The 106,997-nt window shown below is 60.9% G+C and carries 91 protein-coding genes and 1 tRNA gene (1 of these 92 running past the window's edge); 40 read left to right on the forward strand and 52 right to left on the reverse strand.

The window, feature by feature from the left end; genetic code table 11:
- The 6 genes from M5G18_RS22610 to M5G18_RS22635 all read right to left on the reverse strand — a co-directional run.
- Positions 1-268 carry the 5' portion of a PepSY-associated TM helix domain-containing protein gene (locus M5G18_RS22610; protein WP_273896285.1) on the reverse strand. The gene continues 863 nt to the left of window position 1, outside the view, so the window shows 268 of its 1,131 coding nt (coding positions 1-268); its start codon is at positions 266-268; its stop codon lies beyond the left edge, outside the window.
- A 74-nt stretch (positions 269-342) separates the two neighbouring features.
- Positions 343-2,769 carry a TonB-dependent siderophore receptor gene (locus M5G18_RS22615; RefSeq protein ID WP_273896286.1) on the reverse strand — a complete coding sequence of 809 codons (2,427 nt, stop codon included), beginning with the start codon at positions 2,767-2,769 and terminating at the stop codon, positions 343-345.
- A 201-nt stretch (positions 2,770-2,970) separates the two neighbouring features.
- Positions 2,971-3,942, reverse strand: a complete 972-nt coding sequence (locus M5G18_RS22620; protein ID WP_102718887.1) for a FecR domain-containing protein — start codon at positions 3,940-3,942, stop codon at positions 2,971-2,973.
- Entirely contained in the window at positions 3,939-4,457 is a 519-nt protein-coding gene (locus M5G18_RS22625; RefSeq protein WP_039768032.1) for an RNA polymerase sigma factor, read from the reverse strand. The genes M5G18_RS22620 and M5G18_RS22625 overlap by 4 nt, the downstream gene beginning before the upstream one ends.
- Before the next feature lie 110 nt (positions 4,458-4,567).
- A complete protein-coding gene (locus tag M5G18_RS22630; RefSeq protein ID WP_273896287.1) occupies positions 4,568-5,275 on the reverse strand; it encodes a 3'-5' exonuclease in 708 nt (235 codons plus the stop codon).
- Entirely contained in the window at positions 5,272-7,212 is a 1,941-nt protein-coding gene (locus tag M5G18_RS22635) for a putative nucleotidyltransferase substrate binding domain-containing protein (protein WP_273896288.1), read from the reverse strand. Before M5G18_RS22635 ends, M5G18_RS22630 begins: the two co-directional genes overlap by 4 nt.
- Positions 7,213-7,465: 253 nt before the next feature.
- Here M5G18_RS22635 and M5G18_RS22640 point away from each other — a divergent pair, with 253 nt between their 5' ends.
- The gene (locus M5G18_RS22640) at positions 7,466-7,912 is read left to right on the forward strand and encodes a response regulator (protein WP_085609066.1); all 447 of its coding nucleotides are present in this window, start codon (positions 7,466-7,468) and stop codon (positions 7,910-7,912) included.
- A gap of 284 nt (positions 7,913-8,196) precedes the next feature.
- Here the strand turns inward: M5G18_RS22640 and M5G18_RS22645 are convergent, their stop codons facing one another.
- Entirely contained in the window at positions 8,197-10,374 is a 2,178-nt protein-coding gene (locus M5G18_RS22645; RefSeq protein ID WP_273896289.1) for a malate synthase G, read from the reverse strand.
- A 454-nt stretch (positions 10,375-10,828) separates the two neighbouring features.
- Between M5G18_RS22645 and M5G18_RS22650 the strand changes: the two genes are divergently transcribed.
- Entirely contained in the window at positions 10,829-11,347 is a 519-nt protein-coding gene (locus M5G18_RS22650; RefSeq protein WP_011336250.1) for a glycine cleavage system transcriptional repressor, read from the forward strand.
- A gap of 223 nt (positions 11,348-11,570) precedes the next feature.
- Here M5G18_RS22650 and rarD read toward each other — a convergent pair whose 3' ends face one another.
- From rarD to M5G18_RS22675, 5 genes are all read right to left on the reverse strand, one after another.
- Positions 11,571-12,458, reverse strand: a complete 888-nt coding sequence (gene rarD / locus M5G18_RS22655; protein ID WP_007959831.1) for an EamA family transporter RarD — start codon at positions 12,456-12,458, stop codon at positions 11,571-11,573.
- 66 nt (positions 12,459-12,524) lie between these two features.
- A complete protein-coding gene (locus M5G18_RS22660) occupies positions 12,525-13,499 on the reverse strand; it encodes a serine/threonine protein kinase (RefSeq protein WP_085609068.1) in 975 nt (324 codons plus the stop codon).
- 116 nt (positions 13,500-13,615) lie between these two features.
- Positions 13,616-15,517: a PhoX family protein gene (locus tag M5G18_RS22665; RefSeq protein ID WP_273896290.1), complete on the reverse strand. Its 1,902-nt coding sequence runs from the start codon at positions 15,515-15,517 to the stop codon at positions 13,616-13,618.
- 68 nt (positions 15,518-15,585) lie between these two features.
- Complete coding sequence (locus M5G18_RS22670) at positions 15,586-16,350, reverse strand: TOBE domain-containing protein (RefSeq protein WP_273896291.1); 765 nt, start codon at positions 16,348-16,350, stop codon at positions 15,586-15,588.
- A 58-nt stretch (positions 16,351-16,408) separates the two neighbouring features.
- Positions 16,409-17,149: a ComF family protein gene (locus M5G18_RS22675; RefSeq protein WP_273896292.1), complete on the reverse strand. Its 741-nt coding sequence runs from the start codon at positions 17,147-17,149 to the stop codon at positions 16,409-16,411.
- A gap of 91 nt (positions 17,150-17,240) precedes the next feature.
- Here M5G18_RS22675 and bioB point away from each other — a divergent pair, with 91 nt between their 5' ends.
- The 11 genes from bioB (at position 17,241) to M5G18_RS22730 (ending at position 31,952) form a co-directional block, all read left to right on the forward strand.
- Positions 17,241-18,296: a biotin synthase BioB gene (bioB, locus tag M5G18_RS22680; RefSeq protein WP_007959840.1), complete on the forward strand. Its 1,056-nt coding sequence runs from the start codon at positions 17,241-17,243 to the stop codon at positions 18,294-18,296.
- Between the two features lie 68 nt (positions 18,297-18,364).
- The gene (gene bioF / locus M5G18_RS22685) at positions 18,365-19,543 is read left to right on the forward strand and encodes an 8-amino-7-oxononanoate synthase (RefSeq protein ID WP_273896293.1); all 1,179 of its coding nucleotides are present in this window, start codon (positions 18,365-18,367) and stop codon (positions 19,541-19,543) included.
- Positions 19,536-20,267 (forward strand): alpha/beta fold hydrolase, encoded by a 732-nt coding sequence (locus tag M5G18_RS22690; protein WP_134333627.1) that lies wholly within the window; start codon positions 19,536-19,538, stop codon positions 20,265-20,267. Before bioF ends, M5G18_RS22690 begins: the two co-directional genes overlap by 8 nt.
- Entirely contained in the window at positions 20,260-21,066 is an 807-nt protein-coding gene (bioC, locus tag M5G18_RS22695; protein ID WP_273896294.1) for a malonyl-ACP O-methyltransferase BioC, read from the forward strand. Before M5G18_RS22690 ends, bioC begins: the two co-directional genes overlap by 8 nt.
- Positions 21,063-21,743 (forward strand): dethiobiotin synthase, encoded by a 681-nt coding sequence (bioD, locus tag M5G18_RS22700; RefSeq protein WP_007959854.1) that lies wholly within the window; start codon positions 21,063-21,065, stop codon positions 21,741-21,743. The genes bioC and bioD overlap by 4 nt, the downstream gene beginning before the upstream one ends.
- Positions 21,744-21,849: 106 nt before the next feature.
- Positions 21,850-22,146: a pyrroloquinoline quinone biosynthesis protein PqqE gene (locus M5G18_RS22705; RefSeq protein WP_273896295.1), complete on the forward strand. Its 297-nt coding sequence runs from the start codon at positions 21,850-21,852 to the stop codon at positions 22,144-22,146.
- A 275-nt stretch (positions 22,147-22,421) separates the two neighbouring features.
- Positions 22,422-24,227, forward strand: coding sequence for a phenylacyl-CoA dehydrogenase (locus tag M5G18_RS22710; RefSeq protein ID WP_085609075.1), 1,806 nt, complete (start codon positions 22,422-22,424; stop codon positions 24,225-24,227).
- Between the two features lie 259 nt (positions 24,228-24,486).
- On the forward strand, positions 24,487-26,601 hold the full coding sequence (locus M5G18_RS22715; protein WP_273896296.1) for a cytochrome-c peroxidase: 2,115 nt from the start codon (positions 24,487-24,489) through the stop codon (positions 26,599-26,601).
- A gap of 211 nt (positions 26,602-26,812) precedes the next feature.
- The gene (locus M5G18_RS22720) at positions 26,813-28,102 is read left to right on the forward strand and encodes a GGDEF domain-containing protein (protein WP_064380305.1); all 1,290 of its coding nucleotides are present in this window, start codon (positions 26,813-26,815) and stop codon (positions 28,100-28,102) included.
- Between the two features lie 90 nt (positions 28,103-28,192).
- Positions 28,193-29,989: an acyl-CoA dehydrogenase C-terminal domain-containing protein gene (locus M5G18_RS22725; protein WP_273896297.1), complete on the forward strand. Its 1,797-nt coding sequence runs from the start codon at positions 28,193-28,195 to the stop codon at positions 29,987-29,989.
- A gap of 184 nt (positions 29,990-30,173) precedes the next feature.
- Positions 30,174-31,952 (forward strand): acyl-CoA dehydrogenase C-terminal domain-containing protein, encoded by a 1,779-nt coding sequence (locus M5G18_RS22730; RefSeq protein WP_102685698.1) that lies wholly within the window; start codon positions 30,174-30,176, stop codon positions 31,950-31,952.
- Positions 31,953-32,179: 227 nt separating this feature from the next.
- Here M5G18_RS22730 and M5G18_RS22735 read toward each other — a convergent pair whose 3' ends face one another.
- A complete protein-coding gene (locus M5G18_RS22735) occupies positions 32,180-33,109 on the reverse strand; it encodes a LysR family transcriptional regulator (RefSeq protein WP_064380308.1) in 930 nt (309 codons plus the stop codon).
- Positions 33,110-33,278: 169 nt separating this feature from the next.
- Here M5G18_RS22735 and M5G18_RS22740 point away from each other — a divergent pair, with 169 nt between their 5' ends.
- On the forward strand, positions 33,279-34,562 hold the full coding sequence (locus M5G18_RS22740) for an aspartate aminotransferase family protein (protein WP_273896298.1): 1,284 nt from the start codon (positions 33,279-33,281) through the stop codon (positions 34,560-34,562).
- A 206-nt stretch (positions 34,563-34,768) separates the two neighbouring features.
- Complete coding sequence (locus M5G18_RS22745) at positions 34,769-34,927, forward strand: YqaE/Pmp3 family membrane protein (RefSeq protein WP_003228885.1); 159 nt, start codon at positions 34,769-34,771, stop codon at positions 34,925-34,927.
- Between the two features lie 3 nt (positions 34,928-34,930).
- Here the strand turns inward: M5G18_RS22745 and M5G18_RS22750 are convergent, their stop codons facing one another.
- The 16 genes from M5G18_RS22750 to rpsU all read right to left on the reverse strand — a co-directional run bounded on the left by M5G18_RS22750 (position 34,931) and on the right by rpsU (position 55,303).
- Positions 34,931-36,739: a S9 family peptidase gene (locus tag M5G18_RS22750; RefSeq protein ID WP_273896299.1), complete on the reverse strand. Its 1,809-nt coding sequence runs from the start codon at positions 36,737-36,739 to the stop codon at positions 34,931-34,933.
- Positions 36,705-37,841, reverse strand: a complete 1,137-nt coding sequence (gene pqqE, locus M5G18_RS22755; RefSeq protein WP_371807421.1) for a pyrroloquinoline quinone biosynthesis protein PqqE — start codon at positions 37,839-37,841, stop codon at positions 36,705-36,707. The genes M5G18_RS22750 and pqqE overlap by 35 nt, the downstream gene beginning before the upstream one ends.
- A 7-nt stretch (positions 37,842-37,848) precedes the next feature.
- Positions 37,849-38,124, reverse strand: a complete 276-nt coding sequence (gene pqqD / locus M5G18_RS22760) for a pyrroloquinoline quinone biosynthesis peptide chaperone PqqD (protein ID WP_007959876.1) — start codon at positions 38,122-38,124, stop codon at positions 37,849-37,851.
- Entirely contained in the window at positions 38,121-38,873 is a 753-nt protein-coding gene (pqqC, locus tag M5G18_RS22765; RefSeq protein ID WP_166223334.1) for a pyrroloquinoline-quinone synthase PqqC, read from the reverse strand. Before pqqC ends, pqqD begins: the two co-directional genes overlap by 4 nt.
- A 21-nt stretch (positions 38,874-38,894) precedes the next feature.
- Positions 38,895-39,806 carry a pyrroloquinoline quinone biosynthesis protein PqqB gene (gene pqqB, locus M5G18_RS22770; protein ID WP_007959878.1) on the reverse strand — a complete coding sequence of 304 codons (912 nt, stop codon included), beginning with the start codon at positions 39,804-39,806 and terminating at the stop codon, positions 38,895-38,897.
- An 84-nt stretch (positions 39,807-39,890) separates the two neighbouring features.
- Positions 39,891-39,965 (reverse strand): pyrroloquinoline quinone precursor peptide PqqA, encoded by a 75-nt coding sequence (gene pqqA / locus M5G18_RS22775; protein ID WP_003444522.1) that lies wholly within the window; start codon positions 39,963-39,965, stop codon positions 39,891-39,893.
- 159 nt (positions 39,966-40,124) lie between these two features.
- Positions 40,125-42,551, reverse strand: coding sequence for a pyrroloquinoline quinone biosynthesis protein PqqF (pqqF, locus tag M5G18_RS22780; RefSeq protein WP_273896300.1), 2,427 nt, complete (start codon positions 42,549-42,551; stop codon positions 40,125-40,127).
- Positions 42,552-42,589: 38 nt separating this feature from the next.
- On the reverse strand, positions 42,590-43,384 hold the full coding sequence (locus M5G18_RS22785; RefSeq protein ID WP_273896301.1) for a carbon-nitrogen hydrolase family protein: 795 nt from the start codon (positions 43,382-43,384) through the stop codon (positions 42,590-42,592).
- 12 nt (positions 43,385-43,396) lie between these two features.
- A complete protein-coding gene (locus M5G18_RS22790; protein ID WP_230733872.1) occupies positions 43,397-45,079 on the reverse strand; it encodes a flavin monoamine oxidase family protein in 1,683 nt (560 codons plus the stop codon).
- A 146-nt stretch (positions 45,080-45,225) separates the two neighbouring features.
- Positions 45,226-45,687, reverse strand: coding sequence for an Lrp/AsnC family transcriptional regulator (locus M5G18_RS22795; RefSeq protein ID WP_007959884.1), 462 nt, complete (start codon positions 45,685-45,687; stop codon positions 45,226-45,228).
- 308 nt (positions 45,688-45,995) lie between these two features.
- Positions 45,996-46,556 carry a PBECR2 nuclease fold domain-containing protein gene (locus M5G18_RS22800; protein WP_273896302.1) on the reverse strand — a complete coding sequence of 187 codons (561 nt, stop codon included), beginning with the start codon at positions 46,554-46,556 and terminating at the stop codon, positions 45,996-45,998.
- Between the two features lie 203 nt (positions 46,557-46,759).
- A tRNA-Ile gene (locus M5G18_RS22805) sits at positions 46,760-46,836 on the reverse strand.
- 15 nt (positions 46,837-46,851) lie between these two features.
- Positions 46,852-50,598 (reverse strand): bifunctional diguanylate cyclase/phosphodiesterase, encoded by a 3,747-nt coding sequence (locus M5G18_RS22810; RefSeq protein WP_127800234.1) that lies wholly within the window; start codon positions 50,596-50,598, stop codon positions 46,852-46,854.
- Between the two features lie 126 nt (positions 50,599-50,724).
- Positions 50,725-52,572, reverse strand: coding sequence for an RNA polymerase sigma factor RpoD (gene rpoD / locus M5G18_RS22815; RefSeq protein WP_273896303.1), 1,848 nt, complete (start codon positions 52,570-52,572; stop codon positions 50,725-50,727).
- Between the two features lie 67 nt (positions 52,573-52,639).
- The gene (gene dnaG, locus M5G18_RS22820; protein ID WP_273896304.1) at positions 52,640-54,607 is read right to left on the reverse strand and encodes a DNA primase; all 1,968 of its coding nucleotides are present in this window, start codon (positions 54,605-54,607) and stop codon (positions 52,640-52,642) included.
- A gap of 480 nt (positions 54,608-55,087) precedes the next feature.
- Positions 55,088-55,303 (reverse strand): 30S ribosomal protein S21, encoded by a 216-nt coding sequence (rpsU, locus tag M5G18_RS22825; protein ID WP_002551877.1) that lies wholly within the window; start codon positions 55,301-55,303, stop codon positions 55,088-55,090.
- Between the two features lie 199 nt (positions 55,304-55,502).
- Between rpsU and tsaD the strand changes: the two genes are divergently transcribed.
- Positions 55,503-56,528 (forward strand): tRNA (adenosine(37)-N6)-threonylcarbamoyltransferase complex transferase subunit TsaD, encoded by a 1,026-nt coding sequence (tsaD, locus tag M5G18_RS22830; protein ID WP_039768071.1) that lies wholly within the window; start codon positions 55,503-55,505, stop codon positions 56,526-56,528.
- A 23-nt stretch (positions 56,529-56,551) separates the two neighbouring features.
- Here tsaD and plsY read toward each other — a convergent pair whose 3' ends face one another.
- Positions 56,552-57,121 (reverse strand): glycerol-3-phosphate 1-O-acyltransferase PlsY, encoded by a 570-nt coding sequence (gene plsY / locus M5G18_RS22835; RefSeq protein WP_179693493.1) that lies wholly within the window; start codon positions 57,119-57,121, stop codon positions 56,552-56,554.
- 74 nt (positions 57,122-57,195) lie between these two features.
- Between plsY and folB the strand changes: the two genes are divergently transcribed.
- Positions 57,196-57,552, forward strand: a complete 357-nt coding sequence (gene folB, locus M5G18_RS22840) for a dihydroneopterin aldolase (protein ID WP_064380331.1) — start codon at positions 57,196-57,198, stop codon at positions 57,550-57,552.
- A complete protein-coding gene (folK, locus tag M5G18_RS22845; RefSeq protein ID WP_007959899.1) occupies positions 57,543-58,061 on the forward strand; it encodes a 2-amino-4-hydroxy-6-hydroxymethyldihydropteridine diphosphokinase in 519 nt (172 codons plus the stop codon). The genes folB and folK overlap by 10 nt, the downstream gene beginning before the upstream one ends.
- Before the next feature lie 39 nt (positions 58,062-58,100).
- On the opposite strand, the gene M5G18_RS22850 is transcribed toward folK, so the two are convergent.
- The 11 genes from M5G18_RS22850 to M5G18_RS22900 form a co-directional block, all read right to left on the reverse strand.
- The gene (locus M5G18_RS22850; RefSeq protein WP_273896305.1) at positions 58,101-59,330 is read right to left on the reverse strand and encodes a multifunctional CCA addition/repair protein; all 1,230 of its coding nucleotides are present in this window, start codon (positions 59,328-59,330) and stop codon (positions 58,101-58,103) included.
- 63 nt (positions 59,331-59,393) lie between these two features.
- Positions 59,394-60,965, reverse strand: a complete 1,572-nt coding sequence (locus tag M5G18_RS22855; protein ID WP_273896307.1) for a SpoVR family protein — start codon at positions 60,963-60,965, stop codon at positions 59,394-59,396.
- Complete coding sequence (locus M5G18_RS22860; RefSeq protein WP_273896309.1) at positions 60,962-62,233, reverse strand: YeaH/YhbH family protein; 1,272 nt, start codon at positions 62,231-62,233, stop codon at positions 60,962-60,964. Before M5G18_RS22860 ends, M5G18_RS22855 begins: the two co-directional genes overlap by 4 nt.
- Before the next feature lie 205 nt (positions 62,234-62,438).
- Complete coding sequence (locus M5G18_RS22865; RefSeq protein WP_007959909.1) at positions 62,439-64,361, reverse strand: PrkA family serine protein kinase; 1,923 nt, start codon at positions 64,359-64,361, stop codon at positions 62,439-62,441.
- A gap of 297 nt (positions 64,362-64,658) precedes the next feature.
- A complete protein-coding gene (glpE, locus tag M5G18_RS22870) occupies positions 64,659-64,988 on the reverse strand; it encodes a thiosulfate sulfurtransferase GlpE (RefSeq protein WP_007959911.1) in 330 nt (109 codons plus the stop codon).
- A 33-nt stretch (positions 64,989-65,021) separates the two neighbouring features.
- Positions 65,022-65,903, reverse strand: a complete 882-nt coding sequence (locus M5G18_RS22875) for a symmetrical bis(5'-nucleosyl)-tetraphosphatase (protein ID WP_273896313.1) — start codon at positions 65,901-65,903, stop codon at positions 65,022-65,024.
- The gene (gene apaG, locus M5G18_RS22880; protein WP_064380341.1) at positions 65,903-66,283 is read right to left on the reverse strand and encodes a Co2+/Mg2+ efflux protein ApaG; all 381 of its coding nucleotides are present in this window, start codon (positions 66,281-66,283) and stop codon (positions 65,903-65,905) included. Before apaG ends, M5G18_RS22875 begins: the two co-directional genes overlap by 1 nt.
- A 116-nt stretch (positions 66,284-66,399) precedes the next feature.
- Positions 66,400-67,218 carry a 16S rRNA (adenine(1518)-N(6)/adenine(1519)-N(6))-dimethyltransferase RsmA gene (gene rsmA / locus M5G18_RS22885; protein WP_007959916.1) on the reverse strand — a complete coding sequence of 273 codons (819 nt, stop codon included), beginning with the start codon at positions 67,216-67,218 and terminating at the stop codon, positions 66,400-66,402.
- Positions 67,215-68,204: a 4-hydroxythreonine-4-phosphate dehydrogenase PdxA gene (gene pdxA / locus M5G18_RS22890; RefSeq protein ID WP_102685686.1), complete on the reverse strand. Its 990-nt coding sequence runs from the start codon at positions 68,202-68,204 to the stop codon at positions 67,215-67,217. Before pdxA ends, rsmA begins: the two co-directional genes overlap by 4 nt.
- A complete protein-coding gene (gene surA, locus M5G18_RS22895; RefSeq protein WP_273896315.1) occupies positions 68,201-69,517 on the reverse strand; it encodes a peptidylprolyl isomerase SurA in 1,317 nt (438 codons plus the stop codon). The genes pdxA and surA overlap by 4 nt, the downstream gene beginning before the upstream one ends.
- Positions 69,498-72,296: an LPS-assembly protein LptD gene (locus tag M5G18_RS22900; protein ID WP_273896317.1), complete on the reverse strand. Its 2,799-nt coding sequence runs from the start codon at positions 72,294-72,296 to the stop codon at positions 69,498-69,500. Before M5G18_RS22900 ends, surA begins: the two co-directional genes overlap by 20 nt.
- 130 nt (positions 72,297-72,426) lie before the next feature.
- Between M5G18_RS22900 and M5G18_RS22905 the strand changes: the two genes are divergently transcribed.
- Genes M5G18_RS22905 through M5G18_RS22915 form a run of 3 tightly spaced genes read left to right on the forward strand, consistent with a single transcriptional unit; the run spans position 72,427 to position 74,883 of the window.
- Complete coding sequence (locus M5G18_RS22905; protein ID WP_273896318.1) at positions 72,427-73,446, forward strand: aminoglycoside phosphotransferase family protein; 1,020 nt, start codon at positions 72,427-72,429, stop codon at positions 73,444-73,446.
- Positions 73,443-74,114 carry an N-acetylmuramate alpha-1-phosphate uridylyltransferase MurU gene (murU, locus tag M5G18_RS22910; protein ID WP_273896320.1) on the forward strand — a complete coding sequence of 224 codons (672 nt, stop codon included), beginning with the start codon at positions 73,443-73,445 and terminating at the stop codon, positions 74,112-74,114. Before M5G18_RS22905 ends, murU begins: the two co-directional genes overlap by 4 nt.
- Position 74,115: 1 nt before the next feature.
- A complete protein-coding gene (locus tag M5G18_RS22915; protein ID WP_273896321.1) occupies positions 74,116-74,883 on the forward strand; it encodes a TerB family tellurite resistance protein in 768 nt (255 codons plus the stop codon).
- Positions 74,884-74,944: 61 nt separating this feature from the next.
- Here M5G18_RS22915 and M5G18_RS22920 read toward each other — a convergent pair whose 3' ends face one another.
- Positions 74,945-75,934 (reverse strand): alpha/beta hydrolase family protein, encoded by a 990-nt coding sequence (locus M5G18_RS22920; protein WP_273896322.1) that lies wholly within the window; start codon positions 75,932-75,934, stop codon positions 74,945-74,947.
- A 73-nt stretch (positions 75,935-76,007) separates the two neighbouring features.
- Between M5G18_RS22920 and M5G18_RS22925 the strand changes: the two genes are divergently transcribed.
- The 10 genes from M5G18_RS22925 (at position 76,008) to trpE (ending at position 88,209) form a co-directional block, all read left to right on the forward strand.
- Entirely contained in the window at positions 76,008-78,407 is a 2,400-nt protein-coding gene (locus M5G18_RS22925; RefSeq protein ID WP_273896323.1) for a PAS domain-containing sensor histidine kinase, read from the forward strand.
- Positions 78,408-79,037 carry a response regulator gene (locus M5G18_RS22930; protein WP_179693504.1) on the forward strand — a complete coding sequence of 210 codons (630 nt, stop codon included), beginning with the start codon at positions 78,408-78,410 and terminating at the stop codon, positions 79,035-79,037. It begins immediately after the preceding gene.
- Between the two features lie 218 nt (positions 79,038-79,255).
- Positions 79,256-80,380: an ABC transporter ATP-binding protein gene (locus M5G18_RS22935; protein WP_007959931.1), complete on the forward strand. Its 1,125-nt coding sequence runs from the start codon at positions 79,256-79,258 to the stop codon at positions 80,378-80,380.
- Positions 80,381-80,428: 48 nt separating this feature from the next.
- Positions 80,429-81,472 (forward strand): ABC transporter substrate-binding protein, encoded by a 1,044-nt coding sequence (locus M5G18_RS22940; RefSeq protein WP_007959933.1) that lies wholly within the window; start codon positions 80,429-80,431, stop codon positions 81,470-81,472.
- A 66-nt stretch (positions 81,473-81,538) separates the two neighbouring features.
- A complete protein-coding gene (locus M5G18_RS22945) occupies positions 81,539-82,786 on the forward strand; it encodes an ABC transporter permease (RefSeq protein ID WP_007959935.1) in 1,248 nt (415 codons plus the stop codon).
- A 12-nt stretch (positions 82,787-82,798) separates the two neighbouring features.
- Entirely contained in the window at positions 82,799-83,623 is an 825-nt protein-coding gene (locus M5G18_RS22950) for an ABC transporter permease (RefSeq protein ID WP_011336198.1), read from the forward strand.
- 283 nt (positions 83,624-83,906) lie between these two features.
- The gene (locus M5G18_RS22955) at positions 83,907-85,055 is read left to right on the forward strand and encodes an iron-containing alcohol dehydrogenase (RefSeq protein ID WP_273896329.1); all 1,149 of its coding nucleotides are present in this window, start codon (positions 83,907-83,909) and stop codon (positions 85,053-85,055) included.
- A gap of 114 nt (positions 85,056-85,169) precedes the next feature.
- A complete protein-coding gene (gene rpe / locus M5G18_RS22960) occupies positions 85,170-85,844 on the forward strand; it encodes a ribulose-phosphate 3-epimerase (protein ID WP_007918813.1) in 675 nt (224 codons plus the stop codon).
- Positions 85,841-86,659, forward strand: coding sequence for a phosphoglycolate phosphatase (locus tag M5G18_RS22965; RefSeq protein ID WP_273896332.1), 819 nt, complete (start codon positions 85,841-85,843; stop codon positions 86,657-86,659). Before rpe ends, M5G18_RS22965 begins: the two co-directional genes overlap by 4 nt.
- A 71-nt stretch (positions 86,660-86,730) precedes the next feature.
- On the forward strand, positions 86,731-88,209 hold the full coding sequence (trpE, locus tag M5G18_RS22970) for an anthranilate synthase component I (protein WP_007956307.1): 1,479 nt from the start codon (positions 86,731-86,733) through the stop codon (positions 88,207-88,209).
- 69 nt (positions 88,210-88,278) lie between these two features.
- Here the strand turns inward: trpE and estP are convergent, their stop codons facing one another.
- On the reverse strand, positions 88,279-90,189 hold the full coding sequence (gene estP / locus M5G18_RS22975; protein ID WP_273896335.1) for an esterase EstP: 1,911 nt from the start codon (positions 90,187-90,189) through the stop codon (positions 88,279-88,281).
- Between the two features lie 403 nt (positions 90,190-90,592).
- Here estP and M5G18_RS22980 point away from each other — a divergent pair, with 403 nt between their 5' ends.
- From M5G18_RS22980 to M5G18_RS22995, 4 genes are all read left to right on the forward strand, one after another.
- Positions 90,593-91,186 carry an aminodeoxychorismate/anthranilate synthase component II gene (locus M5G18_RS22980; protein WP_007956309.1) on the forward strand — a complete coding sequence of 198 codons (594 nt, stop codon included), beginning with the start codon at positions 90,593-90,595 and terminating at the stop codon, positions 91,184-91,186.
- Positions 91,187-91,195: 9 nt separating this feature from the next.
- Positions 91,196-92,245 carry an anthranilate phosphoribosyltransferase gene (gene trpD / locus M5G18_RS22985; RefSeq protein WP_273896337.1) on the forward strand — a complete coding sequence of 350 codons (1,050 nt, stop codon included), beginning with the start codon at positions 91,196-91,198 and terminating at the stop codon, positions 92,243-92,245.
- Positions 92,242-93,078: an indole-3-glycerol phosphate synthase TrpC gene (gene trpC / locus M5G18_RS22990; protein ID WP_007956311.1), complete on the forward strand. Its 837-nt coding sequence runs from the start codon at positions 92,242-92,244 to the stop codon at positions 93,076-93,078. The genes trpD and trpC overlap by 4 nt, the downstream gene beginning before the upstream one ends.
- A 96-nt stretch (positions 93,079-93,174) precedes the next feature.
- Positions 93,175-93,873, forward strand: a complete 699-nt coding sequence (locus tag M5G18_RS22995) for a lipoate--protein ligase family protein (RefSeq protein WP_273896340.1) — start codon at positions 93,175-93,177, stop codon at positions 93,871-93,873.
- Positions 93,874-93,883: 10 nt separating this feature from the next.
- Here the strand turns inward: M5G18_RS22995 and crp are convergent, their stop codons facing one another.
- Positions 93,884-94,528: a cAMP-activated global transcriptional regulator CRP gene (crp, locus tag M5G18_RS23000; protein ID WP_007956313.1), complete on the reverse strand. Its 645-nt coding sequence runs from the start codon at positions 94,526-94,528 to the stop codon at positions 93,884-93,886.
- Between the two features lie 236 nt (positions 94,529-94,764).
- Here crp and M5G18_RS23005 point away from each other — a divergent pair, with 236 nt between their 5' ends.
- Together M5G18_RS23005 and speD are read left to right on the forward strand one after the other, a co-directional pair.
- Positions 94,765-95,187, forward strand: a complete 423-nt coding sequence (locus tag M5G18_RS23005) for an OsmC family protein (protein ID WP_003228794.1) — start codon at positions 94,765-94,767, stop codon at positions 95,185-95,187.
- Between the two features lie 237 nt (positions 95,188-95,424).
- Complete coding sequence (gene speD / locus M5G18_RS23010; protein ID WP_007956315.1) at positions 95,425-96,219, forward strand: adenosylmethionine decarboxylase; 795 nt, start codon at positions 95,425-95,427, stop codon at positions 96,217-96,219.
- A gap of 61 nt (positions 96,220-96,280) precedes the next feature.
- Here speD and coq7 read toward each other — a convergent pair whose 3' ends face one another.
- From coq7 to hemJ, 6 genes are all read right to left on the reverse strand, one after another.
- Positions 96,281-96,928, reverse strand: a complete 648-nt coding sequence (gene coq7 / locus M5G18_RS23015; RefSeq protein ID WP_007956317.1) for a 2-polyprenyl-3-methyl-6-methoxy-1,4-benzoquinone monooxygenase — start codon at positions 96,926-96,928, stop codon at positions 96,281-96,283.
- A 107-nt stretch (positions 96,929-97,035) separates the two neighbouring features.
- Positions 97,036-97,374 carry a histidine triad nucleotide-binding protein gene (locus M5G18_RS23020; RefSeq protein WP_007956318.1) on the reverse strand — a complete coding sequence of 113 codons (339 nt, stop codon included), beginning with the start codon at positions 97,372-97,374 and terminating at the stop codon, positions 97,036-97,038.
- 81 nt (positions 97,375-97,455) lie between these two features.
- Positions 97,456-98,244, reverse strand: a complete 789-nt coding sequence (locus tag M5G18_RS23025; RefSeq protein WP_007956321.1) for an SDR family NAD(P)-dependent oxidoreductase — start codon at positions 98,242-98,244, stop codon at positions 97,456-97,458.
- Between the two features lie 61 nt (positions 98,245-98,305).
- Positions 98,306-99,256: a DUF805 domain-containing protein gene (locus tag M5G18_RS23030; RefSeq protein ID WP_273896341.1), complete on the reverse strand. Its 951-nt coding sequence runs from the start codon at positions 99,254-99,256 to the stop codon at positions 98,306-98,308.
- Positions 99,257-99,326: 70 nt separating this feature from the next.
- Positions 99,327-100,295 carry an NAD(P)H-dependent flavin oxidoreductase gene (locus M5G18_RS23035; RefSeq protein WP_085646872.1) on the reverse strand — a complete coding sequence of 323 codons (969 nt, stop codon included), beginning with the start codon at positions 100,293-100,295 and terminating at the stop codon, positions 99,327-99,329.
- Between the two features lie 33 nt (positions 100,296-100,328).
- On the reverse strand, positions 100,329-100,757 hold the full coding sequence (gene hemJ / locus M5G18_RS23040) for a protoporphyrinogen oxidase HemJ (protein WP_273896342.1): 429 nt from the start codon (positions 100,755-100,757) through the stop codon (positions 100,329-100,331).
- Positions 100,758-100,892: 135 nt separating this feature from the next.
- On the opposite strand from hemJ, the gene argC reads away from it, so the two are divergent.
- Both argC and erpA read left to right on the forward strand, forming a co-directional pair.
- Positions 100,893-101,927: an N-acetyl-gamma-glutamyl-phosphate reductase gene (argC, locus tag M5G18_RS23045; RefSeq protein WP_085609104.1), complete on the forward strand. Its 1,035-nt coding sequence runs from the start codon at positions 100,893-100,895 to the stop codon at positions 101,925-101,927.
- 168 nt (positions 101,928-102,095) lie between these two features.
- Positions 102,096-102,446 carry an iron-sulfur cluster insertion protein ErpA gene (erpA, locus tag M5G18_RS23050; protein WP_003228776.1) on the forward strand — a complete coding sequence of 117 codons (351 nt, stop codon included), beginning with the start codon at positions 102,096-102,098 and terminating at the stop codon, positions 102,444-102,446.
- 72 nt (positions 102,447-102,518) lie between these two features.
- Here the strand turns inward: erpA and M5G18_RS23055 are convergent, their stop codons facing one another.
- Complete coding sequence (locus M5G18_RS23055) at positions 102,519-103,610, reverse strand: anhydro-N-acetylmuramic acid kinase (RefSeq protein ID WP_273896343.1); 1,092 nt, start codon at positions 103,608-103,610, stop codon at positions 102,519-102,521.
- Positions 103,611-103,613: 3 nt separating this feature from the next.
- Entirely contained in the window at positions 103,614-105,038 is a 1,425-nt protein-coding gene (locus M5G18_RS23060) for a peptidoglycan DD-metalloendopeptidase family protein (RefSeq protein WP_273896344.1), read from the reverse strand.
- 210 nt (positions 105,039-105,248) lie between these two features.
- Here M5G18_RS23060 and tyrS point away from each other — a divergent pair, with 210 nt between their 5' ends.
- Positions 105,249-106,448 (forward strand): tyrosine--tRNA ligase, encoded by a 1,200-nt coding sequence (tyrS, locus tag M5G18_RS23065; protein ID WP_127800196.1) that lies wholly within the window; start codon positions 105,249-105,251, stop codon positions 106,446-106,448.
- The last annotated feature ends 549 nt before the right edge of the window (positions 106,449-106,997 follow it).

Consider the following 106,997-nt stretch of genomic DNA (forward strand, 5'->3'; position numbering starts at 1 on the left):
CATTCGGCTCGTCGTCTTCGAAACCGAAGTACTGCACGACTTCACCGGGCCGATGCTTTTCCGCCGCATCGACCAGTTGCGCCAGGTTCAGGTGCGGCGTGTCCGCCGGCATCACCCGCAACTCGGGCGCATCGCCCAGCAGGTGGTCGATCTCGTGATGGAAAATCAGCGGCAGGCCGGTCAGGGCCAATAGCAGCAAAAACACGGTGCAGATCAGGCTGGTCCAGGTGTGGACGAAGGACCAGCGGCGAATTGTTTTACTTTTCATTTCATGACCTTCAAAAACACCAAAGCCGTCCACGAGGGACGGCCTGGTTGCAGGGTCTGTTTCAGCTCAGGCGCTTACCACTTGTAAGTGGCGCTGGCGACGACACTGCGTTGGTCGCCGTAGTAGCAATAGAAGCTGTCGCAGGTGGAAATGTAGTCCTTGTCCAGCAGGTTGGTGGCGTTGAGTGCCAGCGACGCGCCTTTGAGACTGTTGTCCAGACGGCCGAGGTCGTAATGCACGGCGGCGTCGAACACGGTGTAGGCGTCCGCCTTGCCCAGCCAGGTGTTGGCTTTGTCGCCGTAAGTGTTGCCGGTGTAGCGCGCGCCGGCGCCGATACCGAAGCCGTCGAGCACACCGCTGTGCCAGGTGTAATCGGCCCACAGCGAGGCTTGCTGGTTCGGCATCAGTTGCAGGCGGTTGCCCTTGTCGGCGCCGTTCTGCACTTCGGACTTGGCCAGGGTGTACGCGGCGATGACCTTCAGGTTGTCGGTGACGTCGGAGACGGCTTCCAGCTCCAGGCCTTTGACCTTCACTTCACCTGTCTGGCTGGTGATCGAGACGCCGTTGACGAACGAGCTGACCGAAACGTTTTTCTGGGTCAGGTCATACACCGCGGCCGTCAGCAGGGTCTTGCTGCCCGGTGGCTGGTACTTGATGCCCAGTTCCCACTGCTTGCCTTCGGTCGGTTTGAGCGATTCGGTCGAAGAGGCATCGGCGCCGCTGGTCGGCTGGAACGATTCGGCGTACGACAGGTACGGTACGAAACCGGAGTCGAACACGTAGCTGATTGCTGCGTTGCCGCTGAAGGCCTTGTCGCGGTCAGTGTTGGTCGCATCGGCCTTGTTGATGAACTTCGTACCGGTGTGCACCCAGTCTTCACGACCGCCGAGGGTCAGGCGCCATTGGTCCAGGGCCATTTGGTCCTGGACGTAGAGGCCGGTCTGGTAGGTCTTCTGGTTGTAGTCATAGAACGCGGTGGAGCGCGCCGGACGCACGATCGGCTGACCATGGATCGGGTTGTTCACGTTGATGTCCGGCGCGCTGCCGAAGATCGAGGTGTAGTTGGTGTTGCTGCGCTGGTGATCCAGACCCAGCAGCAGGGTATGGCGGATGTCGCCGGTGGCGAAGTCGGCCTGGAAGTTGTTGTCCACGGCGAACTGGCTGATGTCTTCGTCGACGATGGTGGTCGAGCGGCCGACGTTGCCGTCATTGTCCACTTGAGTGAACGGATACGAGCCGACGGTAATGCCCTGGAACGACAGATCCGACTTGGTGTAGCGCAGGTTCTGCTTGAACTGCCACACATCGTTCAGGCGATGTTCGAAGGCATAGCCCAGCGCGTAATAGGTGCGGTCGTAGTATTCCCAGTCCGGATCGCCCAGATTCTTGTGGTGGGAAACCTTGCCGAACGGCATGTCGATCTTGGTGCCCTGCACCGGCAGGAACTGGCTGGTGATGCCGGTATCGTCGCGGGTGAACTGGGTCAGCAGGGTGAACTTGGTGTCGTCGTCGATGTTCCAGGTCAGGCTCGGCGCGATGTTGTAGCGCTTGTTGTCGACGTGGTCGACCTGGGTGCCGCTGTCACGCACCACACCGCTGAGGCCGTAGAGAAACTGGCCGGCGTCGTCGATCTTGCCGGTGCTGGCGAAGTTGATCTGACGGTGGTTGTCGCTGCCGTATTGCAGCTGGATTTCGCTGCTCTGCACATCGCTCGGACGACGGCTGACCATGTCCAGCAGGCCGCCCGGTGGGGTCTGGCCGTAGACGGACGAGGCCGGGCCGCGCAGCAGGGCGAGGCGGTCGAGGTTCCAGGTTTCCTGTTTCGGGTTGGCGTAAACGCCTTTTGGCAGGGGCAGGCCGTCAAGGAACTGGGTCGGTTCGAAGCCGCGCACGCGCAGCCAGTCGGCGCGGGTGTCGCTGCCGTAGCTGCTGGCGGTGATGCCCGGCATGTAGCGCACGGCGTCATCGAGGCTGTGCACGCCACGGTCTTCCATTTGCTGGCGAGTGGCGACCGAAATCGAACGCGGTGCCTCGACTATCGCGGTGTCGGTCTTGGTGCCGGCGGCGGTGCGGGTGGCGGTGTAGCCTTCGACCGGGCCCCAGGCGCTTTCATAGTTTTCCACGCCGATCACCGACGTTTCCGGCAGGGCCATCACGCCTTCCGGCATGGCGACCAGGGTGTAGGTGCCGGCGCTGCTTTGTTCCAGTTGCAGTCCGGTGCCACGCAGGGCCGCGCGCAGGGCGCCGGCCGCGTCATATTGGCCGTTGACCGGCGCCGAGGTCTTGCCCGCCGCCAGCGACGGGTTCAGCGACAGCGTGAGGCCGCCCTGGCTGGCGATCTGGTTCAGGGTGGTCGACAACGGAGCCGCCGGCAGGTTGTAGGCGCGTACGCTCGACGCCTGTTCAGCGGCGATCAGTTGGCTGCTGGCCAGCGGGGTGCAGAGGGCAATGGCGACCGCCAGCAAACTGGGGCGCAACAAGGTGTCTAGCGAACGGGACATACGGCGGCTCCTGAATGGAAATATTTCTCAATTGCCTGTGTGCCGGACGAGATTCGAAAAGTGATAGGGCTGGATGAAAATAATTTCGATTAACGAACGACATCGCTGCACAAGTCAGCAGAAAGTCCGTTTTCATGGGGTGTGATGGGTGTTTCTGTCGCGACCTGCTCGCGACAGCGATTGCTCAGGCAGCGCTCAATGTCACGGCTTCGGATCCGCCTTGGCCACGGTCACCCACCATGGCGTGTGCTGCTCGATCTGCACCGGCAGGGTCGGCAGCAGGGCGTTCAGCGCCTTGTCGGTGTCGTGCAGCGGGAAGCTGCCGGTGATGCGCAGGTCGGCGACCTCCGGCGCAATGCCCAGATGGCCGCGACGATAGCGACCGAGTTCATGCACCAGGTCTTCCAGGCGTGCGTTGTCCACCACCAGCATGCCGCGGGTCCAGGCATCGGCGCCGGGGTTGAGCGCCACTACCGAATCCAGACCGTTGTGGCGGATCAGCACTTGCTGGCCTTCGCGCAGAATCTGCTCTTGCGGATCGGATTGCGGATGCGCCGCCACCGCCGACTGCAACACGCTAAGGCGCGTGCCGGCGTCTTCGCGCTTGACCAGGAACCGCGTGCCGAGGGCGCGCATGCTGCCCTCGGCGGTTTCGACGATGAACGGCCGCGCATCACCGTGACCGGTTTCGACGAGGATTTCGCCTTCCTGCAGGACGATCAGCCGCTGCTTCTCATCGAAGCGGACATCCACGGCGCTATGGGTATTCAGGTTAAGCACGGTGCCGTCGGCCAGGCGCACGGTGCGCTGTTCGCCGGTGGCGGTGCGTTGATCGGCGAGCCAGTAATCCAGTGGCAGATAACGCTCGCCGGCAAACAACGCCAGACCGACCACCGCCACCACACTGGCCAGCCCGCTGCCCAGCTTGCGCACCCGACGGCGGATGCCTTCGCGCGATTGCAGCAATGCGGTGCGTGCCGGACCGTTGGCCACGCTGAAACGCTGGTCGAGCATGCCCAGCTGACGCCAGGCGCGAGCGTGTTCTTCATTGGCCGCGTGCCATTTGGCGAACTCTTCGCGCTCCAGCGGCGTGCTGGAATCGAGGGTCAATTGCCAGGCAATCGCCGCGTCCAGCACATGGGCCGGGACCGGTCTTGAACTGGCCGGGCTCATGTCGGCTCACCGTACAGGGCGATGTAGCACTGACGGATGCCCTGGGCCAGGTACTGGCGCACGCGGGGGACAGACACGCCGAGTTTGTCGGCGATCTCGGCGTGGGTCAGGCCGTCGAGACGGTTGTAGAGGAACGCGGCGCGGGCCTTGGTCGACAGTTTGCCGAGCATGCGGTCGATGGCCTTGAGGTCTTCGAGGATCAGTTGCTGTTCTTCGACCGAGGGCTGTTCGCCCTCGGGGATCAGCATCAGTTCGGTCAGATACGCCTGTTCCAGCGCCGCCCGGCGGAAGTAGTCGAACAACAAGCCTTTGGCGATGGCCACCAGAAACGCTCGGGGTTCGCGGGGCGTCAGCAGCTCATCGCGGCCGAGCAGGCGGACGAAGGTGTCTTGGCTCAGGTCTTCGGCGCGTTGCGGGCAAGCCACGTTGCGACGCAGCCAGGCCAGCAGCCAGCCGCGGTGGTCGCGATACAACGCACCGACGAGCTCACTGTGAGGGCTTTGGGCTGAAGACACGACGACACCGACTGGGAAGTGTTAACTAACGAGAATTGTTCGCGATTGTGGCAGAGGTGGGAATGGTTAGCAATTGGCCACCGGTCGGGTTGTCGGGCGACAACCCGGATTCAGAACGAATGCGTCTGCTGGCGGCGTTTCCACTGACTCAGGCGTTGCTGCAGATTCAGCGGGCTGTGGATCTGCTGCTGGCGTGCCCGGCTGAACAGGATCAGCGCCAGTTCCGCCGTGGCCAGAGCGTCGGCGCTCGCATGGTGACGCTCGAAGACTTCGAGCTTGAACCAGTCGATCCACTCGTCCAGCCCCGCCTCGCGAATCTGCGCCTGCGGGCAAACCAGCGGGGCGATCTGCGCCACATCGAGAAACACCGTCTGCAACTTGTGCCCCAGGTGTTCCTTCAATGCGCGGCCGAGCATGTGCTGGTCGAACGAGGCGTGAAACGCCAGCACCGGGCTGTCGCCGATAAACTCCAGCAGCTCGACCAAAGCTTCGGTGGGCTCGCTGCCGGCGGCAATCGTGCTCGGGGCCAGACCGTGAATCAACACGCTCGGGCCGAGTTTCAGCTCGCGGCATTGCAGGGTGCGTTCGAACTGCTGACTGAAGTCGATCGCACCGTCCTCGATCACCACCGCACCAATCGACAGCACCCGATCCTTGTTCAGGTTCAGTCCGGTGGTTTCCAGATCCAGCACTACCCAGCGTTGTTCGCGCAGACTGCACTCGCGCAGCTCACCGATGGCCGGTAGTTTCGTCAGACGCTGTTGCAGGTCGTCCGGCACGACGGGGCTGGCCGGACGCAGCCACGAAAACAGGCTCATAGCTGATACCGCAAGGTCAGGCTGCTTTGCAGGCGCTGGGCCTGGCGCAGGGATTCACGCAGGATGCGCCGGTCCAGATGATTGAGGCTGTCGGGATCGACCCGGTTCGAATACGGCAGGTTTTCCCGGGTCTGCAATTGATGCTGTTGCATGCGCGTCTGCTGGATGAAGTGATAAGCCTCTTCGTACGCGGCGCCATCCAGCCGGTCGATGACTTGTTTATCCACAAGCTGGCGGAAGCGTTCGAGGGTGTTGTTGGCATCGATGCCGTGGGCCAGCGCCAGCAGGCGGGCACCGTCGACAAACGGGGTCAGGCCCTGAATTTTCAGGTCCAGCGTGGCTTTCTCGCCGTTCTTTTTCGTCAGCACGAACTCGCGGAAACGTCCTACGGGTGGACGGTTGCGCAAGGCGTTCTCGGCCATCATCCGTTGGAACAGTCGGTTATCAGCGACCTGATCGAGAATCCCCCGGCGCAATTGCTCGCAACCCTGTTCATCACCCCAGACCACCCGCAGGTCGAAATAGATGCTTGAGCCCAACAGGTTCTCCGGCGTCGCCTCGCGAATGAACGCGGCAAAGCGTCGGGCCCATTCGGCGCGGGACAGACACAGCTGCGGATTGCCGGCCATGACGTTGCCCTTGCACAGGGTGAAGCCGCATTGCGCCAGACTGTGGTTGATCTGCTGGGCGATGGGCAGCAGCTTGCCGCGAATCTCCGCCGCATGGGCCGCATCCCGCGCGTCGAACAGTATGCCGTTGTCCTGATCGGTGTGCAGCGTCTGCTCGCGCCGGCCTTCGCTGCCGAAGCACAACCAGCTGAACGGCACGCCGGGGTCGCCTTTCTCGGCGAGGGTCAGTTCGATTACCCGGCACACGGTGTGATCGTTGAGCAGGGTGATGATGTGGGTGATCTGGGTCGACGAGGCGCCGTGAGCGAGCATGCGCTCCACCAGTTGGCCGATCTCGCCGCGCAGGGTCACCAGTTGTTCGACCCGCTGGGCGCTGCGAATGGTCCGCGCCAGGTGTACCAGATCGACCCGTTGCAGCGAGAACAGATCCCGCTCGGAAACTACGCCGCACAGGCGTCGATCCTTGACCAGACACACGTGGGCGATGTGCCGTTCGGTCATGGCAATCGCCGCGTCGAAGGCGCTGTGATCCGGCGACAGATAGAACGGCGAGCGGGTCATGTGGCGTTTGATCGGCTCGCTGAAATCGCCAACCCCTTCAGCCACTACGTGGCGCAGGTCGCGCAGGGTGAAAATCCCTAGCGGCGCCTTGTGTTCATCCACCGCGACAATGCTGCCGACCTGTTGTTCGTGCATCAGCTTCACCGCTTCGCGCAGCGGGGTGGAAGGGCTGCAGGTCACTGGATGGCGCATGGCCAATTCGCCCAGGCGGGTGTTCAGCGAGTACTGGGTGCCGAGGGTTTCCACGGCTTTCTGCTGGACTTGCTGATTGACCTGATCGAGCAGGCTGCTGACACCGCGCAGGGCGAAATCGCGGAAGGTGTTGGAGAGGGCGAACAACTTGATGAACGCCAGTTTGTTCAGTTGCAGGCAGAAGGTGTCTTCACCGGCCAGATGCTCGGTGCGGGTCGCCCGTTCGCCGAGCAGCGCGGCGAGGGGAAAACACTCGCCGGTGGTGATTTCAAACGTGGTTTCGGTGCCGCCCTTGGCCGTGTGCGGACGCTCGCCGACCACCCGGCCCTGCTTGACGATGTAGAAGTGTTCGACCGGCCCGTCGGCGGGTTTGATGATGCTTTCGCCCTGACCGTAGAAACGCAGCTGGCATTGCTCCACCAGATAGGCCAGGTGGGCGTGTTCCATTTGATTGAAAGGGGGGAAGCGCTGGAGGAATTGCAAAGTGCCCTGAATGTTCTGCAACACCGCGGTTTTCCCTGCCTGGGTGAAGGCGTCCGCTTTACTCATAACCATTACCGCAGTCTTTTTCGAATTGTTGTTGTCGGATCATTGCAGCCATGGTCGACCCCATCGCGCGGGGTGCCCATTGGACGTAAGTCTAGGTTGGGCATACCGTTGGAGAGTTTTCGGATATGCCCTACAAAATCAGTCGGAAATTCTTCGGTTCGCCCCTTGGAAAAAAATCCGACGAAGTGCACATTGAAGCTCTGCCCAGCGATGTCTGACCACTGTGCCAGGGGACTGAATTGAAAACGTAGAGAACGCCATGTCCGACCACGATATTTTGAGCGACGCCGAGCGGGAAGCGCTCAGCGCCGTCATGCTGGAACCCGACCTGCCGCCGCAGCGGGTACTGATCGTCGACGACGACAAGGACGCCCGCGAGCTGTTGTCGGAGATCCTGGCACTGGATGGCATCCGCTGCCTGACCGCGGCCAGCGGCGAGTCCGCCCTGAAGATGCTCGAAGAAAAACCTTCCATTGGCCTGGTGATCACCGATCTGCGGATGGGCAATGTCGGCGGGTTGGACCTGATTCGGCAGGTGCGTGAGTCGGTACGGGCTGCGATGCCGATCATCATTGTCTCGGGTGATGCCGACGTGAAGGACGCGATTGCGGCGATGCATTTGAGCGTGGTGGACTTTTTGCTTAAACCGATTGATACCGCCAAGTTGCTCGGTCTCGTCAGACATGAGCTGGGCATCGAGCCTTAAGTCAAAGCCCCCCTCACCCCAGCCCTCTCCCGGAGGGAGAGGGAGCCGACCGAGGTGTTTGAACATACGACATCGACCTGAGGTATCCAGTCGAACTCGGGGTTGATAACAACGAAGATCTGCTCCCTTTCCCCCTCGCCCCCTTTGGGGGCGGTCCGACGTTTCGGGAGGGCTGGGGTGAGGGGGATGGATCTCGGGCCCTACTCAAAACTCAGGCAGACACCATAAACAAAAAAGCCCTGATCGAAAGATCAGGGCTTTTTCATGTCCGGCATCAGCGCAGGTTACAGGCCGTTGGCTGCCTTGAACTCGCGACGACGACGGTGCAGGACCGGCTCGGTGTAGCCGTTCGGCTGTTTGGTGCCCTCGATCACCAGTTCGACCGCCGCCTGGAAGGCGATGTTGCTATCGAAGTTCGGGGCCAGCGGACGGTACAGCGGGTCGTTGGCGTTCTGACGGTCCACTACCGGCGCCATGCGCTTGAGGCTTTCCATCACTTGCGCTTCGGTCACCACGCCGTGGCGCAGCCAGTTGGCGATGTGCTGGCTGGAGATACGCAGCGTCGCACGGTCTTCCATCAGGCCGACGTCGTTGATGTCCGGCACTTTCGAGCAACCCACGCCCTGGTCGATCCAGCGCACCACGTAACCGAGAATGCCCTGGGCGTTGTTGTCCAGTTCGTTCTTGATCTGCTCCGGGGTCCAGTTCGGGTTGACCGCCAGCGGGATGGTCAGGATGTCATCGACCGAAGCGCGGGCACGTTTGGCCAGCTCGGCCTGACGGGCGAACACGTCGACCTTGTGGTAGTGCAGCGCGTGCAGCGCAGCGGCGGTCGGCGACGGAACCCAGGCAGTGTTGGCGCCGGCCAGCGGGTGAGCGATTTTCTGTTCAAGCATCGCCGCCATCAGGTCGGGCATTGCCCACATGCCTTTACCGATTTGCGCACGACCTTGCAGGCCGGTGCTCAGACCGATATCGACGTTCCAGTTCTCGTAGGCGCCGATCCATTTCTCGGCCTTCATGTCAGCCTTGCGCACCATCGGGCCGGCTTCCATGGAGGTGTGGATTTCGTCGCCGGTGCGGTCGAGGAAACCGGTGTTGATGAACACCACGCGCTCGCTGGCCGCCTGGATGCAGGCTTTGAGGTTGACCGTGGTACGGCGTTCCTCGTCCATGATCCCGACTTTCAGGGTGTTGCGCTTGAGGCCCAGCACGTCTTCGATGCGACCGAACAGCTCGTTGGTGAACGCCGCTTCTTCCGGGCCGTGCATCTTCGGTTTAACGATGTAGACCGAACCGGTGCGGGTGTTCTTGCGCGAAGTGTTGCCGCTCAGGTTGTGCATCGCCGCCAGGCAAGTCACCAGGCCGTCGAGGATGCCTTCCGGCACTTCGTTGCCGTGCTTGTCGAGGATCGCGTCGATGGTCATCAGGTGACCGACGTTACGCACGAACAACAGCGAGCGGCCGTGCAGGGTCAGTTCGCTGCCGTCGACCTTGGTGTAGGTGCGATCCGGGTTCATGGTGCGGGTGAAGGTTTGGCCGCCCTTGGACACGGATTCCGCCAGGTCGCCCTTCATCAGGCCGAGCCAGTTGCGGTAGATCACCACCTTGTCGTCGGCATCGACAGCAGCGACGGAGTCTTCGCAGTCCATGATGGTGGTCAGCGCCGCTTCCATCAGGATGTCTTTGACGCCGGCGGCATCGGTCTGGCCGACCGGGGTGCTGGCGTCGATCTGGATTTCGAAATGCAGGCCGTTGTTCTTCAGCAGGATTGCGATCGGCGCATTGGCGTCGCCCTGGAAGCCGATCAGCTGTGCGTCGTTGCGCAGGCCGCTGGTGCTGCCGCTCTTGAGGGTGACGACCAGTTTGCCGTCAGCGATCTTGTAGCCGGTGGAATCGACGTGGGAGCCGGTCGCCAGTGGCGCGGCTTCGTCGAGGAACGCACGGGCGAAGGCGATGACTTTGTCGCCACGCACCTTGTTGTAGCCTTTGCCTTTTTCCGCGCCGCCGGCTTCGCTGATGGCGTCGGTGCCATACAGGGCGTCGTACAGCGAACCCCAGCGGGCGTTCGAGGCGTTGAGGGCGAAGCGGGCGTTCATCACCGGAACCACGAGTTGCGGGCCGGCGGTACGGGCGATTTCGTCATCGACGTTTTGCGTCGTTGCCTGGAAATCAGCCGCTTCTGGCAGCAGATAACCGATCTCTTGCAGGAAGGCTTTATAGGCCGCGGCGTCGTGCGGCTGACCGGCACGGGTCTGGTGCCAGCCATCGATACGAGCCTGGAAGTCATCGCGTTTGGCGAGTAGGGCTTTGTTCTTCGGCGCCAGGTCGTGAATGACCTTGTCGGCACCTTCCCAGAATTTGTCGGCGGTGAGGCCGGTACCGGGAATGGCTTCGTTGTTCACGAAGTCGAACAGGACTTTGGCGACCTGCAGGCCACCGACTTGAACGTGTTCAGTCATTGCTTGCCTCACTCTGCTCAGCTATTTCGCTTTTCAGCTCTTCAATTTAACAATGAAGCCTCTGGCCATTTAAACCACAAACCCCTCGACCAGTACATGCCATCGCTGGCGGCTGGGCTGGGACCAATCAACGGCTTGGGGGCCTTGCTGACGGGGCTTTCAGGGTTGCGAACGTGCCTTGGGCAGACATCGATCCAGCGTTATGTAGTGCGCGCTGCGGCATACTACATGATGAGTTGCGGTTGTGAAAATCAGACTAATTACGTCGTTCTGCGACCCCATGACGCATTGCGGTCACGGCGCGGAACGGGATGTTCTCAAAAAACCAATGGATTGTTCCAGCTAAATATAAAAAGTTGTACACGATTTGTGATTTCGAGCGTCTGAGGCGTCTGTCGAACGCTTGCCTATACTTGCTTTTCTATAACAAAAGTCATGACAAGAGGGCTGCGCCATGGATCACCTCGTACTCACCGTCTTCGCACCGGACAAGCCCGGGCAGGTCGAGCGCATCGCCCAATGCATCGCTGAACACGGCGGTAACTGGCTGGAAAGCCGCATGTCACGCATGGCCGGGCAGTTCGCCGGGATCCTGCGGGTGGGCGTGCCGGCGGAGGCTTACGACGAATTAGTCGATGCCCTACAAGCTTTGTCGGCTCAGGGGATTCGCGTGCTGGTGGCCGAAAGCGGTATCGAGCAGGCCTGCACCTGGAAACCGATCGCCATGGAGCTGGTGGGCAATGACCGGCCGGGCATCGTGCGCGACATCACCCGGTTGCTGAGCGAGCAGGGCGTGAACCTCGAAAGGTTGGTGACCGAAGTGCGGCCAGCACCGATGAGCAGCGAGCCGCTGTTCCATGCCGAGGCGATTCTGGCGGTGCCACTGACCCTGTCGCTGGATGTGCTGCAATCGCGCCTGGAAACCCTGGCCGATGACTTGATGGTGGAATTGGTGCTGCGTACCGACCTGTGAAGAGGGATCGGGTTATCCAGTTTAAAAGTGCACCTGCCTGTGGATAACCTGTAGAGACTGACCGCCAGGCCACGTCCGCCGTGGCTTGGCGAAGATTGATCAAAAAACCGCCAGCATTCAGTGACTTGCGCACAAACGGCGGGGATCACGCTGTGGATAACCTTGGGAAGGAACGATGAAGGCCACGAGAACCGTGGCCTGTGGAGGTTTGTGTGTTTTTTGATCAGCTGCGCCGGCGCAGGCTCAGCCACGCATCGACGCTGTACACCGCCAGACCGGCCCAGATAAACATGAAGGCGATCAGCGTGCTGGACGACAGGTGCTCGCCGAACAGCAGCACGGCCTGCAGCAGCACCAGCGTCGGTGCCAGGTATTGCAGGAAACCGAGGGTGGTGTAAGGCAGGTGCCGTGCCGCCGCGTTGAAGCACACCAGCGGCACCAGCGTCACCGGACCGGCCGCCACCAGCCACCAGGCTTCGGAGGTGGTCCAGAACTCGGCCTGGGCGCTGGTCGCGGTCGGATTGAACAGCAGCCAAGCGAGAGCGATCGGCACCAGCATCCAGGTTTCCACCACCAGCCCCGGCAACGCCTTGACCGGCGCCTGCTTGCGGATCAGCCCGTAGAAACCGAAGGTCAGCGCCAGCACCAGCGACACCCACGGCAGACTGCCGACCTGCCACACCTGCTGCGCCACGCCGACCGCCGCCAGACCGACCGCCAGCCACTGCATGCGCCGCAGGCGCTCGCCGAGGATCAGCATGCCGAGCAGCACGTTCACCAGCGGGTTGATGTAGTAACCGAGGCTCGCTTCCAGCATCCGGCCATTGTTCACCGACCACACGTAGGTCAGCCAGTTGGCCGCGATCAAGGTGCCGCTGAGCGCAAGAATCGCCAGGCGTTTCGGGTTATCGCGCAGTTCCTGCCACCAGCCGGGATGCTTCCACACCATCAACAGCAGCGCGCCGAACAGTGCCGACCACAGCACCCGGTGAATGATGATTTCCACCGCTGGCACTTCGGCGATGGCTTTGAAGTAGAGCGGGAACAGACCCCAGATGATGTAGGCGCTAAGGCCCAGAATGTACCCGCGACGCGGGTTGGCGGCTTGCATGCAGAATCCTTGCTTAGGCAGCTAACAAAGCAGCGATTGTACGGGCAGTTGTATAGACGTGTCGTGTCAGAAAAGCTTCAACGGCTCTTCGTTCAGCGCCGACAGTTGCTCACGCAACGCCAGTACCTGATCGCCCCAATACCGCTCGCTGCCGAACCAAGGAAAGCTGCGGGGGAACGCCGGATCGTCCCAGCGCCGGGCCAGCCACGCGCTGTAGTGCATCAGGCGCAGGGCGCGCAGCGGTTCGATCAGCGCCAGTTCACGCGGGTCGAAGTCGTGGAATTCGTTGTAGCCGTCCATCAATTCCGACAACTGTCCCAGACAATCCTGACGGTCGCCGGCGAGCATCATCCAGATGTCCTGTACCGCCGGCCCCATGCGGCAGTCGTCGAGGTCGACGATGTGGAACATCTCGTCGCGGCACATCATGTTGCCGGGGTGGCAGTCGCCATGCATGCGGATGTTCTGGTGCGGCGTGTTGGCGTAGACGTCTTCCACACGCTTGAGCAGGTCGCGGGCGACTGACTCGTAGGCCGGCAGCAGGCTCTTGGGAATGAAGTTGCCTTCCAGCAGGGTGGTCAGCGAGTCATGGCCGAAGTTCTTCACGGCCAACGCTTCGCGGTGCTCGAACGGTTTGGTCCCGCCGACTGCGTGCATGCGCCCGAGCAACTGGCCGAGGCGATACAGCTGATCGAGGTTGCCCGGCTCCGGCGCCCGGCCACCACGACGGGGAAACAGGGTGAAACGAAAACCGGCGTGTTCGTGCAGGGTTTCGCCGTTGTGGATCAACGGCGCCACCACCGGGATTTCGACGTCGGCCAGTTCGAAGGTGAACTGGTGCTCCTCCAGGATCGCTTCGTTGGTCCAGCGCTGCGGGCGATAGAACTTGGCGATCAGCGGTTCGGAGTCTTCGATGCCAACCTGATAGACGCGGTTTTCATAACTGTTGAGCGCCAGAATGCGCGCGTCGCTCAGGAAACCGATGCTTTCGACGGCATCGAGCACGAGGTCTGGGGTGAGGGTTTCAAACGGGTGGGCCATGCTGACTCCTGCGCGCAGCAGGCTGCCGCGTCCGGCTCAGCATGGTAGCGCAGACGGGCTGTCTTGAGTGGGATCGTTCCCGTGCAGTGCACGGGAACGATCAGAGCGTCGCCCGATCAGGCGCCGACGATCCCGCCATCCTCACGGGTAATCGCCATCACCGATGAGCGTGGCTTGCCGTTCGGCAGGTGCTCGGGGAAGGTCGAACCGCCGTTTTCGCCCGGGTGTTGAATCCCGACGAACAGGGTTTTCTGATCCGGCGAGAAGCTGATCCCGGTGACCTCGCAACCGATCGGCCCGACCATGAACCGGCGAATCTCACCGGTCGCAGGATCGGCGCAGAGCATCTGGTTGTTGCCCATCCCGGCAAAATCACCAGCGTTGCTCGAGTCGCCGTCGGTGAGAATCCACAACCGTCCGGCCTTGTCGAAACCGAGGCCGTCGGGGCTGTTGAACATGTTCTGCGGGGTGATATTCGACGAACCGCCTTTTGGCGTACCGGCATGGACGCCCGGGTTGCCGGCGACCACGAACAGATCCCAGGCGAAAGTCTTCGACGCGTGATCGTCGCGGTCGGTGCGCCAGCGCAGGATCTGCCCGTAGACGTTTTTCTCGCGCGGGTTCGGGCCGCCTACCGGTTGCCCGTCTTCGCCGCGCTTGGCGTTGTTGGTCAGGGTGCAATAAACCTGGCCGTCTTTCGGGCTGACCACGATCCATTCCGGACGGTCCATGCGCGTGGCGCCGACCACGCTGGCCGCCAGACGTGCGTGAATCAGCACTTCGGCCTGATCGGCGAAACCGCTGCTGGCGTCGATACCGTTCTTGCCGTGGGTCAGTTCGATCCACTGGCCCTGGCCTTTCGGGTGATCAGGGTTGCTGTCACCGTTGTCGAACTTGGCCACGTACAGCGTGCCGTGATCGAGGATGTCGCGGTTAGCTTTGGCGTTGCGGTGGTTGATCTTGTCGCGGCTGACGAATTTGTAGATGAACTCGCCGCGTTCGTCGTCGCCCATGTACACCACGGCGCGACCGTCGTCGGTCTCGGCCAGTGCGGCGTTTTCATGTTTGAAGCGGCCCAGCGCGGTGCGTTTGACCGGAGTCGATTGCGGGTCGAACGGATCGATTTCCACGACCCAGCCGTGACGGTTGAGCTCGTTCGGGTTCTTCGCCATGTCGAAGCGCGGATCGAATGGATGCCAGTTGATCTCGCGGCTGGCGGCCGACACGCCGTAGCGTTTCTGCGCCGGGTCGAACTGTTGCTGGGCGTTGCTGCTGCCGAAGCAGTCGGTGAAATTCTCTTCGCAGGTCAGATAAGTGCCCCACGGCGTCTTGCCGTTGGCGCAGTTCTGGAAAGTGCCGAGAACTTTCTTGCCGTGCTTGTCGGCGCTGGTTTTCATCAGCTCGTGGCCGGCAGCCGGGCCGCTGATACGCAGCGGCGAGTTACCGTGGATGCGCCGGTTGTAGCGTGAGCCCTGGACGAACTGCCACTGGCCGTTCTTGCGCTGCACTTCGATCACCGACACGCCTTCGCAGGCCAAAGCCTTGCGCACGTCCTCGGCCGATTGCGGCATGCCGCCGTGCGGATAGAGGTAGCGGTAGTTGGTGTATTCGTTGTTGATCGCCATCAACGCACGGTTTTTCTCGCCCGGGAATTCGAACAGGCTCATGCCGTCGTTGTTGTCGCCGAACTGCACTTCCTGCGCAGCCGCGGTGCCATTGCCGCTCGGGTCGAAGGCCGGGCCGTTCTTTTGCAGCGGCTGGCCCCAACTGATCAGCACCGAGGATTTGTAACCCTTGGGCAGGCTGATGACGTCGGTGGTGGCGGCCGGAATGCTGTCGAAGCCGAGCAGGCGGCTGTTGCCGGCGCTGACACTGGCGGCCAGCACGCTGCGGCTCAGCAGGTTGCCGCCGAGGAACATCGCCGCGCCGCACAGCGCGCCGGCGCTGATGAAACCGCGACGGCTCAGGCCGACCATTTTTTCCAGGTCTGTGGATTGGTTTTCTTCTAATAGGCTCACATCAGGCTCCCTGCATGGTTTTGGCAGCCACCTTAATGCGGGTCGATGACGCTTTCGTTGCAGCGCGGTTAGAGCGGTGTTCCGAGCAGCACATTGGACGGGGAAAACTGCACCTGCACCGCTTGCTCGACCGTCAGGCCACGGGTGCGCAAGTCCAATGGTTCGGCCAGCGCACACAAGGTCTGGCCGTTGGGCAGGGCGATGCGCACTTCGCTCGGGCCGTCCTCGGCGTCGAGAATCGCCTCGATCCGACCGCTCAAAAGGTTGTGGCCGACGGCAGGCGTGGCCTCTGGCGCGAGCAGTTCGAGCCAGCCGGCCTTGATCAGCGCCACCACTTCGGTGCCCGGTTGCAGCTCCAGATGCACGGTGCTGTCGTGGGTGATCTGTGCGTCGATCGACAGGCCCTCGGCCAGTTCGAGGCGGATCAGGTCGTTGCGGCCTTGGCCCTCGATCAGTACGACTTTGCCGTGCAGTTGATTGCGCGCACTGGTCCTGAGCATCAGCCGACCGAGCAGGTCCAGATCGCTGGCGTCCTCGGCCGCTTCCAGCACCTGAGCCTGCAAGGCTTGCAGCTTTTGATAGAGGCGCAGCACTCGCTCGCCCTCGCTCGACAGTTTGGCGCCACCGCCGCCCTTGCCGCCGACCGCGCGCTCGACCAGAGGCTTTTGCGCGAGGTTGTTCAGCTCATCGATGGCGTCCCACGCCGCCTTGTAACTCAGGCCGGCGCTTTTTGCTGCGCGGGTGATCGAACCCTGTTCGGCGATGTGTTGCAGCAAGGCGATGCGCTGCGGACGGCGGACGATGTGCTGGGACAACAGAGAGGGCAGGGACATGGCGGACGCTTTGTGCTGAAGGGTTGAGGGAGGACGTTGGCGGCTCGAGGCGTATCCGTCAAGCCGCGTCGCCGGGTTTTGGCGTGCGGGCCAGGCAGTACACATCCACCCGCGCGGCGCCGGCGTCCATCAGCAAACGGGCCAGCGCCTGGGCGGTGGCGCCGGTGGTCAGCACGTCGTCGACCAGGGCCAGGTGCCGGCCTTGCATCTGGGCATCGGGGCTCAAGGCGAAGGCGTGTCGCAGATTGCGTTTACGCGCTTTGGCGTTCAGGGCCTGCTGGGCGTCGGTGTCCTGCACGCGCAACAGACTGTGTTCCTCGCAAGGCAGGTCGAGTGCCTTGCCCAGCCACTGCGCCAGCATCGCCGCTTGATTGAAGCCGCGCTGGCGCAGGCGTTTTGGTGCGAGCGGCACCGGCAGCAGGGCGTCCGGACGAGGCAGGTCTTCTTCGAAGCGATGTTGCAGGAACTCGCCGAGAACGTCGGCGAGCAAGTGGCCAAGCGGCCATTTGCCGTTGTGCTTGAAGCGGGTGATCAGCGTGTCCACCGGAAAGCCATAAACCCATGGCACGGCCACTTGCTCAAAGGCCGGCGGATCCTGCAGGCAGCCACCACAGGTAAGCGCGGCAGCGGGCAAGGGCAGGGCGCACGTCAGGCATTGATCGCCCAGCCACGGCAGATCGGTTTCACAAGCGGTACAGATAGGGATTTGCGCGTCTGCCGGTTCATCGCACAATAAACAGTTCTGTTCGTTTTTTAACCAGATGTAAACCGGCCTTTCGTAGTGTGGTTGACAGCGCATGACTCTTCCTTAAATATGCCGAACATCCGTGTCGTGCCTGTGGGTATTCCGTTTCCCCAGGCGCCAGCCAAGCATAACCAAGGAAACGCCCATGAGCGCCAGCACCACCGCCACCCTGCGTCACGACTGGACTTTGGCCGAAGTCAAAGCACTCTTCGTTCAGCCATTCAACGACTTGCTGTTCCAGGCGCAGACGGTGCACCGCGCGCATTTCGACGCCAACCGCGTCCAGGTTTCCACCCTGCTGTCGATCAAGACCGGTGCCTGCCCGGAAGATTGCAAATATTGTCCGCAGTCCGGTCACTACAACACCGGGCTGGAAAAAGAAAAGCTGATGGAAGTGCAGAAAGTCCTCGAAGAGGCTGCCCGCGCCAAGGCCATCGGTTCGACCCGTTTCTGCATGGGCGCGGCGTGGAAGCACCCGTCGGCCAAGGACATGCCTTACGTGCTGAAGATGGTCGAAGGCGTGAAGGCCATGGGCCTGGAAACCTGCATGACCCTCGGCCGCCTCGATCAGGATCAGACCGAAGCGCTGGCCAAGGCCGGGCTCGACTACTACAACCACAACCTCGATACCTCGCCGGAGTTCTACGGCAGCATCATCACTACCCGCACCTACAGCGAGCGCCTGCAAACCCTGGCCTACGTGCGCGATGCGGGGATGAAAATCTGCTCCGGCGGCATTCTCGGCATGGGCGAGTCCCTCGATGATCGCGCCAACCTGCTGATTCAGTTGGCCAATCTGCCGGAGCATCCGGAGTCGGTGCCGATCAACATGCTGGTGAAAGTCGCCGGCACGCCGCTGGAAAACGCCGACGACGTCGATCCGTTTGACTTCATCCGCATGCTCGCCGTGGCGCGCATCCTGATGCCGCAATCCCACGTGCGCCTGTCTGCCGGCCGCGAAGCGATGAACGAGCAGATGCAGGCCCTGGCGTTCTTCGCCGGCGCCAACTCGATCTTCTACGGCGACAAACTGCTGACCACCGCCAACCCGCAGGCCGACAAGGACATGCAGTTGTTCGCACGTCTGGGCATTCAGCCGGAAGCCCGCGAAGAGCATGCCGACGAAGTGCATCAGGCTGCCATTGAGCAGGCGCTGGTGGAGCAGAAGAGCAGCGAGCAGTTCTACAACGCGGCGGTCTGATCGCCCGTTCTTCTCAGACGCTGCCTCGGGCGGCGCCTGCTGATTCATTTGCCACCCGTGAGGCTTGCATGTCTTTCGATCTCGCCGCACGCCTTGCTGCCCGTCGTGCCGAAAATCTTTATCGCCAGCGACCGCTGCTTGAAAGCCCGCAAGGGCCGCAAGTGGTGGTCGACGGTGAGCCGTTGCTGGCGTTCTGCAACAACGATTACCTGGGCCTGGCCAATCATCCGCAAGTGATCGAAGCCTGGCGCGCCGGTGCGTCGAAGTGGGGCGTCGGCGGCGGTGCCTCGCATCTGGTGATCGGCCACAGCGGCCCGCATCATGAGTTGGAAGAAGCCTTGGCCGACCTCACCGGACGGCCGCGTGCGCTGTTGTTCACCACCGGTTATATGGCCAACCTCGGCGCGGTCACGGCATTGGTCGGGCAGGGCGATACGGTGCTGGAAGACCGGCTCAATCATGCCTCGTTGCTGGATGCCGGATTGTTGTCCGGCGCGCGCTTCAATCGCTATTTGCACAACGACGCCGACAGCCTCGCCAAGCGTCTGGAGAAAGCCACCGGCAATACGCTGGTGGTCACTGACGGCGTGTTCAGCATGGACGGTGATCTCGCCGATCTGCCGGCGCTGGCCCGGGAAACCAAGGCCAAAGGCGCGTGGCTGATGGTCGATGACGCCCACGGATTCGGCCCGCTGGGGGCAAACGGTGGCGGGATCGTCGAGCATTTCGGTTTGAGCCAGGAGGATGTGCCGGTGCTGGTCGGCACCCTCGGCAAAGCGTTCGGCACGGCGGGTGCGTTCGTCACGGGCAGTGAAGAGCTGATCGAAAGCCTGATCCAGTTCGCCCGCCCGTATATCTACACCACCAGCCAACCGCCGGCGCTGGCCTGTGCAACGTTGAAAAGTCTGGAGCTGCTGCGCAGCGAGCACTGGCGTCGCGAGCATCTGCAAACGTTGATCCGCCAGTTCCGCCAAGGCGCGGAACAGATCGGCCTGGAACTGATGGACAGCTTCACGCCGATCCAGCCGATCCTGATCGGCGATGCCGGTCGCGCCGTGCGTCTGTCGCAGATGTTGCGCGAGCGTGGGCTGATGGTCACCGCGATCCGCCCGCCGACCGTGCCTGCCGGCAGTGCGCGGTTGCGGGTGACGCTGACCGCCGCCCACAGCGAGGCACAGGTGCAGCTATTGTTAGAGGGACTGGCCGATTGCTTTGCTCAACTCAAGTCGGAGCCAAGCCATGCGTGATCGCCTGATTCTGCTACCGGGCTGGGGCCTCGGCGTTTCGCCGCTGGAGCCGCTGGCCGCTGCGTTGCGCGGACTCGACGAGCATCTGCAGGTCGATATCGAGCCGTTGCCGGAGCTGGACTCCAGCGATCTGAACGACTGGCTCGACGAACTCGATGAGCGCATCCCCGAAGATGCATGGCTCGGTGGCTGGTCACTGGGCGGCATGCTCGCTTCCGAGTTGGCGGCACGGCGTGGCGAACATTGCTGCGGCTTGCTGACCCTGGCCAGCAATCCTTCGTTTGTCGCCCATGAACAGTGGCCGAGCGCGATGCCCGGCGAGACCTTCGATGCGTTTCTGGCCGGCTGCAGCGCCGACCCGCGCACGACCCTCAAACGATTCTCTCTGCTGTGCGCCCAGGGCGCGCAAGACGCGCGCGGTTTGTCGCGGCTGTTGCTCGGCGGCGCGCCGAATACCTCGCCGGCCGCGTTGATGGCCGGTCTGGAGTTGTTGGCGCAGATCGATACGCGTGAAGCCTTGCAGGCGTTTCGTGGCCCGCAATTGCATCTGTTCGGCGGGCTGGACGGTTTGGTGCCGGCGGAAGCCGCGGGCGAGCTGTTCGCGTTGCTGGCAGATGTCGAAGTGGGTCTGATCGAGCAGGCCAGCCATGCGTTTCTTCTGGAAGACCCCCACGGTGTGGCCGGTGCGATCCAGGCGTTTTTAAGTGAGTGCGGTGATGACTGATTTGTCTGTTGCGGCGTTGCCCGGCGGCTTGCCTGACAAGCGTCAGGTCGCGGCTTCTTTTTCTCGTGCAGCGGCCAGCTACGACAGCGTCGCCGAGTTGCAGCGCGATGTCGGTACGCAGTTGATGAATCGCTTGCCGGTGGATTTTCGGCCGGCACGCTGGCTGGACCTGGGCTGTGGCACCGGGTATTTCACCCGGGCGCTGGCCGAGCGATTTGGTGAGGGACTGGCGCTGGATATCGCGGAGGGCATGCTCAATCACGCGCGGCCGCTGGGTGGGGCCACACACTTCATTGCTGGCGATGCCGAACGTTTGCCGTTGCAGGATTCGACGTGTGATCTGATCTTCTCCAGCCTCGCCGTGCAGTGGTGCGCGGACTTCGAAGCGGTGCTCGGCGAAACGTTTCGGGTGCTGAAACCGGGGGGGATTTTTGCGTTTGCTAGTCTTTGTGTAGGGACGCTGTACGAGTTGCGCGACAGCTGGCGTCAGGTCGATGGTCTGGTGCACGTCAACCGCTTCCGCGAGTTCGCCCGCTACGAGCAATTGTGCGCGGCCAGTGGCTTGCGCAGTGTCTGTCTGGAGAACCGGCCGCATGTGCTGCATTACCCGGATGTGCGCAGCCTGACCCATGAACTCAAGGCCTTGGGCGCGCATAACCTGAACCCTGGCCGGCCGGGTGGTTTGACCGGACGGGCGCGGATTCTGGGGCTGGTCGAAGCCTACGAGCAGTTCCGTCAGCCGCAGGGCTTGCCGGCGACTTATCAGGTGGTCTACGCCGTGTTGGAGAAACCCTTATGAGCGCAGCCTATTTCATCACCGGAACCGACACTGACGTTGGCAAGACCACCGTCGCCGCCGGATTGTTGCACGCTGCGCGGTCGGCGGGATTGAGTACGGCAGCGGGCAAACCGGTGGCGTCCGGTTGTGTGGTGACGCCCAGAGGTTTGCGCAATTCCGATGCGCTGGCGTTGCAGGCCGAATGCTCGTTGCCGCTGACGTATCAACAGGTCAACCCGGTGGCGTTCGAGCCAGCGATCGCGCCGCATCTGGCAGCGCGTGAGGCGGGTGTGGCGCTGACCGTGCAATCGTTGCTGGCGCCGATGCGCGAGATTCTGGCCATGAATGCCGACTTTACGCTGATCGAAGGCGCGGGCGGCTGGCGGGTGCCGTTGGCGGATCAGGACAATCTGTCGGATCTGGCGATTGCTTTGAAGTTGCCGGTGATTCTGGTGGTCGGTGTACGTCTGGGTTGCATCAGCCATGCATTGCTGACTGCCGAAGCGATTGCTCGGGACGGGCTGCAACTGGCGGGATGGGTGGCGAACATCATTGATCCGAAGACGTCGCGGCTGGAGGAAAACCTGGCGACACTTGCCGAGCGGATTCCGGCGCCGTGCCTGGGGCGGGTGCCGAAGCTCAAGGCGGTCAGCGCTGAAGCGGTCGCCGATCACTTGCAACTGGATCTGCTCGACTGATTTTGGCTATGACAAGGCACTGTGCCATTAGTGTTTTTGACGGGTGTTTTTCTGACGCCTCTGTTTCAATGGCACCCATTGATCCTTCCCAAGGATGAGAGCTCCCATGGAAATCTCCGGAAACACAGCTTTTTATGCAGGTCTGAGCACCATTCAGACCGGACAGAACCGCGTCGATCAGGCCGCCAGCCAGATCGCCAGCAGCACCATCGAGCGTTCGGTCACTAGTCAGTCTTCGGAAGTGCAGGTCGATCGCCTGCGTTCCGTGGATCGCGCCCAGCAATCGGACCTGGCGAGCAACGTGGTCGAGATGGCCCAGGGCAAGTTTCAGGCGGAACTGGGTGTGAAAGTCGCCAAGGCTTCCGATGAAATGCTCGGTACGATCATCGATACGTTCGCCTGATTTTTTGATCTGCGCTTTGCCAGACGCCGCGACTGTTCGCGGCGTTTTTCGTTGTAAGTCCTTCTCCCTCAACTAATCTTTTTTCAGTGCACATGGCTCGGTCGGGCGCATGTCGTGTTGCTGTGTCCGGCGTTCGGAAAATGTGATGACGAATGGCAAAAGAACGAAGCTTGACAAGATTTCGGCGTAAACGTATGTTTCAAACAACTGTTTGACCGTCACAACAAATCAACGCGGTCGTTCATTCCCGGTTACATCAGCAGAGGTTTATCGCTATGCCTGACTACAAGGCCCCCTTGCGTGATATTCGCTTCGTTCGTGACGAACTGCTCGGCTACGAAGCGCACTATCAGAGCCTTCCAGCGTGTGCAGACGCAACGCCGGACATGGTTGACGCCATTCTCGAAGAGGGCGCCAAGTTTTGTGAGCAGGTGCTGGCACCGCTGAACCGCGTGGGTGACACCGAAGGCTGCACCTGGAGCGAGTCCGGCGTGAAAACCCCGGCCGGCTTCAAAGAGGCCTACAAGCAATTCGTGGAAGGCGGCTGGCCAAGCCTGGCCCATGACGTCGAGCACGGCGGTCAGGGCCTGCCTGAGTCGCTGGGTCTGGCTGTCAGCGAGATGGTCGGCGAAGCCAACTGGTCGTGGGGCATGTACCCGGGCCTGTCGCACGGCGCGATGAACACCATCTCCGAGCACGGCACCCCAGAGCAGCAAGAAGCCTATCTGACCAAATTGGTCTCCGGCGAATGGACCGGCACCATGTGCCTGACCGAGCCGCACTGCGGCACCGACCTGGGCATGCTGCGTACCAAGGCCGAACCTCAGGCCGACGGTTCCTACAAAGTCTCCGGCACCAAGATCTTCATCTCGGCCGGTGAACACGACATGGCCGACAACATCGTCCACATCGTGCTGGCCCGCCTGCCGGACGCACCGGCCGGCACCAAAGGCATCTCGCTGTTCATCGTTCCGAAGTTCATGCCGAATGCTGATGGCACCGTCGGTGCACGCAACGCTGTGACCTGCGGTTCGATCGAACACAAGATGGGCATCCACGGCAACGCGACCTGCGTGATGAACTTCGACGGCGCGACCGGTTTCCTGATCGGCCCGGCGAACAAAGGCCTGAACTGCATGTTCACCTTCATGAACACCGCACGTCTGGGTACCGCGCTGCAAGGTCTGGCTCACGCCGAAATCGGCTTCCAGGGTGGCCTGAAATACGCTCGCGATCGCCTGCAAATGCGTTCCCTGACTGGCCCGAAAGCGCCGGACAAGGCCGCTGACCCGATCATCGTTCACCCGGACGTACGCCGCATGCTGTTGACCATGAAGGCATTCGCCGAAGGCAACCGTGCGATGGTGTACTTCACTGCCAAACAGGTCGACATCGTCAAGTACGGCGTGGACGAAGAAGAGAAGAAGAAAGCCGACGCACTGCTGGCCTTCATGACTCCGATCGCCAAAGCGTTCATGACCGAAGTCGGTTTCGAATCCGCCAACCACGGCGTGCAGATCTACGGCGGCCACGGCTTCATCGCCGAGTGGGGCATGGAGCAGAACGTTCGCGACAGCCGCATCTCGATGCTGTACGAAGGCACCACCGGCATCCAGGCACTCGACCTGCTGGGCCGTAAAGTGCTGATGACTCAAGGCGAGGCTCTGAAAGGCTTCACCAAGATCGTCCACAAGTTCTGCCAGAACAACGAAGGCAACGAAGCCGTCAAAGAATTCGTCGCCCCGTTGGCTGCACTGAACAAAGAGTGGGGCGAGCTGACCATGAAGGTCGGTATGGCCGCCATGAAAGATCGCGAAGAAGTCGGCGCGGCTTCCGTGGACTACCTGATGTACTCCGGTTACGCCTGCCTGGCCTACTTCTGGGCTGACATGGCGCGTCTGGCTGCCGAAAAACTGGCTGCCGGCACCACCGACGAGGCGTTCTACACCGCCAAGCTGCAAACCGCGCGCTTCTACTTCCAGCGCATCCTGCCGCGTACCCGTACGCACGTGGCCACCATGCTGTCGGGCGCCAACAACCTGATGGACATGAAAGAAGAAGACTTCGCACTGGGCTACTAAGCCTTAACGCAGTCCTTCAAAAAACCGCTGTTCCTTCGGGGGCAGCGGTTTTTTTTGCCCGGATTTCCCCAATCCCGGGGCTGATTCCCCAGCATTGATGATGGCGCTGCTTGGCCGAACCCCTGCGCTTATTGATTCAAAATGTTTCCAGAAGAGTGGCCAATTAATTGCACTGCCCGATTTACCGGTGCTAACCAGAACTGCCTGCTCAAAGAAGCAAGACGCCCGGCACTTAACAACAACAGTCAGGGTGAAGCCTATGAACATCAGTCGACTCGCTCGTTTGTCCTTCTGGTTACCCGTTGCGCTTTCAGTCCACAGCGCATGGGCTGCCGACCCCGCCGAAGTCGATCCCCCGGTGCCGGAAGTCCCTTCGCTGCAATCGTTGCGCGGGATGGTGCCTCCCGATCCGTCCGGGACCGAGGGCGGACGCAAGGTCGACCTGATGACCGACTACGTGCTCAATCGTCAGGCTGCGATCCTGCTGGGCAAAGCGTTGTTCTGGGACATGGAGATCGGCAGTGATGGCTCCACGGCCTGCGCGTCCTGCCACTACCACGCCGGCGTGGATCACCGCATCACCAACCAGCTCAACCCCGGCCAGGCGCACACCAACGCCAACGTCGCGTCGATCTTCAACAAGCCGTTTGTGGCGTCGGACATTCCCGGTGACGTGGCGTCCTACGCGACGTTGTCCGGCGGCAAGGGCGGCCCGAACTACACGCTGAAGAAAACCGACTTCCCGACCCATGTGCTGAGCAATCCGCTGGAGCGCAACTCGCCCATCGTGTACTCGACCGACGACGTGGTCGGCTCGCAAGGCGTTTTCGACGCCAACTTCGTCAAACCCAACCAGCCGCGTTTCGACAAATGCACCCAGCAGCCGGACGGCCTGTTTCAGGTCGGCGGCATCAACGTTCGACGCAGCACCGGGCGCAATGCGCCGTCGGTGATCAACGCCGCGTTCAACGTGCGCAACTTCTGGGACGGTCGGGCCAATAACGTGTTCAACGGCTTCTCGCCGTTCGGCAATCGCGACCCGGATGCCGGGATTTACGTGACCAGTGAACGCAGCACGGTCGCCACCAAAGTGCGGCTGGCGCTCAACGACGCCTCTGCCGCCTCGCAAGCCGTCGGCCCGCCCGGCAGCCCGGTGGAAATGTCCTGCGGTGGCCGCACCTTTGCCGATATCGGCCGAAGGATGCTCGACACGCTGATGCTCAAGCAGCAGCGGATCTCATCCACCGATTCGGTGCTGGCTCCGGTGTCCGGCGCACGGCGGCCGACCTATCGCGAACTGATCAAGAACGCCTTCCAGCCCCGGCTGTGGAACGCCACGCAAAACGTTCTGGTGGGCGGCGCGCCGTACACCCAGATGGAAGCCAACTTCCCGCTGTTCTTCGGTCTGGCGATCCAGATGTATGAGGCGACGCTGGTGTCCGATCAGGCGCCGATCGACGCCTACCTTCAAGGCGATCACACGGCCATGAACGCGCAACAGGTCGAGGGCATGAACCTGTTTCTCGGCAAGGGTAAATGCGTCAATTGCCACGGCGGACCGGAGCTGACCAACGCCGCCAGCCGCCTGCTGATGCATCCACGCGAACGCATCGAACGCATGGTGATGGCCGACAACCTGACCACCCTTTATGACAACGGCTTCTACAACACCGGTGTGCGCCCGACTTCGGAAGACCTCGCCCTCGGCGGCGCGGATGCGTGGGGCAATCCATGGTCGTTCACCCGTCAGTACAACAGCGTGTTGCAGGGCGGCCGGTCGGTGGATCCGCTGGACGTCGATGTCTGTACGTTCGAGGCACCGTTGAGTGCGGCGATTCCGTGCGATGCCACACTCAAACCGAATGTCGGTTTCCGCGACTCGGTCGACGGCGCGTTCAAGACTCCGACCCTGCGAAACATCGCCCTGACCGGGCCGTACTTCCACAACGGCAGCCGCTCGACGCTCAAACAGGTGATGGAGTTCTACAACCGTGGCGGTGACCGGCGCGGGGAAGACGCCAACAACACCAGCGGCTTCGAGCATCCGGCGGTGAACCAGCACAACACCTCCAACCTCGATCCGGACATGACGGCGCTGAACCTGACGCCTGCCGAAATCGATGCCGTGGTGAAATTCATGGAAGTCGGCCTGACCGATCCGCGCGTAGCCTGGGAACGGGCACCGTTCGATCATCCGTCGCTGGTGATCCCACAGGGCCACATCGGCGACGAGAATGCCGTGACCCAGCGCCCGGCCAGTCCGAAAGTCACGACACGTCAGGCGATGGACGCATCGCTCAATCTCAAGCCTTACGGTGCTGAAGGCCGGCCGGCGGCAGAGGGGCCATTGCAGCCGTTCTACAACGATCTCTGAGCAGAAAAAAAACACCATGGCCATCAAGAATGATGGCCATGGTGGCCGTCTAGCGGCCATTGCGCAAAAAACCTGACTAAATCCCTCAGCAACCGCCGAATTCGGCCGTTAAAGAGACAGCCTGTGATCTGGATCACATTGTGTGTGCTTAACTGGCCACATTGCAGGCACAATGCCATCTCTTTGCCATGACGGGTCGGAGCTTTTACCCTTGCCGCGTTCTTCCGCTGTACGTTTCAGTCATTTCCTACCTTCACTGCTGTTGTTGCTCGCGGGGTTGGCGGCTGCGTACGTCAAAGACCTCAACGTGTTCTTCACCTCGCTGTTTAACGTGTTGCCGACCTTGGTGCTGCTGTTGGGCGGTTCGTACTGTGCGGTTTACCGACGCCAGCGCGAGCTGTTTCTGATGGTCACGGTGTACATCGCCTACTTCCTGCTCGACACCCAGACCGACTATTACCGCGACAACGGCAAGGTGCGCGAAGACGCGGCCGTGGTGTTCCACCTGGTCTGTCTGCTGTTGCCGCTGTTGTTCGGGCTATTCGCCGCGTGGCAGGAACGCACGCACCTGTTTCAGGACATGGTCGCGCGCTTCGCCGTGCTGCTGGCCTTTGGCAGCGTGGCGCTGGGGCTTGAGCAAAGTTACCCGCAGGCGTTGCTGATGTGGCTTTCCGAGATCCGCTGGCCAGCGCTGCACGGCGCGTGGATGAGCCTGATCCAGTTGTCGTATCCGGTGTTCATCTCGGCGTTCCTGTTGCTGGCCTGGCAATACTGGCGCAACCCGCGTCCGCTGCACGCCGCGCAATTGGTGGGGTTGCTCGGAGTGTTCTGGATGCTGCCGAAAACCTTCATCCTGCCGTTCACCCTGAATATCATGTGCAGCCAGGTGATGCTGATGATTGCTGCAGCGGTAGCGCATGAGGCGTATCAAATGGCCTTCCGTGACGAGCTCACCGGTCTGCCGGGCCGCCGCGCACTCAACGAGCGCATGCAGCGTTTGGGGCGCAACTATGTGCTGGCGATGAGCGACGTCGATCACTTCAAGAAATTCAACGACACCCACGGCCACGACGTTGGGGATCAGGTCTTGCGTCTGGTCGCCAGCAAGCTGTCCAAAATCAGCGGCGGCGGTAGGGCGTATCGCTATGGCGGTGAGGAATTCGCCCTGGTGTTTGCGGGCAAGACTCTTGAAGAGTGCATGCCGCACCTGGAAGTCATCCGCGAGTCGATTGCGTCCTACAACATCCAGCTGCGAAATCAGGAAAGTCGCCCGCAGGATGATCAGCAGGGCCGTCAGCGTCGCTCGGGTTCGGGCGCATCCAGCGTGTCGGTCACGGTCAGCATCGGCGTGGCCGAACGTCTGGAACAGCGCACCCCGGAAGAAGTGCTGAAATCCGCCGACCAGGCGCTCTACAGCGCCAAGGGCGCAGGCCGTAACTGCGTGATGGCGTTCGGGCAGAACCGACGTGGCGCGGTGCGCATGGACAGCGCCGCAGGTTGAGTGATGACGGCGCATTCAGCGTCTGGACAGTGATTGTGGGGCAGGGTGGCCGGCAGTAGGTTGAAGCAATCTGCTGAAGGAGAAGCCACCATGCCCGAGTACAAAGCTCCCCTGCGCGACATGCGCTTTCTGATCGACCACGTCTTTGACTTCCACACTCAGTACGCGGCCCTCGGCGCCCACGACGCCAGCCCGGACATGATCAACGCGATCCTCGACGAGGGCGCGAAGTTCTGTGAGAACGTTCTGGCACCGCTCAATCGCAGCGGTGACGAAGAAGGCTGCCATTTCGACAATGGCGTGGTGACAACGCCTACAGGCTTCAAGCAGGCCTTCGCACAATACGTGGAAGGTGGCTGGCACGGTCTGGCGGCAGATCCGGCTTACGGCGGCCAGGGCCTGCCAAGTTCGCTGGGGCTGGTGATCAGCGAAATGGTCGCCTCCAGCAACACCTCGTGGGGCATGTACCCGGGCCTGACCCACGGCGCCATGTCGGCGATCCACGCCCACGGCACCGAAGAACAGAAAAACACCTATCTGCGCAAACTCACCGCCGGTCAGTGGACCGGCACCATGTGCCTGACCGAAGCCCATTGCGGCACCGACCTGGGCATCATCAAGACCCGCGCCGTTCCACAAGCCGACGGCAGTTATGCGGTCACCGGCAGCAAGATTTTCATCTCCGCCGGCGAGCACGACATGAGTGACAACATCATTCATCTGGTGTTGGCCAAACTGCCGGACGCCCCGGCCGGGACTAAGGGGATTTCGCTGTTCATCGTGCCGAAATTCCTCCCGAATGCAGCCGGCGAGGCGGGGGAACGCAACGGCGTTTCCTGCGGCTCGATCGAGCACAAGATGGGCATCAAGGCTTCGGCCACGTGCGTGCTGAACTTCGACGACGCCAAAGGCTTCCTGATCGGCGAGCCGAACAAAGGCCTGAACTGCATGTTCACCATGATGAACCACGCACGGCTCGGCACCGGGATGCAGGGCCTGTGTCTGGGCGAAGCGAGTTTCCAGGGCGCAATCAAATACGCCAACGACCGCTTGCAGATGCGTGCCCTGACCGGCGCCAAAGCCCCGGACAAACCGGCCGACCCGATCATCGTCCACCCGGACGTGCGCCGTATGCTGCTGACCATGAAAGCCTTCAATGAAGGCAACCGCGCGCTGACCTATTTCACCGCGCAAATGCTTGATGTCGCGCACCTGAGCCCGGACGCCGAGGCGCGTCAGGAGGCGGAAGACCTGTTGGCGTTCCTGACGCCGATCTGCAAAGCGTTCATGACCGACACCGGGCTGGAAGTGACCAACCACGGCATGCAGGTGTTCGGTGGCCACGGATTTATCCGCGAGTGGGGCATGGAACAACTGGTTCGCGATTGCCGGATCGCGCCGATCTACGAAGGCACCAACGGCATTCAGGCGCTGGATCTGCTCGGGCGCAAAGTGCTGGGCAGTCAGGGCAAGCTGCTGCGCAACTTCACCAAAATCGTCCACAAGTTCTGCGCCGCCAATACCGGGCATTCGCAACTGGGTGAGTTTGTTGCGCAGCTCGATGGCCTCAATCAACAGTGGGGCGAGCTGACCATGAAGGTCGGCATGGCCGCGATGAAAAACCCGGATGAAGTCGGCGCCGCGTCGGTGGATTACCTGATGTACAGCGGCTACATCGTTCTCGGCTACTTGTGGTTGCGCATGGCGCTGGTTGCCCAGGCGCAACTGGAGTCGGGCGAGGGTGATGGCGATTTCTGCCAGGGCAAACTGGCGACGTGCGAGTTTTACTTCAAGCGTCTGTTGCCGCGTACCGCGGCGCATCGTTCGGCGATCGAGGCGGGCAGCGATTGCCTGATGAAACTGCCGGCGCAGTTGTTCGCGCTGTAACACGCCCCTGTTAAACAAAAGAGCCCGCTGATTGCGGGCTTCTTTATGGTTGGTTGCTGGTGACTAAAAATAACAAATCAGTCACCGCCTGACCCTATGTGTCGCAAAAGTTGTTGGGTTACACTCCAGCTCAACGAAAACACCCTTCCACGAATCACCTGTTTAGATCTTTGCGAGGTTTGCCATGGCTGACTACAAAGCGCCGCTGCGCGATATGCGCTTCGTCCTCAATGAAGTGTTCGAAGTCGCCAAACTCTGGGCCGAACTGCCGGCCCTGGCCGAGACCGTGGACGCGGAAACCGTTGAAGCCATTCTCGAAGAGGCCGGCAAGGTCACCAGCAAAAGCATCGCACCCCTGAGCCGCGCGGCCGACGAAGAAGGCTGCCACTGGGCCGATGGTGCCGTCACCACGCCGGCCGGTTTCCCACAGGCCTATCAGACTTATGCCGAAGGTGGCTGGGTCGGCGTTGGCGGTGATCCGGCCTACGGCGGCATGGGCATGCCCAAAGCCGTGTCGGCCCAGGTCGAAGAGATGGTCAACTCCGCCAGCCTGTCCTTCGGTCTGTACCCGATGCTGACCGCCGGCGCCTGCCTGTCGATCAACGCCCACGCCAGCGAAGAGCTGAAAGCCGCTTACCTGCCGAACATGTACGCCGGTGTCTGGGCCGGTTCCATGTGCCTGACCGAACCGCATGCCGGCACCGACCTGGGCATCATCCGCACCAAGGCCGAGCCTCAGGCCGACGGTTCCTACAAGGTCAGCGGCACCAAGATCTTCATCACCGGCGGTGAGCACGACCTGACCGAAAACATCATCCACCTGGTGCTGGCCAAGCTGCCGGACGCACCGGCGGGGCCGAAGGGCATTTCGCTGTTCCTGGTGCCGAAGTTCATGGTCAATGCCGATGGCAGCCTGGGCGCGCGCAACCCGGCGAACTGCGGTTCGATCGAGCACAAGATGGGCATCCAGGCCTCCGCTACCTGCGTGATGAACTTCGACGAAGCCGTGGGTTACCTGGTCGGCGAGCCGAACAAGGGCCTGGCCGCGATGTTCACCATGATGAACTACGAGCGTCTGGGTGTCGGTATCCAGGGCCTGGCCACCGGCGAGCGCTCGTACCAGAACGCCATCGAATACGCCCGCGACCGCCTGCAAAGCCGTTCGCCGACTGGCGCGCAGAACAAGGACAAGGTGGCCGACCCGATCATCGTCCACCCGGACGTGCGTCGCATGTTGCTGACCATGAAAGCCTCGAACGAAGGCGGCCGTGCGTTCTCCACCTACGTGGCAATGCAACTCGATACCGCCAAGTTCAGCGAAGACGCCGCCACCCGCAAACGTGCGGAAGATCTGGTTGCGCTGCTGACGCCAGTGGCCAAGGCGTTCCTGACCGATCTGGGTCTGGAAACCACTGTCCATGGCCAGCAGATCTTCGGCGGCCACGGTTACATCCGCGAGTGGGGCCAGGAGCAACTGGTACGTGACGTGCGCATCACGCAGATCTACGAAGGCACCAACGGCATTCAGGCGCTGGACCTGGTGGGTCGCAAGATCGTCGGCAGCGGCGGCGCGTTCTACAAACTGTTTGCCGACGAGATCCGTCATTTCACTGCGACTGCCAGTGCCGATCTGGGCGAGTTCACCAAGCCGCTGAATGACGCCGTCGACACCCTCGACGAGCTGACCTCGTGGCTGCTGGACCGGGCGAAAACCAACCCGAACGAAATCGGCGCGGCATCGGTCGAGTATCTGCAAGCGTTCGGCTACACCGCTTATGCCTACATGTGGGCACTGATGGCCAAGGCATCGCTGGGCAAAGAAGCGCAGGACGATTTCTACGCGAGCAAACTCGGCACGGCGCGGTTCTATTTCGCCCGTCTGCTGCCGCGGATTCACTCGTTGAGCGCGTCGGTCAAGGCCGGCAGCGAGTCGCTGTTCCTGCTGGATGCTGCGCAGTTTTGATGATGTAACGTCATGTAAGCGATCTCTTACATGACGTGCTGCTGTTCTCCCATAGGCGTAGATTGGATCCAGAGCTAATCTACTTTCCATGGACGTCGCGCAGGAAGCGCAAAGCAACAACACGGACACGTAGGATTCTGCCAGGGTGGCGGAGTGAAATGGATGTCAGGGAAACAGTCTGCAAAGCCCCGCTTCGGCGGGGTTTTCTTATGCCCGCAGAAAAGTTTTCAGCTCAGCGCGTCCAGCGGCGGCGCCCCTTTCAGCGGTTTGTCCTCACGCTGCATCACCTCTTCCAGCAACGTTCGCAGCAAGGCCAATGGCGCCTGCTGGCGCTGGACATCGCGACACACCAGCCCGACCTTCAACGGCACGCGTGGCTCACTCAACGGTTTCCACAGCAGATCCTGATCGTCGTATTCCTTTTGCGAACGACCGGGCAGCACCGTCGCCAGACGGGTGTGCGGCAGGCTGTCGAGAATCCCCACCATATTGTTCAGTTCGGCCTGCACTTGCGGGCGTCGCCCGAGGCTGGCCAGTTGCGCCTGCCAGATCTGGCGGATCTGGAATTCTTCCCCCAGCAACAACATCGGCAATTCAGCGGCCTGACTCATCGAGACTTTCTTGAATTCCCGCAGCGGATGATCCGCCGGGATGACCAGCGTCAGTTCATCTTCGTACAACATCACGCCGTGCAGCCCCGGCTGGCGTGGCGGCAGATAGCTGATGCCGATGTCCAGCGAGCCATTAAGCAAACGCCGCTCAATCTCAAGCCCCGTCAGTTCATAAATCTGCACGACCAGATGCGGCTGGGCCTTGCGCACCCGCTCAAGCATCTGAGGCACCAGGCTGGTGTGCACGGTTTGCAGTACACCAATCGCCAATGTGCGCAGTGCCTGACCCTTGAAGTTGCCGAGCGCCTCGCGCGCACGCTGCATGCCGTCGAGCAGTGGCAGGGCGTGGTTGTACAAGGTGTGGGCGGCGAGGGTCGGCAGCAGGCGTTTGCTGCTGCGTTCGAACAGCGTGACGTCGAGATTCTGTTCCAGATGGCGAATCTGCTGGGACAGGGCGGGCTGAGAGATCGACAGGCGCTCGGCGGCGCGTCCGACGTGACCTTCTTCGTAGACCGCGACGAAATAACGCAGTTGTTTGAAATCCATAAGTAACACTTATCGAAAATGCTGGGAAATCGAAATGGCTCGACGCCGTGAACCGGCCTAGTCTAACCGCATTCACAAGGCTTACAGGGCCGGAAAGCGCAATGACCAGCGTTTGTTTTAAAAGTGTTTACATAGGCAGTTCAAAAAATCTCGACCGAGGTTTTTTTCAATGAATCTGTTCAGTTTGCGGCGCCAGACGCCGAGCCTCGATGACCTGGCTTTTGAAACCCATGAGTCGGATGCCGCTGATGGCCTGAATGCCGAACGTCTGATGCCCAGCGTCGAGCGCCCGCAGCAGGTATTCGTTCGCGGCCAAGGCTCTTGGCTATGGGACAGCAATGACCGCGCCTACCTGGATTTTTCCCAGGCCGGTGGTGCCAACAGCCTCGGGCATAGCCCTTCGGCACTGGTCAAGGCCATCGCCAGCCAGGCCCAGGCCCTGATCAATCCCGGCTTCAACCTGCACAATCGCGGCATGCTCAGCCTCGCCGAGCGCTTGTGCGCCAGTACTGCCAGCGATCAGGCCTACCTGCTCAACAGTGGCAGTGAAGCTTGTGAAGCGGCGATCAAACTGGCGCGCAAATGGGGCCAGCTGCATCGCGGCGGCGCCTCGCGGATCATTGTCGCCAGACAGGGCTGTCACGGACGTAGTCTGGCGACGATTTCGGCGTCGGACAGTTGCAACCTGCACAACCGCTTCGCACCGTTGCTGCCGGGTTTCGATCTGGTGCCGTTCAATGATCTGCCGGCGCTGCACGCGGCGGTCGATGCGCAGACCGTGGCAATCATGCTCGAACCGATCCAGAGCGATGCCGGAGTAATCCCGGCGACCGAGCATTATCTCAAGGGTGTCGAACGCTTGTGCCGTGAGCTGGGGATTCTGCTGATTCTCGACGAGGTTCAAACCGGCATCGGCCGCTGCGGCACCTTGCTCGCCGAACAATCCTACGGCGTGCGCGCCGATATCGTCGTGCTCGGCAAAGGCCTCGGCGGTGGCGTGCCACTGGCTGCATTGCTGGCGCGAGGCAAGGCCTGCTGTTTCGATTCCGGCGAGTTGGGCGGTACTCATCACGGCAACGCGTTGATGACCGCCGCCGGCCTGGTGGTACTCGACAGCGTGCAGGATCGCGCCTTCCTCGAACAGATCCGGGACAACGGCCAGCATCTGCGCGAAGGGCTCGCCCGTCTGGCCCATCGTTATGAACATGGCGAGTTGCGCGGGCAAGGGCTGTTCTGGGGACTGACCCTGTCGGAAGACTCCGCCGAGGCCGTGGTCAAAGCCGCGCTGCATGAAGGTTTGCTGCTCAACGCCCCACAAGCCGACTGCCTGCGCTTCACCCCGGCGCTCAACGTCAGCAAGGCCAACATCGACGAAATGCTCCTGCGCCTGGCCCGCGCCTTCTCCCGGGTACGCACCGCGCAACTGCAATGCCGCAAAGGGATTGCCGTCTGAGTTGAAATTTCCCACCCGAATTCAAGAACCGTCTCGCGGTATAACGCACGCCCCACGCCTGATTCTTTTGGCGTGGGGCGTTTTTTTGTGGCCGGGTAATGGCGATCAGATGGCGAGATTGCGGTTTGCACTGAACCCTGACAAACGGCACAGGTCGATTAGCTTGTATGGCTCAGGTGAGCCAACCCCCAATCAGGAGCTGCCCCATGGACTTTATCCGCATCATCATCGCCATTCTGTTGCCGCCACTGGGTGTGTTTCTGCAGGTCGGGTTCGGCGGCGCGTTCTGGCTGAACATTCTGCTGACGTTGTGCGGTTACATCCCGGGGATCGTGCACGCGGTGTACATCATCGCCAAGCGCTGAGTCTCAGTCCGTCAAACCCATCACTCGCCGGTAGAACCGCCATTCCTGCTCCAGCGCATGGGCCTGGTTGGCGGCCCGGCGGAAGCCGTGACGTTCATCGGCGTAGTAATGCGCTTCGACTTCAATGGCGTTTTGCTCCAGGGCCGCGACCATGTCGCGGGTCTGTTGCGGCACGACCACGGCGTCCAGTTCGCCTTGGAAGAAAATCACCGGTACGCGAATGTTGCCTGCGTGCAGCAACGGCGTGCGGGCGGCGTAGCGTTCGGCATCTTTATCGGGATCGCCGATCAGCCAGTCCAGATAATCGCCTTCAAACTTGTGCGTCGCGCGGCCGAGGGCTACCGGGTCACTGACGCCATAAAGGCTGGCGCCAGCGCGGAACACTTGATGGAATGCCAGTGCACACAGCGTGGTGTAACCACCGGCGCTGCCGCCACGGATGAATGCACGATCACCGTCGATCATGCCGCGATCATTGAGATAAGCCACGACCGCACACGCGTCCTCGACATCCACCGCGCCCCAACTCAGATGCAGCGCCTGTCGATACTTCCGGCCATAACCGCTGCTGCCTCGGTAGTTGAGGTCGGCGACGGCAAAGCCGCGTTGCGTCCAGTACTGGATGCGCGGATCCAGCATCGGGTAGCAGGCCGACGTTGGACCGCCGTGAATAAACACCACCAGCGGCGGCTTCAAATCGCCATTCGTGGCCGGGTAAAAGAAACCGTGGGCCTCACCCGAACCGCTAGGGTAGCGCAGGGTTTGCGGGCGGCTGATGCGCTCCGCTGGCAGCGGTGCGACACCGCCGGCCAGGACATTCACTTCACGCGATTTGCGATCAATGGCGATCACCGCTGAAGGGCTGATCGGTGACGCAGCAATGCAGTAAATGAATTGATCATCGACAGCCAGATGACGGAAGCGGCTGTAGTCGCCGGTGAAGTCTTCGCCGTTGAGCGCCAGACGACCGAAACCGCCTTCGCTCCAACTTGTCAGGAATGCTTCATCTGTGGGCAACCAGGTGCAACCGCCAAGTTGCCATGGAGCCGGCGCGTGATCGGCTTCGGCGCTAGCTAACGGTTGCAAGCCGTTTGCCGACGCGACCCACGGTTGCCAATACCCAGCACGATCGGTCAGGCAGCCCAGTCGGCCATTGGCATCGAAACGCGGTTGCTGGATCGACTCTTCAAACGCTTCACCCGCCACACAACGCGGAGCGGAAAATCCATTGGACGAGCGCTCAGCGAGCATCAGTCGGGTGGACGTCCACGGCTGATGCGGGCGGCTCCACTCGATCCATGCCAGGCGTTGGCCGTCCGGGCTGATGATCGGCGATGCGTAAAAATCCGCGCCTTCGACCAGCAAATGGCGGTCGCCCTTCGCCAGATCGATAGCCACCAACCGATGGCAATCACCGTTCTCTTCAACAGCCAGCACCTGCCCATCGGCAAAATGCAGATCACCATATCGGCATTCCCCGGACGTCAAGGCCACGGGCTCGCCGTCCAGCGTCTGTCGGTACAGTTGCTGATCCGCCTCGTTAACGAAAACCACCCCGTCAGGCGTCAGACAAAACGCCCCACCGCCATATTCGTACACCCGGCTACGCACGCTGAAACCCGCAGGCGTCAGACATTTCGCCGCGCCATCGCGCCAGTGCCAGATCCGGCAGGCGGCGTCGGTCGGGCGATATTCATTCCAGAACAAACCATGGGCGCCAAGTTGCAGCTCGGCGAAGTCCACGCCGGCAGCAACCGCGGCGGTGGCGCTGAAAGGCTCAGCCTTTGGCGATGAGGCGCGAGTTTCGTTCATTGCGAAAGGCCAGTTGTTCGATGGTCTGGGTGGCGTGCTCGGCTTCTTCGCGGGCTTTGAGGATCACGCCGTGATGTTCGGACTTGCTGCACACCGGATCGGCATTGCTGGCATCGCCGGTGAGCATGAACGCCTGGCAGCGGCAGCCGCCGAAATCCTGCTCTTTTTCGTCGCAGGAGCGGCACGGCTCGGGCATCCAGTCATAGCCGCGAAAGCGGTTGAAGCCGAACGAGTCGTACCAGATGTGCTGCATGCTGTGGTCGCGCACATTGGGAAATTGTACCGGCAGCTGTCGGGCGCCATGACAGGGCAGGGCGGTGCCGTCCGGTGTGACTGTCAGAAACAGACTGCCCCAGCCATTCATGCAGGCTTTCGGGCGCTCTTCGTAATAGTCCGGGGTGACGAAAATCAGCTTGCACGGATGCCCTTCAGCTTCCAGTTTGGCGCGGTATTCGTTGGTGATGCGTTCGGCGCGAACCAGTTGCTCTTTGGTCGGCAACAGGCCGACACGGTTGAGCTGTGCCCAGCCGTAGAACTGGCATGTGGCGAGTTCGACGAAGTCGGCCTCAAGCGCGATGCACAGCTCGATGATGCGGTCGATCTTGTCGATGTTGTGCCGATGGGTGACGAAGTTCAGCACCATCGGATAGCCGTGGGCCTTCACGGCGCGGGCCATTTCCAGTTTCTGCGCGAAGGCTTTTTTCGAGCCGGCGAGCAGGTTGTTCACTTGCTCGTCGCTGGCCTGGAAACTGATCTGGATGTGATCGAGCCCGGCCTTCTTGAAGTCGCTGATCTTCTGCTCGGTCAGGCCGATGCCGGAGGTGATCAGGTTGGTGTAGAAGCCCAACTGACGCGCTTCGCGGATCAGCTCGGCGAGGTCCTGGCGTACCAGCGGTTCGCCGCCGGAGAAGCCCAGTTGCGCCGCGCCCATCTCCCGCGCCTCGCGAAATACCTTGATCCACTGCTCGGTGCTCAGCTCTTTGCCCTGCTCGGCGAAATCCAGCGGATTGGAGCAGTAGGGGCATTGCAGCGGGCAGCGGTAAGTCAGCTCGGCGAGCAGCCACAGCGGCAGGCCGATTTCCGGTTTGGCCGGGACTTGCACCGATGACTCAGGCAAGTTCGATCCAGTGCTGCGCACGGGCAACCTCCATGAATTGCTCGATGTCGTCACCGAGCTCGGGCACGCCGGGGAACTGTCTGTCGAGTTCGGCGATGATCGCCGCGACATCCCGTTCACCGTCAATCAGGCCGCCGATCAGCGCGGCACTTTCATTGAGTTTGATCATGCCTTCCGGGTACAGCAGCACGTGGCCTTTCTGGGCCGGTTCGTACTGGAAACGGTAGCCGGGACGCCAGGTCGGGGTCTTGCTGCGGTCGAAACTCATAAGGCGATTCCTTTATGCCAGACCCGTTGATCGGTGACGCTGTGATACGGCGGGCGGTTCAGTTCGTAGGCCATGCTCATGGCATCGAGCATGCTCCAAAGGATGTCCAGTTTGAACTGGAGAATTTCCAGCATGCGCTCCTGACCTTCGCGGGTCTTGTAGTGCTCCAGCGTAATCGCCAGACCATGCTCGACATCGCGCCGGGCCTGACCGAGACGGGTGCGGAAATATTCGTAGCCGGCCGGGTCGATCCACGGGTAATGCTGCGGCCAGCTGTCGAGACGCGACTGGTGGATCTGCGGCGCGAACAGCTCGGTCAGCGAGCTGCTGGCGGCTTCCTGCCAACTGGCGCGGCGGGCGAAGTTGACGTAGGCATCGACGGCGAAGCGCACGCCGGGCAGCACCAGTTCCTGGGAACGCAATTGATCCGGGTCGAGACCGACGGCCTGGCCGAGACGCAGCCAGGCTTCGATGCCGCCGTCTTCGCCTGGGGCGCCGTCGTGGTCGAGCAGGCGCTGAATCCACTCGCGGCGAATCTCGCGATCCGGGCAGTTGGCGAGGATCGCTGCGTCTTTCAGGGGGATGTTCACCTGATAGTAGAAGCGGTTGGCGACCCAGCCCTGGATCTGCTCGCGGGTGGCCCGGCCTTCATACATCGCCACGTGATACGGGTGATAAATATGGTAATAGGCGCCCTTGGCGCGCAGGGCCGCTTCGAATTCGGCGGGGGACAGCGGGGTGTCGGTCATTGCGGTTCTCCGGGCCATTCGTTACAGGACGATGCTCATGCCGTCATACGCCACTTCAACATTGCGCCGAACCAGTTCCGCGCGCTCCGGGGAGTCTTCGTCGAGAATCGGGTTGGTGTTGTTGATGTGGATAAGCACTTTGCGCTGCTCGGGAAGCTGTTCCAGCACTTCGAGCATGCCGCCGGGGCCGTTCTGCGCCAGGTGGCCCATTTCGCGGCCGGTGCGGGTGCCGACGCCACGACGCTGCATTTCATCGTCGTCCCACATTGTCCCGTCTACCAGCACGCAGTCACTGCCGGCCATGATTTCCAGCAGCGGCGCGTCGACCTTGCCCAAACCCGGCGCGTAGAACAGTTTGCCGCCGGTGCTGAGGTCTTCGACGATCAGGCCGATGTTGTCGCCCGGGTGCGGGTCGAAGCGGTGCGGTGAGTAGGGCGGTGCCGCGCTACGCAGTGGCAGCGGAGTGAAGCGCAGGTTCGGGCACGCAGCGACGGTGAAGCTCTGGTCGAGTTCGATGCGGTTCCAGTCCAGCCCGCCGTTCCAGTGTTTGAGCATGGTGAACAGCGGGAAACCGGTGCTCAAGTCTTCGTGGACCATGTCCGTGCACCAGACCTGATGCGGGCAACCTTCGCGCAGGCTGAGCAGGCCGGTGGTGTGGTCGATCTGGCTGTCCATCAGGATGATCGCGCTGATGCCGGTATCACGCAGGGCACGGCCCGGCTGCATCGGGGCGAAGCTCTGAAGCTGCGCGCGGATGTCCGGCGAGGCGTTGCACAGCACCCAGTTCACGCCGTCATCGGAAATGGCGATGGACGATTGGGTACGGGCCTGGGCATTCAGGCTGCCGTCGCGAAAACCGGCACAATTGACGCAGTTGCAGTTCCACTGCGGAAAACCGCCACCGGCGGCCGAACCCAGAATCTGGACGAACATGAACGCTCCATCATTTCAACGCTGAAAATAAAACGCCCCGGCGAGCCGAGGCGTTGCACTGCAGTGTTCTGCTTGAGGCAGGACTCAGCGGCTGGCGAAGTACATGGTGACTTCGAAGCCGATGCGCAGGTCGGTGTAAGCAGGTTTGGTCCAAGCCATCGGATGACTCCTTTTTCAGGTGGGTGAGATAGCGCTATCCATAGGTATAGTCCACGGCAGCGCAGGGATGTTCCAAATAGTTAGGTGGCTATGTTACTCAAAATTTCAGGAGGTTGGCCCGTGAATCTTTGAGAAAGCTCCTTGCAGCCCCGGTAATGATCATTTTGCCGCTTGCCACGGCGCGCCCGGCGAAGGGCTGTTGGCGAGGCCGTGCCAGCCGCCTTCGGCGCGGATCAGACGTTGTGCGGCGGCCAGCAATGCCGGGCGATCCAGTTGAGCGATGGCGCCGCGCAGCTGGGCCAGATAATCCGACGAGTGGCCGGGGAGTCGGGCCTGCCACAGGAGTTCGGCAGCGTCTTTGCAGGACAGGGCGCTGTCATAGAACTGATCGGCAAGCGTCTGGCGTTGCTGATTGAGGCTGGCGTCATCCAGCTGTTCGACAAGGGCTGGCAGGCCATCGAGAAATTTTTGAATGTGGCCGAGCAATTGCGCGGCGGTGGCCGTGGGCGATTGCACACCGAACAGCAATCCGGTCTGACCGTGGAGCTGACGCAGGCCGCTGAACACTGCGTAGCCGAGTTGCAGTTCGACTCGCAGGCGTTGGTAGAAAGGTGACTGGCACAGGTGCGCGAGCAGGCGCCACGCGGCTTCGTCGGCGATTTCGTGGCTGGCGGTCGGGCAGAACAGCAGCAAGGCGTGTTCGCTGGACGCGCTGTCGATCTGACTCCACTGGAATCCGGCGTGGATTGCCGACGGTGGGGGAATTTGATTGTCCGGGATGCCGGGGATGCGACTCAGGGCCAGACCCATGGCGGACTGGGTGTGTGGGCTTAACCCCAAAGCCAGACCGTCCCAGCGGGAAGTTGTCCACAGGTGCGCGGCGTCATCGGATTCACTTACCGCTGGCAGGCACTGTTCGGGCAGTACTTTGAGCAGTTGGCGAATCGGTATCAGCGCAGGTTGCGGCTCGCCTTTCGCGGAATCGACGCCCACTTGTGTCAGAGATTTCAGCGCGTGCTCCAGCACAACGGGCAGCGTGTCCTGCAGGCCGATGAGTTTGAGCAGCCACTGATTACCCGAGGTGCTGAACGACAATTCGACCCCGGCCTGACGCGCGTCGTCAGAAACCTCCCGCAGACTGCGTTGCAGTTTCGCTTGCAGCTCGGCCGTGGCCGCTGCTTCCGTCTGCCAGCGAACATACACCGCACCTTCGTCACCGTTATCCGGCTGCGTCTGGCTGAATTGCATCGGCGAGCGTTCGCGGCGGCTGCGCGAGCGATCCTGAGCGAACGTGCGCAGGCCACGGTGGGCGCTGGTCTGGCCGCGGATCAGGCCGGCGTTGGCCAGCGGTTCGGCTGAGCGCAGGAACGGATTGGCAGTGGGTAGATGCCAGTGACTGCTGAAGTTATCCACAGTGCCGATTTTGCCGAGAATTTCTTTGAGTGCCGCAACGGACGATTCGGAGATTTCATTCTCGAGTTGTTCGCTGTCGAGTCGGGCCAACTGCAATGCACCGCTGACCTGCTGCTGTCGTTCAAGCAGTGTTGCATACTCCTGACGCAACGCCGGCCAGTCCTGCTGCGCTGCGAAGAAGCTCAACCAGTCGAAAAACTGTGCGCGGATGGCGTCGAGTGACCCGGATTCCGCAGTGAACTGAAGATGTAGCAAAGCCTGCCCAGTAAATTGATAAGGCACACAGGCCTGCAAACTCTCCACCAGACCCAGCTGCCGCAAATGCGTGAGCAACCCGCGGGGTTTGGCGCTGTTCAACCAGTGGCAGAGAAACGCCAGTGCTTCGGCCGAGAATTCCGGCAAATCCTCCAACGCAAACAGCAGATTGCCGTGCCGCTCGCCAGCCTGTTGATAACTTTCCTTTGCGTTGTCCATCAAGCGAACGGGGTCTGCCTGTGCCGTTTTATCCCCAGGCGTCAGCGTGGCGGCAAACTGTTCGGCCAGCGTGCGCAGCTCTTCAACACTCTGCGGCCCGACCAGACTCAGGATCATCTGCCCGGTACGGTAAAACTGCTGATGAAAGTCTTCCAACGCCTGCTGAAAATCCGCTAGTTCTACCGGCAAGCTCTCGCGGCTCCCGGCATGAAAGCCGCGCAACGGATGCGCTGCCGACAATCCCTCAAACAGCGCCTCTTTCTGCTGAGCCGCAGCATCCTGCGACCACGCGACAAACTCCGCCTGCAACACTTCCCGTTCCCGCAACTGATCGTCCGGACTCATACGCGGACGGGCTAGCATGTCTGACAGACGCTCCAGTCCACCGCTGAAGGACGCTGGCGGCAACTCAAAGAAGAAATCGGTGGTGCGCTCACGGGTGCTGGCATTCACCTGGCCGCCGTGACCTTGCACGTAGGCCATCAGCCCTTGGCTTGCAGGAAAACGCTCGGTGCCGAGAAACAGCAAATGCTCAAGGAAATGCGCCAGTCCCGGCCACGCCAACGGTACGTCATGGCTACCGGCAGCCACTCGCAACGCGGCGGCGCTGCGCTTCAGGCCGGGCACGTGACGCAGGGTCACGCGCAAGCCGTTGGCCAGGGTTTCGGTGTGGGGGCGGGGGTGAGTCGGCGCAGGCATGGGCACTTCCAGAACAGTGAAGTGCCAATGCTAGCGGATTAGCGCTTGTTGAGCGCGTCGTAAAGTTCGGGGCGGCGGTCGTTGAAGTAGCGGTTGGCGCTGCGCGAGTCGACCATCAACTGGCGATTCAGCTCTCCGACGATCAAAGCTTCGTCCAGTCCGGCCTGGGCGATGCGGCTGCCATCCGGCGCGGCAATGCTGCTTTGTCCGCAGTAATGAATGTCGCCTTCGTGGCCGCAGTAGTTGGCGTAAGCCACGTAGCACTGGTTTTCGAAGGCGCGGGAGCGCACGGAAACATCGGCAATGAAATCGAATGGAATCATGTTCGCGGTCGGCACCAGAATCAGCTCGGCGCCTTCTAGGGCCAGGCGCCGGGCGTTCTCCGGGAACTCCAGGTCGTAGCAGATCAGAAAGCCGAGCTTCCAACCGTTGAGCTCGACGATGGGAAACTCGCCATCGCCGGGGCTGAACATCGAACGGTCCAGGTCGCCGAACAGATGGGTCTTGCGGTAATTGCACAGGCGCTCGCCGCTTGAATCGATCAACTGCACGGCGTTGTAGATCTGTCCTTCGGCGGTGCGCTCAGGGTAACCGTAGAGAATCGCCAGACCGGCTGCCTTGGCGATTCGTCCGACTTGCTGCGCCCACTCACCGTTGTAGACCTCGGCCAATGTCGCGACTGCCTCCTTGCCGATGTTGTAGCCGGTCAGGAACATCTCCGGCACCACCAGCAGGTCGGCGCCTTTGGCCTCCATCGCCAGTTGTTGCAGGCGCTGAAGGTTGGCAGCAGGTTCCAGTGGCAGCGGTGGACATTGGTAAAGGGCTACACGCATCAGGTATTCCTCTTACTCGGGCAGGGCGATCGGGCCGATGTCGTTGAACACATCACCCGGGCCGGGGTTCTCTTTATGTGTGGACCCACCGAAGTGCTTCATGATTCCCCACACCGCATTGAGCGAGGTTTGTACTGCGCCTTCGACCCAGGCGGGCGTCCACGAAACGTCGTCGCCGGCGATGAAAATCCCGCGCTGCTCCGGCGGCATGTCGTCCTGCATGAAGTGCGCGTACATGCGCTGGTTGTAGCGATAGTGGCCGGGCAGGGCGCCCTTGAATGCGCCGAGGAAGTGCGGGTCGGCTTCCCACGATACGGTGATCGGATCGCCGATGATCCGCGCGGCGATGTCGACTTTCGGGTAGATCTTCTTCAGCGCATCCAGCGCCAGTTTCACGCGTTTTTCCACCGGGTGCGGAAGCATCTTCAGCGCGTCGCTCATCCACGAGTACGAGAGACAGATCACGCCCGGCTTGTCGTCGCCGTTGTCGAACAGATAGGTGCCACGGGTCAGGCGATCGGTGAGGGTCATGCTCATCAGGTCGCGGCCGGTTTCCGGATCCTTGTCCTTCCAGAACGGGCGGTCGACCATCACGAAGGTCTTCGACGATTGCATGTAGCGAGTGCGGTCCAGGGCCATCCACATCTTCTGCGAGAACAGGCTTTCATCGCATTCGATCTGGGTGGTCAGCAGCCAGCTCTGGCAGGTGGTCAGTACGGCCGCGTACTCGCGGGTGTCGCCGTTGTTGTCGGTGACCGCGAAACGTCCGTCAGGGGCGTGGGCAATTTTCTTCACCCCGGAACGTGGCGCGCCGTGGTGCAGCGATTTCAAGCTGGTACCTTGCGGCCAGTGAACGCAGCGTTCCGGCGCATGACGCCAGATGCCTTGCGGCACTTGTTCCACGCCGCCGACCACCAGATGCTGGTGATCGTCGCAGTTGGTCATCACCACGCGGAAGATTTCCAGCATCGAATTGGGGAAGTCCGAGTCCCAGCCGCCGGTGCCGAAACCGACCTGACCGAACACTTCGCGGTGATGGAACGACAATTTGGCGAAGGCTTTTGACGTGGCGACGAAATCGTAGAAGGTGCGGTCGTCCCACAGCGGAACCAGAGTGTTCCACAGCTCTTTGAGGCGCGGCACATCGCGGTCGCGAATCGCTTGCTGGATATCGGAGAACTGCGAACCGGCCTCCAGAGCGTCAGCCCAGGCGTCCGCCACTTCCTGAAACAATGCAGGAAGATCCTTCAGGCTCTGTGCGTAATGGGTTTTGCCTTCCAGGTCGATCACGGTGCTGCCGGAGGCCGGCGTCAACGGGTTGGGGAAGGGCTTGGTTTCCAGCCCGAGTTTGTCGACATAGTGATAGAACGCGGTGGACGACACCGGGAAGCGCATGCCGCCGAGCTCGGCGACGATGCCGTCAGTGCCGTTGAACGCTTGCGAACGCAGACGGCCACCGAGCTTCGATGCCTCATACACGACTGGCTTCAAGCCGAGTTTCATCAGCTCATAAGCCGCCACCAGACCGGCGATGCCGGCCCCGACGATCGCCACTTCGGCACCGTGGTTGTGCTCGGGGATGCTGCCCAGGCCGGCCGGGTGTTCGATCCAGTCGTCGAAGGCGAAAGGAAAGTCCGGGCCGAAAATGGTGATCGGTTTCTTACCGTCTGCAGGATGGCGATTGTTCTTGTTCATGACTGACCTTGCTGGCGACCCGACGCTGGATGCGCGTCTGAGTATAGGAAAAGATGCCAGCCATTCTAGGGAGCGTAGAACACGTTAATAAGACGCAAAGTGTCGTCGTTTTGAGTGCATATGCTGCAATCTGACGATCCTGTTGGTCAGACTGGATGCCCGCGATCAATCTTGCTGCTGAGGATGATCGACGTCGTGGTCTTCTCCACACCGTCTACGCTGCCGATCTGATCGAGAAGCTGATCGAGCTGTTCCGGCGAATCGGTGCGCAACCACGCCACATAATCAAACTCGCCACTTACCGCGCACAGCTGCTGTACCTGAGCCATCGCGCTCAACCGCCGCAACACTTCTTTACCAGAGCGCGGCTGCACTTTGATCCCGACGTAAGCCTGCAAGCCGCCATCCACCACACGCTGGCCCAAACGCACGCCGTAGCCGGTGATGACCTTGGCCTTTTCCAACCGAGCCAGCCGCGAAGTCACGGTCGTGCGAGCGATCCCCAATTGCCTGGCCAGCATCGCCACGCTTTCGCGGGCGTTGATTTGCAGGGCAGCGATCAGCTGGCGGTCGATTTCATCGAGCACGGGTGGGCGGATGTCGGGCAAGGGCAGGCTCCAGCGGTACGGATCAATGGGGTCGCATGTTACAGGCTCGCCACGCGAGGCGCTTGTGAGCGCTGATTGAGCGGCGGGGGATTAGGCAGTCATCGGATCGGGGATTTTGCTGAAACAAAAGAACAGACAAATGATTTGACTTGCCTGCTGCCTTTATCAAAAATGGCCTCAAGAGCGCGAAATCTGCTGCCTTGCAGGGCTCCAGCAGACGTAGGTACCTCAGCGATGCTGCAACATCGGTGTAAGGTGAGACCTCTTCATCCCATTTCCTGAGGATGCCAATATCAGGATTCAAATATTCAAGGGGAGCCAACAGGCTCCCCTTTTTGTTTGTCCTGAAGAACGTATCTCTTGTAGAGAAGTTCGCCCTGGCGGTGCTTGTTCATCGCTCTTGCCGGGGCATGCATGAAGTTCCACAGGACGTGTCCGTGCCTGACATCTACCACCACGAGCATGTCATTCTTTGCCTCGTAGGCATTGATGAAGGCCATGCGGTATCCGCCGTTGTCATACAGCACTCTCCATATTTCAAACGGTCCCGTCAGCGTATCAATCGCATGCCGAACGTAGCGCTCTCGTGAGTCAGCGCGTTTTTCGACGATGTGGGCAAGTTTGTCCCTCATGACCGCAACGTTTCCGATCGGGGTGAGGATGGTGACTGCGAGCAACGCTTCATCGATGAATCCGAAGTGAGCCAGGAGAATTCTGAGGGCTCCTTGCGCATCGTCTGCTCTTTTCACTTCATCAATTGCGGCTGAGCGAAGCTCCCTGGCCAGCGTACGCAGGTCGGGCAGAGCTAAGTCGATCCATGTTTGTTGGCCACTAGATTCTTTTATCAGTGGCGCAGCATTCACGAGCATGAAAGTAATCCCTGGCGAACAGCGGCGCCCGGAGATTACTCGCTCAGAGAAAAGGCCAACAAGGCCGAAAACTGAGTGAAAACACAGCTTGGGAAATAACCTACAGACCTTGCGGTAGTCTTCCGAACATTGCGCTTGTGAAGAACGTAAACGCCAAACGACAGGCGAAAAAAAGCCGCGCGAATGCGCGGCTTTTTCATGTTTGGTGGGCCCACACGGACTTGAACCGTGGACCAAAGGATTATGAGTCCTCTGCTCTAACCAACTGAGCTATAGGCCCTCAGTAGGCCGCGGATTATAGCGACGGTTTCTCGGCTGTGCTATCCGAAAAATCTGATACGGCTATGCGAAGAAACGTCGCGGCGAATTCCTCGGGTGGCAGCGGCAGGCTGACGATGTAGCCCTGGATCTGTTCGCAACCTTCGGCGGCGAGGAATTGTTGTTGGGCCTGGGTTTCCACGCCTTCGGCGATCACGGTGAATTGCATGCTGCGGCCCAGGGCGATGATGGCGCGGACAATCGCCGCGTCGTGCGGGTCGTCGGGCAGTCCGCGAACGAAAGACTGGTCGATCTTGAGGATGTCCAGAGGCAGGCGCTTGAGGTAACTCAGCGAGGAGTAACCGGTGCCGAAGTCATCGATGGCCAGTTGCACGCCGAGGTGTTTGAGCTGGTGCAGCACTGCCAATGCCTCTTCAGCCTGGCTCATGATGAAGTTTTCGGTAATTTCCAGTTGCAGTAATTCCGGCCGCAGACGGTTGTCCTTGAGCAGTTGCTCGATGCGTCCCAGCAGGTTCGGTTGGCGCAGTTGCGCGCCGGCGAGGTTGACCGACAGCGGGCCGAGGGATTCGTAGATCTGGCCCCACTCGAACATCTGCCGGCAGGCGGTTTCCAGCACCCAGTCGCCGATTTGCAGAATCATCCCGTTCTCTTCCGCCAGCGGGATGAAGTGCTCCGGCGGCACATCGCCGAAGTTCGGGTGACGCCAGCGGATCAGGGCTTCGGCGCCGACCAGGCTGTGATCGTCGAGGCTGATTTTCGGTTGGTAATAGAGGTACAGCTCCTCGCGTTCAATGGCCCGGCGAAGTTCGTGCTCCAGCGCCACGCGCTCGCTGGCCTGGGCGGTGAGATCGCGGGTGTAGCTTTCGACCCGGTTGCGCCCCTTGGCCTTGGAGCGGTACATCGCTGCGTCCGCGTTCTTGATCAGGGTCGCAACATCGCAGCCGTCGCGCGGGTAAAGGCTGGTGCCGATGCTGGCGCTGATGAAGAACTCATGCTCGCCGGCCTGGAACGGTGCGCCAAAGCAGTTCAGCAGTTTGGTGGCGATGTTGTCGGCATCGCCGGGCTGTTGCAGGCCGGGCAGCAGAATGATGAATTCGTCGCCACCCAGCCGCGCCACGGTGTCGATATCACGCAGTTGCTCCTTGAGGCGCACGGCGATGCCCTTGAGCAGCAGATCGCCGACCGGGTGACCGAGGCTGTCGTTGATATGCTTGAATCGGTCGAGGTCGAGGAACAGCACAGCGCCCTGGCCGCCGTTTTCCTGCTGGCTGTTGAGTGCCATCAACAGGCGACTTTCGAACAGCGTGCGGTTTGGCAGACCAGTGAGCGGGTCGTGATGTGCCTGATAGTCGAGTTTGGCCTGGGCGTGCTTGAGGCTGGAGATATCCGCGAACACCGCAACGAAGTGAGTGATGAACTTATCGCGGTTGCGCACAGCACTGATGGTCAGCCAGCTCGGGTACAGCTCGCCATTTTTGCGCCGGTTGGAGATTTCTCCCTGCCAGTGACCTTCGTCGGTCAATTGATGCCACATCGCGGCGTAGAACGCGCTGTCGTGCAGTCCGGAGGCCAGGAGGCGCGGGGTGTGACCCAGTGCTTCGCTTTCGCTGTAACCGGTGATTTCGGTGAAGGCGCGGTTCACGGCGCTGATGTGTTGTTGGGTGTCGGTGATCAGCACGCCTTCGGCAGTACTTTCGAACACGGTCGCAGCCTGTTGCAGTTTTTCCTGCATCAGGTGGCGTTCGGTGATATCCCGGGCGATGGTCAGCATGCAATCTTCGTCGCCGATCGGCAGCGGACGGCTGGACACTTCGCAGAGGCGGATCTGCCCGTCGCTGCGGCGGATATGGCAGCTGAAGTCGCGAACGAACCCATCGCGGTGCAGCAGATCAAGCATTTGCTTGCGTTCGTTCAGGTTGACCCAGATGCCCAGGTCCAGCGCCGAGCGATCCACCGACATGGCGCTGTTGAAACCAGTGATGCGACTGAAACCTTCGTTGACCTCCAGCAGCAGGCCATCACTCTGGCGCGACAGCAGCAGACCGTCCGGCGAGGCGTGGAAGGCCTTGGCGAACTTCTCTTCGGAGGTTTGCAGTTGCTGTTGGGTCTCCTTGAGCTGGGTAATGTCGCGCACCACCACGACCAGCGCCGGTGTGGTGTCGAGCTCGAAGGGCTCGGCGGAAATCAGCCCGGTAAACACCTGGCCATTGTTGCGGCGAAAGGGCATCTCCAGGTTGCGAATACTGCCGGCTTGCAGGCGCTGAAGCAGGCCCGGGCCAACCCCGGGAATGCCCCAGATGTTGAGTTCGGTGGCAGTCTGGCCAATAACTTCTTCGGCCTTGAGCCCGATCTGTTCCTCAAAGGCTTCGTTCACTTCCAGCAGGCAGCCGTCGGATAGCCGGGCGATGACCAGAATGTCCGGGCATTGCTGGAATACCGAAGCGAATTTCTGTTCCGACAGGCGCAACGCCTCTTCGGTGCGCTTGGTTTCGCTGATGTCGATCATCAAACCGCGCATCACCGGTTCGTGGCCGTGTTCAATCAGGCTGACGATGTCACGCACCCACAAGCAACGGCCGTCAGCGGTGATCACTCGGTAATCGAGGCTGTGATCGCGCCCGGCCAGCACTTCGTGATCGCAGAAACTCTGGGCGCGAGTCAGATCTGCCGGGTGAATAATGTTGCGCCAGAAGCCCGGAATCAGCCAATGGGACAGCGGATAGCCGAGCAGATCTTCGGCGTGGGGCGAAACATAGCTGTAGGTGAAATCGCTGATCCGCGCTTCCCAGGCGATGGCCGAGAGACTCTCCACCAGTCCGCGATAGTGGTATTCGCTGCTGCGCAGTTCCTGTTCGAGGTCGATGCGTCGGGCGATTTCAGAGCTCAGGCGACGATTGATGCGGATCACCACAGCCAACACAATGACCAGAAGCGATAAACCCGGTAATCCGTAAATCAGCAGATCCGACCAGAATGTCCGGTGATCGAGGACGTTGCCGACCCAGTGCTCCTGAATGCTGCTGATTTCCTCCGGAGACATGTCAGCCAGCACCTTGTCCAAAATCCCCACCAGCATTTTGTTGTCCCGAGGGACGCCCATCGCCAGTTGGTAGCGATAAGGGGTTTCGCCGCTGACATACAAACCATCCAGTTTGAGCTGGCGCAGGCTCCAGACGCTGGAAGCCAGGTCGCCGACCACGGCGTCGACTTCATCGGTGGCCAGGGCCTGCAACGCGGAGCTGACGTTGGGCATCGCCACCAGGTTCAGGTCGGGATGATGGGTGCGCAACAGTTCATGGGGCGCGTAGTTTTCGACCACGGCGATTTTCAGGCCGTAAAGATCCTCGAGCTTGCGCGGTTGCGGGCCGCCGACGTGGGCGAGGATGACGATCGGAAAGTCGAGATAAGGGCGGGTGAACGACAGGTAACTCTGGCGCTCCGGGGTGGACATGATGCCCGGCAGCAGGTCGATCGTGCCGTTTTTCGCCTGTTCGAGCACCACGGTCCAGCTCACCGGCTCGATGGGGGTGAGTTTGATTGCCAGGCGTTGGCGAATCACATCGATATAGTCCGCTGCCAGGCCCTGATAGCGGTTCTGGTCGTCGCGGAACTCGAAGGGCGGCCACGACGCATCGACACCCAGGCGCAAGTCCGGGTGAGCCGCCAGCCAGCTACGTTCTTCATCGGTCAGAGTCAGCGCGTCAGCCGTTGCGGTCCAGATCATCAGTGACAGCAAAAAAAGCACGGACGCCAGTCTGGGCATAACGGTCTCGTTATGGCTCGGGGGAATGTTTCGAGTGTAGACGGGCTGTGCGCGGGGGGAGGGCGGAGCTGGGTATTTAATCTGCCCTATAAACAAAACCCCCGGCCTGGGCCGGGGGGTCTGGTGTCACTCGTCGAGGAAGGAGCGCAGATGCTCGCTTCGCGTCGGGTGGCGCAGCTTGCGCAGCGCCTTGGCTTCGATCTGACGGATCCGTTCACGGGTCACGTCAAACTGTTTGCCGACTTCTTCGAGCGTATGGTCGGTGTTCATGTCGATACCGAAACGCATGCGCAGTACCTTGGCTTCACGGGCAGTAAGGCCGGACAGCACTTCGCGGGTCGCTTCTTTCAGGCTCTCAACAGTGGCGACATCGATTGGCGACTGCATGGTCGAGTCTTCGATGAAGTCACCCAGATGGGAGTCTTCGTCATCACCGATCGGGGTTTCCATGGAGATCGGCTCTTTGGCGATCTTCAATACCTTGCGGATCTTGTCCTCAGGCATTTCCATGCGTTCACCCAGCTCTTCCGGGGTCGGTTCGCGACCCATTTCCTGCAGCATCTGGCGGGAAATGCGGTTGAGCTTGTTGATCGTCTCGATCATGTGCACCGGAATACGGATGGTGCGGGCCTGGTCGGCGATCGAGCGAGTGATCGCCTGACGGATCCACCAGGTGGCATAAGTCGAGAACTTGTAACCACGACGGTATTCGAACTTGTCCACCGCTTTCATCAGACCGATGTTGCCTTCCTGGATCAGATCGAGGAATTGCAGACCACGGTTGGTGTACTTCTTGGCGATGGAGATCACCAGACGCAAGTTCGCTTCAACCATCTCTTTCTTCGCGCGGCGGGCTTTCGCCTCACCGATCGACATGCGACGGTTGATGTCCTTGATCTCGGCGATGGTCAGGCCGGTCTCGGTTTCCAGCGCGGTCAGCTTTTGCTGGCAACGGATGATGTCCGGTTGCACGCGGGCAATGGCTTCGGCGTACTTGCTCTTGCCTTTGGCCAGGGCGTCGGACCAGCTTTCGTCGACTTCGTTGCCAGGGAACTGACGCAGGAAGTCGGCGCGTGGCATGCGTGCATCACGTACGCACAGTTGCATGATCGCGCGCTCTTGCTGACGCAGACGATCCAGGGCACTGCGAACACGCTCGACCAGGGCTTCGAACTGCTTCGGCACCAGTTTGATCGGCATGAACAGCTCAGCCAGAGCCAACAGTTCGGCAATCGCCGCCTTGTTGTTGCGACCGTGCTTTTTCAGGGCCTTGCGGGTGATTTCCATCTGGTCGGCCACGGCGCCGAAGCGCTGTGCGGCGATGACCGGATCCGGACCGCTTTCGGCTTCTTCTTCGTCATCGGAAGATTCGGCCTCGTCATCGTCGTCGGACTCTTCCGCTTTCGCCGCTTTCGCGTCGATCGGCGGCGGGACTTCGGCGGCAGGCGGCGTAATGCCGTCGTCCGGGTCGATGTAACCGCTCAGAACGTCGGACAGGCGACCACCTTCGGTGGTGACGCGAGTGTACTCGGAGAGAATATGGTCAACCGTGCCAGGGAAGTGCGCGATGGCGCTCATCACTTCACGGATGCCTTCTTCGATACGCTTGGCGATTTCGATTTCGCCTTCACGAGTCAGAAGCTCGACCGTACCCATTTCACGCATGTACATGCGCACCGGGTCAGTGGTGCGACCGATATCGGTCTCCACCGCCGCCAACGCAGCGGCTGCTTCTTCCGCAGCGGCCTCGTCGGTATCGGCGTCGGCCAGCATAAGGGCGTCCGCATCCGGAGCACTCTCGTGTACGGGGATCCCCATGTCGTTAATCATGCGGATGATGTCTTCCACCTGCTCCGGATCTGAAATATCCTCGGGCAGGTGGTCGTTGACCTCGGCGTAAGTCAGATACTTCTGCTCACGACCCAGTTTGATCAACTCAATAATACGAGACTGCTGTTGCGCTTTTCCGGACATAACACCCTATCCACTGAAGGTCTTGGCGGGCAAAAAACAAGCCGAGGATTATACCTGAGCTATGACCTCACGCGCCAGTTGAGGTCGGGTTTGATGCGGAAACATTGCGACTTAAAAGGTCGCGCAGTTGATTTTTCTCATCGGTGCTCAGTTCGCTTTGACGCGCTTTCCTGAGCAGTTGTTCCAGATTTCGCTCGCGTTGGCGGGCTGACAAGCTAGTAATGGTGTCGAAAAACTGTTGTTCAAGGTTGTCTCCGTCAATCAGCCATTCCTTTTCCGCCAGCGCCTTGAGCAGGCGACCCTGTTCGGTTCCGTGCCATCGCGCGATCAACTGAAATGAGTTTAGCTTGGGATTCTTCTGTACGGCTTCGAGCAGTGCCACCAGCAGCTGTGCGTTGGTCTGGTTCTCGTCCGCGAAGTGCCCGGCGTCCTCGACCTTTTCCGCCAGTTGCGGGTGATGCAGCAAGGTTCTCAGCGCGGCCAGGGTCGGTGGTTCGACGGCGGCCGGCACGCGTGGGGCACGGGGCTGGTCGCGATCACCGCCACGCTTGCCATTCTTGTCCCACGGTTTCTTGTCCCATTTCTTGCCGCCGGCGCCGGGTTTCTTCGGCGTCCACTCCTGCTGCGGCACATACATGTCCTGTGCCTGCGGCTGATGGTAGTCGCTGTAGTCCGGCATGGCGTCGTAATCGATGCCCGGGTCGTAGGCCGGCGGTGCTTCCTGCGGAGCGCTCTGGGCCAGCTGGCTGACGCTCTCGCTGCTCAGGCCGGTGATCTCGGTCAGACGCTGACGCATCAGGATGCGCAGGTTGGCGCCGGGAACCTTGTCGATCAGCGGTGCTGCGAGCGTGGCCATATGGGCCTTACCCTCCAGCGAGCGCGGGTCGGCTTCTTCGGTCAGTTGCTGGAAGAAGTAGTCCGCCAGCGGCTGTGCGTGCTGATTGATCCGGGCGCGGAAGGCGTCAGTGCCTTCGGCGCGAATCAGCGTATCCGGGTCTTCGCCTTCGGGCAGAAACAGGAAGCGTGCACGACGCCCGTCCTGCAGGCTGGACAGTGTTGCCTCCAGCGCGCGCCAGGCGGCGTTACGACCGGCCTGGTCGCCGTCGAAGCAAAACAGTACGTTCGGCACGACGCGAAACAGGCGCTTGAGATGTTCTTCGCTGGTGGCAGTGCCCAGTGTCGCGACGGCATTGCGCAGGCCTTGCTGGGCGAGGGCGATGACGTCCATATAGCCCTCGACGACGATGATTTCGTCGAGATTGCGATTGTTCTTGCGGGCTTCGTACAGGCCGTAGAGTTCCTGGCCTTTATGGAATACCGGGGTTTCCGGTGAGTTCAGGTACTTTGGCTTGTCGTCGCCGAGCACTCGGCCGCCGAAAGCGATGATCCGCCCGCGGGTGTCGCGGATCGGGAACATCACGCGATCGCGGAAGCGGTCATAGCGTTTGCCGGTTTCGGCGTTCTCGATCAGCAGGCCGGCGTCGATCATGGCTTTCTGCTGCAAGGTGTCGCTGCTCAAATGTTTGAACAGGTTGTCCCAGCCCGGCGGTGCGAATCCTAGACCGAAGTCCCGGGCGATCTCGCCGGTCAGGCCGCGACCCTTGAGGTAGTCCACCGCTGCCTTGCGTGCCGGGTGGCTTTTGAGTGCCTGCCGATAAAAGTCGGCAGCGGCGGTGAGCAGCGGGTACAGCGGTGAATCGGTCGGCTGGCGCGGTTTGTTCGAGCGGCCGCCTTCTTCGCGCGGCACTTCCATGCCGGCGGCTTTGGCCAGGTCTTCGACGGCCTGGGGGAAGTCCAGGTTGTCGTGATCCATGAGAAAGCCGAGGGCGTTGCCGCCAGCGCCGCAGCCGAAGCAGTAATAGAACTGCTTGTCGGGGCTCACGCTGAACGACGGGGTTTTCTCTTTATGGAACGGGCAGCAGGCGGTGTAGTTTTTACCGGCCTTCTTCAATTGCACGCGCGAGCTGACCACGTCGACGATGTCGGTGCGGTTCAGAAGGTCGTCAATGAAGCTCTGGGGAATCAGCCCGGCCATGGCGTTCTCGTCTGCGCTGTAGTGGATCCGATGCGAAAGGCGGCCGGACGCGGGTCATTGAGTGATGCGCGCACGTGGGGCGGCTCGACCGGTGTCGTTTGCGTAATCGCTGTCGGGAAGTGTATCTGCCGAAAATCCACTGACGTTAGTACTCATCAGTCTTCGACTATTCGAAAATGTTGCGCTGAATCCGCTGACGACCTGTTATCGGCCTCGGATAGCTCATGAAGCGGGCACGCAAGCAGGTGCCTTGGGCTGATCGTCGTAAGAGGAATCAGTGGGTGTGCTCGTCAGTAGCCTTGAAAGGCTCGTCAGAAAAGACGTGCACCGCTGGCAAAAGAGCCAGGCCTGACGCGGTGAAGCGGGTTTGTCTCGGTCGCATCTGCGGCTTCGACGGTGAAGCATCAAGCGTTTTACGCAAATGCCATTAGCCCGGCTGAGGGCCGGGCTTGGCAGAAGCTTGCTACGATCGTCTGTGTATTAGTACAGACGAACGGCGCGGCGCTGTTCGCGCTGAACTTTCTTGGCGTGACGCTTAACAGCAGCAGCTGCCTTGCGCTTACGCTCAGAAGTTGGCTTCTCGTAAAATTCGCGGCTACGAACTTCAGCCAGTACACCGGCTTTTTCGCAGGAGCGCTTGAAACGACGCAGAGCTACGTCGAAGGGTTCGTTCTCTTTAACTTTGACGGCTGGCATCCAGAGCTACCTTCATTCATTACCGGGGTCAACATCCTCGCGGCAAAAGAGCACTTGAAGACGTCGGTTTTTAAGGGTTGCGGATGTTAACCCCTCATCGCTCGGAATGCAAAGCCTCTGATCGAAAACCGCTGGTCGGGGCATCACGCGGCGACTATTATGCGCGCCTTCGAATTCAGCCTAAACAAGGCGCAAACCCATGCTAGTACTGGGATTAGAAACTTCCTGCGACGAAACCGGCGTCGCTTTGTACGACAGTGAACGCGGCCTGCTGGCCGACGCGCTGTTCAGTCAAATCGACCTGCATCGCGTCTATGGCGGCGTCGTGCCGGAGCTCGCTTCGCGCGACCACGTAAAGCGCATGCTGCCCTTGATCCGTCAGGTGTTGGCCGAGGCCGACTGCGTGCCAACCGAGATCGACGCCATCGCCTACACCGCGGGTCCCGGCCTGGTCGGTGCGCTGCTGGTGGGGGCTTCCTGCGCTCAGGCGCTGGCGTTTGCCTGGGGCATTCCGGCGCTCGGCGTGCACCACATGGAAGGCCACTTGCTGGCGCCGATGCTGGAGCCAAAACCGCCGGAATTTCCGTTCGTCGCTTTGTTGGTCTCCGGTGGTCATACGCAGCTGGTTCAGGTCGATGGCATCGGCCAATACAGCCTGCTCGGCGAGACGCTGGACGACGCCGCGGGCGAAGCTTTCGACAAGACTGCAAAAATGATGGGCCTGAATTATCCGGGCGGACCGGAAATCGCCAAGCTGGCAGAGAAGGGCGTCGCAGGACGTTTCACCTTCCCGCGTCCGATGTGTGATCGCCCGGGCCTGGATTTCAGCTTCAGCGGCCTGAAGACCTTCGCCCTCAACACCTGGCAGCAATGCGTTAGCGCCGGGGACGACAGCGAGCAAGCCCGTTGCGACATCGCGCTGGCGTTCCAGCAGGCCGTGGTGGAGACTTTGACCATCAAGTGCAAGCGGGCCCTGAAGCAGGCCGGCATGAAGCGTCTGGTGATCGCCGGCGGTGTGAGTGCCAACAAGGCGTTGCGTGTTTCGCTGGAGAAAATGCTCGGCGACATGAAGGGCGATGTGTTCTATGCCCGTCCCGAGTTTTGCACCGATAACGGCGCGATGATCGCGTTTGCCGGCTGCCAGCGTTTGCAGGCCGGCCAGCAGGAAAGCCTGGCAATCAGCGTGCAGGCGCGCTGGCCGATGGAGCAGTTGTCGGCGCTGTGATGAGTGGCGCTCACGTGCGGTATTTAAAAATGCCGTTCGCGCCCGGCGAACAGGTCGCGTAGATTGCCTCGGTGGCGCCAGACGATCAGCAGTGTCAGCGTGCTCATCGGCAACAGCGCCGCCGGTTCCTGCCAGGCCAGCAACGGCAGGGTCAGCGGAGTGGCGATCAGCGCCGCCAGCGAGCTGGTGCGGGTCAGGTAGAACGTCAGCAGCCAGGCGCACACGGCCAGCAGCGCAGCGGGTGGATACAGCCCCAGCAGCATGCCGGCCGCCGTGGCGACGCCCTTGCCGCCGCGAAAGCGGAAGTACAGCGGGAACAGGTGACCGATCACGGCGCAGACGCCGATCCACGCCTGATCCTGCAGCGAAAGGCCGGCAGCCGAAGCGATCAGCACCGGCAGCAGGCCTTTGCACAGATCACCCAGCAGGGTCAGGATCGCGAGTTTGCGTCCGGCCAGGCGCAGCATGTTGGTGGCGCCGGCATTACCCGAGCCACTCATTCGCGGATCCGGATTTCCGGTCAGGCGGCTGAGCAAAATGGCGAAGGACAGAGAGCCGAGCAGGTAGGCGAGGATCGCCAGTAACCAAAACATGCTAACTATTCCGGGCGAGGACGCCCTGATTCTAACGGCGCATTGCGCCCTTGTCGTGCAGCGGAGAAAAGTGCTTGGACAGAGTGTTTATCGAGGGCCTGGAAGTCGACACCGTGATCGGTGCCTACGACTGGGAGCGCGGCATCCGACAGTGCCTGCGTCTTGATTTGAGCTTCGCCTGGGACAATCGCCCGGCCGCCGCCGGTGACGACCTGACCCTGGCGCTCGATTACGCCAGTGTGTCCACGCGGATCCAGGCCTTTGCCGAGCAATCCCGGTATCAACTGGTCGAGACCTTCGCCGAGCGTCTGGTTGAAGTGCTGATGAGCGAATTCAAGATCACCTGGGTGCGCCTGAAGCTGACCAAGCCAGGTGCCGTACCGGCCGCCAAGGGTGGTGTGGGTGTGGAGATCGAGCGCGGATGCCGCTGACCCAGGTCTATCTCGGGCTCGGTAGCAATATCGAGCGCGAAACCCATTTGCAGGCCGGTCTGGATGCCTTGTCCACGTTTCTGGTGGATATCCGCTGTTCGCCTGTGTTCGAAAGCCAGCCGGTGGGAATCAAGAGCGGGCCGTTCTTCAACTTCGTGGTGTCGGCGTTCACCGATCTGCCGTTGATCGAGCTGGATCGACGCTTGAAATTCATTGAAGCGGACAACGGTCGTTATGCGCCGGATCGCAAGGGCTTGCCGCTGGATATCGACGTGTTGTTGTACGGCGATCTGGCGGGCAACTTCGACGGGCTGATCCTGCCTCGTGCGGAAATCCTGAAAAATGCCTTTGTGCTGTGGCCGCTGTCGCTGATTGCGCCGGATCGGGTGCATCCCGGTGTAGGAAAAAGCTTTGCCACATTGTGGGCCGAAGCGCAGATCGATCAGGTGCTGGCACCGGTCGGATTTGAGTGGCGCGGTACTCAGCTCACGCCTTCAGATCTGTCTTGAACGGTTTGATCCGCCCTCGCGAGGGCGGATCAGGCGTTTTCAGGACGCCGCAGATTCCTTGTAAACCTTCAACGCCTTGAGCCGTTCGCGCTTGAGTGCCTCGCCCAGTTCCGGACCTTTGAATCCCTTCTCCAGCAACGGCTGCACTGCCACGCCGCGCGCCACATTGGCCGCGCCGCGCAGGTAATCCGCCTGTGGATAACTGCGCTGCTCGAGCCCTTTGCGGCCTCGGGCATCCATTTCGCACGCGACGATGAATTCTTCGAAACGCTGTGGCCGACGGTAAACGTCAAAGCTTTGCAGCAATTCGAGCAAGGTCGAAGCCTTCAACTCCAGGGCGCGATGCCCATGGGTGTGATATTGGCCGACCAGCAAGGCCAGCTCCTGACAGTCCTTCGGTGCCTTGAAGCGCTCGTTGACCGCTTTGATCAACTTCAGGCCTTTGTGCTCATGGGCGATGTGTCGTGGCCATTCCTCCTCTGGAGTAAGGCCTTTGCCGAGGTCGTGCAGCAGGCAGGCCCAGCGCACGGTCAGCGGTTGTTTATGCAGGGCTGACTGCTCAAGCACGCTCAGGGTGTGAATGCCGCTGTCGATTTCCGGGTGGTGAGCTTCCGGCTGCGGCACGCCGAACAAGGCATCGACCTCTGGCATCAGCACCTTCAAGGCGCCGCAATCGCGCAGCACCTGAATGAATACTTGGGGCTGATCCTCCATCAGTGCGCGGAAAATCTCTTTCCAGCTGCGTTCGGCCGTAAGGGCTTCCAGCTCACCCGACTCGCTGAGCTGACGCATCAGCTCCAGGGTCTCGGGCGCTACCTTGAAACCAAGCTCCGCGTAGCGAGCGGCAAAGCGCGCAACACGCAGGACCCTGAGCGGATCTTCGGCAAACGCGGGGGAAACGTGACGCAGAATCCGCTCTTCGAGATCGCGCTGACCGTGGTAGGGATCGGTCAGGTTTTGCTGATCATCCTCGGCCATGGCGTTGATCGTAAGGTCACGGCGGATCAGGTCTTCTTCAAGCGTGACCTCGGGGCTGGCGTGAAAGGTGAAACCACCATAACCGCGACCGCTCTTGCGCTCGGTGCGGGCGAGGGCGTACTCCTCGCCGCTTTTCGGGTGAAGAAAAACCGGGAAGTCCGCGCCGACCGGGCGAAATCCCTTGGCGAGCATTTCTTCAGTGGTCGCACCGACCACCACCCAATCGATATCGGTGACCGGTTTGCCCAGCAGGCGATCACGTACCGCACCGCCGACCTTGTAAATCTGCATAAAAAACCTCCGTTGGCCCGACAGGATAACCCTTGCGCCGGACTTTCGGAGGCCTGAACGGGATCAAAGATGAATGACGGCCAAGTCGAGTCGACCGTAATCCCCCTCGCTGTGTTCGCTGCGAGGCGGAACATGATGGGTCTTCATGATCTGGTCGCCCTGCAGGGTTTCCAGATGAATGTCGAAGCCCCACAGCCGGTGCAGGTGTTTGAGAACCTCCTCGGTGGAATCGCCCAGCGGTTTTCGGTCGTGTTGCTGGTGGCGCAGGGTCAGCGAGCGGTCGCCGCGGCGGTCGATGCTGTAGATCTGCACGTTGGGTTCGCGATTGCCGAGGTTGTATTGCGCTGCGAGCGTTTCGCGAATGATCCGGTAGCCACCCTCGTCATGGATCGCGGGCACCAGCAAGTCGTCCTTCTGGTCGTCATCGAGGATGCTGAACAGTTTCAGATCGCGGATCACCTTGGGTGACAGGTATTGCAGGATGAAACTCTCATCCTTGAAGCTGCTCATGGCGAACTTGATGGTCGACAGCCAGTCGGTGCCGGCGATTTCCGGGAACCAGCGGCGGTCTTCCTCCGTGGGTTCTTCGCACATGCGCCTGATGTCGCGATACATCGCAAAGCCCAGCGCGTATGGGTTGATGCCATTGTAATAAGGGCTGTCGAACCCCGGCTGGAACACCACGCTGGTGTGGGACGTCAGGAACTCCATCATGAAGCCGTCGGTCACCAGGCCTTCGTCGTACAGGTCGTTCATCAGCGTGTAGTGCCAGAACGTCGCCCAGCCTTCGTTCATCACCTGGGTCTGGCGCTGTGGATAGAAATACTGAGCGATCTTGCGCACGATCCGCACGATCTCGCGCTGCCAGGGTTCCAGCAGCGGGGCGTGTTTCTCAATGAAATACAGGATGTTTTCCTGCGGCTCGGCCGGGAAGCGCGCATTGTCCTTGTCGCTGTACTTGTCCGCGCCTTTGGGAATGGTGCGCCACAGGTCGTTGATCTGTTTCTGCAGATGTTCTTCGCGATCCTTCTGCCGACGCCGCTCTTCCTCGGCGGAAATCGGGTACGGACGTTTGTAGCGGTCGACACCGTAGTTCATCAGTGCGTGGCAGGAATCGAGCAGATCCTCCACGGCATCAATCCCGTGGCGCTCCTCGCACTGCATGATGTACTGCTTGGCGAACACCAGGTAATCGATGATCGAACTGGCGTCGGTCCAGGTGCGGAACAGATAGTTGCCTTTGAAGAAACTGTTGTGGCCATAGCACGCGTGCGCGACCACCAGTGCCTGCATGCAGATGGTGTTTTCTTCCATCAGGTACGCGATGCACGGGTCCGAGTTGATCACGATCTCGTACGCCAGCCCCATCTGCCCGCGGCTGTAGGATTTTTCGGTGCTGAGGAAGTGTTTGCCGTAGGACCAATGGTGATAGCCCAGCGGCATGCCGACCGAAGCATAGGCGTCCATCATCTGTTCGGCGGTGATCACTTCGATCTGGTTGGGGTAGGTGTCCAGGGCGTAGCCGGCCGCGATACGGGCGATTTCGCGGTCGTACGTCTGGATCAGCTCGAATGTCCATTCCGAGCCGGTGGAAATGGGTTGGCGCTTCTGCTCTTTGGCGGTCTTGGCGGTCATGTCACTAACCTGCGCTGGAAGAGTTCACGGAAGACCGGATAGATATCCCCGGCCGAGACCAGTTGTTGCTGGGCAAAAGTGTCGGAAAAGGCTTCGGCGATGCGTTCGTACTCGTACCACAAAGCCTGATGTTCGCGCGGGGTGATCTCCACGTAGGTGTAGTACTGCACAAAAGGCATGATCTGGTTGATCAGGATGTCGCGGCAGATCGGCGAGTCGTCGTTCCAGTTGTCGCCGTCGGAAGCCTGGGCGGCGTAGATGTTCCATTCATTGCTCGGATAGCGCTCGGCCATGATCCCCTGCATCAGTTTCAGGGCGCTGGAAACGATGGTGCCGCCGGTCTCGCGGGAATAGAAAAACTCCTCTTCGTCCACTTCGCGGGCGCTGGTGTGGTGGCGGATGAACACCACGTCGATCTTGTCGTAGTTCCGCTTGAGGAACAGGTACAACAGGATGAAAAACCGTTTGGCGATGTCCTTGGTCGCCTGGGTCATGGAGCCGGAAACGTCCATCAGGCAGAACATCACGGCTTTCGAGCTGGGATTCGGCTGCTTGATCAGCAGGTTGTACTTGAGGTCGAAAGTATCGAGGAACGGCACCCGATGGATGCGCGCACTGAGTTTCTCGATTTCCGCCTCGAGATCCTGAATGTCGCCGAAATTGTCCGGTTCTTCGCGTTTCAGTCGCGCCAGTTCTTCTTTGACCTCGCGCAGTTTGGCGCGGCTGCTGCCCGATAGCGCAATGCGCCGAGCGTGGGCCGAGCGCAGGGTACGGATGATGTTGATCCGCGACGGGTTGCCCTCGTTGCTGATCCCCGCACGCACGGTCTTGAAGGTGTCGGTGCCGGTCAGGTTGCGCTTGACCAGGTTGGGCAATTCGAGATCCTCGAACATGAATTCGAGGAATTCTTCCTGGGTGATCTGGAAGACGAACTCGTCCATACCTTCGCCGGAGTTGCCGGCCTTGCCCGGCCCACGGCCTCCACCACCTCCCGGCGGACGGGCGATGTGTTCGCCAGCGGTGAATTCCTTGTTGCCGGGATGAACCACGGTCTGCTTGCCGCCGCGACCATGGTGAAGCACCGGTTCGTCGATATCGCGACCGGGGATGCTGATCTGCTCGCCGTGCTCCATATCGGTGATGGAACGCCGGCTGACCGCCTCTTCGACAGCCTTCTTGATGTGGTCACGGTAACGCCGCAGGAAGCGCTGACGGTTCACCGTGCTCTTGTTCTTGCCATTGAGACGTCGGTCGATCACATAGCTCATGACTGCTCCTTAGAAGCTGTCCTGCAAAGGGGCGAGCGGTCATGCAGCATTGAACCGAATGCCAAGGGACGTAAACGCTCCCCCAAGCGCTTTGGGTGCTGCCTGAACCTCGCTACCGCCTTTCGAACACCTTCCAGAGGCCTGTGTAGCAGAAATTGCGCGCACAGGCCTCGGGCTGACGACAACCGGTCTGACCGGCCGCGGTTTACTGTGATTTTCTGACCCGCAGATACCACTCGGAGAGCAGTCGTACCTGTTTGTCGGTGTAGCCGCGTTCGACCATTCGTGTAACGAAGTCGTTGTGTTTCTGTTGATCCTCTTTGCTGGCCTTGGCGTTGAAGCTGATGACTGGCAGCAGGTCTTCAGTGTTCGAGAACATTTTCTTCTCGATGACCACCCGCAGTTTTTCGTAGCTGAGCCAGGTCGGGTTCTTGCCGTTGTTGTTGGCCCGGGCGCGCAACACGAAGTTGACGATTTCGTTGCGGAAATCCTTCGGATTGCTGATGCCGGCCGGTTTCTCGATTTTTTCCAGCTCCTCGTTGAGGGCGACGCGGTTGAGGATCTCGCCGGTTTCCGGATCGCGGTATTCCTGATCCTGAATCCAGAAGTCCGCATACAGCACGTAGCGGTCGAAGATGTTCTGACCGTACTCGCTGTAAGACTCGAGGTAGGCGGTCTGGATCTCCTTGCCGATGAATTCGATATAACGCGGTGCCAGGTACTCTTTCAGGTAACGCAGATAGCGTTCGCGGGTCTCGGCCTGGAACTGTTCCTGTTCGATCTGCTGTTCCAGCACATAGAGCAGGTGTACCGGGTTGGCGGCGATTTCATGCGGATCGAAGTTGAATACCTTCGACAGGATCTTGAACGCGAACCGGGTCGACAGGCCGTTCATGCCTTCGTCGACACCTGCCGCATCGCGATATTCCTGGATCGACTTGGCCTTCGGATCGGTGTCCTTGAGGTTTTCGCCGTCATACACCCGCATCTTGGAGTAGATGTTGGAGTTTTCCGGCTCCTTCAGGCGGGACAGCACGGTGAACTGCGCCAGCATCTTCAGGGTGTCCGGCGCGCAATGGGCCTTGGCCAGGGAGCTGTTGAACAGCAGCTTGTCGTAGATCTTCACCTCGTCGCTCACACGCAGGCAGTACGGCACCTTGACGATGTAGATCCGGTCGATGAAGGCTTCGTTGTTCTTGTTGTTGCGGAAGGTGTGCCACTCCGATTCGTTGGAGTGGGCCAGCAGGATCCCGGTGAACGGAATCGCGCCGAGGCCTTCGGTACTGTTGTAGTTGCCTTCCTGAGTGGCGGTCAGCAACGGGTGGAGCACCTTGATCGGTGCCTTGAACATTTCGACGAATTCCATCAGGCCCTGGTTGGCCCGGCACAGCGCACCGGAGTAGCTGTAGGCGTCGGCGTCGTTCTGCGGGAATTCTTCGAGCTTGCGGATATCGACCTTGCCCACCAGCGCGGAGATGTCCTGGTTGTTTTCGTCGCCCGGTTCGGTCTTGGCCACGGCGATCTGGTTGAGGATCGACGGGTACAGCTTGACTACGCGGAACTGGCTGATGTCGCCGCCGAATTCGGCCAGGCGCTTGGTGGCCCATGGCGACATGATGGTGTTCAGGTAGCGCCGTGGAATGCCGAAGTCTTCCTCGAGGATCGCGCCATCTTCGGTGGCGTTGAACAGACCCAGAGGCGATTCGAATACCGGCGAGCCCTTGATCGCGTAGAAGGGCACTTTTTCGATGAGCTGTTTCAGCTTCTCGGCCAGGGACGACTTGCCGCCGCCGACAGGGCCGAGCAGATAGAGGATCTGTTTCTTCTCTTCCAGGCCCTGAGCGGCATGGCGGAAATACGACACGATCTGATCGATGCATTCTTCCATCCCGTGGAAGTCTTCAAAGGCCGGATAGCGGCGGATCACCTTGTTGGAAAAGATGCGCGACAGTCTCGAGTTGGTCGAGGTGTCGAGCAGTTCCGGTTCGCCGATGGCCAGCAATAGACGCTCGGCGGCGGAAACGTAGGCACTGCGATCCTTTTTGCACAGTTCCAGGTACTCCTGCAGGGAGAATTCTTCCTGGCGTGTGGACTCGAAGCGTTGTTGGAAGTGGCTAAAGATACTCATGACGTCACCTCGCTCGATACGTGGAGCCGACGCCGGATCACTCAGTCGATGCTGGCAAGCAGCTGCGATGGCAGCTGTTGTTTACCCCCCAGAACACTTTCGCGATCGACAATCGCGAAAGTCACTCCCGATGACCCGTGCGCCGGTGTACCGGCTCTCCCCTGTTTTGGATGGCCTGGGCTTAAGGATAGTTGGGAATTCGGGAGGTAAAGGCGAGATACGTAATTAGTTGTGGCAGACCGTTCGTCTGCCACCGCGCAAGCCCGCGGGAGCCGGGGCCTGCACGTTACAAAAAAATTATTCGGAGGTGCCTTGCGCGGTTTCCGAAGGAAAAGTCGTACGCCACAGTTCGAAGCCGCCATCCATGCTGTAGACGTCGGAGAAGCCCTGGCTCACGAGATACGCGGCGGCACCCTGGCTCGAGTTGCCGTGGTAGCAGACCACAACGGTCGGGGCATCGAGGTCGGCGCCCTGGATGAAAGCATGGAGGGAATGATTGTCCAGATGCTTCGAGCCGCTGATGTGCAGTGCGGCAAATGTTGCCGGGTCACGGACGTCGACGACCACGGCACCTTGCTCGCGCAGGGCCTGGGCCTGTTCCGGGGGGATACGTTTGAATTCGCTCATGGCGGGCTCCTGTGGCTCGGCTGAAAACGCAGTCTAGCGCGGGGCGCTGACGGGAGAAGATTCGGTGATCAGTGGCGCGACGCCGGGCAGTACGGCCCCATGCTCGTCGCATTTGCATGACAGGCGTACGCCGCTGTCGACATTCATCAGGGTCAGGCTGCCGCCCCATACGCAACCGGTGTCGAGGGCCGAGATGCCGGGCTCGTGAACGTTGCCTTCCAGCGCCGCCCAGTGACCGAAAATGATCCGCAGGCCACGGGTCTTGCGTTCCTTGTGCTGGAACCAGGGCTTGTAGCCCGGCGGCGCGGTGTCGAGGCCTTCCTTGCTCTTGAGGTCGAGCTTGCCTTCGGCGGTGCAGAAACGCATGCGGGTGAAGTAATTGGTGATGACTCGCAGGCGTGTCACGCCTTTGAGATCGCTGTCCCACTTCGCTGGCTCGTTGCCGTACATGCCGTCGAGGAAGGGTGGAAGCAGGTTGTCGTCACGCAGCGCGGTCTCGACTTCTTCAGCGTACTTGAGTGCTTTGCGCAGCGACCATTGCGGCGGAATGCCCGCATGCACCATGGCCACTTCGCGCTGTTCGTCGTAGTGCATGAGTTTCTGTTGGCGCAGCCATTCCATCAGTTCGGCGCAGTCTGGCGCTTCAAGGATTTCACGCAGCGTGTCGGACTTCTTCATGCGCTCGATGTTCTTCGCCGCTGCCAGCAAGTGCAGGTCGTGATTACCGAGTACGCAGACCAGCGAGTCGCGCATGCCACAAAGGAAGCGTAGGGTTTCCAGCGATTGCGGGCCTCGGTTGACCAGATCACCCACCAGCCACAGGCGATCCAGAGCCGGGTCGAACGCCACCTGCTTGAGCAGGCATTTGAGCGGTTCGAGGCAGCCTTGCAGGTCGCCGACGGCATACGTCGCCATCAGTGCAGGGCTCCGGGAACGGCGAGGCGGAAGGGCTTGATGATCGCATCGAAATGCTTGCCGTCGTCGGCGACCATTTCGTAGGTGCCTTGCATGGTGCCGACTTTGGTGGTCATCACTGTGCCGCTGCTATAGGTGTGGCTTTTGCCAGCGCCGATCAACGGTTGCTGGCCAACCACGCCGGCGCCGCGCACTTCTTCGACATGCCCGTCGCCATCGGTGATCACCCAGTGGCGCGACATCAGGCGAGCGGGTTGCTCGCCATTGTTCTGCACGGTGATGGTGTAGGCGAAGGCAAAGCGCTCGTGCTCGGGTTGCGATTGGTCTGCCAGATAGTGGGTAACGACACTGACATCGACCTGGTAGCGAGGATCGGACATGCAAAAGGCCTTAAAAACGAAGCGGGACGCGGGGCGTAGCTGATTGGGATTCAGTCTAGGCAAGTATCGGGCAGTAGACCAGAGTTGGCGTCCCGCCCGATAGCGATCATTGCCGGTCAGTCGGCTTCAGGTGCTTTCGCCGGCTGTTCGGCGAGCTTGTCGGCCAGGCGCACGAACGCGGCCAGATCGAGTTGCTCGGGGCGCAGGCTGCCATCGACGCCGGCGGCTTCAATCTCGGCGTTGCTCAGCAACTGTTTGAGGGTGTTGCGCAGAGTCTTGCGACGCTGGTTGAAGGCTTCACGCACCACGCGCTCGAGCAGGCGATGATCCTTGGCCGGATGCGGCAGTACTGCGTGCGGGACCAGACGGACGATCGCCGAGTCGACTTTCGGTGGCGGATTGAACGCGCCCGGGCCGACGTTGAACAGGTGTTCGACCCGGCAATGGTACTGAACCATGATCGACAGACGGCCCCAATCGCCGCCACCGGGGCCTGCGGCCAGACGCTCGACCACTTCCTTCTGCAGCATGAAGTGCATGTCGCGGATGATGCCGGCGTTGTTCAGCAGGTGGAAAATCAGCGGCGTGGAGATGTTGTACGGCAGGTTGCCGACCACACGCAGGCTGTTCGGCGCAGCGTTCAGGCTGTTGAAGTCGAACTTCAGCGCATCGCCCTGATGCAGGTTGAAATTGCTCTTGCCGGCAAACTGCTGGTTGAGGATCGGGATCAGGTCCTTGTCCAGCTCCACCACGTCCAGCTGTGCGCCGGAATTGAGGATGCCGGCGGTCAATGCGCCCTGGCCCGGCCCGATTTCCAGCATGCGGTCGCCGGCCTTGGCACTGATGGAGCGCAGGATGCGGTCGATGACGCCGGCATCGTGCAGGAAGTTCTGGCCAAAGCGTTTGCGCGCCTTGTGTTGGTATTGCTCGGTCATAAACGGGTCTCGGCCATCTGGTAGGCGGTTTCCAGGGCGACTTGCAGGCTGCCGGTGTCGATCTTGCCGCTGCCGGCCAGATCCAGGGCGGTGCCGTGGTCGACCGAAGTGCGGATGATCGGTAGGCCCAGGGTCACGTTGACTGCAGCGCCGAAGCCTTTGTACTTCAGCACGGGCAGGCCCTGGTCGTGGTACATCGCCAGCACTGCGTCGCAGTGCTCCAGATATTTGGGGGTAAACAGAGTGTCGGCAGGCAGCGGGCCACGAAGGTCCATGCCCTCGCCGCGCAGGCGCTCCAATGTGGGTTCGATGATGTCGATTTCTTCATGGCCCAGGTGTCCGCCTTCACCGGCGTGCGGGTTGAGCCCGCAGACCAGGATGCGCGGTTGGGCGATGCCGAATTTTTGTTGCAGATCAGCGTGCAGAATCCGCGTGACCCGTTCCAGCCGCTCCGGCGTGATCGCATCGGCGATGTCGCGCAAGGGCAGGTGAGTGGTGACCAGCGCCACGCGCAAACCGCGGGTGGCGAGCATCATGACCACCTGGGCGGTATGGGTCAGGTCGGCGAGAAATTCGGTGTGACCGGAAAACGCGATGCCCGATTCGTTGATCACGCCTTTGTGCACGGGCGCGGTGATCATCCCGGCGAAGTCGCCGTTCAGGCAGCCATTGCCGGCGCGGGTCAGGGTTTCGAGGACGAATGCGGCGTTGGCCTTGTCCAGTTGCCCGGCGACCACGGGGGCGCTGAGCGGAGTGTCCCAGACATACAGGCTGTTGGCGGGCGCCGGAGCGTCCGGCCAGTGGTCAGGCGCCACTTCCAGCAAGCTGACGGCCAGCCCCAGCTGCGCGGCCCGCTCTTGGAGCAGGTCGCGGCTGGTTATGGCAATCAGGGGATGTGGCTGGGCTTGCGAGGCGAGCAGCAGGCACAGGTCGGGACCGATGCCGGCCGGTTCGCCGGGTGTCAGCGCGAAACGCTTGGGTTTCACTGCGCTGCCTGGTCTGCACCAGGGAGTTTGATCTCTACGTACGCTTCGTCACGGATCTGACGCAGCCAGGTTTGCAGCTCTTCGTCGTATTTACGGTTACGCAGTACGGTCATCGCTTGCTGCTCACGGGCCTGTTCGGTGCTGTCGGTGGCGCGACGGCCAAGGACTTCCAGAACGTGCCAGCCGTACTGGGTCTGGAACGGCTTGGACAGCTGGCCCTGCGGGGACTTGGCCATCACGGCGCGGAATTCCGGCACCAGTGCGTTCGGGTCGATCCAGTTCAGGTCGCCACCGTTAAGGGCGGAACCCGGATCTTCCGAGTACTTCTTGGCCAGTTCGGCGAAATCTTCACCGGCTTCGATGCGGTTGTAGAGCGATTGAGCCAGCTCCTTGGTTTTGGCTTCGTCACGAACCGGACTTGGCTTGACCAGGATGTGACGCACATGCACTTCGTCGCGCATCTGGCTTTCGCCACCACGTTTTTCCAGCAGCTTCAGGATGATGAAACCACCCGGAGTGCGTGCTGGTTGAGTGATGTCGCCAGCCGTCATGCTGCTCAGTTCGCGGTCGAACGGCGGTGGCAGTTGAGCGGCTTTACGCCAGCCCATGTCGCCGCCTTCCAGAGCGTTGTCGCTGCCGGACTTGGCAACGGCCAGTTGACCGAAGTCAGCGCCTTGCTTGAGTTGCTGGTAAACCTCCATCGCCTGACGTGCGGCGCTCTGAATCGCTTCAGAGTTGGCGCTTTCCGGGGTCGGAATCAGGATGTTGGCCAGGTGCAGCTCTTCGGACAGTTGCATCTTGCCCAGGTCGGAGGCGAGGAAGTTCTTCACTTCCTGTTCCGATACCTGAATGCGCTCGGCCACGCGGCGCTGACGCACACGGCTGATGACCATTTCACGACGGATCTGCTCGCGAGCGTCCTCGTAGGACAGGCCATCGCGAGACAGGGCGATGCGGAACTGATCCGGGGTCATGTTATTGCGCTGGGCAATGGTGCCGACGGCCTGGTTCAGTTCTTCATCGGTGATGCGAATGCCGGAACGTTCGCCGATCTGCAATTGCAGGTTTTCGACGATCAGGCGCTCGAGCACCTGTTGATCCAGTACGCCCGGAGGTGGCAGGCCACCGCCACGCTTGGCGATGGTTTGCTGAACCTCGTGGACGCGTTGATCCAGCTGGCTCTGCATGACCACGTCGTTGTCGACGATGGCCACTACTTTATCGATGGACTGCACCGCGGCGTTGGCCGCGGTACCCAGGAACAGCGCGCCCAGCATCAGCGGGCGCAGACAATCAGAAAGCTTGGTCTTCACGTTGACGATAACCTTGGATGCCTTTGTCGAGGAAGCTCTCTACCTTGGCGCCGGTGAGGCCGCCGAGTCCCTTCAGAACAATTTGGAGGAAGACGCCGTGGTCGCCTTTTTCGTTTTCCGGGGCGTTCTGACTGAATTCGTCATAGCTGACCCAGTAACGGTTGATCAGGCGCAGTTTCCAGCAGCAGTTGTCATATTCGAAACCACCGAAGGCTTCCAGCGTGCGATTGCGGTTGTAGTCGTACTGCCAGCGGCTGATCGCGCTCCACTGCGGAACGATCGGCCAGATGACCGAGAAGTCATGCTGCTGGATCTTGTAGTAGTCCTTCACGTAACCCGGTTGCCCCGGGGTGCCGTAGTCACCACCACCCACCGACCATTTACCGGTGTTCTGGTCGTAACGGACCTGGTCGTTGCGATAGCGATAGCCGACGTTGACCACCTTGTTCGGGTTGTCTTCAGGCTGGTAGTGGAACATCGCGCTGCCGGAACGCGGGCTGCGGCTGTCCGGGTCCCAGTTGTAATCGGCAGTGGTCCGCCAGTCGCGGTTCCAGCGGTATTCGTATTCCAACGCGTAAGGCGAAACGTTGGCCTTGGCGTCGTCGCGATCGTTGAACGCGATGCCTGGCAGTTGAACTTCGCGGTCCTTGAAGTACAGGGCCTGGCCGACGCTGATGCGTTGACGCTCGAAGCCGTCGTCTTCGATCCAGCGACTGGTCACGCCCAGCGACAGTTTGTTCTCGTCGCCGACACGGTCGGAGCCGGAGAAGCGGTTGTCACGGAACAGCGACGCGTAGTTGAAGGTGTATTCGCTGGTGTCAAATACCGGAATGTCTTCCTGGTCCACCTTCGGCACATAGAGGTAGAACATGCGCGGTTCAAGCGTCTGGCGGTAGTTCTTGCCAAAGAAGGACGTATTGCGGTCGAAGTACAGGCCACCGTCAACGCTGGCGATAGGTACGCCGCGATTCTGGTTGCTGTCGAACGTACCGTTGAGTTTGTTCTGCTCTGCGGTCTGACCGGCAATTTGCGATTTGCCAGTACCGTCCAGATCCAGTTGATACTGGGTGTACTGGTACTTCAGCGATGGCTTGAGGAAACCATAGGTCCAGTTCATTGGCAGGCTGACGCCTGGTTTCAGATTCAAACGGTCGCCATTGGCGCGTGCGAGGCCGAACACGTTGTTGTCGAGACGCGGCTCGACAGTGCCGTCTTCGTTGGTGAAGTTGCCGTTTTTCAGATCGCGATCGAAACGAACGATTTCGGTCTCGTAATCGAAGTTCAGACCTTCCGGGTGATACGGCAGCTGACCATTGAAGGTGATCTGCGGCAGGCGGTCATACGGCGTGATGTTCGACACGGTTGCCAGCTGGTACGCCTGGGCGTTCAAACGGGCGGTGTAGCTGTCGCCACGATAGGTGACCGAACCCTGCTGGTTCACGTAGTCGGCACTTTTCACGCCGATCTGGTCGGTCTGCAGATCCTGGAAGTAATAAGGATCGCTGATCTTGGTGTAGTCCACCTGGGTGAACACACGGGAGTCGAGACCACCCTTGTGTTGCCAGTTGTACATGTAGCGGGTTTTTTCGTAGTCGGTCTGGCCCTTGCGCTCGTCGTCCTCGTCGTTGAGGTACGCCGCACCGAACTGACCTTCGCTCGACTTGGTCAGGTAACGGAACTCGCCTTCCATCAGCATGCCGCGCTTGCTCATGTAGCGCGGATACAACGTGGCATCGTAGTTCGGTGCCAGGTTGAAGTAGTACGGGGTGACCAGCATGAAGCCGGTGTCGCTGCCGGAGCCGATGGTCGGCGGCAGGAAACCCGACTGACGACGATCGTCGATCGGGAAGTAGATGTACGGCGTGTACAGGACAGGAATGTCCTTGACCCGCAGTGTCACGTTGGTCGCAGTACCGAAACCGGTGGCAGGGTTCAGGGTGATGTTGTTGCCCTTGAGCTGCCAGGCGTTGCTGTTCGGTTCGCACGTGGTGTACGTGCCGTCCTTCAGGCGGATGATCGCGTTTTCGGCACGCTTGGCGTACAGCGCGTTACCGCGGATGCGCGACTTGTGCATCACGTATTCGGCGTTGTCGACCTTGGCTTCACCGGTGTCGAGCTGCACATCGGCGTGGTCGCCGACGATCAGCGCGCCGTTGTCGCGAATGCGCACGTTGCCGGCCAGTTCGCCACGGCTCTCGGCCTGATACAGGTTGGCCTCGTCGGCTTCGACCTGCATGCTGCCCTGGCGCATGACCACGTCACCGGCCAGGCTCGCAACCTGCGAATCCTGCTGATAACGCGACGCCTTGGCGCCGATGAAGGTCGGGGCGTCACTTTTATTCGTCTTGTCATTCATGCCAGGACGAATCGGTTCGATATAGGAACCAGAGCAGTAAGGACCGGTCTCGGCCAGTTGGGCGGCGGTGAGCTTCTCGCGCGGAACCCAGTCGAGGTGACTGTAGTCTTCGCTACGGGATTTCAGGCCACGGCCCTTGGACTCGGTAACCAGTACCGGCTTGGGCCCGGACTCCGCAGTGGAGCCGCTCTCGGCCGGGGCTTCGCCAGCGGCGCTGACGGCACTGCCGTCATGCACGGGACGCGGCGGCAAGGCAGCGGCCGGCGTCTTCGGCGAGCAGGCCCAGCCACCCGTTGCCGAGACGGCGCAGTCATACTGCTCGGCGGCAACAACGAATGAACTGGCCAGAGGTTGCATAGCCAGCAGACTGCCGGTTACCAACAACGGAAATTTTTTACGAAACGCGGGGGATTTCAATGCCATCTTATTAGTCCGGGCTTCCTGCGTGCCATCTGCCCGCGGTGTGGGCCGCACGCCTCTCGATGGTCTGAAAAAGATGCTGGATAATAAAGCATGACCCGCTTGACGGCTAGCGCCGTCGGAGACCCTTGCAATGCCTGATCAAGATGTACGCTTGCAACACCTGAAAGTTTGGCTCGATGAACAGTTGGCAACCCTTTTTGCAGATCAGGGCTGGGGAGCCGTACCCCCGGCCACGTTGACCGCGGCCAGCAGCGACGCGAGTTTCCGCCGGTATTTCCGCTGGGAAGGCGCGGGTCGCAGCTTCGTCGTGATGGACGCGCCGCCGCCTCAGGAAAACTGCAAACCGTTCGTGGATATCGCCTTTTTGCTGGCGAAATCCGGCATCAACGTGCCGAAAATTTATGCCGAGGACCTCGAACGCGGGTTTCTTTTGCTCAATGACCTGGGCAACAAGACCTATCTGGACGTGATCGACAGCGAAAATGCCGACGCGTTATTCAGCGATGCCCTGCAAGCGCTGCTGGCTTTTCAGCAGCTGCCGATGGTGGCGCCGCTGCCGAGCTATGACGTCGCGTTGTTGCGCCGCGAGCTGGAGCTGTTCCCCGAGTGGTACGTAAAACGCGAGCTGGGCGTCGAGTTCGATGCAACCCAACAGCAGCAGTGGCAAAAGGTCAGCGAGCTGCTGATCGACAGCGCCCTGGCTCAGCCGAAAGTGCTGGTGCACCGCGACTACATGCCGCGCAACCTGATGCTCAGCGAGCCGAATCCCGGCGTGCTGGATTTCCAGGACGCCGTGTACGGCCCGGTGACCTACGACGTGACCTGCCTGTTCAAGGACGCCTTCCTCAGCTGGCCTGAAGAGCGTGTGCGCGGCTGGCTGGAAAGCTACTGGCAGCAGGCGTCGGCGCTGAACATCCCGGTGCAGCCGGACTTCGAAGAGTTCCTGCGTGCCAGCGACCTGATGGGCGTGCAGCGCCACCTGAAAGTCATCGGCATCTTCGCCCGCATCTGCCATCGCGACGGCAAGCCGCGTTACCTCGGCGATGTGCCGCGGTTCTTCTCTTATATAGAAGCGGTCATCGCTCGCCGTCCCGAGTTGGCGGATCTGCAGGCACTGCTGGTCAGCCTGCGTGGTGGAGTGACGGCATGAAGGCAATGATTCTGGCGGCGGGCAAAGGCGAGCGCATGCGCCCGCTGACCCTGACCACCCCCAAACCGCTGGTGCGAGCCGGCGGCGTGCCGCTGATTGAATATCACCTGCGTGCCCTGGCCGCGGCCGGCTTCAATGAGATCGTGATCAATCACGCCTGGCTCGGACAGCAGATCGAAGATCATCTGGGTGATGGTTCGCAATTCGGTGTGTCGATCCAGTACTCGCCGGAGGGCGAGCCACTGGAAACCGGCGGCGGAATTTTCCGCGCCTTGCCGCTGTTGGGTGACGACGCGTTCCTGGTGGTCAACGGTGACATCTGGACCGATTACGACTTCAGCGTGCTGCATCAGCCGATCACCGGCCTGGCGCATCTGGTGCTGGCGGACAATCCGGCCCATCACCCGACAGGCGATTTCACTCTGACCGACGGCCAGGTGCGTGATGGCCAGGCCGACGCGGCGACCCTGACCTACAGCGGCATCGCCGTCCTGCATCCGCAGTTGTTCGACGGCTGCAGCGACGGTGCCTTCAAACTGGCGCCGCTGCTGCGCAAAGCCATGGCGGACGGGCAGGTGACCGGCGAGCGGTTGAAGGGGCACTGGGTCGATGTCGGCACGCACGAGCGTCTGGCCGAAGCCGAAGCCTTGATAGAAGCGAGTCGCTGATATGTTGTGGCCAGGGACTCTGATTGGAGCCGGAGCGGGTTTTGCTATCGCCAGCATTCCGGGGGCCATGCTTGGGGCTTTGTTGGGGCAGGCGCTGGATCGGCGCCTGCATTTGCAGAGCTGGGGGCATTTGCGGGAGAAACTCGGCGGACGGCCGATGCTGCGCAACGATGAATTGTTGTTCGTGTTGCTCGGGCGTCTGGCCAAGAGCGACGGGCGGGTCACGGACGGTCACATCCAGCAGGCGCGTCACGAGATGCGCTCGCTGGAAATGAGCGAGCCGGCACAGCGCCGGGCGATTGCCGCGTTCAATCGCGGCAAGTCCGGCAACGACAATCTGCGCGGTTATCTGCGTCGGTTAAGCGCTCAACCCCATGCGGCTGAGGGCGTGTTGCGGGCCTGTTGGCGAATGGTCTGGGCCGATGGCCGGGCCGGCGTCAGCGAGCGTGAATTGCTGGCGCAGTGGGGCAAGTGGCTGGGCTGGACGACGCACCAGATTCAGGCGCTGGCGGCGGACTACGAGCCGCACAAGCGCCCGATCGTCAGCGCGGCGGTGAGCTATCAGGAGGCGATGCGCCTGCTCGGCGTATCGGCCACCAGTGAACCGGCGCAGATCAAACGCGCCTATCGACGCCTGCTCAGCCGGCATCACCCCGACAAGGTGGCCGGGACGGGTGCCACGCCGGCGCAGGTGCGCGAGGCCACCGAGAGGACCCGCGAATTGCACAATGCCTACACCTTGATTCGTGAACGGCGGGATTTTCGCTAGGCATAAAAAAATCGCAGCGTTGGGCTGCGATTTTTTTGTCTGCGTTTTCAGTCCGGGCTCTTCAGTCCGGGCTTTGCGGATTCAACCAGCCACGCACCCGGCGGAACAATTGCTCCTGCTCGGCCTTGTTGTCCGGCAGGGCCTTGAGTGCGACCTGACTGAACGCGGACGTCTTCAGCCGCTTGCTCGCCTGCATGCGCTCCAGCGCCGCGTTGCGGTCCAGCGCCTTGTCCATATAGAAAATGTCGGCTGTCGGCAGCTTCAGGGTCGGCGTCAGTTCCACCAGTTCCGGCTTGGCCTTGGCCGGGGTCTGCGCGGCTACCAGCACCAGCTTCTCGACCTGCGAGCTTTGGCGCTCGCTCATGTAGCGGGCCGCCCAGTAAGCGCCGGTGCCATGACCGAGCACGATGATACTGCGCGCACTCTGTTGTTCGGCGTAGGCCAGTGCCGCGTCGATGCGGGCGAAGATTCGCTCGGCGTCGGCCTTGGACTGTTCCTCGGTGGACTCAGCCACGACCTTGTCGGCCACATCGGCTTCGCCACCGGCGGCTTGTTCGATCGGCTCGGCGGTGGTCGAATCCTTGCTGCCCGGGTCGACGGTTTTCGGCGCGGCGGGTGCTTCGACCACGCGCGGTGCGATGGCATCGCTTTGCAGATCGGGCAGGGTGATACTCAGGCTGCTCCACTCGACGTCCGGCAACTTGCGGCGCAACGGGCCGATCGCCTGGGGCCAGTCGGCGGTTTCGCCGGCACCGGGAATGAGGATCACCGCGCCTTTGGGTTCGGCGGTGTTGGCCGGTTTCCACAGGGCGAGGAAGGTGTCGCTGCCCGCTTGCAGTTGTTGTTGTTCCTGGGCCGGAACCTTGCGTTCGAGTGCCGCGGCTTCTTCCTGACTACGCTCAAGCAGTGGCTGGCGTTCGACCGGTTTTTCTTCGGCGGCTTTTTCTGCGGCCGGGGCGGGTGCCGGATCCGCGGCTTCGACGGAAAACGCACAAGGCAGGATCAGCGACAGGCACAATGCTGGCATTGCCAGGCGATAGACAGGGGGCATCGGTTATTCCAGGCCAGAAGTTATCCCGGCAGCCTAATGGGTTGGTCAGAATTTGTCAGTGTATGAGACTTCAATGATGCGTTTTTGCTGCCTGTGGGTTATCGGCTGTCTGGCGTTTCCCTTGATGGGCTGGGCGGCGCCTGCGCCCCCGAGCCACCTCGCGCGGTTGTCGGCGAGCGAACAACAATGGCTCGCACAGCACAATGAATTGCGCGTGGGCCTGGTGTTGCAGGCGCCGTACGCGCAATACGATCGGCGCTTGCAGCGGCTGTCAGGGGCCAACGTCGAAGTGATGAAGGCATTGGCCAAGGCGCTGAATGTCGAGCTGAGCTGGCGCAATTTTCAGGATCTGGCACAACTCGAGGCCGCTGCCCGGGACGGCGAAATCGATATCGCCCCGGGCCTGACCCAGACCCCGAGCGGCCTGCGTCTGTGGCAGTTCTCCGACCCCTACATGCGCGTGCCGCAACTGGTGGTCAGCGACCAGAAAAGCAGCGCGACCGTGGAGCTGGAAAAGCTCGACAGCCAGACCCGCGTCGCCGTGCGCATGCCCGGCGTCACCGCCGATTACCTGCGCGGCAACTATCCCCACCTGAATCTGCAAGGCGTACCGATGGAGCGTCAGGCGCTGCAACTGTTGCTGAGTCAGCAGGCGTCCTACGCGGTGGTCGATGAGGCGCAGCTCGGTCGGCTGTCGGCAGAACCGGAGTTCGCCGGGCTGGTGGTGGTCGGTGACATCGGTTTGCCGCAACTGCTGCGCATCGGCACCCGCCGCGACTGGCCGGAGCTTGCTGGCATCGTTGAAAGCGCCCTGCGCGCAATCCCGGCCAGGGATCTGGAACGCCTGCATGCGCAATGGCTGCAACCCAAGTACCCACGGCTCTCCGAATCGCCGGGCTTCTGGCAGAACCTGAGTCTGTTGTTTGCGGTGTTGCTGCTCAGCTGCGTGGCCATCGTGTTCTGGCAACGCCGCCAGCAACGCAGTCTTGAACAACGTTTGTTCGACGCGCGTGAAGACATCGCTCTGCGCGCCGCCAGCGAAGAAGCCCTGCGTCTGACTCAGTTTTCCATCGATCAAAGCACCGTCGGCATTCTCTGGGTCAACTGGGACAGCCATGTGCGCTACGCCAATCGCGCGGCAGAAAACATGCTCGGTTATCCACAGGGCGCCATCATCGACCGGCCGCTGATCGACTTCGAACCGGGCCTGCATATGGATCGCTGGCTCAACCTGTGGAAACGCGCCCGGGCCAGCGAAGAGGGGCCGCTGAGTTTTGAAACCAACTGTGTGCGCGCCGATGGCAGTGTGCTGCCGGCGGACGTGTCGCTGAGCTTCCTGCGTTTTCGCGATGGCGAGTACCTGGTGGTTTACCTCACCGATGTCACCGAACGCCGTCGTGCCCTGGCTGCGTTGCAGGAAAGCGAGGCGCGGCTGCAAGGCATTGCGGCCAATGTGCCGGGGCTGGTGTTTCGTCTTGAGCGCGCACCGGTCACCGGGCAGATCGACTTCGCCTACATCAGCGAGGGCAGCGAAAGTCTGGTCGGCTACGCGCCGGCCGCCATCGCCCATCGCGACATGGGCCTGCGCAGTCTGGTGCATCCGGATGACCGGGCCGCTTATCACCAGACCCAGGATCAGGCGCTGGACACCGACAGCGACTGGTCGTGGCAGGGCCGGATCCTCACGCGCCAGGGCGAGCAGCGCTGGGCCGAGATCAAGGCCATCACCCGTCAGCTGGAAGGCGGTTCTTACGTCTGGGACGGCATTGTCTGGGACATCACCGAAAGCAAACGCATCGAACTGGAGCTGGCGGCGTCCCGCGAACAACTGCGCGAACTGTCGGCGCACCTGGAAAGCGTGCGCGAAGAGGAAAAGGCGCGCATTGCCCGCGAGGTCCACGATGAGCTGGGGCAGATGCTGACGGTGCTGAAACTGGAAACGTCGATGTGCGAACTGGCCTACGCGCAACTCGACCCGGGTCTGAACGAACGGCTGAACAGCATGAAACGCCTGATCGCCCAGTTGTTCCAGTTGGTGCGCGATGTGGCGACGGCATTGCGCCCGCCGATCCTCGATGCCGGGATCGCCTCGGCCATCGAGTGGCAGGCGCGGCGGTTCGAGGCGCGCACGCAAATTCCGTGTCTGGTGCAGGTGCCGGACAACCTTGCGCCGCTCAGCGACGCCAAGGCCATCGGCCTGTTCCGCATTCTTCAGGAAGCGCTGACCAACGTCATGCGTCATGCCCAGGCGCATACTGTGGAACTGACGCTGGCGCAGGAAGGCGATGAATTGTGTCTGACGGTCAGCGATGATGGCGTAGGATTTGTCGCCGCTGCCGGCAGGCCGACATCCTTTGGACTGGTGGGCATGCGCGAGCGGGTGTTGATCATGGGCGGGCAGCTGTCACTCGACAGCGAGCCGGGCGAGGGCACCACGCTGAGCGTGCGGGTGCCACTGGATGAGGAGAAGTAAGTGATCCGTGTATTGGTAGCCGAAGACCACACCATCGTTCGCGAAGGCATCAAGCAATTGATCGGCCTGGCCAAGGATCTGCAAGTGGTGGGGGAGGCGAGCAATGGCGAGCAGTTGCTTGAAACCCTGCGCAACGTGCCCTGCGAAGTGGTGCTGCTGGATATCTCGATGCCCGGCGTCAACGGGCTCGAAGCGATTCCAAGGATCCGCGCGCTGAACCATCCGCCGGCGATTCTGGTGCTGTCGATGCACGACGAAGCGCAGATGGCCGCCCGGGCGCTGAAGGTCGGTGCCGCCGGGTATGCGACCAAGGACAGCGATCCGGCGCTACTGCTGACGGCGATTCGCAAGGTCGCGGCGGGCGGGCGCTACATCGATCCGGAGCTGGCGGACCGCATGGTCTTCGAAGTCGGCCTGACCGATACGCGGCCGTTGCACTCGTTGCTGTCGGAGCGTGAGTTCTCGGTGTTCGAACGCCTGGCGCAAGGCGCCAATGTCAACGACATCGCCCAGCAACTGGCCCTGAGCAGCAAGACCATCAGCACCCACAAGGCGCGACTGATGCAGAAACTCAACATCACCTCGCTCGCCGAGCTGGTGAAGTACGCTATGGAACACAAGCTCCTCTGAGCGATATATCCAATAGCGACAGGCGTTTTTGCCGGTTCTGACGGCTTGAGCCCCGACCCATGCGTCGGGTTTGCCAAAACGCGCCATCCTTGTAGGGCAATCCCTACCCCCGACCTTCCATCCGGCTGAGGCGATTCTCTCCTGCGCCCCGATTTGCGTGACTGCGAGCAGCCACTAGGCTTAATCCCACAGCAGTCATCAATAACAAAGGTGTGGGTATGAGCCAGGTCGAATCAAACGCAGGGGCCAGCGATGTGCTGGTCAGCTTTCGTGGAGTGCAGAAGAGCTACGACGGCGAGAACCTGATCGTCAAAGACCTCAACCTGGACATTCGCAAGGGCGAATTCCTCACCTTGCTCGGGCCGTCCGGCTCGGGCAAGACCACCAGCCTGATGATGCTCGCCGGTTTCGAAACACCGACCGCCGGTGAAATCCTTCTGGCCGGGCGGGCGATCAACAACGTGCCGCCGCACAAGCGCGACATCGGCATGGTGTTCCAGAACTACGCGCTGTTCCCGCACATGACCGTCGCCGAAAACCTCGCGTTTCCGCTCACCGTGCGTGGCCTGAACAAGAGCGACGTCAGCGACAAGGTCAAGAAAGTCCTGAGCATGGTCCAGCTCGACGCGTTCGCATCGCGTTATCCGGCGCAATTGTCCGGCGGCCAGCAACAGCGTGTGGCATTGGCCCGCGCGCTGGTGTTCGAGCCACAGCTGGTGCTGATGGATGAACCCCTCGGTGCCCTCGACAAACAGCTGCGCGAACACATGCAGATGGAAATCAAACACTTGCACCAGCGCCTCGGCGTGACCGTTGTCTACGTGACCCACGACCAGGGCGAAGCCCTGACCATGTCCGACCGCGTTGCGGTGTTCCACCAAGGTGAAATCCAGCAGATCGCTCCGCCGCGCACCCTTTACGAAGAACCGAAAAACACCTTCGTCGCCAACTTCATCGGCGAGAACAACCGCCTCAACGGTCGCCTGCTCAGCCAGAACGGCGAGCGCTGTGTGGTCGAGCTGGGGCGCGGGGAAAAGGTCGAGGCGCTGGCGGTCAACATCGGCCAGACCGGCGAACCCGTCACCCTGTCGATCCGTCCGGAGCGCGTCAGCCTCAACGGTTCGAGCGACCAATGCGTCAACCGCTTCTCCGGGCGGGTGGCCGAATTCATCTATCTGGGCGACCACGTCCGGGTGCGCCTGGAAGTCTGCGGCAAGACCGACTTCTTCGTGAAACAACCGATTGCCGAGCTCGATCCTGCGCTCGCGGTCGGCGACGTGGTTCCGCTTGGCTGGCAGGTCGAGCACGTTCGCGCGCTCGATCCTCTTCTAGAGGCGCATTGATCGCCCCGGCAATACCAACACCAACCCTGCACGTGGAGAGAACAATAAATGTTGAGATCCCTGAAGTTCACAGCCCTGACCCTGGGCCTGATGGGTGCGGCAAGCGCAATGGCCGCTGGGCCGGATCTGACCGTGGTGTCGTTTGGCGGGGCGAACAAGGCGGCGCAAGTCAAAGCCTTCTACGCACCGTGGGAAGCGGCGGGCAACGGCAAGATCGTCGCCGGCGAGTACAACGGTGAGATGGCCAAGGTCAAAGCCATGGTCGACACCAAGAGCGTGTCCTGGGATCTGGTAGAGGTTGAATCGCCGGAACTGTCCCGTGGCTGCGACGAAGACATGTTTGAGCAACTGGATCCTGCGCTGTTCGGCAAGTCCGAAGACTACGTCAAAGGCGCGATCCAGCCATGCGGCGTGGGCTTCTTCGTGTGGTCGACCGTGCTGGCCTACAACGCCGACAAGCTGAAAACCGCACCGACCAGTTGGGCGGATTTCTGGGACACCAAGAAATTCCCGGGCAAGCGCGGCCTGCGCAAAGGCGCCAAGTACACCCTCGAATTCGCACTGATGGCCGACGGCGTTGCGCCGAAAGACGTCTACAAGGAACTGGCCAGCAAGGGCGGTCAGGATCGCGCATTCAAGAAACTGGATGAGCTGAAACCGAACATCCAGTGGTGGGAAGCCGGCGCCCAGCCGCCGCAATACCTCGCCTCCGGTGACGTGGTCATGAGCTCCGCCTACAACGGTCGTATCGCCGCCGTGCAGAAAGAATCCAACCTGAAAGTGGTGTGGAACGGCGGTATCTACGACTTCGATGCGTGGGCCATCCCGAAAGGTCTGGACGCCAAGCGTGCCGAAGCGGCGAAGAAATTCATCGCGTTCTCGGTGCAGCCGCAACAGCAAAAGACCTACTCGGAAAACATCGCCTACGGCCCGGCCAACTCTCAGGCAGTGCCGTTGCTGGACAAGGCAATCCTGAAAGACATGCCGACCACCCCGGAAAACATCGCCAACCAGGTGCAGATCGACGTCAGCTTCTGGGCTGACAACGGCGAGCAACTGGAGCAGCGCTTCAATTCCTGGGCTGCGAAGTAAGGCTGATGCATACGCGGCGTCATCCTCAGGGTGACGCCGTCATTTAAAAGATTTGCGGAGTACGTCATGGCCATCGCCGTTCCCCTGAACGAGGGCAACAGCCCCACCTTGAAGCAGCGGCTCAAGCACGCCGAGCGGGTCAACCGCTGGAAGGCCCAGGCGCTGATCGCGCCGCTGGTGCTGTTTCTGTTGCTGGTGTTCCTGGTGCCGATCGTGGCGCTGCTCTATAAAAGCGTCGGCAACCCGGAAGTGGTCGGCGGCATGCCGCGCACCGTGACCGCGATTGCCGCGTGGGACGGCCGCGGCCTGCCCGCAGAACCGGTTTATAAAGCCGCCAGCGAAGACCTCGCCGAAGCGCGCAAAAACCAGACCCTGGGCGATCTGTCCAAGCGTCTGAACATGGAGTTGGCCGGCTATCGCAGCCTGCTGACCAAAACCGCCCGCTCGCTGCCATTCGCCAGCGAACCGGCCTCTTATAAAGAAGCGCTGGAAGGCCTCGACGAGCGTTGGGGCGATCCGGCCTACTGGCAAGCGGTGAAGCGCAACACCAGCAGCATCACCCCGTTCTATCTGTTGGCGGCGGTGGATCACCGCATCGACGACCTCGGCGAAATTGCCCCGGCCACCCCGGATCAGGCGATCTACCTCGACATTTTCGCCCGGACCTTCTGGATGGGCCTGATCATCACCGTGATCTGTCTGGTGCTGGCGTATCCGCTGGCCTACCTGCTGGCCAACCTGCCGTCGCGTCAGAGCAACCTGTTGATGATTCTGGTGCTGCTGCCGTTCTGGACGTCGATTCTGGTGCGGGTCGCCGCGTGGATCGTGTTGCTGCAATCCGGCGGGTTGATCAACAGCGCGTTGATGGCGATGGGCATCATCGATAAACCGCTGGAGCTGGTGTTCAACCGCACCGGGGTCTACATCTCGATGGTGCACATCCTGCTGCCGTTCATGATCCTGCCGATCTACAGCGTGATGAAAGGCATCTCGCCGACCTACATGCGGGCCGCGATTTCCCTCGGCTGCCATCCGTTCGCCAGTTTCTGGCGGGTGTACTTCCCGCAGACCTATGCCGGTGTCGGCGCCGGTTGCCTGTTGGTGTTCATCCTCGCCATCGGCTACTACATCACCCCGGCGCTGCTGGGCAGCCCGAACGATCAGATGGTCAGCTACTTCGTCGCGTTCTATACCAACACCAGCATCAACTGGGGCATGGCCACTGCACTCGGCGGGCTGTTGCTGCTGGCGACCGTGGTGCTTTATCTGATCTACAGCTGGCTGGTGGGCGCCAGTCGCCTGCGCCTGAGCTAAGGGGAATTTGAAATGCTGAGTCCTTATATGTCGCCCGTCGAGCGGGTGTGGTTCTACAGCTTGCGGATCCTCTGCGGCTTGATCCTGTTGTTCCTGATTCTGCCGGTGCTGGTGATCGTGCCGCTGTCGTTCAACTCGGGCAGTTTTCTGGTGTATCCGCTGCAGGGCTTTTCGCTGCACTGGTATCAGGACTTCTTCGCCTCGGCGGAATGGATGCGCTCGCTGAAGAACAGCATCATCGTCGCCCCGGCCGCGACCGTGCTGGCGATGGTGTTCGGCACGCTGGCGGCCATCGGCCTGACCCGTGGCGACTTCCCCGGCAAGCCGCTGGTGATGGCGCTGGTGATTTCACCGATGGTGGTGCCGGTGGTAATTATCGGTGTGGCCAGTTACCTGTTCTTCGCGCCGCTGGGCCTGGGCAACAGTTTCTTCTCGCTGATCGTGGTGCACGCGGTACTGGGTGTGCCGTTCGTGATCATCACGGTGTCGGCGACGTTGCAAGGGTTCAACCACAACCTGGTGCGGGCGGCGGCGAGTCTTGGCGCCTCGCCGCTGACCACGTTCCGTCGGGTGACCTTGCCGCTGATTGCGCCGGGGGTGATTTCCGGTGCGCTGTTTGCTTTTGCGACCTCGTTTGATGAAGTGGTGGTGACGTTGTTTCTTGCAGGTCCCGAGCAGGCGACGTTGCCTCGGCAGATGTTCAGCGGGATTCGCGAGAACCTGAGTCCGACGATTGCGGCGGCGGCGACACTTTTGATCGCGTTTTCCGTGATCCTGTTGCTGACGCTGGAGTGGCTACGCGGCCGCAGCGAAAAACTGCGTACAGCGCAGGTTTAAGGGCCAGATCAAAGGCTTACCCCCTCACCCCAACCCTCTCCCCCAAGGGGGCGAGGGGGAAGGGCGCAGATATTCGTGCTGTTCAGAATCTGTGTTCGACGCGGTATCGCAAGTCGGCGTACCTCTCCCAGTCACCACGGTCAGTCCCCTCTCCCCCCGGGAGAGGGCTAGGGTGAGGGCGCTCTTGATCTTGCCTCCACCATTCACACCCTGAATACCAGACAACCCGAATTCCCCAGCTACGCTTGTGCTCAGCTCCCACATCTATAAGAGGCTGCGCACGATGAGTCTTTCCTCGTTCAAGATCGCTCACAAACTGATCACCGGCGCCGGGGCCATCGAGCAACTGGCGGCCGAGCTCACGCGGCTGGATATCGACAACCCGCTGATTGTCACCGATGCCGCGCTGCTCAAGTCCGGCACGGTGGAGTTGGCGCTGGCGCAGATCGGCGAGCGCGAGTACGAAATCTTCGACCGCGTGCTGCCGGATCCGGAAATCGCCATTGTCGAGGACTGCATGCGCGTTTACCGAGAGGGCGGGCATGACGGGCTGATCGGTCTCGGTGGCGGCAGTGCCATCGACATCGCCAAGAGTGTTGCCGCCTATGCCGGTTATCACGGCGCTCTGGAAGATCTGTTCGGCGTCGATCAGGTGCCGCGCAAAGGCCCGCCGCTGATCGCCATCCCGACCACGGCCGGCACCGGTTCCGAAGTGACCAATGTCGCCATCCTCTCGGACAAGGTCGCCCAACTGAAGAAAGGCATCGTCAGCGATTACCTGTTGCCGGACGTGGCGCTGGTCAGCCCGCAAATGACCCTGACCTGCCCGCGCAGTGTCACCGCCGCCAGTGGCGTCGATGCGCTGGTGCATGCCATCGAGTCCTACTTGTCGCTGAATGCCTCGCCGATCACCGATTCGCTGGCCATCGGCGCAATCAAGTTGATCGCCCGCTCATTGCCCAAGGCCTACGCCAACCCCTCCAACCTGCAGGCCCGGGAAGACATGGCCACCGCCAGCCTGATGGCCGGCATGGCATTCGGCAATGCCGGGGTCGGCGCAGTGCATGCGCTGGCGTATCCACTGGGCGGGCGTTTCAACATTGCACACGGCGTCAGCAATGCGTTGCTGCTGCCGTATGTCATGACCTGGAACAAGATGGCCTGCGTCGAACGGATGCAGGATATCGCCGAAGCCATGGGGGTGAAGACCGCTCATCTGAGTCTCAATGAAGCCGCCGATAGCGCGGTCGCAGCGATGACCGAACTGTGCGCGGCGGTGGAAATTCCGCTGGGCCTGCGCAGTTTCGGCGTGCCCGAAGAGGCGATCCCGGCCATGGCCGTAGAGGCCGCGGGAATCGAGCGCCTGATGCGCAACAACCCGCGCAAGCTCAGCGCCGCCGACATCGAGAAGATCTACCGGGCGGCCTACTGAGAAAATGCCGGCCGCCGGTCATGGCACAACCCAATCATCGCGGTCACGGTGCGCGCGCGGAAACTTGAGGTATACAATGCGCGCCATCGTGATTTAGCTCAGAAAAGGTGCGTCATGCAGCCCTTCGTTATTGCTCCGTCGATTCTCTCCGCCGACTTCGCCCGCCTGGGCGAGGAAGTGGACAACGTTCTGGCCGCCGGTGCCGACTTCGTCCACTTCGATGTCATGGACAACCACTACGTACCGAACCTGACCATCGGCCCGATGGTCTGCGCCGCATTGCGCAAGTACGGCGTGACTGCGCCGATCGACGCGCACCTGATGGTCAGCCCGGTGGATCGCATTGTCGGCGACTTCATCGAGGCCGGTGCCACCTACATCACCTTCCACCCGGAAGCCACGCTGCACGTCGATCGTTCCCTGCAACTGATCCGTGAAGGCGGCTGTAAATCCGGCCTGGTGTTCAACCCGGCGACCCCGCTGGACGTGCTCAAGTACGTGATCGACAAGGTCGACATGGTCTTGCTGATGAGCGTCAACCCGGGCTTCGGCGGGCAGAAGTTCATCCCCGGCACCCTCGACAAGCTGCGCGAAGCGCGCGCGATCATCGATGCCTCGGGCCGTGACATCCGCCTGGAAATCGACGGCGGCGTCAACGTCAACAACATCCGTGAAATCGCTGCCGCCGGCGCCGACACCTTCGTGGCCGGCTCGGCGATCTTCAATGCGCCGAACTATCAGGAAGTCATCGACAAGATGCGTTCCGAACTGGCGCTGGCTCGCCCATGAGCGGTTTTGAGCAGCTGTTCCCGGGGCAACTGCCGCGGTTGGTGATGTTCGATCTGGATGGCACGCTGATCGACTCGGTACCCGACCTGGCGGCGGCTGTGGATAACATGCTGCTCTCCCTCGGGCGCAAGCCTGCCGGTATCGAGTCGGTGCGCGAGTGGGTCGGCAACGGCGCGCCGGTGCTGGTGCGCCGCGCGTTGGCCGGTGGCATCGATCATTCCGCGGTGGATGACGTCGAAGCCGAGCATGCGTTGGAGGTTTTCATGCAAGCCTACGGCGCCAGCCATGAGCTGACCGTGGTCTATCCCGGCGTGCGCGATACCCTCAAATGGCTGCACAAGCAGGGCGTGGCCATGGCGCTGATCACCAACAAGCCGGAGCGCTTCGTCGCGCCGCTGCTGGATCAGATGAAGATCGGCCGCTACTTCAAGTGGATCATCGGCGGCGACACCCTGCCGCAGAAGAAACCTGATCCGGCGGCGCTGTTCTTCGTCATGAAGATGTCCGGCATTCCGGCCTCGCAATCGCTGTTCGTCGGTGATTCGCGCAGCGACGTGCTGGCGGCGAAAGCGGCGGGGGTCAAATGTGTCGGGCTGAGTTATGGCTACAACCATGGCCGGCCGATTGCCGAGGAATTCCCGGCGCTGGTGATCGACGATCTGCGCAAGCTAATTCCCGGTTGCCTGGATACGGCCGCTGAGATAACGTTGCCCGACGCTTCTCAATCCCCTTCTGGAAACGCCATCGTGGTGGTCACCCGCAAACTCTGGATGAAAGTCATCAAGGCCCTGGCCCGCTGGCGTTGGCGCGCCTGACTTGTTCCTGGCCGGCCTGCCGGCGCGTTTGCACACCTGACTGATTTGCCCCTCACACCACGAGGCACCCTATGATCCGCGAAGAATTCCTGCGTCTGGCCGCTGACGGCTACAACCGCATCCCGCTGGCCTGCGAAACCCTGGCCGACTTCGACACCCCGCTGTCGATCTACCTGAAACTGGCCGACCAGCCCAACTCCTACCTGCTCGAATCGGTGCAGGGCGGCGAGAAATGGGGCCGTTACTCGATCATCGGTCTGCCGTGCCGCACCGTACTGCGAGTTCACGACCATCACGTCAGCATCACCGTCGATGGCGTCGAGACCGAAAGCCATGACGTTGAAGACCCGCTGGCCTTCGTCGAAACCTTCAAGGCCCGCTACAACGTGCCGACCATTGCCGGTCTGCCGCGCTTCAACGGCGGTCTGGTGGGTTACTTCGGTTACGACTGCGTGCGTTATGTAGAGAAGCGCCTCGGCAAATGCCCGAACCCGGATCCGCTGGGCGTGCCGGACATTTTGCTGATGGTCTCCGATGCGGTGGTGGTGTTCGACAACCTCGCCGGCAAGATGCACGCGATCGTGCTGGCCGACCCGGCGCAGGCCGATGCCTACGAGCAGGGCCAGGCGCAATTGCAGCAACTGCTGGAAAAACTGCGTCAGCCGATCACCCCGCGCCGTGGCCTGGATTTCAGCAAGCAGCAGGCGGCCGAGCCGGTGTTCCGCTCCAGTTTCACCCAGGACGACTACGAAAAAGCCGTCGACACCATCAAGGAATACATCCTCGCCGGTGACTGCATGCAGGTCGTGCCGTCCCAGCGCATGTCGATCGACTTCAAGGCGGCGCCGATCGATCTGTACCGCGCACTGCGTTGCTTCAACCCGACGCCGTACATGTACTTCTTCAACTTCGGCGATTTCCACGTCGTCGGCAGTTCGCCGGAAGTGCTGGTGCGGGTCGAAGACAATCTGATCACCGTGCGCCCGATTGCCGGCACCCGTCCTCGCGGGGCCACTGAAGAGGCGGACGTGGCGCTGGAAGAAGACCTGCTGTCTGACGACAAGGAAATCGCCGAGCACCTGATGCTGATCGACCTCGGTCGCAACGACACCGGGCGCGTTTCGGAAATCGGTTCGGTGAAGCTCACCGAGAAGATGGTCATCGAGCGTTATTCCAACGTGATGCACATCGTGTCCAACGTCACCGGCCAGTTGAAGGCCGGGCTGACGGCGATGGACGCACTGCGGGCGATCCTGCCGGCGGGCACCTTGTCCGGCGCGCCGAAGATCCGTGCGATGGAAATCATCGACGAGCTGGAACCGGTCAAGCGTGGCGTCTATGGCGGCGCGGTCGGTTACTTCGCCTGGAACGGCAACATGGACACCGCGATTGCGATCCGCACCGCGGTGATCAAGAACGGCGAGCTGCACGTGCAGGCCGGTGGCGGCATCGTCGCCGACTCGGTGCCGGCGCTGGAGTGGGAAGAAACCATCAACAAGCGTCGCGCGATGTTCCGTGCCGTTGCGCTGGCGGAGCAGACCCCGGACTGAGTGACGGGGCATTCAGCCATAAAAAAACGCGGCGCCTGTGAGGGCGCCGCGTTTTTTATGGCCTGCGAATCAGAAGTCGAGCGCTACGCCGACGTTGATCCCTTGCTGGGTGAAGTCGTCATCCTTGCGGATGTCGTAGCTGGCGCGCAATGCCAGATCCTTGGTGAGGTTGTGGCTCACGCCCAGGTTCAGGCGGTTCAGGTTGGTCTGAGGGGCATAGCCGGCCAGGGTGTAGCGGTTGTTCGGCAGGCTGTTGAGGTTCATCGTCACATTCTGGGTGTCGTCGTTGTACTCGCGCTCATGGGCCAGTTCGCCGAACACCTGGGTCTGCGAGGTGATCTGGTACTTGCCCTGGATCCCGAGGCCGAGACGCCGGGAGATGCGCGACTGGTCATCGAACGTCAGTGCGGTGGAGTCGGCGCCGTTTTCCGAATAGCCATCGACTTCAACCTTGGCGAAATCGGCGCTGACGAATGGCGACAGGTGCCATGGGCTGCTCGCTTCTGGCGCAATGTCGTAACCCACGCGTCCGCTGAAGGCCAGAACATAGCCGTCGGTATCGCCTTTCTCGCCGCGTTCGTTGACCCCCAGCTGGAATTTGCGTTTGAGGCTGTCGTAATCCAGATGCCCGGCAGTCACGGCGGCGTCACCCCACCAGCGGTTCTGCTGGTACTGGGCGAACGCGGTGCCGAGGTAGGTGTTCAGCTTGTAGTCCGAATCGTTGTCGCCGGCCTCGAGTTTCTGATTGTAGAAACCGGCCGCCACGCCCACACGCCAGGCGTCGTTGAGGCGGTAGCTGCCGCCGATGTTCAGGTTGTAACCGTTGCCGTCGGCGCTGGCGCCGCTGCGCTGGCTGTCGAAGTCCTGATGCTGGCCACCGCCGGCGACAATCGCCCGCCATTGGCCAACGGCCTGCCAGTTTTCCCAATCCGCCAGCCACTGGTTGCGCAGCTCATCCTGATGCGAGCGCAAGGTGCCTTGCGCCATTTGCGGCAACAGGGTCGCCTCCCATGGCGCGGCCAGCAGCGAGTAGGCGTAATCGGCAATCAAACGCTGCCCGGCTTCGGTCGGGTGGACGGAGTCGTTGTAGATCAGCTTGGTCGGATCCGGGGTGGCGCTGTTGATCCCGTACCGCGCGTTCTCCGTGCAGCTGTTGCCGCTGAAGCAGGTGCCGACCAGATTCTGGTCAGTTGCCAGGCCGAATTGCGCCGGATTGGCGAATGCCTCTTTGAGCAATACCGGGACGTTAAGCGGGATGACGTTGGCATTGACGCTCTGCAACTGGCTGACCAGTTCGGTGTTGAACTGGGCGCTGAGTTGCGAAGTGAAGGCTTGCAGTGGCGAGCCGTTGACGGCCGGGGTCAGGCCGATGTCCGGCAGCAGCCAGACCATGATGTAGCGGGCGCCGGCGCCTTGCAGCGTGCGTACGCTGTCGACCAGTCGATCGGCGGCGGCATTGGCCTGAGGGAGACTGGTGACGCGACCCTGAAGGAAGTCGTTGCCGCCCCCGGTCAGGTAATACAGGGCATTCGGGTCGGCGCGGAAACCGTTCGACGGCAGATAACCGGCGCGGGTGCGTTCGCCGGTGGCAGACTGACTGGTGATCGAGTCGAGAATCTGGTCGGTGCGGTAACCGCCGACCGCCCAGTTGTTGCCATCCGGCAAGCCTTGTTCAGGGCGTACGGTAGAAGACGAGGCGGCGGTCTGGTCCGGGCTGAAGCCGAGACGGCCACCGAGCAATTGGGTGGCATTGAGGGAATAGAACTCGCCGCTGCCGTCCTGATAGTTCGGGCCCGTGCGGTTGGTGAAGCGTTTGCCCGACCCAGCGGGGCCGCCGCTGTCGGTGAAGGTCCCTGCATCGCTGAGGCTGTCGCCGAAGACCACGAAATTCGAATAGGGATTGGGTGCGGCGTTCGCCTGGGCGCAGGCCATCGCGAGCAGGCATCCGGCGAGCGGTACAAACAACGTCTGTTTGATCATGAGCAAGTCCGTTTATTTATTGTTGTAGTGAACGAAACGACAGTACCAAAAACTTCCGGCGTTTTGCCATCGGTCGTCAACCCTCCCATTGTTTTATCCCCCACGACCCCGGCCATATTGCACGCTCCGCCCAGCTAAGTTACTGTGCCGAAACGTATGAACGAGACCTTCCCCGTGTTGATCACCAGCAAACTTCTGGATCAAGTCATCAAGGCACACGCCCGCTGGCGTTGGCGCGCCTGAATCTTTTCTGCCGGCCCCGCCGGATCTGTATCGCTTTGCCTTCCTTGCCCGTTTGAAATGCCGCTGTGCCGATGCGACCTGCGCGTCCGACAGTGTGCAGCGCCCTGGCAAGTCATCCGAAGGCTGTCTTCAAGTCAGAATTCAAGAGGTTCGAAACGCCATGTTGCTGATGATCGACAACTACGACTCCTTTACTTACAACGTTGTGCAATACCTCGGCGAGCTGGGTGCCGAGGTCAAGGTCGTGCGCAACGACGAGCTGACCATCGCCGAAATCGAAGCGCTCAACCCTGAGCGCATCGTCGTATCCCCGGGCCCGTGCACACCGACCGAAGCCGGCATTTCCATCGAAGCCATCAAGCATTTCGCTGGCAAACTGCCGATCCTCGGCGTCTGCCTCGGCCACCAGTCCATCGGCCAGGCTTTTGGCGGCGATGTCGTCCGCGCCCGCCAGGTGATGCACGGTAAGACTAGCCCGGTATTCCATGAGGACAAGGGCGTGTTTGCCGGTCTGAACCGCCCGCTGACCGTCACCCGCTATCATTCCCTGATCGTCAAACACGAAACGTTGCCCGATTGCCTGGAGCTGACCGCGTGGACCCAGCACGATGACGGTTCGGTGGACGAAATCATGGGCCTGCGTCACAAGACCCTGAACATCGAGGGCGTACAGTTCCACCCGGAATCGATCCTCACCGAGCAGGGCCATGAACTGTTCGCCAACTTCCTCAAACAAACCGGCGGCACGCGCTAAGGACTTTCCATGAATATCAAGACAGCCCTGAGCCGTATCGTCGATCACCTCGACCTCAGCACCGATGAAATGCGCGATGTGATGCGCGAAATCATGACCGGCCAATGCACCGACGCGCAGATCGGCGCGTTCATGATGGCGATGCGCATGAAGAGCGAAAGCATCGACGAAATCGTCGGCGCCGTGTCGGTGATGCGCGAGCTGGCGGACAAGGTCGAACTCCAGACCCTCGACGGCGTGGTCGATGTGGTCGGCACCGGTGGTGACGGGGCGAACATTTTCAACGTGTCCACCGCGTCTTCCTTTGTGGTCGCCGCGGCTGGCTGCACCGTGGCCAAACACGGTAACCGTGCGGTGTCGGGCAAGAGCGGCAGCGCCGATCTGCTGGAAGCCGCCGGCATCTACCTCAACCTGACCCCGGTTCAGGTGGCGCGCTGCATCGACAACGTCGGCATCGGTTTCATGTTTGCCCAGACTCACCACAAAGCCATGAAGTACGCCGCCGGCCCGCGTCGCGATCTCGGCCTGCGCACGCTGTTCAACATGCTCGGCCCGCTTACGAATCCGGCCGGTGTGAAACATCAGGTGGTGGGCGTGTTCACCCCGGCGCTGTGCCGGCCGTTGGCTGAAGTCTTGCAGCGTCTGGGCAGCAAGCACGTGCTGGTGGTGCATTCGAAGGACGGTCTGGACGAGTTCAGCCTGGCGGCGCCGACCTTTGTCGCTGAGCTGAAGGACGATCAGATCACCGAATATTGGGTCGAGCCGGAAGATCTGGGCATGAAGAGCCAGAGCCTGCACGGTCTGTCGGTCGAAGGCCCGGAAGCGTCGCTGGCGCTGATCCGCGATGCACTGGGCAAGCGCAAGACCGAGAACGGCCAGAAGGCTGCCGAAATGATCGTGCTCAATGCCGGTGCGGCGCTGTACGCCGCCGACCTGGCGACAAGTCTGAAAGAGGGCGTGGCGCTGGCCCACGACGCTCTGCACACCGGTCTTGCTCGGGAGAAACTCGAGGAGTTGGGTGCCTTTACCGCGGTATTCAAAGTGGAGAATGAGGGATGAGTGTACCGACGGTTCTGGAAAACATTCTGGCCCGCAAGGTTCAGGAAGTCGCCGAGCGTAGCGCCCGTGTGAGCCTGAGCGAGCTGGAAAGTCTGGCCAAGGCGGCCGATGCACCCCGTGGTTTTGCCCAGGCACTGCTGGCGCAGGCCAAGAAGAAACAACCGGCCGTGATTGCCGAAATCAAGAAGGCGTCGCCAAGCAAAGGCGTGATTCGCGAGAACTTCGTTCCTGCCGACATCGCCAAGAGCTACGAGAAGGGCGGGGCGACCTGCCTGTCGGTGCTGACCGACATCGACTACTTCCAGGGCGCCGATGCCTACCTGCAACAGGCCCGCGCGGCCTGCTCGCTGCCGGTGATCCGCAAGGACTTCATGATCGATCCGTACCAGATCGTCGAAGCCCGTGCCTTGGGCGCAGATTGTGTACTGTTGATCGTCTCCGCGCTGGATGACGTGAAAATGGCCGAACTGGCTTCGGTGGCCAAAGACGTCGGCCTCGATGTGCTGGTGGAAGTGCACGACGGCGATGAGCTGGAGCGCGCGTTGAAAACCCTCGACACGCCGCTGGTCGGGGTCAACAACCGCAACCTGCACACTTTTGACGTCAGCCTGGAAACCACCCTCGACCTGCTGCCGCGCATTCCGCGCGATCGTCTGGTCATCACCGAGAGCGGCATCCTCAACCGTGCCGATGTCGAGCTGATGGAAATCAGCGACGTTTACGCGTTCCTGGTCGGCGAAGCGTTCATGCGCGCCGAAAGCCCGGGCATCGAACTGCAACGCCTGTTCTTCCCGGAGCGCGGCGTTCCGGTGAGCGGTTCTACCCTCGACTGATCGAGCTTCGCAGGCGCCCGTCCCCCCTGTGGGACCGGGCTTGCCGGCGAAGACAGCATAAGATTCACCTCAGACTCAACGTCCTATGGAAACCTTATGATCCCCACTTTCCTGACCATCGAAGCCGGCCTCCAAGCCGAACAGGATCTGCTGGCCTCGGTCTGCGCGGGTGATGCCGAATTCGGTCTGCTGTTCTGGCAGCCCAGTGATCGCGCGCTCGTCATGCCACGTCGTTTGAACCGCTTGCCCGGATTCGATCACGCCTGCGAAGTCTCCGCTGCTGCCGGCTGGCCGGTGTTGCTACGTGAAACCGGCGGCGAACCGGTTCCGCAATCGGCGTCGACCATCAATATTGCACTGGTCTACGCACCGCCTCGCAGCGAAGGCGATCTGAACCGCATCGAAACCGGTTACCGGCGTCTGTGTGATCCGATCTGTGAGTTGCTGGATGAGTTGGGTGGCTCTTCGTCGCTGGGTGAAATCGACGGTGCGTTCTGCGACGGTCGCTTCAACGTCAATCTCGACGGTCGCAAGATGGTCGGCACTGCTCAGCGCTGGCGCCAGAGTCAGGGTGGTCAGCGCCCGGTGGGGTTGGTGCACGGGGCGATGCTGATGGATGACGAGCGTGAGTCGATGGTCGCGGCGGTCAACCGCTTCAACGAAGCGTGTGGTCTGGAGCAGCGGGTACGTGCCGCCAGCCACATCGCTCTGCATGAGAAATTCCCGGCGCCCCATGCACTGGCGCGTCTCGATGAACTCTTTCGTTTGATGCTGGCGCAGATCTACGTCGGCTGAGCTTTAGAACTCAGCGAGTGCCGAAGACCACCATGGTCTTGCCTTTCACATCCACCAGGTTGCGTTCCTCAAGATCCTTGAGCACGCGACCGACCATCTCTCGCGAACAACCGACAATTCGGCCGATTTCCTGACGGGTCACCTTGATCTGCATGCCGTCCGGGTGAGTCATGGCGTCGGGCTGCTTGCACAGTTCCAGCAAGCAGCGGGCGACACGGCCGGTGACGTCGAAGAACGCCAGGTCGCCGACCTTGCGTGTGGTGTTGCGCAGGCGTTGTGCGATTTGTCCGCTGAGGACGTAAAGAATGTCTGGATCCTGTTGCGACAGTTCGCGGAACTTGGTGTAGCTGATTTCCGCGACTTCGCATTCAACCTTCGCCCGCACCCAGGCGCTGCGCTGCTGTTCCTGACCGGCTTCTTCGAACAGACCCAGCTCACCGAAGAAGTCCCCGGCGTTCAGGTACGCGATGATCATCTCGCGGCCGTCGTCGTCCTCGATCAGGATCGTGACCGAACCCCGGATGATGAAGTACAGCGTGTCGGAGCGATCCCCGGCGCAGATGATGTTGCTCTTGGCAGCGTGACGCCGGCGCTGGCAATGCATCAGCAGCTTGTCGAGGTTCTTGATTTTGGGTGTGGGGGTAATACCAACCATGGTTGTATCCCGAAAAGACTGCACGGTTATATTTGGTTTTTATATGAGGCGCTGAGGCGGTCGCTACACAGTCTGGCGAAGGCGCCAGTGAATTGGCGCCAGCTTACCAGACACTTCGTCGAAATTTCGAGAAATCACCTACGTTAAAGGTGCATTCGTCCCAGGAACGTGCTCGCTGTCGGGGCAGGGCCCTGTGCTAAGCTGGCGACCCTTTTTTCTACAGTGGAGTCTTGGCGATGAAGGCACGCATCCAATGGGCTGGCGAAGCCATGTTCCTCGGCGAATCCGGCAGCGGTCATGTCGTGGTCATGGACGGTCCGCCGGACGCCGGTGGTCGTAACCTGGGTGTCCGCCCGATGGAAATGCTCCTGCTGGGCGTCGGCGGTTGCAGCAATTTCGACGTGGTCAGCATTTTGAAGAAGTCCCGTCAGGCCGTTGAAAGCTGCGAAGCCTTTCTGGAAGCCGAGCGCGCGACCGAAGATCCGAAAGTATTCACCAAAATCCACATGCACTTTGTGGTCAAGGGCCGGGGCCTGAAAGAAGCCCAGGTCAAACGCGCCATCGAACTGTCTGCCGAGAAGTACTGCTCGGCCTCGATCATGCTCGGCGCCGCCGGCGTAGCGATCACCCACGACTACGAAATCGTCGAACTCGGCTGAGCCGACATTCAACTATCATAAAAGCAGTGCAGACTCTGGCGATCCCCCGCTGACGTCTGCATAATGCGCCACTTTTTTCAGGGCCGTGATCAGTCAACCGACGGGTCATCCGCCTGAACAGATAACCAAAATCGCCATCGCGAAGAGGTGTTAACCGTCCTACGCAGGTGCGTTGTTCGCACTTGACGGGCATGCTTGATCACGCGGCCGTGCCGCATACATAGAGAGTTTTTAACGGTGAAAAGCAAACTCAAGCTCCACGGGTTCAATAACCTGACAAAGACCTTGAGCTTCAACATCTATGACATCTGCTACGCGGAAACCCCGCAAGACCAGCAGGCTTACGTCGAGTACATCAATCAAGAGTACAACGCCGAACGCCTGACGCAGATCCTCACGGAAGTTGTCGAAATCATTGGTGCCAACATTCTGAACATTGCGAGTCAGAACTATGAGCCTCAGGGTGCCAGCGTCACGATTCTGATCTCGGAAGAGCCGGTGACCCCGACCGAAAGCCAGATCGAAGAGTCCCCGGGCCCGTTGCCCGAAATCATCCTGGCCCACCTCGACAAGAGCCACATCACGGTGCACACCTACCCGGAAATCCATCCGGACGCCGGTATTGCGACCTTCCGTGTGGACATCGACGTGTCGACCTGTGGTGTCATTTCACCGCTCAAAGCGCTCAATTTCCTCATTCACCAGTTCGATTCGGACATCGTGACCGTGGATTACCGTGTGCGCGGCTTCACCCGTGACGTTGAAGGCAACAAGCACTTCATCGACCACGAGATCAACTCGATCCAGAACTACCTCTCCGAAGACACCCGCGACGCGTACCAGATGACCGACGTGAACGTGTACCAGGAAAACCTGTTCCACACCAAAATGCTGCTGAAGAACTTCGAACTGGACAACTACCTGTTCGGCGATGCCACCAGCAATCTGTCTTCCGAGCAACGTGCTCAGGTGACCGAGCGTGTGAAACACGAAATGCTGGAAATCTTCTACGCGCGCAATATGCCGAGCTAAGAAATCCGGGCACAAAAAAAGGCGACTGCTTTACGGCAGTCGCCTTTTTTATGGGCGTTTTTCAGATCCGGTAAGTGCTCTTGGTCATCACTTTGGCCAACAGGCTCATGCCGAACTTCACCGGCGCCGGGAAGCGGAAACCGCCGGCCTCCAGTGCGCTTTCTGCGTGATGTTCTTCATCTATACGCATCTGCTCCAGAATCGCCCGGGATTTTTCGTCCTCGGCCGGCAGTTGCTCCAGATGCTCGTTCAGATGCTTGCAGACCTGATGCTCGGTCGCCGCGACAAATCCGAGGCTGACCTTGTCGCTGATCAGCCCGGCGACTGCGCCAATCCCGAACGACATACCGTAGAACAGTGGGTTGAGCACACTGGTGTGGCTGCCCAACTGGTGAATGCGCTGTTCGCACCAGACCAGATGATCGATCTCTTCTTCGGCCGCATGCTCCATGGCCTCGCGCACCTGCGGCAGCTTGGCGGTCAGCGCCTGGCCCTGATACAGCGCCTGGGCGCAGACTTCACCGGTATGGTTGATGCGCATCAGGCCGGCGACGTGGCGGGTGTCTTCATCGCTCATCTGCACATCGGGCTGCACGATTGCCGGCGACGGACGGTACGGCTGACCGCTGAAGGGCAGCAAGGTACGCATCGCGGCATCGGCTTGCAGCAGAAGACGATCAATGGGCGAGTAGTGACGTTGGGTAGTCATGCTGACCTCCGGGAAGAATCTCGGCGGCCAGTTTAACCGAATCGGCCGGGGAAGGTTTGCGCTGGGTCATGTGGGAGCGGGGCGCTCCCACCGATCTTTGGGTTCAATCAGCCCGGAGGCCAGTTCATCTGGCGTTGACCGAGCACGTGCATGTGAATGTGGTAGACAGTCTGCCCGCCCATTTCATTGCAGTTCATCACCACCCGGAAGCCTTCCTCGCAACCCAGCTCCAGCGCCAGACGCTGGGCGGTGAACAGGATATGCCCGGCCAGTGCCTTGTCGTCTTCGGTCAGGTCGTTGAGGGTGCGCACCGGTTTCTTCGGGATCACCAGAAAATGCACCGGTGCCTGTGGGGCGATATCGTGGAACGCCAGGACCTGGTCGTCCTCGTAGATGATCTTCGCCGGGATTTCCCGGTTGATGATCTTGGTGAACAGAGTATCCACTGCTGTTTTCTCCGTTGTTTGGGCTGGCCTGAGTGTACTCATAGGGGGATTAGCCCGCCCAGTGTTTTACCGTAGGACTTATCAGCGCGGGCAGTAAGCCTTGTTGACCATGCCGACAATCGTGCGATTGAGCCAGCGCGAACCGAGCCGTGGCAGAAAGGCGAACCAGCGGTTTCGGCGTCCGGGAATGATGATCGCGCGGTTTTTCTCCAGGGCGCGCACGGTATACAGCGCGACCTCCTCGGGACTCATCAGCAATTTGCTGGCGTTGAGCTTGTCGTTGTTCAGTTGCGCGGTGCGAAAGAACGCGGTGCGGGTCGGGCCGGGGCAGAGCACCGATACCTTGACCGCGCACTTCTTCAATTCCACCCGCAGTGCTTCCGAGAAATGCAGTACATACGCCTTGCTGGCGTAGTAGGTGCTCATCCAGGGCCCGGGGTTGAAGGCCGCCACCGACGCGACATTGAGAATCTGCCCGCCGCCCTGCAACGCCATGCTGTTGCCGATGGCATGGCAGAGGCGGGTAAGGGCGAGGATGTTCACTTCGATCAGGTCCTGTTCGGTCATCCAGTCCTGGGCCAGGAACGGGCCGCAAGTACCGATGCCGGCGCAATTGACCAGCAGATCGATCTGCCGGTCGCCTTCTTCAAGCTCCAGCAGAAAACCGGACAGGCGCAGTGGCTCGCCGAGGTCACAGGCGCGGAACAGCACCTCGACGCCGAAGCGCTGGGTCAGTTCAATCGCAATGCTTTCCAGCTGATCACGCTGGCGAGCCACCAGAATCAGGCTGCGGCCACGGCGCGCCAGGGCTTCGGCCATGGCCAGGCCGATGCCGCTGGAGGCGCCGGTGATCAGAGCGTAACGGGTCATGCAAATCTCCATCGCAACAGCGCCGCGCCGTGGACGCAGGTGTCACGGCGGGGAGCGTTGTTCATTCTTTCGCAGAGTCTACAGGGGCGAGGGCGGCTTCGGCTGCATCGTCTGCCGAATTCGCGGCGGGCTCGACTTCGACATCGATTTCATCGGTGGTCACCGAACCGCTCTCATAGCTGCTTTCAAGACTGCTTTCGTACTCTTCCTGGATGGCGGTGATCCCGCCCAGCATGCCACCCATGAAAAACAGCCCGATAAACACGATCCACAAAGAGCACAGCACTTTGACTGCCGTACTGTTCGGCGGAGGCGGTGGGCCATAGCGATTGGCGCCGGTATTGCCCGGCACGACCATGATCACCAGCGGGAAGAAGCTGCCCACGAACGGCACCAGCGTCAGCAGCCAGAGCCACCCCGACCAGCCGATATCGTGCAAGCGCTGGATGCTGAACAGGATCCCGACAATCGCGAAGGCCAGAAACAGGAAGAAGGCGAGGAGACCGCCGATGATCAGGCCGGTCGTCGAGTCGGCGCTCACCAGGCCCAGGCCGATCAGCGCGAACACGCTGACGATTGGCAGGGCGACCAGGCTCAAGACCATCGACCATGCCAGGTAACGCAAACGGCCGATCCGGCCTTCAACACTGAAAGGTTTGAGAGGCGCGAATGCCGACAGGCTTTCACCGACAGCGGCGCGAGGGGGCGCATAAGGCGAGTCAGGCTCCGCGACGGCGGCGCTTTGCTCGTGGACATCCGACAGGTTCAGCTCGATGGGCGTTTCGGTTTCGATCCGGGCATCGATCCCGGTCTTGCCCAACGCTTGCAGATAAGTCTGCGCATCGCTGTGGGACAGATCACGCTTGAGCGCGACGGTGCGGCCATTGAACAGGCGCTCGATGGCGGCGACATCGCTTTTGAACAGATCGGCCAGGTTGAGCTTGGCCGTGGTGATATCGACGCCGGGCTGGAGCGCGCCGTCGAAAACGATCTTGTAACGGGGTTCGCTCATGGCCGAGGCATCCTTGTCGCGAGATAAATTGAGTCTAAGGCCGGTCAGGCAGCGACCGGCCGGGTTTCATTCAGCGTGGCCAGCGTTTCGGCAGTTGCGCTGCGTGCTCCAGGGCCTGGCGGTATTCGGCATCGAGACGCGCCACCAGTTGATCCACGCTTGGCAGATCGTCGATCTGCCCCACGCCCTGGCCCGCAGACCACACGGTTTTCCAGGCCTTGGCTTCGTCGTTGATCGGCTTGAGCTTGTCGCCGAAATTCACTTCACCCTTGCCCTGCAGGGCTGCCATGTCGAAACCGGCGGCCTCCAGGCTTTGGCGCATGAAACTTGCCGGTACACCGGACACGGCAGGAGTATGAATGATGTCGGCAGCTTTGGCAGTCAGCAGCATCTCCTTGTAGGCGTCAGGCGCATGACTTTCAGTGGTGCCGATAAATCGCGTGCCGAAGTAGGCCAGATCCGCGCCGAGCAGTTGTGCAGCGAGAATCTCATGTCCGTGGTTCAAACATCCTGCAAGCAACAGGGTTTTATCGAAGAACTCGCGGATCTCGGCGATCAGCGAAAACGGGCTCCAGGTGCCGGCGTGTCCACCGGCACCGGCTGCGACGGCGATCAAGCCATCGACACCGGCCTCGGCGGCTTTTTCGGCATGGCGGCGGGTCGTCACGTCATGGAAGACCAGGCCGCCGTAACTGTGCACCGCATCTACCAGTTCCTTCACGGCACCAAGACTGGTGATGACGATGGGGACTTTGTGCTCGACGCAGATGTCCAGGTCAGCCTGCAGACGCGGGTTGCTGTGGTGGACAATCAGGTTCACCGCGTACGGCGCCGGGTTCTCCAATGTCGCCAGCCCCGCTTCGATCTGCTCCAGCCAGGCCTTGAACCCGCTGCTTTCGCGTTGGTTCAGCGCCGGGAAGCTGCCAACCACGCCGTTGCGGCAGCACGCCAGCACCAGTTCAGGATTGGAGATCAGGAACATCGGCGCTGCCACAACAGGCAGGCGCAGACGTTGTTCGAGCAGAGCGGGCAGCGACATCGGAAGTACCCCGGAAAGTTGTATTTGTTGAAGTTAGAACGGCTTGACCACGACCAGAATTACGATAGCCAGCAATATCAGAACCGGCACTTCATTGAACCAGCGATAAAAGACATGGCTGCGGGTGTTCTCGCCACGGGCAAAACGTTTTACCTGCGCGCCGCACATGTGGTGGTAACCGATCAACAGCACGACCAGGGTCAGTTTGGCGTGGATCCAGCCACCGCTGCTGAAGATGCCCGGGTTCAGGTAGATCAGCCAGGCGCCGAAGATCAGCGCGGCGATCATCGCCGGGCCCATGATGCCGCGATAGAGCTTGCGCTCCATGATGCTGAAGCGTTCCTTGCTGATCGTGTCTTCACTTTGTGCGTGATAAACGAACAGTCGCGGCAAATAGAACAGCCCGGCAAACCAGCACACGATGCTGACGATATGAAGCGCTTTGATCCACAGATAGAGCATTTTTGGTTATTCCCTGATTCACGGTAGGCCGGATAGTAGAGGCTTGAGCGTCCGCACGTCACCTTGGCGGTTGTCGCAGGCGCGCGCGGCCCCTATTATCGACGGCTTTCCAGTGGGTTCGTTGAGGGCAGGTTTATGGTCAAGGTCGGTATCGTCGGCGGCACGGGTTACACCGGTGTCGAACTGCTACGTCTGTTGGCACAGCATCCGCAGGCAGAAGTGGTAGTGATCACTTCCCGATCCGAGGCCGGTCTGGCCGTGGCTGATATGTACCCGAACCTGCGCGGCCACTACGACGGTCTGGCATTCAGCGTGCCGGACATCAAGACGCTGGGCGCTTGCGACGTGGTGTTCTTCGCCACTCCGCACGGCGTCGCCCACGCGCTGGCCGGCGAGTTGCTGGCGGCCGGCACCAAGGTCATCGACCTGTCGGCAGACTTCCGTCTGCAGGACGCCGATGAATGGGCCAAGTGGTACGGCCAGCCGCACGGCGCGCCAGAGCTGCTGGACGAAGCGGTTTACGGCTTGCCGGAAGTCAATCGTGAGCAAATCAGGAAAGCACGCCTGATCGCGGTGCCGGGTTGCTATCCGACCGCGACGCAGCTGGGCTTCCTTCCGTTGCTTGAGGCGGGCATTGCCGACGCTTCGCACCTGATCGCCGACTGCAAGTCCGGTGTCAGCGGTGCCGGTCGTGGTGCTGCCGTAGGCTCGCTGTACTCCGAGACGTCGGAAAGCATGAAGGCCTATGCGGTGAAAGGTCACCGTCATCTGCCAGAAATTCGCCAGGGGCTGCGTCGTGCCGCAGGCAAGGATGTCGGTCTGACTTTCGTGCCACACCTGACGCCGATGATCCGTGGCATTCACTCCACGCTCTACGCGACTGTAGTGGATCGCTCGGTGGATCTGCAGGCGCTGTTCGAGAAGCGTTATGCCAATGAGCCGTTCGTCGACGTGATGCCGGCCGGCAGCCATCCGGAAACCCGCAGCGTGCGTGGCGCCAACGTCTGCCGTATCGCGGTTCACCGTCCGCAGGATGGTGATCTGGTGGTGGTGTTGTCGGTGATCGACAACCTGGTCAAGGGCGCGTCGGGTCAGGCGGTGCAGAACATGAACATCCTGTTCGGGCTGGATGAGCGCTTTGGTCTGTCCCACGCCGGCATGCTGCCGTAACGACTGATCTTGCTTGGTAAAAAGGCCCGTCTGACGGGCCTTTTTGCATTCTGGTCGGTTGATCTGCTTTATTGATATACCGTAACAATAGTTGACCGATTTTCTAGGACAAGCGGATAATGCGCGTCATCACGCATTATGGCGGCGTAACGCCGGGAGATAGTCAGCATGAGCGTCGAATCCTTCACCCCCACGGCTTTGCAATTCACTCAAGGTGCCGCGCACAAGGTGAAGAGCCTGGTCGATGAAGAGGGGAATGATCGCTTGAAGCTGCGCGTATTCGTTACGGGCGGCGGTTGTTCAGGGTTTCAGTACGGCTTCACCTTCGATGAAGATGTGGCCGAGGACGACACCATCGTCGAGCGCGAAGGCGTCAGTCTGGTGGTCGATCCGATGAGCTTCCAGTACCTGGCAGGTGCCGAGGTGGATTATCAGGAAGGTCTGGAAGGTTCGCGTTTCGTGATCAAGAACCCGAATGCCACCACCACGTGTGGTTGCGGCTCCTCGTTCTCGATCTGATCGCGCTTCACCGAACACAATAAAACGCCGCAGAACCTCACGGTTCTGCGGCGTTTTGTTATCTGCGATTTGTCAGTTGGGGTAGATGGCGCCGAGTACGCGCAGGCCTTTGGCGCCGGTGACGCTCGGGCGATTGGCGGCAATGCCTTCCAGACAGCAGTGGGCCAGCCAGGCGAAGGCCATGGCCTCGACCCAGTCCGGATCGACGCCGTGTGTCGCGGTGCTGGCGACCTTGGCATTCGGCAGCAGCCCGGCCAGGCGCTTCATCAGCGTGGCGTTGTGGGCACCGCCCCCACAGACCAGGAGCTCTTCGGTATTCGATTGAGCGTTTTGCAGCGATTCGACGATGGTCAGCGCCGTCAGTTCGAGCAGTGTTGCCTGTACGTTTTCGGGTGCGAAACCTGGCAGGCGCGACAGTTGCTGCTCCAGCCACGGCAGGTTGAAGACCTCGCGGCCTGTGCTCTTCGGACCTTGGGTCACGAAAAAAGGATCGCTGAGCAGGGCTTTCAGCAGGGTCGGTTCGACCTTGCCGCTGGCTGCCCACTGCCCGTTACGGTCGTAGTTCTCGCCCCGTTGCTGATGAATCCAGGCATCCATCAGCACATTCCCCGGCCCGCAGTCGAAACCGGCTACAGGCTTGTTCGGCTCAATCAGACTGAGATTGCTGAAACCGCCGACATTCAAGACCGCGCGGTTGCCGGTACGCTCTTCGAATAACGCTTCATGAAAGGCAGGAACCAGCGGAGCGCCCTGGCCGCCAGCGGCCACATCGCGACTGCGGAAGTCGCTGACAACTGTGATGCCGGTCAGCTCGGTCAGCAGGGCAGGGTTGCCGATCTGCACAGTGAAACCACGCGCCGGTTCGTGGCGAATGGTCTGGCCGTGGCTGCCGATCGCGCGAATGGCTTCAGGCTTGAGCTGTTGCCGTTCGAGGAGGGTATGGATCCCTTGCGCGGCGAGCTTCACCCAGTTCTGCTGGGCAATCGCCGAGCGGGCGATTTCGTCAGGGCCGCTGGCGCACAAGCCAAGCAGCTCGGCGCGCAGGATTTCAGGCATGGGGATGTAGTGCGTGGCGACCAGATTGATCGCCGAGGATTGCTCGATCAGGGCGATGTCCAGCCCGTCGAGACTGGTGCCGGACATCACGCCGATATAAAGAGTCATGGCTTAACGTTTGCTCGAAGCCAGCATGGTGGCCTTTTCCTGGTCCATGCGAGCCATCAGTGGCTGGCTCTGCGCCAGGAAGCGAGCGCGTTCGGATTTGGCGATCGGGTCGGCCATCGGCAGCTTCTGGCCCAATGGATCGACGTGAACACCGTTGACCTGGAACTCATAGTGCAGGTGCGGGCCCGTGGACAGGCCGGTGGTGCCGATGTAACCGATCACTTGGCCCTGTTTGACGGTACCGCCGGTCTTCACGCCCTTGGCGAAGCCCTGCATGTGGCCATACAGCGTACGGTAAGTGTTGCCGTGCTGGATGATCACGGTGTTGCCGTAACCGCCGCGACGGCCGGCCAGCAGCACTTTGCCGTCGCCGGCAGCCTTGATTGGCGTACCGCGTGGGGCGGCGTAGTCGACGCCTTTGTGGGCTCGGATCTTGTTGAGGATCGGGTGTTTGCGGCCCATGGAGAATTTAGAGCTGATGCGGGCGAAGTCCACCGGTGTACGGATGAACGCCTTGCGCATGCTGTTGCCATCGGCGGTGTAATAGCTGCTGTTGCCCTGCTTGTTGGTGTAACGCACGGCGGTGTAAGTCTTGCCGCGGTTGGTGAAGCGGGCGGACAGGATCGGACCGTTGCCAACGGCTTTGCCGTTGACCACTTTCTGTTCATAGATCACATCGAACTCGTCGCCCTGGCGAATATCCTGGGCGAAGTCGACGTCGTAGCCGAACACGCTGGCCATGTCCATGGTCAGGCTGTGGGACAGGCCTGCGCGGGCAGCGGACTGCGACAGCGAGCTGTTGATCACACCGTGCACGTAGGCGGTGCGAACAGTCGGTTTGGCGGTAACGCGGTTGAACACATAACCCTTGTCGTTCTTGGTCAGGGTGATGGTTTCAACGTCGCTGACCTTGCTGTGCAGGTTGGTCAGCTGGCCTTGCGGATTCAATTCGAATTCGAGTTTCTGGCCATGTTTGAGCTGGCTGAACTGCTTGGCTTGTTTGTCGCTGGCCAGCACTTCATGTACGGCTGCGGCCGGGAGGCCGACTTTCTCGAACAGTGTAGAAAGCGTATCGCCCTTGGAGACGATCACTTCCCTGTGATTTGGAGCCTTCTTTTCTTCAGCTACCGGTGTCGGCGCTGGTGCAGCCTGAGCAGTTTCCTGCGGCTCTTCGGCACTGTTTTCGATCTGCGCGAAAGGAGAGGCTACGGATTCGTTTGTGGCTTGAGCCGCGTCGGCAGCGTCTTGATCTTGTGTCAGTTGTTCAGCAGGACTTTCCAGTTCAAGGCTCAGCGTTGTCTTTTTGGCTTCAACATCACTGGATGGAAACACCAGGAGCGCCAGGCTGAGAAGGGCGGCGATCCCACTTGCGGCGAGCAGGTGGGTCTTCGGGTAAAGCGGTGGCGCTTTAGACGGTTCAGTGATCATAAGTAATTTGACTTTGAAAAAGATGAATTGGAAAAGATGAATGACATGATGAAGATGAAATAACTGTATAAAATATAACCAAATCATCCCTGAAGCAAGTCTGTGGACGCCCTGTCTGTGGATTGGCGTCCGTGCGCCGGGCAAAACTTGTATTTGGTGTGCGATCTTGTATGGTTGGTTCCCTTTGAATCTGAGCCTTGCGGGTCTGTTATGAAGTCGGTTGAAGAGCAGCTAGCGCTGATTAAACGTGGTGCGGAAGAACTGTTGGTCGAGTCCGAGCTGATCGAAAAGCTCAAGCGTGGCCAGCCGCTGCGAATCAAGGCCGGCTTCGATCCAACTGCGCCGGATCTGCACCTTGGTCACACTGTGCTTATTAATAAGCTGCGCCAGTTCCAGGAGCTGGGGCATCAGGTGATCTTCCTTATTGGTGATTTCACCGGAATGATCGGAGATCCGAGCGGCAAGAGCGCCACGCGTCCTCCGTTGACCCGTGAGCAGGTTCTGGAAAACGCCGAGACCTACAAGACTCAGGTGTTCAAGATTCTTGATCCGGCGAAAACCGAAGTTGCGTTCAACTCCACCTGGATGGACCAGATGGGGCCTGCGGACTTTATTCGTCTGACTTCGCAATACACCGTTGCTCGTATGCTCGAGCGTGACGACTTCGACAAGCGCTACACCACCAATCAGCCGATCGCCATTCACGAATTCCTCTATCCGCTGGTGCAGGGTTATGACTCGGTTGCTTTACGCGCTGATGTTGAACTGGGTGGTACCGATCAGAAGTTCAACCTGCTGATGGGGCGTGAGCTGCAGCGTGGTTATGGCCAGGAAGCGCAGTGCATCCTGACGATGCCGTTGCTTGAAGGTCTGGATGGCGTGAAGAAGATGTCCAAGTCGTTGGGCAACTACGTCGGTATCCAGGAAGCGCCGGGTGTCATGTACAGCAAGCTTGTCTCGATTCCTGATGCGTTGATGTGGCGCTACTTCGAGTTGCTCAGCTTCCGTTCGATGGATGAGATCAATGCGTTCCGTGCTGATGTAGAGGCGGGCGCTAATCCTCGTGATATCAAGATCAAGCTGGCCGAAGAGATTGTTGCGCGCTTCCATGGTGAAGAGGCTGCGGCCAATGCTCACCGTGGTGCGGGTAACCGTATGAAGGATGGCGAGCTGCCGGATGATCTGCCGGAGGTCGAACTGACCGCTGCCGAGGATATGCCGATTGCTGCCGTCCTTAATAAGGCAGGTCTGGTGAAGAACTCGGCAGCTGCTCGTGATCTGTTGGCTTCCGGTGGTGTGCGTGTAGATGGTGAGGTTGTTGATCGTTCCTTTATATACGTACTGGGCGCGACTCACGTTTGTCAGGCCGGCAAGAAGGCTTTTGCACGGATTTCGCTGAAATCTGAGTAAAGTTGAAATAAGGGGTTGACGGCGAATTCTGGAGGTCTATAATTCGCCCCACTTCCGGCGCAGTCGAAACGGAAAACTCCTTGAGATTCAATGAGTTAAGTAGGTTTCGAAGGTGGGTCGCTTCAGTTCATCGAGGCCTGGAAGGAGTTGGAAATGCCGGTTTGTTCGGCGCTTTCAACGGTTCGATCTTCTCGGTCGAAAGCGGAGAAAAAGAGGTGTTGACAGCAGCGTGTAACGCTGTAGAATTCGCCTCCCGCTAACGAGAGATCGGAAGCGCAAGTGGTTGAAGTTGTTGAAGAAATCTTCGAAAACTTCTGAAAATAATCACTTGACAGCAAATGAGGCTGCTGTAGAATGCGCGCCTCGGTTGAGACGAAAGATCTTAACCAACCGCTCTTTAACAACTGAATCAAGCAATTCGTGTGGGTGCTTGTGGAGTCAGACTGATAGTCAACAAGATTATCAGCATCACAAGTTACTCCGCGAGAAATCAAAGATGTAACCAACGATTGCTGAGCCAAGTTTAGGGTTTCTTAAAAACCCAAAGAT

This window comes from Pseudomonas aphyarum, from assembly GCF_028657055.1.
In the GTDB taxonomy this organism is placed as follows: domain Bacteria; phylum Pseudomonadota; class Gammaproteobacteria; order Pseudomonadales; family Pseudomonadaceae; genus Aquipseudomonas; species Aquipseudomonas aphyarum.

What these genes read in the sequence shown, in the direction of transcription:
- M5G18_RS22615 (WP_273896286.1), bottom strand. Translation starts at nt 2,769, where the DNA reads ATGTCCCGTTCGCTAGACACCTTGTTGCGCCCCAGTTTGCTGGCGGTC.
- M5G18_RS22620 (WP_102718887.1), bottom strand. Translation starts at nt 3,942, where the DNA reads ATGAGCCCGGCCAGTTCAAGACCGGTCCCGGCCCATGTGCTGGACGCG.
- M5G18_RS22630 (WP_273896287.1), bottom strand. Translation starts at nt 5,275, where the DNA reads ATGAGCCTGTTTTCGTGGCTGCGTCCGGCCAGCCCCGTCGTGCCGGAC.
- M5G18_RS22635 (WP_273896288.1), bottom strand. Translation starts at nt 7,212, where the DNA reads ATGGTTATGAGTAAAGCGGACGCCTTCACCCAGGCAGGGAAAACCGCG.
- M5G18_RS22640 (WP_085609066.1), top strand. Translation starts at nt 7,466, where the DNA reads ATGTCCGACCACGATATTTTGAGCGACGCCGAGCGGGAAGCGCTCAGC.
- M5G18_RS22645 (WP_273896289.1), bottom strand. Translation starts at nt 10,374, where the DNA reads ATGACTGAACACGTTCAAGTCGGTGGCCTGCAGGTCGCCAAAGTCCTG.
- M5G18_RS22650 (WP_011336250.1), top strand. Translation starts at nt 10,829, where the DNA reads ATGGATCACCTCGTACTCACCGTCTTCGCACCGGACAAGCCCGGGCAG.
- rarD (WP_007959831.1), bottom strand. Translation starts at nt 12,458, where the DNA reads ATGCAAGCCGCCAACCCGCGTCGCGGGTACATTCTGGGCCTTAGCGCC.
- M5G18_RS22660 (WP_085609068.1), bottom strand. Translation starts at nt 13,499, where the DNA reads ATGGCCCACCCGTTTGAAACCCTCACCCCAGACCTCGTGCTCGATGCC.
- M5G18_RS22670 (WP_273896291.1), bottom strand. Translation starts at nt 16,350, where the DNA reads ATGTCCCTGCCCTCTCTGTTGTCCCAGCACATCGTCCGCCGTCCGCAG.
- M5G18_RS22675 (WP_273896292.1), bottom strand. Translation starts at nt 17,149, where the DNA reads ATGCGCTGTCAACCACACTACGAAAGGCCGGTTTACATCTGGTTAAAA.
- bioB (WP_007959840.1), top strand. Translation starts at nt 17,241, where the DNA reads ATGAGCGCCAGCACCACCGCCACCCTGCGTCACGACTGGACTTTGGCC.
- bioF (WP_273896293.1), top strand. Translation starts at nt 18,365, where the DNA reads ATGTCTTTCGATCTCGCCGCACGCCTTGCTGCCCGTCGTGCCGAAAAT.
- M5G18_RS22690 (WP_134333627.1), top strand. Translation starts at nt 19,536, where the DNA reads ATGCGTGATCGCCTGATTCTGCTACCGGGCTGGGGCCTCGGCGTTTCG.
- bioC (WP_273896294.1), top strand. Translation starts at nt 20,260, where the DNA reads ATGACTGATTTGTCTGTTGCGGCGTTGCCCGGCGGCTTGCCTGACAAG.
- bioD (WP_007959854.1), top strand. Translation starts at nt 21,063, where the DNA reads ATGAGCGCAGCCTATTTCATCACCGGAACCGACACTGACGTTGGCAAG.
- M5G18_RS22705 (WP_273896295.1), top strand. Translation starts at nt 21,850, where the DNA reads ATGGAAATCTCCGGAAACACAGCTTTTTATGCAGGTCTGAGCACCATT.
- M5G18_RS22710 (WP_085609075.1), top strand. Translation starts at nt 22,422, where the DNA reads ATGCCTGACTACAAGGCCCCCTTGCGTGATATTCGCTTCGTTCGTGAC.
- M5G18_RS22715 (WP_273896296.1), top strand. Translation starts at nt 24,487, where the DNA reads ATGAACATCAGTCGACTCGCTCGTTTGTCCTTCTGGTTACCCGTTGCG.
- M5G18_RS22725 (WP_273896297.1), top strand. Translation starts at nt 28,193, where the DNA reads ATGCCCGAGTACAAAGCTCCCCTGCGCGACATGCGCTTTCTGATCGAC.
- M5G18_RS22730 (WP_102685698.1), top strand. Translation starts at nt 30,174, where the DNA reads ATGGCTGACTACAAAGCGCCGCTGCGCGATATGCGCTTCGTCCTCAAT.
- M5G18_RS22735 (WP_064380308.1), bottom strand. Translation starts at nt 33,109, where the DNA reads ATGGATTTCAAACAACTGCGTTATTTCGTCGCGGTCTACGAAGAAGGT.
- M5G18_RS22740 (WP_273896298.1), top strand. Translation starts at nt 33,279, where the DNA reads ATGAATCTGTTCAGTTTGCGGCGCCAGACGCCGAGCCTCGATGACCTG.
- M5G18_RS22745 (WP_003228885.1), top strand. Translation starts at nt 34,769, where the DNA reads ATGGACTTTATCCGCATCATCATCGCCATTCTGTTGCCGCCACTGGGT.
- M5G18_RS22750 (WP_273896299.1), bottom strand. Translation starts at nt 36,739, where the DNA reads ATGAACGAAACTCGCGCCTCATCGCCAAAGGCTGAGCCTTTCAGCGCC.
- pqqD (WP_007959876.1), bottom strand. Translation starts at nt 38,124, where the DNA reads ATGAGTTTCGACCGCAGCAAGACCCCGACCTGGCGTCCCGGCTACCGT.
- pqqC (WP_166223334.1), bottom strand. Translation starts at nt 38,873, where the DNA reads ATGACCGACACCCCGCTGTCCCCCGCCGAATTCGAAGCGGCCCTGCGC.
- pqqB (WP_007959878.1), bottom strand. Translation starts at nt 39,806, where the DNA reads ATGTTCGTCCAGATTCTGGGTTCGGCCGCCGGTGGCGGTTTTCCGCAG.
- pqqF (WP_273896300.1), bottom strand. Translation starts at nt 42,551, where the DNA reads ATGCCTGCGCCGACTCACCCCCGCCCCCACACCGAAACCCTGGCCAAC.
- M5G18_RS22785 (WP_273896301.1), bottom strand. Translation starts at nt 43,384, where the DNA reads ATGCGTGTAGCCCTTTACCAATGTCCACCGCTGCCACTGGAACCTGCT.
- M5G18_RS22790 (WP_230733872.1), bottom strand. Translation starts at nt 45,079, where the DNA reads ATGAACAAGAACAATCGCCATCCTGCAGACGGTAAGAAACCGATCACC.
- M5G18_RS22800 (WP_273896302.1), bottom strand. Translation starts at nt 46,556, where the DNA reads ATGCTCGTGAATGCTGCGCCACTGATAAAAGAATCTAGTGGCCAACAA.
- M5G18_RS22810 (WP_127800234.1), bottom strand. Translation starts at nt 50,598, where the DNA reads ATGCCCAGACTGGCGTCCGTGCTTTTTTTGCTGTCACTGATGATCTGG.
- rpoD (WP_273896303.1), bottom strand. Translation starts at nt 52,572, where the DNA reads ATGTCCGGAAAAGCGCAACAGCAGTCTCGTATTATTGAGTTGATCAAA.
- dnaG (WP_273896304.1), bottom strand. Translation starts at nt 54,607, where the DNA reads ATGGCCGGGCTGATTCCCCAGAGCTTCATTGACGACCTTCTGAACCGC.
- rpsU (WP_002551877.1), bottom strand. Translation starts at nt 55,303, where the DNA reads ATGCCAGCCGTCAAAGTTAAAGAGAACGAACCCTTCGACGTAGCTCTG.
- tsaD (WP_039768071.1), top strand. Translation starts at nt 55,503, where the DNA reads ATGCTAGTACTGGGATTAGAAACTTCCTGCGACGAAACCGGCGTCGCT.
- plsY (WP_179693493.1), bottom strand. Translation starts at nt 57,121, where the DNA reads ATGTTTTGGTTACTGGCGATCCTCGCCTACCTGCTCGGCTCTCTGTCC.
- folK (WP_007959899.1), top strand. Translation starts at nt 57,543, where the DNA reads ATGCCGCTGACCCAGGTCTATCTCGGGCTCGGTAGCAATATCGAGCGC.
- M5G18_RS22850 (WP_273896305.1), bottom strand. Translation starts at nt 59,330, where the DNA reads ATGCAGATTTACAAGGTCGGCGGTGCGGTACGTGATCGCCTGCTGGGC.
- M5G18_RS22855 (WP_273896307.1), bottom strand. Translation starts at nt 60,965, where the DNA reads ATGACCGCCAAGACCGCCAAAGAGCAGAAGCGCCAACCCATTTCCACC.
- M5G18_RS22860 (WP_273896309.1), bottom strand. Translation starts at nt 62,233, where the DNA reads ATGAGCTATGTGATCGACCGACGTCTCAATGGCAAGAACAAGAGCACG.
- M5G18_RS22865 (WP_007959909.1), bottom strand. Translation starts at nt 64,361, where the DNA reads ATGAGTATCTTTAGCCACTTCCAACAACGCTTCGAGTCCACACGCCAG.
- glpE (WP_007959911.1), bottom strand. Translation starts at nt 64,988, where the DNA reads ATGAGCGAATTCAAACGTATCCCCCCGGAACAGGCCCAGGCCCTGCGC.
- M5G18_RS22875 (WP_273896313.1), bottom strand. Translation starts at nt 65,903, where the DNA reads ATGGCGACGTATGCCGTCGGCGACCTGCAAGGCTGCCTCGAACCGCTC.
- apaG (WP_064380341.1), bottom strand. Translation starts at nt 66,283, where the DNA reads ATGTCCGATCCTCGCTACCAGGTCGATGTCAGTGTCGTTACCCACTAT.
- rsmA (WP_007959916.1), bottom strand. Translation starts at nt 67,218, where the DNA reads ATGACCGAGCAATACCAACACAAGGCGCGCAAACGCTTTGGCCAGAAC.
- M5G18_RS22900 (WP_273896317.1), bottom strand. Translation starts at nt 72,296, where the DNA reads ATGGCATTGAAATCCCCCGCGTTTCGTAAAAAATTTCCGTTGTTGGTA.
- M5G18_RS22905 (WP_273896318.1), top strand. Translation starts at nt 72,427, where the DNA reads ATGCCTGATCAAGATGTACGCTTGCAACACCTGAAAGTTTGGCTCGAT.
- murU (WP_273896320.1), top strand. Translation starts at nt 73,443, where the DNA reads ATGAAGGCAATGATTCTGGCGGCGGGCAAAGGCGAGCGCATGCGCCCG.
- M5G18_RS22915 (WP_273896321.1), top strand. Translation starts at nt 74,116, where the DNA reads ATGTTGTGGCCAGGGACTCTGATTGGAGCCGGAGCGGGTTTTGCTATC.
- M5G18_RS22920 (WP_273896322.1), bottom strand. Translation starts at nt 75,934, where the DNA reads ATGCCCCCTGTCTATCGCCTGGCAATGCCAGCATTGTGCCTGTCGCTG.
- M5G18_RS22925 (WP_273896323.1), top strand. Translation starts at nt 76,008, where the DNA reads ATGATGCGTTTTTGCTGCCTGTGGGTTATCGGCTGTCTGGCGTTTCCC.
- M5G18_RS22935 (WP_007959931.1), top strand. Translation starts at nt 79,256, where the DNA reads ATGAGCCAGGTCGAATCAAACGCAGGGGCCAGCGATGTGCTGGTCAGC.
- M5G18_RS22940 (WP_007959933.1), top strand. Translation starts at nt 80,429, where the DNA reads ATGTTGAGATCCCTGAAGTTCACAGCCCTGACCCTGGGCCTGATGGGT.
- M5G18_RS22945 (WP_007959935.1), top strand. Translation starts at nt 81,539, where the DNA reads ATGGCCATCGCCGTTCCCCTGAACGAGGGCAACAGCCCCACCTTGAAG.
- M5G18_RS22950 (WP_011336198.1), top strand. Translation starts at nt 82,799, where the DNA reads ATGCTGAGTCCTTATATGTCGCCCGTCGAGCGGGTGTGGTTCTACAGC.
- M5G18_RS22955 (WP_273896329.1), top strand. Translation starts at nt 83,907, where the DNA reads ATGAGTCTTTCCTCGTTCAAGATCGCTCACAAACTGATCACCGGCGCC.
- rpe (WP_007918813.1), top strand. Translation starts at nt 85,170, where the DNA reads ATGCAGCCCTTCGTTATTGCTCCGTCGATTCTCTCCGCCGACTTCGCC.
- M5G18_RS22965 (WP_273896332.1), top strand. Translation starts at nt 85,841, where the DNA reads ATGAGCGGTTTTGAGCAGCTGTTCCCGGGGCAACTGCCGCGGTTGGTG.
- trpE (WP_007956307.1), top strand. Translation starts at nt 86,731, where the DNA reads ATGATCCGCGAAGAATTCCTGCGTCTGGCCGCTGACGGCTACAACCGC.
- estP (WP_273896335.1), bottom strand. Translation starts at nt 90,189, where the DNA reads ATGATCAAACAGACGTTGTTTGTACCGCTCGCCGGATGCCTGCTCGCG.
- M5G18_RS22980 (WP_007956309.1), top strand. Translation starts at nt 90,593, where the DNA reads ATGTTGCTGATGATCGACAACTACGACTCCTTTACTTACAACGTTGTG.
- trpD (WP_273896337.1), top strand. Translation starts at nt 91,196, where the DNA reads ATGAATATCAAGACAGCCCTGAGCCGTATCGTCGATCACCTCGACCTC.
- trpC (WP_007956311.1), top strand. Translation starts at nt 92,242, where the DNA reads ATGAGTGTACCGACGGTTCTGGAAAACATTCTGGCCCGCAAGGTTCAG.
- M5G18_RS22995 (WP_273896340.1), top strand. Translation starts at nt 93,175, where the DNA reads ATGATCCCCACTTTCCTGACCATCGAAGCCGGCCTCCAAGCCGAACAG.
- crp (WP_007956313.1), bottom strand. Translation starts at nt 94,528, where the DNA reads ATGGTTGGTATTACCCCCACACCCAAAATCAAGAACCTCGACAAGCTG.
- M5G18_RS23005 (WP_003228794.1), top strand. Translation starts at nt 94,765, where the DNA reads ATGAAGGCACGCATCCAATGGGCTGGCGAAGCCATGTTCCTCGGCGAA.
- coq7 (WP_007956317.1), bottom strand. Translation starts at nt 96,928, where the DNA reads ATGACTACCCAACGTCACTACTCGCCCATTGATCGTCTTCTGCTGCAA.
- M5G18_RS23025 (WP_007956321.1), bottom strand. Translation starts at nt 98,244, where the DNA reads ATGACCCGTTACGCTCTGATCACCGGCGCCTCCAGCGGCATCGGCCTG.
- M5G18_RS23030 (WP_273896341.1), bottom strand. Translation starts at nt 99,256, where the DNA reads ATGAGCGAACCCCGTTACAAGATCGTTTTCGACGGCGCGCTCCAGCCC.
- M5G18_RS23035 (WP_085646872.1), bottom strand. Translation starts at nt 100,295, where the DNA reads ATGTCGCTGCCCGCTCTGCTCGAACAACGTCTGCGCCTGCCTGTTGTG.
- hemJ (WP_273896342.1), bottom strand. Translation starts at nt 100,757, where the DNA reads ATGCTCTATCTGTGGATCAAAGCGCTTCATATCGTCAGCATCGTGTGC.
- argC (WP_085609104.1), top strand. Translation starts at nt 100,893, where the DNA reads ATGGTCAAGGTCGGTATCGTCGGCGGCACGGGTTACACCGGTGTCGAA.
- erpA (WP_003228776.1), top strand. Translation starts at nt 102,096, where the DNA reads ATGAGCGTCGAATCCTTCACCCCCACGGCTTTGCAATTCACTCAAGGT.
- M5G18_RS23055 (WP_273896343.1), bottom strand. Translation starts at nt 103,610, where the DNA reads ATGACTCTTTATATCGGCGTGATGTCCGGCACCAGTCTCGACGGGCTG.
- M5G18_RS23060 (WP_273896344.1), bottom strand. Translation starts at nt 105,038, where the DNA reads ATGATCACTGAACCGTCTAAAGCGCCACCGCTTTACCCGAAGACCCAC.
- tyrS (WP_127800196.1), top strand. Translation starts at nt 105,249, where the DNA reads ATGAAGTCGGTTGAAGAGCAGCTAGCGCTGATTAAACGTGGTGCGGAA.